The following is a 100,849-nucleotide window of genomic DNA, read 5'->3' on the forward strand; positions in this document are numbered from 1 at the left end:
CAGCATTTTCCAAAGTTTCTCTCGTAAAGGAAATTGTTTGGACAATTCACCAATGGAAAATTTCTTTAGTCTTTTGAAACAAGAAGTATATCATGGACAAGTTTTTCATAGCTACGAAGAACTAGAGAGAACAATCGTCACATTTATCGACTATTACAATCACAGAAGAATCAAACGGAAACTCGATTGGATGAGTCCAATCGACTATCGTAAAGAAATTCAGAACGCCGCTTAGGGTTAGAAGTTCCTTGCGGATAAAAGTAGAAAAAAAGAAGTGGATTTCTCCACTTCAAAAAAGTCTAATATTTGGGGGTCACTACAAGATGAGCTGCTTTTTTTGTACGAGAGATCAATCATTCCTTTTCTTTGTTGATATAGCACTTTTATTAAAGTAAATCTTAAATGAAAGATTTGTAGTGACTGACAGAACGGTAATCGTGTTGCTGTTTGTCTACAGATCATTTTCTACCATTTCTTACCATACGCTTGATGGGTCAACTTGATCATAGGCATAGGCTCTACTGACAAGTTTTTTCTTTTTTACTTTAACTTGTTCACAGACATGAACCTTATGGAAAAGTTGTAAACAATAATGGATTTGAGCGGCTTAGCAAAATTTTTTTTAATCATACACAACGAATCTTTGACACTCTTTGTTTCTTTTGTTTTCATCAGATCCAAGCTAAGGTTGAGCTGAACAATATACAAAGGAACAGACATGACTACGAATTTGCAGATTCCAAACTTAATCCTAAGCCGACACTTGTGCAATACATTCTCAGCGAGATCCTCACATAGTTTCTTACACGCAAAAAACAGCAGGAAACTTGGTATGTTTCTTGCTGTTTCAAACTATTTAGTCAATGCTGTTCGCTGTTTCTTTCACGATCGGTGTTTATCCAAAGAAAGCATGGATCAGTAAAACGCCAAGCAAAATTTGAAGTGTACCGACGATCAAGCCATAGGTCAATGATTTCTGTCCTTCTTTTATGATGTCTGCAAATTTCACGCGCATACCGATTGCTCCTAATGCGATCACTTCGAATTGCGTACTGATCCATTTTGAGGCTTCCAAAACATATGCTGGAAGGAAGTTTAAACTTCTAACGATAAATAGGATAAAGAATCCAATAATAAACCAAGGAATACCTACTGAAACTTTCTTCTCTTTTGTTGTCTCTTGAGCATTTTTCTTTGTAAACAAACGTCCATCTTCTTCTACATTCATTCGACTATAAACCAAAGCAACCCCCATGATCAGCAGCACACGCATCAGTTTAAAAACGGTCGCCATCGAAACGGCATCATCACTGACCATTTTAGCAGAGGCAATGACTTGTCCAATCGATTGAACAGATCCACCGATTAAAGCACCTGTAGGCAAAGCTGCGTTTTGATAAAGCAAAGCCGTAACAAGCGGCAATACGATCATCAGAAACGTCCCCGTCACATTAACGATCGTGATCGAGATCCCTTTGTCTTTATCATCAGCTTCCACAATAGGCGATACGGTTCCGATCGCAGAAGAACCGCAAACGGCATTACCGGCTCCCATCAATAAAGCAAACTTTTTGTTGAAACCAAACCATCTGCCCAACTGGTAAACAAAGAAAATCGTTAAACACATATTGAGAGCGATAAAGAAGAAGCCTTTCACACCCGCAGACTGGATCATTTGAAAATCTAAGATCAATCCGTTCAAGACAATTGAATACTCCAATAAGCGTTTTTCAGAAAATTTTGTCCCACTATCTAGCTGTTGACCTGTAAAGATGGTGTTTCCCAAAATAATACCTAAAAAGATAGCGATCAACGCAGACCCGAGCGACGGCAAAACTTGAGCGAGTAGTTGAGCAACAAGCGAAATAACGATACTGATCGTGAGTCCGGGCCCAATTCCATTCAATTCTTGTTTGATTTTTTCCATTTTTTCTTGTCTCCTACGTTTTCATATTTTCTTTTCATAGTGTACATAAAAATTAGCATAAAATAAAATAATAGTTTATTATTGTACTATAAATACAATTAATAGGAGTGGGAAAATGCTGGATTATCGCTATGAAACTTTTTTAACGTTAGCAGTGGAACGCAATTATACTCGAACAGCTAAAAAATTAAATTTGACTCAACCGGCTGTCACTCAGCAAATTCGGCTTCTACAAGAAGAACTGGGTGTCGCCTTATTCTATTTTCAAGGAAAACAGCTGCTGTTGACAGAAGAAGGAAAATACTTACAAGGACAGCTGATTTTACTAAGTCAAGACATTCAACAGATCCAACGTCACTTATATCAAACCAAACACACGATTTCGCTAACTTTTGGTGCTACTCTTTCCATAGGAGAATATATCATGCCGACGATCATCAGTGCGTATTTAGAACATTATCCTGATAATCATGTGAACATGATAGTCGGGAATACGAAATCTCTAATAGAAGGCGTGGAATTGGGAAACTTAGACTTTGCGTTGATCGAAGGAGATTTTAACCAAAGCAAATTCGGCTTCTACAAGTTCTCAGAAGAAAAAATCGTTGCTGTTTGTTCACCAGATAGTCCTTTATGGAAGACTGAACCATCCCTTCAAGATTTATTTACCACTCGTCTTTTTGTTCGTGAACAAGGATCCGGTTCGAGAATGATCATTGAAAACGGCCTACGCTCAAAAAGCGTGAGCCTCAGCAGCTTTTCTCAATCTACTATTATTGGCAACATCGGGGTCATCAAACAACTCATTAAGAAAAATCAAGGAATCTCTTTCTTATACTATCCCTCCGTTAAAGAAGAAATCGCCCAAGGAACACTAAAAGAAATTCCGATCAAAGATTTTGCTCTTTCTCACCCTTTTCATGTCATTTACTTAAAGAAAAATCGCGAACTAGATAAAATTCAGCAGTTCATGCAGTTTCAAAATTCCTTATAAAAATAAGAGTTCACTTACTGCTCTCATTCAAAAACCAGCACAAGCAGCAAGACATTTTGTCTCCGCCTCTCGTGCTGGTTCTTTTTTACAAATCCAATTGATACAATGTAGTCTCTCGGCTGTCGATAGCTGTTTCTGCCCATTTAATATTTTTTTCGTTTTCATCCTCAACGAAATAGCGTAAGGAAAAGACTTCTTCTCCATCGTTGATGAACAGTTCAAGCAAAGAACTTTCGATCAACAACTGTAAAGAGTGAAGACCATTTTGCAAATGAACAGCTCGCTCTTCGATTTCCTTTGACAGCCAATTGGTTCGACTGACGATCAAACGTTGGTCAGCAGATGAATAGGCGATTTGAACAGCTTTACGGATCTCTAACTTCATTTCCTCTGCAGCTTCTTTCCACTGGATTTGCAACTCACTTTGCAAAGAAGGTAAAACAATCGTTTGCGTTGTGCTGGACTGAGATGCAATCGAGACAGGCTTTCTCATTTGCGCGATCTCTTTAACAGGCCGTTGTTTCAAGCGTCCCTCTTCCATTATGATCTCTCTTGGAAAAGTTAAAGCATGCAGCCAACCGTCCTTGCGTGTCGGAACAGCTGCTTCTACTGCAGGATCCATCACTCCTAGCCATCCCAATAAGATGCGTCTGCCTGTATCATCGATAAATGTTTGAGGTGCATAAAACTCAAAACCACGATCAAGTTCTTTAAAGACACTTTCTTTATCCCATTCAAATTTCCCATTTGCCTTGAACTGACCTGTAATATAACCAGTTTGATAAAAGTTTTGAAACTCATCGCCTAAAACATCCATTCCTTGAGGCGAAAAGACAAAAATATCTTTTTCAGCAAATAAGCATAAATCTGGACATTCCCACATATAGCCGAGTTTAGGACGTTCAACAATCAAAGGGCCATCGTAATCCCAATCTATTAAATTTTGAGAATGATAAACAATACAATCTCCTGACAGATCTTCTCGTTGCGCTCCTAGAATCATCCACCAGATCCCTTCAGCATCTTGCCAGACTTTTGGATCCCGCACATGACCTGTGTACCCAGGCGGCTGTTCGAACAAGGGGCCTTTTTTCTCAAAATGTACCCCATCCTCCGAAACAGCCATGCATTGGTAACTCGTTCGACTGCCATCTTCACCCCGAACATTACCCGTATAGAATAAATACAATTTACCGTCTGCTTCGACTGCACTGCCTGAGTAACAGCCATTTCGGTCAAACCAATCTACCGGCTCTAAAGCAGGCGGGTGCGTCTCCCAATGGATCAAATCTTTAGAAGATACATGTCCCCAACTTTTCGTTTGATGAGTCGTATCCTGTTGGTTCCATTGATAAAAGACATGGTATACTCCTTTGTATTGGATCAACCCATTTGGATCGTTTAAAAGACCTTTTGGCGGACGGATATGATAAGCCAAATCGTATTCATCTTGCTTTGCTGATTGTTTCAATTGATTTCTTCCTTTCAACTACATGCTAAGCGGCATCTATATTTTTTGCTTCTTTATCTGTAAAACCTAAGAAGTACGTTAATGCAAATGCAACCCCTATTGCTACCACGTTCACTAAAATATACCATGGCAATTGACTATTCAAGTACAGCAGCGCACCTGGAATAACCGTGACGGACATCCCTGTACCTTCTAATTGTAATAGTTCAGCCAGCATCCCGCCAACAGCTCCACCAACCAAGCCAAATGCAAAAGGTTTAACATAGCGTAAGTTGACCCCAAAGATAGCTGGCTCTGTGATTCCAAGGAACGCAGATAATGCAGAAGGGAAAGCCAAAGCTTTTAACTTTTTCGACTTGGTTTTCATTGCTACAGCCAATGTAGCTCCGCCTTGAGCAGCAACACTGTTTGTGATGATCGCATTATAGGGATTGACTCCAGTATTGGAAAGTAGTTGTACTTCTAAGAAGTTAAAGATATGGTGTACCCCAGTGACAACGATCAATTGATTCAATCCGCCGATAATCAAACCAGCAAGACCAAATGGCAATTGCAAGACCCAGATCGTAGCATGTAAGATGACTTCTTCAAGCGAGTGGAACACTGGGCCAATAATGAATAAGGACAAGATGCTCATCAGCAGAAGTGTTAAAAATGGCGTCAGCAGTAAGTCTAAGTATTCTGGCACTCGCTTACGAATCGCTCTTTCTAATTTAGCGCCAACAAAACCAGCTATAAAGGCAGGTAAAACCGTTCCTTGATAACCCACAACCGGAATAAAACCGAACATCGTGATTGGTTCAACGGTTCCAGCTGCCACTTCATAAGCATTTGGCAAAGCAGGATTAACGAGCATCAATCCCAGAACGATCCCGATAACAGGCGAACCGCCAAAGACTCTAAACGCAGACCACGCAACCAATGCTGGCAAGAAAGCAAATGCCGTGTCTGTCAAAACTTGTGTGTACATTAAGAAATTGGCACTGATACTTTCCGGCGTCAGTCCAAAGACAGCTAAGACTTGCTCTTGTGTCAGCAACCCACGCAGTCCCATAAACAATCCAGTGGCAACCAAAACAGGAATAATTGGAACAAACACATCGCCAAATGTTCGAATCGCTTTTTGGAAAGCATTTTTATCTGCTACTTTCGCTTCTTTTGTTTCTTGAGTCGTTTGTTCAGCAATCCCTAGTCCCGTTACTTCTTCATAAATTTTATTGACGGTACCGGTTCCAAAAATAATTTGATATTGTCCAGAATTAAAGAAAGCACCCTTTACTTTTTCTATGTCTTCTACTTTTTCTTCATCGATTTTTTCGCGATCTTTGACCATCACTCTTAAACGAGTTGCACAGTGTGTTACTGACTGTATATTCTCTTCCCCGCCAACAGCGCTTACAACTTCTTTTGCAATTTCTTTATTTGTTGCCATTTTTACTCCTCCTCTTTATTGGAACCGGTTCTATTTATGTATAGAATACCGCTTTCATTTTGAGAAGTCAACTGTTTTTCCCTTTTTTTAAAATGGAACAGTTGACTCTCTGATTTCTAGCCGATTTGGTAATGCGATGTGTTCTTTCATTGGTTTTCCGCTCACCAATTCCAATATCTGTTCAACGGCTACCTTACCTAGTTCTTTATAGGGATATTTAACCGTCGTGATAGAAGGCGTCACAATGGATGTAGTCGCATATCCGCCAAAACCTGCCAAAGAAAATTGCTGCGGAATAGACATATCGAGGGTATGAGCCGCTTTTAAAACAGCCATTGCAATATTATCCGTTGCGCAAATAATAAAGGTAGCTTGCGTTGAAGGCAAAATCACCAATGCCTGTTCATAAGCTTCTTGAAAAGAAAAACTCGTTTCAATCACTTCAACTGTTCGATCTGCTCCCTCTTTTAATGCATCCAATACCCCTTGAGCCCGCAATTGTCCAACAGCGACATCTTCCTTAAAGACAGATAAATACAGATACTTCTTGTGCCCCAAGTTTTTAGCATAGCTGCCCATTGTAAAACCAGCTTCATATTCTTGATGTGAAATAGTATGCAGCCCTTCACCTACTTGTCCTAACAACAAGACAGGGATATCTACTTCAGCAATTGCTTTACGATGCGCTTCCGTAATGATCGTTGCCATCAGTATAATACCCGCTACTTTCTGCTTGGCTAGAGTATAAATATTTTCGATTTCTCGTTCAATACTTTGATTTGCATTCGTGATCAGCAGCTGATATTGCTGATCTCTTAAAGAAGCATCAATACTCGCCAACACTTCATTCGCTGAGTAAGAATCTAACCGAGGAATAATCATGCCGATCATCTTGGTGTGTTTTGCTTTCAAGCTCTGAGCAAATGTGTTCGGTGTATAGCCTGTTTCTTTTACGATTTCATCTAGTTTTGCACGTGTTTTTTGACTAACTGATCCGCCATTCAAATAGCGAGAAACTGTGCTTTTCGCTACTCCAGCCCGTTGTGCAATATCTTTGATGGTTACCATATGCTTACTCCTGTTCTGTTCTGCGGTTTTTCTTCATCTACTATACCATAGGCAAGACAGGATACGCATACTTTTCAACATTCTCCTCTGCAGCTGCATCCTCAATTGATAGACAATAATATCCCTTTTTTATTCCGGATAGATACATTGCCCCTAAACACATCGGACACGGTTCTCCGCTTGCATACATGATACAATCTGATAGATCTACTGTTTGGGTTTCCAGCTGTCTTTTACGAATCGCCTGCATTTCAGCATGAACACTGACATCACAAACTTTATGCAGTTCATTGATTCCTTCTGCTACAATTTCTCCTTCTTTCACTAAAACAGCACAAAATGGTTCTCCCTCAGCTGCTGTGTTTTCATTTGCCAACTCGACCGCTCGCTTCATAAACTGATCTATAATCCATTCTCCCTTTTTTTAATCTTTGCCCTTAGTCTAAAGGAGAAGTCTCCTATTTAAAAAAATAACTTTTTTATCGGTTGGCCGAATTTCATTATTCTGTTGCCTTTTTTGGTGTGCCGATTCAAAAAAATTCCTTTTGGCAGCGTTTTTTTATTGCGATGAAAAAAGAATCATGCTATTCTATAAAAAACAAAGCAAGTGCCTGCTTTTATAACATGAAACTCACATAAGACAAGCTTATTGCCCCTATTTGTCCATGCAACGCCTAAAGGAGGAAAACATTTGAGAACGACGTTGAACCATGAACAAAACTTTGCTGTTTCAAACCTATCCGATCGTGCGATCTATTGCTTGCTATTGGTTTTTGCCGGCCTATTATTTGGATTTGCTTTTCTTTTTAATACACCCCAAGAAATATGGAAAGGCAGTTTGACCATCTTATCGTCACCGGCAAACCTAGTGACCGATTATTTCGCCTTAGCCAATGTTGGCGCAGCTCTCGTAAATGCATCTCTGATGACTTTAAAGAGTCTTCTGCTGATTCGGATCAATAAAGTCCGACTTTCAGGACCTTTATTAGCAGCAATCATTACTGTTGCAGGCTTTTCTCTATTCGGCAAGAATCTATACAATTCTATCCCCATCATTGCAGGAGTTATGCTATATGCTAAATTGACCCGCTCGCCATTCAAGGATTATTTGCTTGCTGCTTTATTTGGCTCAGCTTTAGGTCCTCTCGTCAGTGAAATCACCTTTAATATAGGGCTTCCTCTGCCTTTAGGAATTTTGGGCGGCTGTTTAGCAGGAATATTGGTTGGCCTACTATTACCTCCAATGGCTAGTCACTTTAAATCTTTTCATAAAGGATTTAGTTTGTACAATATTGGCTTTACAGCTGGGATCATCGGTATGACGTTTATCGCGCTTTTCAGAAGCTTTGGAAGCGATGTCCATACCGTTCAGATCCTCTCAAGCGGCAACAACGTATTCTTTTCTATCTTCTTATTCAGTCTATTTTCCAGTATGTTCGTTCTTGGCTTCTTCTTCAACCATCGTTCGTTTAAAGGTTATCTTACTTTTCTAGATGAAGACGGCATTGGCGGTCCAGATTACCTTTCTAAATATGGATTAGGACTGACATTGATCAATATGGGCTTACTCGGCAATACTGCGACCGGCTATTGTTTGCTTGTTGGAGGAGAACTCAATGGACCAGTGATTGGTGGCATCTTCACTGTTACCGGCTTTGGCGCCTTTGGTAAACATATCAGAAACGTCAGCCCGATTTTAGTCGGCGTACTCCTTGTCGGTCTCTTGACTTCTGCAGACTTAGGCAGCACCAATTTGCTGCTCACGGCTTTATTTGGAACCACTCTTGCACCGATCAGCGGCCATTACGGTGCCTTAGCCGGAATCATCGCTGGCGGATTTCATATGGCAATGGTTACTAACATCAGCTATCTTCATGCCGGTATGAACCTGTACAACAATGGCTTTTCTGGCGGCTTCATCGCAGCTGCCATCGTTCCGCTGCTAGAAGTCTTTCATTTCCATAAAAAAGAGCGGAAGAATCAGTCAGCTATTTCCAAGAATATAATGGAAGAAGCTCCGAGTAAGACAAGCAGCCCAGAACAATTAGCTGTTTTTGACGATATGGATTAACCGCAATTATATAAATTTGAAAGTTAAAAAAGCTAAAAAGATGCAGATAATTGCGTCTTTTTAGCTTTTTGATTATTCATTTACTTTTCTAGTAATGATGCAGCAGCTTCATCTATGATAACAATAACATTATCATGATTTCTCAAAGCTGTAACCGGACATTCTGTAGTTATTTCACCTTCTAAAAAGGCTTTTACCGCTTCAGCCTTATGCTCACCTGAAACTAAAAGAACCACTTTTTCAGCATCTAAAATTTCAGTAAAACCTAGTGTGATCATTTCAGTTGGTGCTTCTTCTCTAATAATCCCATATTCTTTCATCGTACTTTGAATTGTTGATTCTTCATGTTTGGCTAGAAACATCGTCGAGTCAAATGGTGTACCTGGTTCATTAGCTCCAATGTGACCATTTGTTCCAAGTCCTAAAATTTGAATGTTTCTTTTATGTTTTGAAAGTAAATCTTTATATCTCTCGATTTCTTTCTCAAGATTGTCAGCTGCACTATCAATCAAATATGCATGTTTTGGTTCGTCTTGAATCAAATTGAAAAGATTTTCGTACATGTAAGTTCGAACGGTATAAACAGCACCTTTAGGTCCTACATACTCATCCAAGTTAAAAAGAGTAGCTTTACGGATATCCAGTCCATTGTTTATTCCTTCTACTAAGTGTTTAAATAATCCTCTTGGAGTTCCTCCTGTATTCAGAGAAAGCACTGGATCCTCATTTTTTTCAATAACTTCTCTTACTAATTCATAAGCTTTCTGTGACATTTCATCATAATCTTTTACAAATATTGTTTGCATTGTTGTTTCTCCTTTAAATATTTTATTTTTATCAACTAACTAAACAATCATCACCACTTTACAAGTTATTGAAGATATCGTTTTTTATTACACCATTGGTCAAAAGCTCTTAAGATAGCCCATGAATTAATCTTGCTTTCGAGTGAAGACACGAAAGTATAGAAAAATACTTCTTCTTGGATCGCTGAACCCAGCAGTTGTTTCTTTACTTGTGTGCTTTTTTGCTTCAAATGGACATACTGATCCTGTTGATATGGCAGCAGCTGCATACAACTATATACAATTGCCATAAAGTTGATATACCGTTCGATACCTACCTTGCTTCTGATTCGGTATTCGCCAAAAGACCAAAATGTTTTTTGTTCATAAAAGATCGTTTCAATCTGCCAACGAAAACCGTATAAAGTAAACGGCAGAAGGGCTTGATCGACATCCGCTTTTTCGATGATCTCTTCTTCCCATGATTCTTCCAAAGCTGCATTCGAGAAGATGTCCTCCGGCATAAGGGTACTGATGAACAAACGATAGGTAGATGGATTGTCTGTATTACCAGCAGAAACCATTGCATAGACAGGGTCTGGAAAGAGATTAGTCATGACCTTTCTCATTCCGATATAATAATCCCCTAACTGACGGATCAATTGAAAGTCCTCTTGTATCGCCAATGGCTGACCTTTTTTCGGTGGTCTTCCTCTTTTTCCGGTTGGCTCGGGTGGTAAATCATACAGACTTGTATCGACTCTTACATTCGCAATCAATTCTAATTGGGAATGAGCAGACACAGCTTTTCTTACGGCGCCTTTTGGATACCAGCTATCACAAAGCAGAATGACTTGTTTTTCCGAAGGGAATGACGGAAGAGATTGCACGATCATTTCAGCAGCTATATCCAGTTTGTTTTCTTTTTTTGAGCGCAAACGATAGCGGATCGGGACACTTAGATAAGTCAGCTCACCTTCATTCAGTACCGGAACGCAAAGCACTAAACCAACAAAGCAGTGGCCTTTCAAGTAGTTGTTTCCGTTATGAGCAGCATGATCGAACATCACTTGGTATTCTTCAAAATGAGTGCCGAATTTAGGCTGTAACGTGTCATCGATCAGTAAAAAGTAAGGATATCCAGTCAATTCTGCCGGAACACAGGAAAGAGCGATCTGAATGGTCGTTCGACATAAAGCATCCAGTGAGATTTCTCCATAAGAAAGAAGATAGTAGTAGGCGTTTAGCTTGGTAGAGCTGACTTTTTGTAAAAACCAATGATACAAAAACCGAATCGACTGAATGCCTTGCATGGACAAAATAGCAAGGAAAAGAAGAAAAACTTTCTGTTCAGTTGGTCGGGTCATTCCAATAAAATAAGGTGAAAAATAGGACTTCAAACTATTTATTGTGTGGCTCTTTTGGTATAATGAGTTCATAACAAACAACTCCTTTTTTGTTGGTTTTTCCCTCAAATCAATCATACAAAAAAGTTAGAGTTGTTTGTATTTTTATGTCTTCAATGACTTAAAAAGTTGTAAAGTGGTGTTAATTTTACAATTTGCGTTTAAATAAACTAAGTATACTGTATTAAATCTTACAATATTAAAAATTAAAAATAACTTTCTTTTTTATAGATATATATGCTAAGTTATGTCTATAAAAAAGAAAGAGGTGTTATATGAAAAAATTTACATATCGTATTTCCATAGTAACAATATTTACATTAATATTTGGTATTTTCGGATTCACAACAAATTCTGTAGTCAGTGCTGATAATCTAGTTGATGAAAATGATAGCGCAATCAACGTTGAAGATGTACTCTCAATTGAAGAAACTGCGCTTATTGTAGATGATGTCGGTGATTCAATTTCAATTGAAGAATATGATCAATCTGTAGTTGTCACCATAGATGGTATTTTTGTACAAGGTGTATTTTACTCTCAAGATGAGTTTGAGGACTTATTAATTAATGCCACCTATAGTGAAACAGAATACCAGTTAAACCAATCAGCGCCTTCTAATGGCATTTCACTTATGGCTGCTAATCCTGCTGACCTTGCTGGATTAGCAGCTGGAACTTGGTGGATTCCTGGTATTGGAAAGGTAGTTGTTACGGTGGCTGGAGTTGTTGTCGTAGCAGGAGTAACAATAAAAGGTGGCACTTGGGTTTACAACAAAGTGAAGGCATATTTTGCAGAAAAAAAATATGAAACAGCTAAAAAAAATGGATCAAAAGCAGCAAAACATTCAAACCAATCTACTTCTAAGGGTACTTCATTATCTACCAAGGGAACTCCATTATCCTCCAAAGATTTAAAAGACAGTAAAGGAACTAAACAAAGAAGGTATTATGACAAAAATGGGAATGCAGATTTAGACATTGATTATAGACATGCTGGTAAGTATAAATTTCCTCATAGACATACATGGAATAACGGAAAAAGAAGTGGACATTAAGGAGGTTACATTATGGAAGATAACTTTACTGACATTCCTGCGGGTACACCGCTAGACTTCGATCAGCTCATTTTTTATTTAGAACAAGGAAGAGAAATCGAGTTTACTTATAAAGGCGTAGAATACTTTATTTCAAATTCTAAAAAGGAAGGACGTGCCCTATGGAGCGGGGACCAAAAATTAAGTGCTAATTTTACTACATTTAATCTAGAAGTGTTAAAAAATATAAAACTGCAAGATAAGAGTCTAGATGATATTTTTAAAACACATAAAGGATTCGTACAAGCAGTTTTTTAAAGCTAAAGACAAGTAAATTATAAAAACACTTAGGAATTTAGTCATCCTAAGTGTTTTTTCTTAAACAAAAGACAGAGCATTTAGATGAATTCATCTAGACGCTCTGTCTAATACTTCAGCTTTATTTAACAACTTTGTTGCTTTATTGAATATCGATTCGTTTGGTTTTTGGTTCTTCGGTTTCTTTTTTCGGCAGGTCGACGGTCAGTACGCCGTTTTCGAATTTAGCAGTTATGTTTTCTTCGTCTATATCTCTAAGCAAGAATTGACGGCTATAAGAACGAGTTGAGCGTTCGCGGCGAATATAGTTGCCTTCTTCGTCTTTTTCATCTTTGCCTGTTTCTTGGTGAGCGCTGATCGATAGGACATTGTTTCTATAATCAAGTTGAATGTCTTCTTTTGTCAATCCAGGCAAGTCAGCTTCTAACGTATAGGCTTTGTCTTTTTCTTTAATATCCACACTGAAATCACCAGCATCTGTAAACAGTTGGTCAAAGGAGTCACCAAAAAAGTTGCGGTTCATATTCATAAAATCACGTCTTGATGGAAACAAATTATTCATTGTTCTTCCCTCTTTCTTTGATTTTTATTTTGTTGTTCCTTTGCACAAGGTGTTTTCCTTGCTACAACTCTATTCTACCGCTTTTTAGCAATCGAGTCAAGAGAGTGCTAAATTCTTATTCTTACTTCTCTGCTTCATCGATTTCTTCTTGTAAGTTAGCATAGTCGATATCATTTCCCATAAAAGTTGCATTAGACACTGGGAAATGCTGTTCAACAGTCTCGATCATTTGTAAGGAAACTTGCCCTTCATCCAAAGTAAAGTCGAGCAAATGGCCGCCGAATTGCTGATCATCACTTAAAAAATGGAGATGGAAACCAGCTGCTGCTACACCTTGGAATAATTCAGGTGTATAGAAACCGATGATCGTACCTTTGATTTTTTCAGCTTCAAATTCAGGCTGCGTTCTAGCTGCTTCTACCAAGCGCGGGTACGGTTTTTCCTGTTTTTCAACAGCTCGTACGCGGACATAACTAAATGTTCCCGTTACTTTAACTGTTTGGAAAACGTTCGTACTGCTCATATTTTCTTGAATCTGCTGTTTAACAGCGTCAGCGGCTGTTTTTTCCTTGATGGTCAGTTGGAACGCTGGTTCGAATGAGGCCACTGCCGCATAAGGGACTTTCTCTTCCCCTTTCAATGCTGTGATCGTGCCATCACCTTTTGCTTGAAAGGCCGCTCCGTCTAACACGATCAGTTCGCCGTCTAAACTATCAACAGTTCCGATGCCCTGATCACCTTTTTTTAAAAGCTCATGAATCGAAAGCGTGCCTTCGAATAAGCCTGCCATCAATCCGCCTAATGTGCCATGTTGATACAATTTTCCTGCTGCCAATACGATCTTCCTTTCTTTTAATAGAATTGATCCGGCAAAATCGTTTTGCCCAATTCGTGGTTGTCCGAGTAATCAACTGGGATATCGACGACTACTGGTCCTTCTGCAGCAAATGCTTCTTTCAAAACGGAAGCCAGTTGATCGGCTGTTTCAACGCGCAAGCCTTTCGCACCAAACGCTTCTGCGTATTGGACAAAATCAACCGCTCCAAAGTCAACACCAGCAGAACGCTCATATTTCATCTCTTCTTGGAATTCAACCATGTTATACGCTCCATCATTCCAAATAATGTGAACGATACTCAAGCCCAAACGTACGGCTGTTTCTAATTCTTGTCCTGAGAATAAAAAGCCGCCATCCCCGGATACGGAAACGATTTGGGTATTCGGTCGCACAAGAGCAGCTGAGATCGCCCACGGCAGTGCTACACCTAAAGTTTGCATACCATTACTAAACAATAGATGACGCGGTTCGTAGCTTCTAAAATGACGAGCCATCCAAATGTAATGACTGCCGACGTCTACAGTCACGGTCATTTCATCTGTTACTTGCCGCTGCAATTCTTCAATGATGGCTAACGGGTGAACATGGTGCGGTTGATCTGCTTCAGGCGGCACGTCTCGGTGTCTTAGTTTGTCTTGCATCGTTTGCAAGTAATCTTCAGCACCTTTTGATAGTTGATAATCTTCTAGATGCGGCAGCAGTTCCATCAAAGTTTCAGCCATGTCGCCGGTCAACTCTGTTTGCGGCTGGAAGTAGGTGTCGATTTCTGCCAATGTATCATCGATCACAATGATCCTAGCATCTTTTTCTGCATTCCAGTTGCGTGCTTCATACTCAATAGGGTCATAGCCGACTGCGATCACTAAGTCACTGCGTTTCAGCAACATGTCGCCTGGCTGGTTGCGGAACAAACCAACACGGCCAAAGAAGTTGTCTTCTAATTCGCGTGAGATGATGCCAGCGCCTTGGAAGGTTTCAACAACTGGCAAATCAGCATGCGCAACTAGTTCGCGAACAGCTGCCGTCACTTCTGGTGATGAGGCACGCATGCCCAGCAGTAGAACAGGTAAGCGAGCGTCTTTGATCTTTTGCGCCAGTTTTTCGATTTCTTTAGCATTTGCCGGTCCAAGTTTAGGGGCGGACAGCGGTGCTAAAGCTGGTAAAGTTACTTCTGCATCTGTAACATCTTGCGGGATACTGATAAAACTAGCACCCTGCTTTGGACTTTTGGCTGCTCGGTAAGCATTGGCAATGACTTCCGAAAGATTTTCTGGCTCTTCGACTTCCGCACTGAACTTAGTGATCGGTTCGAATAAAGCAGCATTTTTCATACTTTGGTGTGTCAGTTTTGTTAAATCAGAACGTTTGACTTGTCCGGCAATCGCCAAAACCGGATCTCCTTCAGCGGTAGCAGTGACAAGTCCTGTCGCTAAATTACTGGCACCTGGTCCGCTTGTGGCCAATACTACGCCAGGTTCACCAGTTAAACGTCCGATACCGGCTGCCATAAATGCCGCATTTTGTTCATGTCTGGTTACGATGAGTTTAGGGCCTTTGTCTTCAAGTGTGTCAAACACACGATCGATTTTTGCGCCTGGTATCCCAAAGGCATATTCAACGCCTAAGTTCGTCAAGCTATCGACGATCACATCAGCACCGTGTCTTGTTTGTTTATCCATTTTTTTGTATTGCTCCCTTCTTTTTGCATCCTGCTGATCTCATTTTAGCACGCTGCAGTAAAAAAAACTTGTTGGGCGCATATAGAACGCTTTCTCTAGACGATCTTTGTCCCATGCGCTTCTTGAACATCCAGTTCTCTTTCAATTAAAGGCAAGTTTTCTTTTGTAATGCCGCCGCCTGGCATGATCGTGATGTTTTCTCCTGCCATTTCGATCAGCTCTTTCAATGTCTCCAACTGCTGTTCAATTGGCTGAGTCAAAGGACCGCCATGCGTTAAGATACGGTCAAAGCCATTCGCAGACAACCATTCGATGCTCTCTTTTTGTTTTTCTTTTGGAATATCATCAAAAGCCATATGGAAAGTCAATGACAGACCGACTTCAGCTGTTATAGATTTAACGACAGACAAAAAGGCCGTGTCTAGTTCTCTTTCGTTTGTCAATGCACCGATAACGATTCCTGAAACATCCGTATCAATGGCGGTCTGAATATCCGCTAGCATTATCTCTTTTTCTATTGCTGTATACACAAAGTCTCCTCCGCGCGGTCGGATGATGGCCATGACAGATACATCTTCCTGTCTGCAAAATTCAATTGTTTTTTCGAGCACACCTTTACTGACAGTCGTTCCGCCAACCGCTAAGTTATCGCACAATTCGATGCGGTCTGCTCCTCTGCGAATCACTTTTGGTACATGTGTGAAATTTTCTACACAAACTTCTTTGATCATTTTCCATTCCTCTTTTCTCTTATTTCGCTCATTCGTATGGTTGGTTCAAAGTATGCATCTGTTTATTCTATATCGATTTCCATCTTTTTATGGTAATAACGTCTATCCTCTTCATTGATTTCTCTTATTACTCTGCAGGGGTTTCCAACAGCGATCACATTGTCCGGAAGATCTTTTGTGACGACACTGCCGGCACCAATAACGGTGTTCTCTCCTATTTTGACGCCAGGAAGCAGAACGGCATGGGCTCCGATCCAGACATTATTTCCTATATGGACGGGCACATTATATTGCGCCTGTTTGCTTCTTAACTCTGGATGAATGGGATGCGTGCCTGCAGAAACAGTAATATTTGGGCCAAACATCACGTGATCACCTACAATAATATCACAGTCATCTACGAGCGTTAAATTGAAGTTTGCGTATACTCCTTTGCTAAAATGAACGTGCTTCCCACCCCAATTAGCATGCAGCGGCGGTTCTGTCTAGTATTTAGACTACATCTACTTCTACTCTTCTGACCGATGCAATTCCTAATTTGAATGCGATTCCTTACCAATTGATCATTCACGAACAGAAACAGTTGACGGCTGATGAAGATTATATGGCCATCGAAAATGCCATCAGCTTTTTGCAAATGGAGCTGTTGAAGCGTTATGCGTTGACGCAAAACGACCTTACTTATCGCAATGAGATTCTCTCTGATTTGCTGAACGATCGCACTGAAAATCGGGAAGAACTTTTGCAGAAAGCCGCGATTTTAAAGTTAAAGCCAACAGCGGCTTACCAAGTCGTCTCCTTTACTTTCAAAGACATTGCAGCTGAGTTGACGACGGCTCAAAAGAGATTGTTCCAGTTCCGCACCTGCTTTCTCGAGCAGTTATCTAGGAAACAACTGCATTTTACTTATTTGGCACGGAAAGATAAAATCATTTTGACCGTTGAACAAACAAAAGAAGAAGTAAATTAAAAAAATGATTTAGAAAAAGCATTGCTGCTCAGCAAAAAAGTAACAAAGATGGAAGACTTGAAGATCAATGGCAGCATCAGTATGCCGGGAACCTTATTCGACTTGCCAAAACTTTACAATCAAGCACGAGAGATCCAAAGAGCCATTGAATTGTTCGGAAAATCCAATCAGTTCTATACCTATGCAGATATTGGCATTTTCCAGCTGTTTTTAAAATCGTCGGATCCGCAGCAACTGCAGCATTTTATCCCTGAAGAACTGCTGCAATATAATATTGGTCTGCGTTTGCTAAAGATCTTGCCTTCTACATAAAATAACCGAAAGCTCGAATCAAAAAAGCTGCTGCAACAAGACTTTGACGGTCTACTGTTGGAGCAGCTTTTTTGCATCATGCTAACTGTGGTGCATTTAATCCCATTTTATTACAAAGCACCTGATTGCAGTCCATTTGGGGCAAACACACTTAAAAAGAAATTTTTTTATCCGTATTCAAAAATAATATCATTTATTGAATATCCCTAAAATTTGCGATGTAATATCTTCGGGGCTCCCTTTTGAAACGACCAGATCTGCACCTTTTACAGGTTCCAGTTCTTTCGTTGATTGTCCAAAAGCAATACGTGACTGAATAGCTTCTAAATTGTCGCCTCTTTTTTTCATTCGCTCAATCATTTCCTGCTCCGTGATTTGGAAAAAAATGACTTTGGTTTCTTGAGGAAACTGTTCTCTCAAAGCACTAACGCCATTCTTATCCAAAGTAACTTGTACGGTATCATATTTGGCCAGTTTTTCTTCGACTTCCTTGACCGTTAAGCCGTACACATTTTTGGCATAAAAGGTTTGTTCAATAAAAGGCTCTTCTTTCATTTGATCCACCGTCTTGAAGTAATAATCTACCCCATCTCTTTCACCATCTCGAGGCGGTCTAGTTGTTGAGGTGATCAATCTTGGGATACCTCTTTCAGCCAACATTCGGCTGACAGTTGATTTGCCGCTGCCGCTGGGACCTACGATGACTAAGATCCTCTTTTGTTTTGCCATTTTACTCCTCCTTGTTCGTTTTGCGATTGACCTTATTGTAACAAAAATAACAGAAAATTCGATCATCTTAGCTTGTTTCTCTCGAGAAGATAAAAAGATTTCTATCCTGCAAAAATTTAAGCGCTTTACATTTATTAATGACCTTTTTAAATGAGATAACAACAAACTTTTTAATAAACGTAAATTGTTTGGAATATTCTCTTTTTTTACTTTGACAAAATCTTATTTATAGTGTAAATTAGCATAGGTGCGAATTTTAATAGGAACATTAATCGTTAAAGTTCGTTTTTTAGATAAGAACACTTAAATGAAAAAGAATGATTTTCGATAAAGGGGAATGAGGAAAAATGAGAATTTTTGATTATGAAGACGTACAGTTGATCCCAAATAAGAGTATTGTTAGAAGCCGCTCAGAATGCGACACACATATGGCTTTTGGTGATCGTACGTTCAAAATGCCTGTTGTCCCTGCAAATATGCAAACCGTTATTGATGAGGAACTGGCGGAAAAATTAGCTGCAGATGGTTACTTTTACATTATGCATCGCTTCGACGAAGAAAGTCGTTTGCCATTTGTACAAAAAATGCATGAAAAAGGCTTGTTCGCTTCCATCAGTGTCGGCGTAAAAGAAAAAGAATATGACTTTGTCAATACATTAGCTGAAAAGAACCTATTGCCTGAATATATCACAATCGATATCGCTCATGGTCATTCACAATCGGTGATCGATATGATCCAACACATTAAAAAACAATTACCAGAGGCCTTTGTCATTGCTGGGAATGTGGCTACGCCTGAAGCTGTTCGTGAATTAGAAAACGCCGGTGCCGATGCTACTAAAGTTGGCGTTGGTCCAGGTAAAGTCTGCATCACGAAATTAAAAACTGGCTTTGGTACAGGCGGCTGGCAGTTATCAGCTTTGCGCTGGTGCTCAAAAGCGGCACGTAAGCCTTTGATCGCTGACGGTGGTGTACGCGACCACGGCGACATTGCTAAGTCGATTCGTTTCGGCGCTTCCATGGTGATGATTGGTTCTCTATTTGCTGGACACGAAGAATCTCCAGGTAAAACCATTGAAAAAGACGGCAAGAAGTATAAAGAATACTTCGGTAGTGCTTCTGAATACCAAAAAGGCGAACGTAAAAACGTGGAAGGCAAAAAGATTTTGCTTGAACACAAAGGCAGCATCGAAGACACATTGACTGAAATGCAGCAAGATCTGCAATCATCAATTTCATATGCTGGCGGACGCGACGTTGAATCGATCCGCAAAGTCGATTACGTGATCGTGAAAAACTCTATCTTCAATGGCGACAGATAATTCATCAAATTGATAAAAACCGATTGATTGAGAGATCCTTTCCAATTAATCGGTTTTTTCATGTATAGCGTGGTTGACGACCAGCTCAAATACAATGCCGTCATCGAGTTGGTTAATAACTCCACTTATTTACAAACTCAAATATAATACAGCATCCAAGTTGGCTATATTTGTTTCGTCCTTGCCTATCTTCCCCTAGCACAATAAAAAAGAAGCAAGGCTCTGGTTGAACTTGCTTCTTTCTTAACGATTCTTATCCTAAATTTTCGCCGTTGCTTTCAATCACTTTTTGGTACCAGTAGTAAGAATCTTTTTTGTAGCGTTTTAATTCTTTTTCATCTAGCTCATCGCGGTCAACATAAACAAAACCATAACGTTTTTGATAACCGTTCAACCAGCTTAACAAATCAGTATAGCTCCATGTGCAGTAACCTAATACTTCCACACCATCTGTGATGGCTTCTTGGATCGCTTCTACGTGTTGTTTCAAATAGTCAATACGATAAGCATCGTGAATGGCACCATCTTCTTCTAAAGTATCGTATTCGCCTAAGCCATTTTCAGTGATCAACACTGGTAAATCATAACGGCTGGTGATTCGACGCAAAGCGATTCGCATGCCAGTTGGATCGATTTCCCAATCCCAGTTTGTCCGTTCAACAAATGGATTTTGTTCGTCTTTGAAAATGCCTGGTACACCATTAGCTTCTGAACTACCTTTTTCACCAGTGGTATTCGGTTTCCCCATCCCTACGCCATTCAATGGATTGGCAGAAACGGTGGACGTTTGATAATAGTTGACGCCCATAAAGTCAGGTTTGCCTTCTCTTAAGAGGACAAAATCATCTGCTTCCACCTCTGGAGCGATTCCTTGATCTTCCAACCATTTCCAAATGACTTTTGGATAGCGGCCATATACATAAACATCCATCCAGAAGTTGGCTTGCAACTCTTCGTGGTCATCGGCTGCCAGTACATTGACCGGGTTAGAATCGATCGCGTATGTTGGTGAGTAAGCAAAGCTCGGACCGATCAATCCGTCCATTTCCATTTCTCTAAACTTCTTGATAGCAGCAGCATTAGCCAAGTTAGCATAGTGGTTAGCTTGATACATCCGTTTTGGATCTTGAACATCTGGCGGATGCGAGCCTTGCAAATAACCATGTGAAATAAAGACATTTTGCTCATTCAACGTGACCCAGAATTTTACTTTTCCTCTAAACCGGTCAAATAAAACCTCTGCGTAACGCGTAAAGTCAGCTACGATTTGACGAGATTCCCAACCTTTGTATTTGTCTTGCAAAGCTTTAGGCAAATCCCAATGATAAAGCGTTACAACCGGTTCAATATGATGGGCCAACAGTTCATCGATCAAGTTTTCATAAAACTTCAAGCCTGCTTCGTTGATCTCACCATCGCCATCAGGAATGATGCGCGTCCAAGCAATAGAAAAACGATAAGCTTTCAATCCTTGTTCCGCCATCAATGCTACGTCTTCCTTATAACGGTGATAATGGTCTACTGCCACTTCTCCAGTGGTTCCTTTAAAGGTTTTTCCAGGAATATTAACAAACTCATCCCAAACTGATACGCCTTTTTGATCCTCATCCCAAGCGCCCTCAACTTGATAAGCCGCTGAAGCAGAGCCCCATAAGAACGACTTTGGAAAGGCATTCATTTTTTTATGTTCCATATGTCCCCTTCTTTCTTTTGATTACACTTTTATAACCTATACTTTTAATAAATAAGATTATACATATCACTTCTTTAGTTTATCAGGTACACTACAAAGAAACAAGCTTGAAGCTAGGAAAGAAGCCAAAAAAAATGAAGGTTCACATCCATCTTGAAATGGAATAGCTAGCCTTCCTTAGATCATTCAATTAGGGAGAGAGTATACCTAGTGACAAGAAGTAGAGCAGAATAACGCTCAGCATCAAGAGGACTAATGGGTATATTTTTTTGTGTTTTGTCTTTCTTTGGTTATCCTGCGACAATCTGTTCATACTCATTTTCCAAAAAACAAACAGGTTCATCTGTTATCCCTCCTCTTTTTGAAATCGCTTTCTATACATTTATATTATATGATAACTGTTATGAATACAACCTTTCCATCTTTTAAAAAACGCAAATCGTGTTGAATCAGATTAAAATAACCCTAACCATATAAAATAAAAAAGAATCAAAAAAACTGAATATGAGCTTTTCAAATGAAAAGCTTGCTTTTTTCGGTAAAACTTACTACAATGAAAGCAATTTATTTTTTCCATTTGCACAGTGAAAGCAAGGCTGTGCCTTTATCGCCCAGTAGGCAATAAATTCCCTGCTCAGAAAGTCGATGGCTGCTGTAAATCGACCACAGTTTATTTGCTGAATTACACGATAAAGTAACAACTTCATATTGAGAAAGAGGAAAACAAGTCATTGTTTTTGAATTAAGGTGGTACCACGAATAACATTCGTCCTTAGCTGTTTTTAGCTGAGGGCGGATGTTATTTTTATTTCACCAAAAGGAAAGGAGAAACCAAGATGAAATGCGGCGGGATCGTTCGTTATCTTCTCTCTTTTGATTTTATAAAAAACAATCAAAAGGAGAAAAAAACATGAATCAGAAAAATCAACCCAGCATCACAGAAGCAACGATTGTACTCAGCATCACTGTATTCAGCATCGCTTTAGGGGTCGTTGTTTTGCAACTTTCGCCTCCGATCGCTATCCTATTTGCTATTGCGGTCATTATGATCTATGCGGCCATCAAAAAGATTCCATTTGAACAGCTTCATGAAGGCATCATTAATGGCATCAAGCCAGGGATCATTCCTATTTTTATTTTTATTTTAGTGGGTGCCCTGATTGCCATCTGGATCCAAGCAGGAATCATTCCTACTTTGATGGTCTATGGCTTTAAGATCATCAGCGTGAAATGGTTCGTTCCTTCTGTGTTTATCGCTTGCGCCATTGTTGGCAGCGCAGTCGGCAGTGCCTTTACCGTCATGTCTACCATCGGCATTGCTTTTTTTGGAATTGGGATCACCTTAGGAATCCATCCGCCGCTCATTGTGGGAGCAATTGCTTCTGGAGCCGTTTTTGGCGATAAAATGTCGCCTCTTTCGGAATCGACCAACTTGGCCGCTGCTATCGCAGAAGTAGATTTATTTAAACACATTCAACATTTGCTATGGTCAACCATTCCGGCTTTCCTCGTTTCTTTAGTGCTGTTTTCCATTTTGGGCATGACCAGCCAATCCATGCAACTAGTAGAGATTTCCGAAGTTGTCCAAGTATTAGAAAACAACTTTTCTATTTCTCTGTTTGCCTTGGTGCCGCTTTTCTTGATGTTTGTTTGTGCTTGGAAAAAAATCCCTGCCATTATGACGATCTTGATCAATATCGGCGTGGCTATTTTATTCATCCTTTTCCAAAATCAAAACACGTCTGTTTCGGATATCGCTACTGCTTTGGAATCAGGATATGTGTCAACTACCGGTCATCAGCAGATCGACTTGCTGCTCTCCCGCGGCGGTATTGAAAGTATGATGCCGACTGTATCTTTGATCATTTTGACGCTTTCGTTGGGCGGATTATTAATGGAAACCGGTCTTATTACGACGGTGATGTCCTTGTTATCTAAAAAAATTCGTTCTATTTCCGGAGTCGTGACTGCCACTCTCCTTACTTCGATCGGTGTCAACTTATTCATCGGCGAACAATTCCTTTCAGTCATTCTGCCTGGGAATGCCTTCAAAAAGATTTACAAAGATAATGGTGTCGACTTGACCGTTTTGAGCCGGACTTTAGAAGATGGCGGTACTGTGATCAATTATCTGGTACCTTGGGGCATTGCCGGCAGCTTTGTTGCCAGCACATTTGATGTGCCTACACTTGCCTACTTGCCATTTGCTTTCTTCAGCTTATTGTCGCCGCTGTTTTCTCTCTTGAGTGCCTGGACCGGCTGGGGAATATCAATGGCTGAAGGACAGCCAAATGGAGAAAATGAAAGCTGATGCCTTGTTCCATTTGACTGCCTTGTTCTAGAACTACTTTGCTCAATGTAATTGAATAATAAGAGCCTGTGGTCCAAAGTAAACGTCAGAGGTACTAGAAAGATTAAGAACAAAAAGAGATTCTACAATATTTAACGTTGGTCTGTAAAATATCAACTTTTTTAATGCTAAACTCGTTGGAATCCTATTTCTATAAATTTCAGGAGGCGCATAGGGCTACTGATAGCCATGAAAAAAGATGCAATGTGAATCACTTAGTGTTAGGCTTTAGCCATTACACTAAGTTTGAAGCTTGCAAGCATTGAGACGTGATTTTCGGCTCAATGTGTTCTCATGGCTTTCCATCAGCAGCCCATTGACTGTAGGAAATTTCTTTACCAACGTTAAAAGAGGAAGAACCCAAAAAGAGACAGCAAGAGCGTTTTTTCGCTCCTGCTGCCTCTTTTTTATTTGTGTCGTTTCTTCTCTGTTTCTTGACATTACGTCAAGTCTACAGCAGTTACTTCATTATTCTTAGTACCACGCAAGCTGACCTTTTCCGGCTTAATTTCTAGGATCAAAATATTCGGATCATCTTTGCCATCAAAAATCAAGTTCATATATGAACTCCACAAGTGATCGATCAGCGATTGATCTTCTGTTGTAGAAACTTTTCCTTCGATCTCTACGAAGTTTTTGTTGAGCAAACCTTCTTCATAGCCAAGTAAAATAAAGGTATTAGGATTTTGTTCAATGTCTTCTACTTTTTCTGTGCGTTTGTCCGTAAGTGTATAGAGCATAAAGCCTTCATTAAAGAAAGTCATATAGCGGGAAACGGGTTTATCTCCAGAAATCGTTGATAGAACACCGATATTATTTTTTTCAATTACCTTTAACGCTTCTTCTCTTGCATCAGCCATGTGAATCCTTCCTTTCTTTTTTTATACGTTCACTATGCCATACCAAAAAAGTGAAAACAAATGAAATGCCTTTTAATCTGCTTTCTCAGCGACCAGCCATTTGAAGAAATTGACCCCCATCAAAATGATCACGAATAAGAATGGGAAGGAAGCCAAGACAGCTACTGCTTGTAAGGACTCTAACCCTCCAGCATATAACAGAATAACGGCAATACTTGATTGGAGAATTCCCCAGATAACTTTGATGTTTTGCGTTGGCGCTAGGCTGCCGTTTGTACTAAACATCGCCAGTACATAGGTGGCTGAGTCGGCAGAAGTAATAAAGAATGTTGAAATCAATAAGATAGCGATTCCCATGATGATCTTACCTAAACTGCCATAGTTGGCTAACATTGCAAATAACCCCGTTTCTTCCCCTTTTTCAGCAATCGTTTGAATCAGGTTGCTATTGTTGAATAATTCTTGCCAAATACCCGTGCCGCCAAAGACGGAAAACCATAGGAATGTAAACAGTGTCGGTACGATCAAAACACCACCGATAAATTCCTTGATGGTTCTGCCTTTTGAAATGCGGGCGATAAAGGAAGAAACATAAGGTGCCCAAGAAATCCACCAAGACCAATAGAAGAGCGTCCATTCATTGATCCAGCGTCGATTTCCTACATCGAAAGGAGCCAAGCGAAAACTGATAGACGGCAGCGATTGAATGTAATTTCCGATACTTTGTACAAACAAGTCCATTAAGTAAGATGTCGGACCAATAACTAAAACAGCTAACATTAATAGGACCGCCAAAACGATGTTGGCATTGCTGAGGATCTTGACCCCTTTATCCAAGCCGCTGGTGGAACTGATCAGGTACAAAATCGTTACAACGACCACGACAATAAACTGTGACCAAAATGAGTTCGGAATATTGCTATTTAAAAAGTTCAACCCACCTGTGATTTGTTGCGCACCTAATCCCAATGAAGTCGCCACCCCAAAGGCAGTCGCAATAATGGCAATCACATTCACAACCGTTGCAACTGTTTCACGTCGTTTCTCCTTAAATAAAGGTGTCACACTTTCACTGATCAAAGCCGGTTTCCCTTTGCGGAAAGTCGTGTAAGCAATAATCAAGGCAATGAACGCGTATAAAGCCCATGGTTGCAATCCCCAGTGGAAGAAAGTATACGTCATTGATTCCCGTGCGTTCTTCATCATATCTGTTGAAGGGACTGCTGGGTCGTGCAAATGTATGATCGGTTCAGAAGCTCCCCAAAAGACAAGCCCGATTCCCATACCTGCACTAAATAGCATCGCGATCCAAGAAATATAATTGAACTGCGGCTCGTCGTCCGGCTTGCCGAGTTTGATATCGCCATATTTGGAAAATAATAAAAAAATAACGATCATTAGTATGGCGACCATCAGCAAAATGTACAGCCAGCCAAATTCTGTTGAAATGACTCCTTGTAAGTAGTTGGCAACTCGATTTAAAGAAAATTTCCCTATTAAACTCTCTGGCAATGTGCCCCATGCTGTAAAGAGCACACAGATGATGACAGAGATCATATACGCTCTATAGTTCTTCTTTTTATTCATCATATCTGCTCGTCCTCTCGTCTTATTTCTACTCTCAATATGCCACACCTTTCTTATTTTATTCAAAATATATGATTTTCTATAGGAGATGCAATTTAATAAATCAGTTGTTCAAAAATTGATAAAAGGCTCCTTTTAATAGAGCAGGTCTTGCTGATCGCTCTAACCACCTTAAAAGGAGCCAATTTACTTATTATTTTTGTTCTGAATCGATTGAAGCATATTTATAGCTGGTGCTGCCGAATGTCGGACGATGAATGTCTTTGACATAAGGCTTTTCAAGATAAGCATCCGCGGTTTGATAAATTGGTGCATCCACATGATGTTCGCTCAACGCAGTTTTTTCAATCTCCATCATGGTTTGCCATCTTGCCAAAGCATCATCATATTGCGTGTTGCTTTGCTCTACTAATTTATCAATGTCTGCAAAAGAATAGTTGCCACGATTGATTTCTGTGTCAAAACGTTCTAAAAAGTTGATCGGATCAGCAAAGTCAGCCAACCAGTAAGTTGTCGCTAACTGATAATTGCCTTTTTTCACATTATCCAGTCTCGAGTTATCTGGCATTTGGCGAATCGAGATCGTCAATCCTGACAAGTTCTTTTGCCATTCACTTTGGATGTATTCTGCCAACTGACGGCTTTCTTCATCATCTGATGTGATCAATTCAAAAGAGATATTATCTGTTCCCAATTCATCCAAGCCTTTTTCCCAAGCGTCTTTGGCTTCCTCAACGTCATATGGAATCACTTCGCCTGCTTCTTCACGGAAATCAGCGCCTGTATCAGGATTTTTGGCTAAACCTGACGGCACATGACCGGCGATCGGCTGAGAACCATTTTGCAAAACATTTTCTGTAAATGAAGCGCGGTCGATCGACATCGTCAAAGCTTTACGAATATTTTCATTCTTCAATTCTGGTATATCTTGGTTCATTTCTACATAATAAATCCAAGCTCTGTCATATGTTTTGAAGTCAGGATTATCTTTATATTGCGTCACAAAGTTGCCTGTGATTTGGATCGTGTCCAAGTCGCCTGATTCGTACAAATTGATTCCCGTGCCCACATCTTTGATCACTTGTACATCAATTTCGTCTAATTGAACGGTAGATTTGTCCCAGTAAGCGTCATTTTTGACATACTTCCAAGAATCGCCAGCTGCAGAATTCCAATCAGAAAGTTCAAACGGACCATTATAAATGACATTATCGGCATTCAGTCCATATTCATCACCCTGCTCAGTTACATAGTCTTCATTTTGCGGGAAATAACCTGGGATGGTCAACACTTCTAAGAAATAAGGTGTAGGCTTCTCTAAGGTAACTTTCAGCGTTTTATCGTCAATGGCTTCTGCACCTAATGTTTCAACTTCTTCTTCGCCATTGTTGATCGCTTCGGCATTTTTCAGGATACCTGTAAACATGTAAGCATAGCCTGCTGCACTTTCAGGATCAACCATGCGTCTCCAAGCGTAAACATAGTCTTGAGCTGTGACCGGAGTTCCATTTGACCACTGAGCATCTTCGCGGATCTTGAAGGTATAAGTCAAGCCATCTGCTGAAACCTCTGGCTCTTCTGCTGCATCAGCAGGCACAAGATCGCCGTTCAAGTCATACGTCATCAATCCTTCAAAGACATTATTCATAGGGCCGAAATTTGTTGTCGAAACTGTTGTATCCATTGAATCCATCTCGCCAGAAGCATCGATTTTCAAAACTTGTTTTTCTGACTGATCGTTTCCAGAGCCGTTCTCTTTTTCATTTTCGTTCCCACAAGCGCTTAAAAAAGCAAGTAGTATTGCAGAAAGAAATAACCCTTTTTTCATGTGTATGCTCCTTTTTTCTTTTTTCCTTTATACAAAAAGCACAAAAGACCCCTTACTATATATAAGCATTTTACTATAATTACAATCAATTTACGAATTTTTTCTTTTGCTTACACTTAACTATCCATTCACATACTTTATTTAGGGAATATTTTATTTGATATAGGGAGAAGACACTTCGCTTTCCGCGGGCGAACCGCGAGCCTCCTCGATCTACACTGTCGTTTCGTTCTGCGGGGTCTCACCTGGTCCGCTGTTCCCGCAGGAGTCTGCGTGTCTTCTCTCTTATCATTAAAATTCATTTTTTTGCTACTAAAAAATAAACAACCCTTTCATAACTTGACTTGATGAGAAGTCAATAAAAAAAGAGTTGTTTATGATAAGTTTCATTCTATTCAAAAATACTATTCTCTAGAAATAGAAAAGCCTTTCTGACTGCTACAAGACGTTAAGGTTCAATCTATTCCATCTAGTACAATACGGTCTCTTCCTGTTCTAACATCTTGTTAATCGAATGGAATATCTCTTCTAGCGAATGTTTGCGGCTACGCCCGCAATTTTTAGCTTCATCTTCACATACAAAACACTTTCTTACAGGCAGACCTAGTTCTTGACGATTGACAGATCTAATTTGTTCAGTAGTTTCTTTAAAAAGAACATCCATATCAAATAATCTTCCTAAAGTCGTTTCTTCAATTTGAACAGTCAGCTTTTTCAATTTACTTGGACGTATGTCTGCGACTAAAAAAAGTTCTGGGCCAGTTACATTATCCCATTCTTTAGACATTAAAACGTTGACTTTGTTTTCTCGCAATTTGATCATTAATGCCGATTTTCCAACATCAAAAATCTGTTTTATCATTGGATTATTCTTAATAGGGCCAGGTATATTACAATTAAATGAAACTAAGGAACCCGAATATCTTTCAAGTAATTTTTGTTGAAAGAAGGCTCTTTTTTCTCGATTTTCTAATACTTCTTCTAAAGAAACATGTTTTCCTGAATTAAAAAGGTCCATTTTGCAACTCCTTTTTTCTTTAGTTTTATTAGCTAAAAAATTGTAATAATACGCCGGCTGCTACTGCTGAACCAATCACACCTGCTACATTTGGTCCCATAGCATGCATTAACAGAAAGTTCGATGGGTTTGCCTTTGCTCCTTCTTTTTGAACAACACGTGCTGACATCGGTACAGCTGATACGCCAGCTGCGCCAATCATTGGATTAACTTTACCGTTCGTCAACTTACACATTAACTTACCCATCAAAACACCTCCTGCTGTTCCAACAGCAAAGGCAACCAAACCTAAAATGATAATTTTGGCTGTCTGAATAGATAGAAAAATATCCGCTTCAGCTTTTGCTCCAACAGTAACCCCTAATAAAATCGTGATCGTATACATTAAAGCGTTTTGAAGAGTATCTGTAATTTTAGGTACTTGCCCGCTTTCTTTAATTAGATTACCAAGCATCAGCATTCCGATTAGCGGTGCCGCTGACGGTAATAATAAAATGACAAAGATAGTAACAACAATAGGAAAAAGAATTTTTTCTTTCTGAGACACTGGTCTTAATTGTTCCATCTTAATTTCACGTTCTTTTTTAGTTGTTAGTAACTTCATAATGGGTGGTTGAATAATTGGTACCAATGCCATGTAAGAGTAAGCTGCTAACGCAATACTTGAAAGCAGGTGAGGAGCCAACTGACTAGTTAAGAAAATAGCAGTTGGGCCATCTGCACCTCCAATAATACCGACAGAAGCTGCTTCAGGACCCGTCATCCCTAAGGCCAATGCTCCAAAGAAAGCAATAAAGATTCCAATTTGAGCAGCTCCACCTAGTAATAAAGTTTTTGGATTGGCAATTAACGGACCAAAATCAGTGCTTGCACCTAAACAAAGAAAAATCAAAGGAGGATAAATGCCTAAATTTGTTCCTTGATATAAATAGTACAATAAACCACCGTTATTTCCATCAACTGGTGGAGTCATCAATCCTGCTATTGGCAGATTGACTAATAGCATACCAAAGGCAATCGGAATCAGTAAATAGGGCTCATACCCTTTTTTGATAGCTAGATATAAGAATGTACAAGCAATGACAATCATAATAACATGTTTATAAGATAAACTAGCAAATCCTGAATTTATCAACGTATCTTTTATTGCTTCAATCATCGTATTAACTCCTTGTATAACATTATAGTTTGACTAGCGTGTCGCCAGCCTCAACGGATGCTCCTTTTGATATATTCACTTCGCTGATGGTTCCATCTTCAGGAGCTACGATTTCGTTTTCCATTTTCATTGCTTCTAATACGCATAAGACTTGTCCGGCTTTTACGGCTTCTCCTACTTGAACACTTACTTTGATAATATTTCCAGGCATAGGAGCTGTAACTAATGTACCGCTAGAAGCCGTGGAAGCAGCGGTTTTTTGCTGCATAGGCGGCTCTTCAGGAGTAACTGTAGACGAAGTTTGTTGATGTGCCTTAAAGCTATTTGCATCTATTTCTTCTACTGATACTTGGTATACTTTTTCATTCACTGTAATTTCATAAGATTTCATTCTATTGAACTCCTTTTATTTCACACGTTTTATCGAGGTTACTTGGTAGTGTTTGTCTTGCTGGTCTTCATTAGCTAAAATCAAAGCAGTTAGAGCAGCGACCATCTTGGTTTCTTCATCTTCTTCTAAGCTATCTTTTTTTGTTTGGATAGGCGCATTCTCTGTTTTTGTTAACTTTTCTTTTTCTTCTCTGAAAATATATTTGAATGAAGTTAAAATCAGTTGCAATCCTAGAAGCACCAGAAAGACCATTACAATAGATGTAACTGAAATATTTATTCCTTTTAATAAACTAATATTTGTCATTCTGCTCCTCCTTATAAAATCGCGTTAATCCGAACTGCTTCTGAGCTTGGTGCTGACTTAGGCTGGTATTTTTTTTCTAAAAAATGTTCACCTAATTGTGGGAACATGGCATAGATCAAAACATCTTCGTCGCTCTTAGCTATCTTATTTACTTCGGCTTTTTGCTTTTCAAATTCTGGTTTCAATAAATCTGCTGGTCTACCAGTCAACACCTCTTCATTTCCGATAATTTTTTGTTTGATCGTTTCACTGATAGGTGCTGGTGGCTTTCCATATGAGCCACGAACATAATCTTTGATCTCATTTGGAATCATTTTGTATCGTTCTCCAGACAAGACATTAAACACAGCTTGTGTACCCACCATTTGACTCATAGGCGTAACCAATGGAGGGAACCCTAAATCTTCTCTCACCTTAGGTACTTCTCTTAGAACTTCTTCATAACGTTCTTCAGCCTTTGCTTGCATCAATTGTGCATATAAATTAGATAGCATCCCTCCTGGCACTTGATAAATTAAAGCTTTTGGATCAACTGTCATCATTTTAGGGTTTAAAATATTTTCTTTTAAATAATGTTCTTTAATTGGCTTAAAGTAGTCTGCAATTTCTTCTAACGTTTCTTCTTTCAAGTGAGTATGATAACCAAGCTCATTCAAAACAATACTTAAGGACTCGGTAGCGGGTTGACTTGTTCCTCCTGAAAAAGGTGAAATTGCTGTATCAATCAAATCTGCCCCTACTTGAACAGCTGTTAAATAGGTCATTTCCGATATGCCGCTTGTGGCATGTGTGTGCACTTCTATCGGTAACGAAGTCACTTCTTTCAATGCAGGGATCAATTTTTTCACTACAGCTGGCGTTAAAATACCTGCCATATCTTTGATACAAATTGAATCTGCACCTAACTGATCTAATGTTTTAGTTAACTCTTTATAATACTGAATCGTATGAACCGGGCTTATTGTATAACAAATAGCCAATTGAGCATGTCCGCCATATTTTTTAGTAGCTTTTACACATGCTTCCATATTTCGTGGATCATTTAAAGCATCAAAAACACGAATAATATCAATACCATTTTCAATAGCTTTTTCAATAAACTTATCAACGATATCATCTGCGTAATGACGGTAACCTAAAAGATTTTGTCCACGTAAAAGCATTTGTAGCTTCGTATTCTTCACGCTCTTTTTTATTTCTCTCAGTCTTTCCCAAGGATCTTCGTTTAAAAAACGAATAGCAGCATCAAAAGTAGCGCCACCCCAACACTCCAAAGCATGATAACCTGCTGCATCCATTTTCTCTAAAATAGGCAACATCTCTTCCGTCTTTAAGCGTGTAGCCATTAAACTTTGATGCGCATCTCTTAATACAGTTTCTGTAAATTTAACTTCTTTTCTTTCGTTCAATCTTTTCACTTCCGTTCTACAAACATTTCTTCCAATAAAAGACAAAGGGCTGGGATATACATCTCAGCGCCTTGACAAAATACAAATAAATTTTTAACCAGTTACAAAATCGACTTTGGCTCATTAAGCGAAAAGTAAATTTTGAATTATCTCTGTTTTACTTTTATAAATGATTTTATGGTTAACTTATTTCTATCTTTGAAAGCATAAACAAGATAATAAAGCGATATCAATTTTTTAATATCTATAGGAACAATCCAAAAATCAAACTACCAATCACTAATACCATACCTCCGCCGAGCCGTGAAGATAGTTGAGCGTATGAAACCAATCCCATTCTATCTGCAGCACCAAGTACAGCGATGTCACCGGAACCTCCTCTGTTTGCCATACACAAACCAGCTGTCACAGCTGAATCAATTGGGTAAAATCCAACGAGCCATCCGACAATAGCTGAACCTAAAATCGCACCAATCACAATGAGTAATGCCATTAAAACATTTCCGAAGGTAATAGCTGCAAACAATTCACTTAAGTCAGTATCTACTCCCACTCCTACCATAATCACAATGACCATCGTTTTTGTAAAGAAAGATTGCATAGCTTGGCTAGCTTGCCGAGTATCGTTTGGTATTAAACCAAACGCATTAGCTAAAGCAACAAAAACAATCATATACGCGAATGAGTGAATCGCAATTCCACCGATTGTTGGCAATAAGTATTCACCGAACAATCTGGCTAATGCGTAAAAAGATAAACCTAAAACCATTGCTCCACCATAATCTTTCATTGATAGCGAAGCTTTTTCTTCTTTTTCTTCTATTTCATCTGCTTTTCTCATTAAATTGGACTTATTACCCGTAAGATTTTTCTTAGATTCTCCAATTTTATTTAAAATACCACCAGCAATAATAGCAAAAATATTGGCAATCGTTAAAATAGCAATAGCAAACGTATAGTAATCGGCTGAAGGGCTGCCCGTTACTTTTTCATACATTTGACTTAGCGGAATAGCGCCAGCGCCATTCCCTCCGCCCATGATTGGTAAAACGTAGCTAATCATAGCATTTGAAGGAGAAACGCCAACTACTAAGCCACCAATAATTCCTAAAATCGCTGCTCCTGCAACGCCTCCTAAAATAGCAGGTAAATAACGAACAATAGATTTAACTAACAATTGGCTATTCAACCCCAAAATTGAACCAGTAATCAGCATAGCGATGAAAAAGGTTAAAAAGTCCATGTCTCCTGTAATCAAATTAATGGAGTCCACATATTGCTGAGGAATGAGGTTAAAGTATACTAGAGCTGCTGTTCCTAAATAGGCTAATACAATACCGCCCCCAATATAACTATTCCATATTGGGATACGTTCTCCAATTTCATTGAAAATGATACCAATGACAAACATTAAAGCAAATGTTCCGGGCAAGTCAGCTGATAAAGCTCCTGTATAGGCTGCTACTAACACAACTATGGACACTCCGATTAGAACTGGCAGAGACAAACCAAAATATCTTTTATTTGAGTCTGCCACTTCTAACGTATTTTTTTTCGCTTTTGCTACCATCGCTTTCTCCTTTTAAAAATTTATTTTTATCATTTTTCGATTTTGAAATATGCTTTAGTGTTATTCCTTTACCTTCTGAACAACATCGATGATACTGCCATCACGGTACTCAACAACCGCAACTACTTTGTCTTCATATTCAATTGGGTCTGGCGTTCCAACTACGGCATAAGCTTTTTCTTTTAATTCTTCGATTGTAAATTGCGGGACTGGAATATTTTTAAATATATCCATTAAATCTTTTCTTAGTGGATTAATACAAATTCCAACTTCTGTTACTACTACATCAACACTTTCACCTGGTGTGACAACAGTATTAACTTTATCTACTACAGAAGGAATTCTCCCACGAATAAGAGGTGTAACAATGATACTCATTTTAGAAGCCGCAGCTGTGTCGCAGTGACCTCCAGATGCACCACGAATGACACCGTCTGAACCAGTTAGCACATTTACGTTAAAGTTTGTATCAATTTCTAACGCAGAAAGAATAACGATATCCAACTTATTAACTGCTGGTCCTTTCGTTCCCGCCGAAGCATAGAAGTCAGCTGAAATTTCGTAATGTTGTTCATTTTCTTTAATTGATCGTGCTGAACCTTTGTCAAAAGATTGGACATCAATAATTTTCTCTACTAATCCTTCATTCAACATTTCAACCATTTGCTGAGTAATTCCGCCTAAAGCAAAACTAGCCTTAATATTTTTTTTCAACATATCTTGACGTAAAAAGCGTGCAACGGCAAGAGCAGCTCCTCCAGTACCTGTTTGGAAAGAAAAACCATTTTTAAAGTACGGAGAATGAGTGATAACTTTATTTGCATTTTGCGCAATCAATAGGTCCTTTGGATTTTTTGTAACACGTGTTGCACCTTTAGCAATTCCATCAGGATTTCCGATTGAATCAATTTCTACTACGTAATCGACTTGCGTTTGAGGAATACTGATTGGTGTGTTTGGATAAGGCACTAAGTTATCTGTGATTACCACAACTTTGTCAGCATATTTTGCATCAACTTGCGCATATCCTAACGAGCCACATGTTGCCTTGCCGTGTGAACCATTGACGTTTCCATAATCATCTGAACTAGGAGCTCCTATAAAAGCTACATCAATGTGAATATCACCAGCTTCAATGGCTCTTGCACGACCGCCATGTGAACGAATGATCACTGGCTCATTCATCAACCCTCTGGAAATAGCTGCACCTAGATTATCCCTTAATCCACTAGAAGTAATATGGGTTACAACGCCATTTTTAATGTGATCAATCAAAGGTTCATGCACGTTTGCAATGGAACTCGGAGCAATAGACAAATTCTTAATGCCCATTTTTGCTATTTCTTCCATGACTAGATTAATCACAGCATCTCCTTCACGAAAATGGTGATGAAATGAAATTGTCATCCCATCTTTTAAGCCTGTTTTCTCAATTGCTTCTCGAACAGAACTTAATAACTTGTTACTTCCGGGAGAAACTGGTGCCACTTCAGCTGATGCCCTTTGGTATGTATCTTCTTTGATGCTTGCGCCTGAGAATGTACCATAGCGTTTATTAACCACTGATTCTGGAATCTGTCTTCCAATTTTATTCTCTGCCATTATTCTTGAGCTCCTCTCTTAATCAATCCTGCTGCTTCTGCCAAGTTTAAAACGCGTTCTGCACGTTCAACAATTGGCTTATCAATCATTTTTCCGTTCAATGCAATAACGCCAGAACCTTTTTCCTCTGCTTCTTCAATGGCACGAATCACATTCAGTGCATTTTCTATTTCACTTTCGTTTGGTGCAAAAACACTGTTAACAATTGGTATTTGGCGAGGATTAATTACTGACTTTCCATCAAATCCTAATTGTTTAATGACTTCAACTTCATGACGTAAACCCTCTTCATTATTTACATCTGAATAAACGGTATCTAATGCGGCAATTCCAGCATTACGAGCTGCATGTAAAATCATACTTCTAGCAAAAAACAATTCTTGTCCTTCAGGTGAGCGTTTTGTGTGCATATTTGTTACATAATCTTCTGCACCTAATGCAATACCAATCAGGCGTTCACTAGCTTTAGCAATCTCAACCGCATTCAAAACACCTTCCGCACTTTCAATTGCTGCCATCATTTTAGTAGATCCAATTTCTCTACCAGCTTTTTTCTCAACTGCTTCAATTACTGACTCAACATCAAGAATATCTTGCGCCGTTTCTGTTTTTGGTAAACGAATCACGTCAATGCCAGCACGGACTAAAGCTTCTATATCGTCACGTCCACCTGCGTCTAATCCGTTAATACGCACTACTGTCTCTGTTTTTCCATAGTCAATTGTTTTTACTGCCTGATAGACTAAGAAACGAGAAGTATCTTTTTCCTTCAATGAAATTGAATCTTCTAAATCAAACATGATGGAGTCTGCTCCATAAATATAAGCATCTCTCAACATCCCAGCATTACTTGCCGGTACAAACATCATCGTTCTTCTTAAACGTTCCATTCTTCAATCGCCTCCCAATCAATCGCTTTTGTCGTTTCTGCTGCGCGATGAACAACTGCAATCGTTCTAGCTTTGATCGTACAATCAAGCGCACCTTTGTCTTCAACAACCAACTTAGCGTCATGGATTTCTAAATTCTCTAGTGTTTCCTCAATAACCTCGCGTATTCTTCTACCAAATTGTTTTGCGACTGAGCTATTTAGCTCAATTTCAATTCCTTTATTGGGATTTTGGTCAATAATGATTTGAACATCAGAAGATTCTACTGTTCCTGCAATAGCTTGTTTTTTTATCATAAGCTTATCCAATCTTGATCACTCCTTATCTTGTAATTTAAGTTGTATTTCTTTGCCCTTTTGAGTTTTTAAATAATCAAAAGTTGTTTGAGGAACAAGCGGCTTTATTTCTTTCAGTTTGTTTGCTGCTAATAAGGCCCGAACGCGCGAAGCACTGATCACTTCTCCATCTGTTTCTTTACGCGAAAGAATGGTCAGCTGAATATGATGGTCGAATACTTCCGTCATAGCTTCATTATAAATACGGGTTGCTTCAGAGTAGGGTTCTTCTCCTACATAACGAAAATGAATATTTAAAGTAGGCGCGATTGAATCCCTAAAAATTGTGGCATCTAGCTTTGCTTGAATTTGAGTAACATCACTATTTTCTGTTAAAAAATAAGAAGGAAAAGTAGCAGATGAAACGAGATAACTTTTGGTATCGTGAATAGAAACATTGTCTAAGTGTTGGATACCTTTATGAACAAGGTTTTTACGGTCAGTAGCTGGAAAAACAGAAATATCTTCAGAAAGAACAAACACATGAACCCAGTCGTTTTCTTTAGCTGCAGCTTCAATTAAATATTGATGTCCTTTAGTGAATGGATTTGCATTCATAACGATACCAGCTATGCGATCACCTTCTACAACACTTTGAGATAAAGCTTGAAGATACGATTCAAAGCCAAAAGAAGCTTTCTCCATAAAAACCAATTCTTCTACTCGTGCAATCTCTTTAAATCCTAAATGCTGAAAAGACAACGTTGCAGCTGGTTTAGTGTAGACATAACAAGCAGTCTCTCCTTTTTCAAACACTAAATTCATTAAGTGAGAAACTAACTGATTAATGGCTCCTCCTCCTGTATAATCCTTACAAACGGCTAAACACTTTAAGACATTATCTGCAATTGAACCTGTACCAATTAGCTTTTCTCCATCAAAAAGCCCTACCGTATATTGAACATTTTCTTCTGTTCTTATTCCTGCGTGATGAAGTAATTTTTCCCATCGCTGATAATCTTTTTTACTTTTCTTAACCCATAAACGTTTTAATTGAAAGTCCATTTTTCCCCTTCCTTGCTGATTCGCTTCATCATCAATATTTAAAATCATTGCACTTTAAATTATACGCTTATATTTTTTAGCAGCAGGAAAAAGACAGTAAAAAAACACGAAAAACAGCTTAAAAACAAAAAAAGACCAACTTTTTAATTGTTGGTCTTTCTTAATTATCTAAAAAAGAGTTTCTAATTTCCCTAAAAAAATAACAAGAATCAATAAGTCTGCACTGCCGCCTGGACTTAGATTTTTTTCTACAAATAGCTCATTTAGTTGTTCAATTTTAAAGATTGTAGTTGATGTAAATGTTTTTTCTTCTTTTATCAGGTTCTTTGCTTTTTCTTGGACAAACAATAAAGCATCTATTCCACCACGATGAACAAGATTCGAATCTTCAACTGTTGCCATTAAGTAAAATAAAATTTCCAATAATTGCAAATGAAAAGCTTGATTCTTGTCTTGTTTTTCTATCATTGGCAAGATCCTTTGCTGAAGGATAGGATAACCTGCTTCAGCTTCACCTCTAATACCTGTAAAGCCATACTTTAAATAGAGTTTTTCACCATGTGTCAATTGGTTTTTTAAATGAAGATTTTTAAAATCATCAGAAACTAATCCAGCTGTCATCTTTTTAACATAAGAGAAAAGCATTTCTCTTTCTTTTGGTCCGATAGTCGGCCACTTTTTTTCCTCTGAAAGTTGTGGCTGAAATACCTTTCCAGCTGCTGCAAGAAAGATCCCTAATGAAAAGATAATCCCTTTGTGTGTATTGACACCTTTTGTTTCTTTAAACATTTCTTTTTCTGCTGCCATTCCTATAGGACGAATAGCTTGAAAAAGCTGTTTCGCTTCTCCTCTCCAATTCAATCCTCTTAAGGCAAATTCATAAAAGCCTTTCCCTAAACCTGTTGAGCTATTTAGAAAAGTATAGATATTCATATCTGTATGAGAGCCGCTATTTTGAGCATCTACTAAGCCGGGTTTTGGAAACAAGATAGCCTCATATAGAACAGCTTGTTGTGCATAAATTGCTAGTTGTCTGGCCCATTTCTGTGCTTTTTCTTTTTTAATTTCCATTTTGTTGTTTTTCCATTTCTGCCAAAATAAATTTTTCTGAATAGCTTAAATGTTCTTGAATGATCAGTTTTATTTGTTCTGCATCTTTATTATACATTCCTCTATAAATCATCCAATGTTCGTCCAATGCTTTCCTTCTTCTTTCTTCACCTGTCAATGATATATCTCTGAAACGCATTAAATATTCTCTTAATTTAGTAACAATTGAAGTTAAACGCGGCATCTCGCTAAGCTGGTAGATTGTTTCGTTAAAAACTGAAAATAATCGTATAACTTCTGCAAAATTTTGATTATTTTTATTGGCTTCTTCTGTTTTTTCTAATAGTTGTTTCAAATCGTCAAATTGTTCTTTGGACATTTTATTCATTGCATTAACAGTTGCAACTACATCTAAAGCTTGGCGTATCTGATAGATTTCCTTCGCATCTTCAATGGTTATTCTTTTAACGACTGTTCCAAACTTAGGAATATATTCAACTAGCCCTTCTTTTTCTAAACGATGCAGCGCATCACGTATGGGCGTGCGACTAATATTCATACGTTCTGCAAATTCTTTTTCTTTTATTCTTTGCCCAACAGGAATACGCCCAGTAATAATTGCTTTTCTAATACCATCATACACAATTTCGTTTAATGGCTTAAACTGTGAGGTATCTGTAAAACAAATAATCTCATTGATGTAATCTTCCATCTTTTCTCCCTCCTTAAGTTTTATAATGATCCTCCATTTTTATATTTTCAATTTTTTCATTTACTCTCTTTTTAAAAAGCGCTTTCATTTTTACTTTATCTTAATTCTTATGTTAACACAAGAACATGTCTCTTAAAATTTTTCTTATTTTCTCTATAACTGTTTTAATATCCCTACAACGAATACTCTTTAGAAAGCAGTCTTCTCTTCCTGTGCTCAATATAGACTGATAGACTTCTAGACATATACTATCATGCAGTTTTGCAGCTAATCGGTCCCGGCGTGACGAGAACCAAGAAAGGCTTTTAATGATGCAAAGTCTCGCTAACTTTGTGCCATTTCACTAACTGTCATTTCATAGACAAATTAAACCTGCTTTTGTTAAGTAGAATATATAAAGAGATTATAGCATTCCTTTCGTCCTACTGATCTCTTTCCTTTTTCTTAATTTAAAGTTTTGAAGATCAATTATTTTGACAATAGTAAGAATTATATTTTTTGAACGGTTAATGGTTAAGGCTATAAAAATAAAATCTACTATTATTTTTATAGCGTCTACATTTATACTAAAAAAAAGCTGTCTCTAGTTGGCTAGCTAAAGACAGCTTTTTTCGTTTTAGAGTCTGTTAGGTTTGTTTTTTCATTTGTTTATTTTTTCAACGGTCACATCTTCTTGGGTGATGGTTACTTTGAATCGTTCTTGGCGGTATTGGATGGAGAAGGCTAGTTTTTCCCATTGCTCAGGCAGATGAGGTTCAAAATGTATGCCGTCTTCTTTTACGGTCATGCCGGCAAATCCGTAGACCATGCTGAGCCAAGTTCCGCCAAGGTTGGCTGCATGAATGCCGTCTTTAGTGTTTCCTTGCAGATCCGTCAGATCCATTAAAGCGGTGCTGTTAAAGTACGGATACGCTTTTTCTTGGAAACCGAGCCGGGAAGCCATGATTCCGAAAATCGAACGAGACAGCGATGAATCATGGGTCGTGATTTTTTCATAGTAGAGGTAATCGCGCCGTTGCTGCTCGATCGAAACAGTATCTGGAAAAAGATACTCGGCTAATATGGTATCAGCTTGTTTGCTGACTTGGTGCTGATAAATAATGACAGGGTGGTAATGCAACAGCAATGGGAAGTTTTCTTTAGGAATAGTGGTCAGATCCCATGGCTTTCTTTCCAAAGCTGCCTCATCTTGCAGCGTCAGTTTCAAGTCTGGGTCATACAACAATTTCATGTTGACTGCAGCTTTTTTCCACGCTGCTAATTCTTCCTCTTTTACTTCCAAGTGATCAAAAAGTGCTTGGTAGCCATCTTGCTGCCAGTATTTATCTGCATATTGAAAAGCCGCTTCTAAATTATTTTTTGCCATTCGATTCGTATAGTAGTTATTATTGACGAGAACAGTATATTCATCCGGCCCGGTGACGCCGGTGATATGAAAGGCGTCTTGTTCATCAAAGAAACCAAATGATGTCCAAAAGCGAGCGGTCTCGATCAACAACTCCAAACCATAGGCCTTCATAAACGTTTCATCTTTGGTTGTCTCATAGTAAAGCTGAGTGGCATAAGCAATATCACCATTGATATGCACTTGCGCTGTACCAGCTGGGTAATATGCACTGGCTTCATGTCCGTTGATCGTCCGCCATGCAAACCAGGCACCTTTTTCAATCGATAACTCCCTAGCACGTTCACGAGCCTGAGGCAAGATCGTATGCCGGTATTTCAACAATTGACGGGCGATCTCTGGCTGTGTGTAAATGAAAAAAGGCAGCATGTACATTTCAGTGTCCCAGAAAAAGTGCCCTTCATAACCATCACCGGTCAAACCTTTAGCGGCGATATTTGTTTGACCATCTCTGCCGGCAGCTTGGTACAAATGAAACAAATTAAAATTCAATCCTTGTGCCAATTGGTCGTCACCGGTCAATTCGATGCCAGACGCCTCCCAGAATCGCGACATATGAGCAGCTTGTTCTTCAAAACCATTATCAAATCTGTTCAATGCCTGATTCAATTGTTTTTCGATTTCTGCTGGTGAAACGGCTTGATGCGCTGTTACTGGAGCGAAGTCACCATAATAAATAGCACTTTGGCATACCTTTGTTTCTTCTGGTTTCAACGAAAAAGAGAAAGTCTCTTCATACGTTTGGTTTGCCTCGTCAAAAGTCAGCTGTTTTTCTGTTGCTTCGTCTTTGACCGTTGTTTTTTTGCCGACAACTACTGCCAGTCGGCTGCGATTCGTTTGTGTCTCTAACAGAGGAAAGTGTTCAGACAACTTTTCATAATGCAAATTCCCTCTCGCTTGTGCTTTACGCGGATCATCGCTGACTTGGTCTGCTTCTGTTTTTTCTGGGCCTAAGCAAGTCTTGAATTGGAGTGGCTCAGCAGCTTGGGAAAGGTTGGTCAGCTTCGTCTCGATCAGCAGCAAATGAGGATCTTCAAAACTAGCCATGCGCCGTGTTTCTATCCGCACTTTTACCCCCGCTGCTAACCAAATGAAGGTCCGCTCATAAGTTGCCTTCTTCAAATCAAGCTTCCGTTCTTCTTCTAAAATTTCGCCATCTCTGCCTAATACTTGATCACGGTAGATTAGCGTCTGCATTTTCCCATTTGGCACCCGTTGGATGGTTTGATGTTCTTTAGCATAACCAAAGGCCGTTTCGCCGTAAGTGATCAGCTCACTCTCATAAAAACCATTGATAAAGGTCCCTTCGTCTACCAACTCATGCGAAAAAGCCGCTTCTTCCCGGCTGCCTCGCGTGCCAAAATGCCCATTACTCAAGGCAAAGATCGTTTCAAAAAAGCCTGGATCTCGTTCAATCGGAAAGTCTTGCTGTTGAATCAAAAACTTGTCTATCATCGTTATCTGCTCCTTTGATAAATTTGGGTTTCAAATGGTCTAAAGCAGCATTCATCGGTTACATTTGCTAAGCATTCAGAATAATTACTGAGAACAAGTGTCCAACTTTGCTCGCGCACTTGAAAGGGCAAGTAAAAAACAGCTTCTGTCTTCGAGAGATTGATGAGAATCAAAAAGGTTTGCTTTGCGCCCCGACGTTCATAAATCATCATTTGCCGGTGTTTCAAGTTGTGGATATGAAAGGTCCCGTTCAGCAATGCTTCTTCTGATTTCCGCAATTGAATCAATGTGCGATAGTAATGCCAAATCGAATCTGGATCCTTTTTCTCAGCAGCGAGATTGATCGTGTCTTTGTTGGGATTGACACGCAGCCATGGTTCAACTTGGCTGAAGCCGGCATATGTACTGGTGTCCCATTGCATCGGCGATCGGGCATTGTCCCGTGAAGCTCGCGCTAATTTTTTGAACACGGCTTCTGGATCCTCTCCTTTCGCCACTTGCTGTTCATAGTGTCTGCGGGTATCCACTGCATCAATTTCGTCAATCGACTGAAATGGGACATTGGTCATTCCCAATTCTTGCCCTTGGTAAATAAATGGCGTCCCCTTCAGCAACATAAACAGCGTTGCCAGTGCTTTAGCGGATACTTTCCAATATTCTTTATCTTCACCAAATACAGAAACGGAGCGCGGCAAATCATGATTTTCCATAAACAAGGCATTCCAGCCATCCTCTGCCAAGGCGTACTGCCAACGCGCCAAAGCTTTTTTCAGCTGACGAATATGCGGTTGATCTTTAGGATCATTTGCCCAAACATGAACATGATCAAATGTAAAAATCATACAAAAGTAGCCATTTTGGCCTACCCATTCATGCGCATCAGCAACAGGGACCCCACTCGCTTCACCAATGGATAAAGTTGCCGGATATGCATCAAAGACTTGCCTCAGTTTTCGCAAATAAACCCCGATGCCTTCCACATTCATATAAGTATCGGCCAACTTTTTAGAGACATCTTGTAAATCGCGCTTTTTAATATGGGTAATTGCATCGATACGAAAGCCGTCGATTCCTTTGCCAAGCCACCAACGAACCATTCGATACAGCTCCTGACGCAAGACGGGATTTTCCCAGTTTAGATCCGGTTGTTCTTTGGCAAAAATGTGCAGATAATACTCTTGGGTCTGTTCATCCCATTCCCATGCAGAGCCGCCAAACAATGACGGCCAATTCGATGGCAGTTCACCATTTGAGCGCGGCGGATGCCAAATGTAGTAATCGCGATAAGGGTTATCTTTACTCTGCCTCGATGCTAAGAACCAAGGATGCTGATCAGAAGTGTGGTTGATCACCAAATCCATGATCAGTCGCAGGCCTTTTTCATGCACAGCTTCTAATAACCGCTCAAAATCTTCCATCGTTCCAAATGCTTCCATAATATCTCGATAGTCACTGATGTCATAGCCATTGTCCACATTAGGCGAAGGATAAATGGGACTCAGCCAAATAAAGTCAATCCCAAGCTCGACTAAATCATCCAAGTGCTCACGTATCCCATTTAAGTCGCCGATTCCATCCTGATTGCTGTCTGCAAAACTTCTCGGATAAATTTGATAGCCGATTGCGTTTCTCCACCATGCTTCTTCAACTGCCACCGATACCCCTCCTCTCAACTACTAGCTGGTTGTCTGCTCATTTAAACCTGCCATTTTGTGCGATCAGCTTTCTCTAAATAAGGCTGAGGTGTCGGATAAGTGATGATTTCCAAAGTAGAGCCCCATGGCGTATGAACGTAGCAAAATTGGTTGCCTTTTCCAGCTTCAAGCCCGCTTAACGGCTGGGGATCGGCCAGCCTCTTACCGCCCGCTGCTTCCACATTTGCCAACGTCTTTTCCAAATCATCGGTATAAAAAGCGATATGCGTCCACCCAATATCGCTGGAGCAGATTGGCCCTTTTTGATCTGGCCCTTCGAATTCGAATAGCTCGATTCCAGGTCCATTTGGAAAAACCAACATGCGGATCGCCCGCTGCGCCATTGTATCCGGCACGCCTAAACGTTGTTGTGTTTCTGCGTCATCGCGTTTGGGCTCCGTTTTCTTCAGTGTTTCATACAAAACTTCACCCTGCAAAGCCTCGATGAAAAAAGTAGTCGCTTGTTCAATATCCGGCACCGTTAAACCGACATGATCGATACCGTGAACAGGTGTTTGTGACATTTAATCTCCTCCATACTGTATCGTCGTCGGGTTTCTCTTTTTTCATGAGAAACCCTTTTCATCTTCACTTTTTATTATAGTTGTCCCCACAAAGGAAGTAAACTTTTTGGTCACCCGCTAATCTTGATCTTGAACATGCCGCAAATCAGCATGACTTGCTTCTATAGGGACAACTCAAATTCATTTTGATTTGCGAGCTGGAACGCAAACGGATTTTGTATCCAACTCAAATGGATGCTGATCACTGAGTTGGAATGCAAACGATTTTTAGGTCCAACTCGAAGGAGTGCTGCCCGTTGAGTTGGAACGCAAACGGATTTTAGGTTCAACTCGAATGAGTGCTGGTCGTTGAGTTGGAATGCAAACGATTTTTAGGTCCAACTCGAATGAGTGCTGCCCATTGAGTTGGAACGCAAACGGGTTTTAGGTTCAACTCGAATGAATGCTGATCACTGAGTTGGAACGCAAACGGCTTTTAGATCCAACTCGAATGAATGCTGACCACTGAGTTGGAACGCAAATGGATTTAATGTCTAACTCGAATGACTTCTGGTCACTGAGCTGGAACGAGAGCCCATTTGCAGCAGCCAAAGTGAACAGAAATAGTGCACGAGATGAGTTTTCAGAAAAACAAACTGACTTAGAAGGCTAGCGTTAAAAAGATTTCTGCTTGTCAATTTTGATAAAAGCTTTATAATGATAAAAGATGTGTTTTGGCTGCCTTTCTTCTATGAAGCGTTCTACTAGCTGATGAAGGAAGGCAGTTTACGGAATGGAAAGCGAGTGAGGGGAAATATGAAAAAAATCGGATTTGATTCGGAGAAATATTTGCAGGAACAATCTGCCTATATATTGGAACGGGTGCAGCATTACGATAAGCTTTATTTAGAATTTGGCGGAAAGCTGGTCGGTGATAAGCATGCTAAGCGCGTCTTACCTGGATTTGACGAAGATGCAAAAATCAAATTGTTAGAAACGCTGAAGGAAAAAGCTGAGATCATCATTTGCGTCTACGCTGGCGATATCGAACGCAGCAAAATTCGCGGTGATTATGGCATCACTTATGACCAAGACGTATTGCGCTTGATCGATGAGTACCGTGCTTACGGGATTTCAGTGAATAGCGTCTTGATTACACGTTATCAGGAACAGCCTAACGTCAAAGTGTTTATGACTAAGTTGGAGCGCAGCGGCATCAAAGTCTATACGCACCAAGCGATTGAGGGTTACCCAACCAATGTTGAAGCAATCGTAGGCGAAAACGGCTTTGCCAAAAATCCTTATATCGAAACCACTAAACCGATCGTTGTCGCCTCTGCGCCCGGTCCAGGCAGTGGAAAATTAGCTACTTGTTTAAACCAGATGTATCACGAGTATGAACACGGCCGCAAAACAGGTTATGCCAAGTTTGAAACTTTCCCAGTCTGGAACTTGCCATTGAAACATCCGGTCAACACGGCATATGAAGCTGCTACCGTTGATTTGAAAGATTTTAATATGATCGACAATTACCATTATGAAGCATATGGCGAAGTGGCGGTCAATTATAATCGTGACATGGAGACTTTCCCAGTTATCAAGCGTATCATTGAAAAAATCACTGGCAAAGAATCCGTCTACCAATCCCCAACCGATATGGGTGTCAACCGTTTGAAAACGGGAATCATAGACGATCAAGTGGTTCAAGAAGCAGCCAAACAAGAAATCATCCGCCGCAGCTTTGCAGTAGAAAATGACTATAAAAAAGGGCTGGCTGATGAAGAAACTTTGCGCCGCATGCAAGTGATCTTAGAAGAAAATGACTTGAAGAAAGAAGATCGTGCGCCTGTCTTACCGGCTCGCAACTATGCAAAAGAAGTCCAAGAAAGAATCCAAAGTACGAATTTGCAAGCTGTGATCGCCATTGAACTGCCAAATGATACGATCATTACAGGACGTACCACTACACTAATGGATGCTTCTGCCGCTGCCATTTTGAACGGTTTAAAATCACTGGCTAATATCGCCGACGAAATCGATCTTTTAGCGCCTATGATTTTGCAAACCATTCAAAAACTGAAAACGGACGATTTGCACAGCAAAGTCCCAACCTTAAGTGCCAATGAATTGTTGATTGCTTTAGCGATCAGTGCAGTAACCAATCCAACAGCTCAGCTGGCTTATCAGCAGTTGCCGAATTTAAAAGATACACAAGCTCACTCCACGGTTATTTTAAACCGAGAAAACGAACAAACATTGAAACAACTGGGAATCGATATTACAAACGATCCCGTTTATCCAACTGAAAACTTGTATTACAACTAAAAAAACAAAAGCAAGAGAATGCCCTTTAATTGAGCGTTTCTCTTGCTTTTTTTAGCTTCATGATTGTTTATCTTTACGCTTTCTTATTTCTTCTTTTATTTTCTCCAACTTTCATTAGTGGTATGATGAGTGAACGAAAAAAATCAATTATGAAGGTGAAGAAATATGTTCGACTTTTTACCCCACTCTTTTTTGCAAATGAATGCCATTTTTATTTCGATTCTGATCGAAGCTCTGCCATTTGTCTTATTAGGGTGTTTGATTTCTGGCTTGATCCACTCCTTTTTGACCGTTGATGTGGTTAAAAAGTATTTGCCCCAAAATAAGTTTCTATCGATTTGTACTGGCTCGCTGATTGGTGTATTGTTCCCTTCTTGTGAATGCGGGATCGTCCCGATCAGTCATCAATTTATTCGCAAAGGAATCCCGCCTCATACCGCCTTTGCTTTTATGCTGACAGCGCCTATCATCAATCCAATTGTTATTTTTTCAACGTATATCGCTTTCAGCAACTCATGGACGTTTCCTCTTTTGCGCGTTGCCGGCAGTTTGCTTGTCTCTATCGTAGTTGGCACATGGATGGCTTACTTTTACAAAGATGACATCATCAAAGATTTGCCTGAAGAAGCACATGCAGCAGAACATCAGCACACGGATGCAAAAAATGCTGCGGCTGTTTTAGCTTTTGCTGCTGATAAAGCGCACCTAGAAGATGCTTCAAAAGCGCCAGTTCAATCTGCTGCCGCCATCAGCACGGCACTTCCTTCAAAAACAAAGAACTTTTTTGACTCATTATGGGAATCATTGGAACATGCAGTTGAAGAATTTTTTGACACGGGACGCTATTTGATATTTGGTGCTTTAGTCGCTTCAGCCATGCAAGTTTATTTAAAAACTTCTCTTCTATTGCAAATGGGTTCCACCAAGCTGTCCAGCATCCTGGTTTTGTTGCTGTTGGCTTTTATCTTATCCTTATGCTCTGAAGCAGATGCTTTTATCGGTTCCTCGCTGTTAGGGTTATTTGGTCCTGCTTCGATCACCGCATTTCTCGTGTTTGGTCCCATGGTGGATATCAAAAATCTGCTGATGATGAGTCATCACTTTAAAGGAAAATTTATTGTTCGACTGATAGGTCTCATTATCGTGACCGTTGTGGCTTACACTATTTGGATATAGGAGGAGGATCGTCATATGATACGTTTTATTCTGCTGCTCAGCTACTTTGAGCTGATGAGCTTTTTGCAACTCAGCGGACGAGCAGATCAATACATCAATGTGCACTATCAGTACTTAACCAAGCTATCGATGGCGCTGGCTTTCTTGCTGGCTCTCGTTCAGCTTGTTTCGTGGACGCGCAGCGGCCATGCAAATGAACCCCATCATCATCACGGGCATACCCATTCACTAGGCAAACCGTGGCAACGGATGATTGCCTATTTGCTGCTGGCTTATCCGATTGTTGCAGGAGTAGCCTTTCCAACCGTCAGCCTAGATGCCGATATCGTCTCCGCAAAAGGCTTTACCTTTCCGATCAGTGAAGAATCGGTAGGAGATCCTGAAATGACTACCCAATACTTGAAACCTGATACGAGTATGTACTTTAACAAGACAGATTATGACAAGCGAATGAACCACGAACGGCAAGATTATCTGGATCAAGATAAGATCAAGATCACGGATGATAATTACTTGACTATAATGGAGCTGATCTATAATTTTCCAAAAGCATTTAGCGGCAAAACGATTCAATATACCGGTTTTATTTATCAAGACCCTGTAGGAAAAGAAACAGACACCTTTTTATTTCGTTTTGGGATCATTCATTGCGTTGCCGATTCAGGGGTGTTTGGGCTGCTCGTCCATTTGCCCGAACAAACGCAAGTCTCAAATAATGATTGGGTAACGGTAACGGGAACCATTCAAATGGAGTACTATCCATCTTTCAAAACCTCTATCCCTACACTAAAAGCTGATAAATTAAACCCCGCAAAAGTTCCATCAAACGAATATGTTTATCGGGATTATAATGATTAACGGTACTAACAAATGGTTCCCACAATAAGTTAAGAATAAAAAAACTTTACCCCAGCATCTTAGTCAATAGATGTTGGGGTAAAGTTTGCCAATAAACCTGTTCATTTTGACGGTTCATGACCAGCTGTATGATCAGTTTTCAATATTGAAAACTCAACCATTGCCTGCTGTTTTTTATTTAAATGCATCTTGTGTCGTTGGTTCGTCACTCAATAATGTATTTTTGTACATCAAGTAGTACGCAGCTGCAGACCAGCTAAAGTTCTTCGTGCTGATTCCTTTACCGTTCAATGGGTTATAATTTTCATGGATCGGTCCATTGCCCATCAAACCTTCTGCATGGTTAAATAACTTTTTGGCCATGTCTGTTGCTTCAGTGTTAAAGCCATAATTTTGTAAAGCTTCTACTCCAAATAAAGCTTGGTCTAACCATACTGGTCCACGCCAATATTTGCTTGGGCTGAATTTTTCGTTGTCTTTTGAAGCTGTTGGGAAAGGCACATACGTATTGAACTTTTCTTCGTCCATCATGTTGTTCTTTACTTGCTCTGCTTGTTCTTTTGTAGCTAGATTAGCCCACAATGGAAGCCATCCTTCTGTTCCTTTACCGCGGTTAACCAATAACATCTTTTTAGATCCGTCGTCATTGATTTGCAAGTCATAAAAGAAACCAGTTTTTTCATCATACATATGTTCATCGATATAATCCTTCAAGTCACTCGCTTCTTCTGTCATTTTCTTTTCATCTTCAGAATAGCCAAGTTCAGCTGCCATCAATTTTAAGAAACCTTTTTCAGCATACAAGTAAGCATTCAAATCAACAGACTCTTGGTTTATAGAGTAGCCAACTACTTGTCCATCTACTTCATTTTCGAATACTTGCACACCTACATCATCTTTACCTACGCCTTCTTGGTCAAAGCGAGTCGCGTTATCCATACCGCTTTCCCAAGCTGCTGCTTCAATAACTGCTTCGTCATCGAATTCAGGTTTGCCATCTTCGCCTTTGACCACATTCCCGTTGTCATCTGTTTTCCAGTGCGCATCGCTGACCATGGCACCATATTCAGCAACGCCATTTTTATCGTGATCTCGGTTTGTATACCACCAATTGTGGTAATCCATTAATTGAGGATAAATTTCTTTTAAGAATTCTTTGTCTTGTGTTTCTTTGTAAATGCTCCAAACGGCCCAAGCAGTCAATGGTGGTTTTGAGTTACGCTCGTTCCAGTTGCCGCCTTCTCCTCCGCGTGAACTGTCTTGGTTATAGAAGATAGCATCAATGATGGCACCTTTATCTTGTGGACGTACATCATCATCAGATTTAATTTGGTAATCAAATAAGGCACGAATATTGTTTTTGGCTAATGCTGGATTGAAACTAGCTAATGCTACATCTGCTTTCCATGAATCCCATCCCCACATACCGATAAACCATTTGTAAGACATGGATGGAATAATACCGTCATGTTTGATTGCACCTGCTGGACTGATCCAGTTCGTCATCAAGGTTTCGATCGATTTTACGGCAACATTTTGATACTCTGGAAAATCTTTTGCTTTGTCGCCGGCAAGTGTTTTATCGAGATATCCTTGCCATCTTTCTTTATTTTCTTTAAAGTAGTCTTCTTGTTTATCAACATAATCTGACAATTTTTCTTTTTCTTTAGCAAATTCTTCGTCTGTGAAAGTGTAGGTTTCCGTTGTGTAAGTTGAGAAAGTTTTTTCCGGATCCAATTCAATCGATTGATCTAAAGAAGCTGTATAGTTTAGTCCATCTATCGTTGTATTCACTTTTTTGTCGTGATTGATAGAATACTTCACTTGATCTGTTGCTAAGTAATCCCACTGCTCTCTCACGTTATCAAAATTCACTTGAATAGCGTTTTCATTCTTTTCTAATGTAGCACCTGTTTCAATCGTTGAATCTCCTTCAACCACTTGATCAAAAATCGATCCTGTCCAAGAAACGTCTAATGTTAAAGGTTCTTCACCTGTATTTTCAATCGTCGTACTGATCAAAGCTGTACGATTGCTGACAAAAATCAAAGATAAGTGCAAGTTAAACTCATCCATTTCATAGATTTGCTCTAATCGTCCTGGATAAGAAGATAAGTCGATATAATTGCTCTGGCTTAAATCATATTGTTCGCCTGTTTCTTTGTTGGTCAACTGAATGCGCTGAATAGAGTCAGAAAGATTCACTGGATATTCTTCCGCAATGATCAATGGTCCTGCAAACCCACCTAGCAATTTTTTATTATCTTTAGCCGGTTGATAATATCCATGCCAAGCACCTAAATCAGAAAAGTGATTAAAGTGGTTCGTTTCATATACCCCATAAGTTTCTTCGGTAGGATTTGCTGACAAATCTAATACGTTTGCAAATTCATCAACCTTTGTACGAGCTAATACCGTATCTGAACCCACTTCTGCATTGGAATTGGATTCAGCAGCATGGGAGTCTGAGTTTGCAGCAGCATCTTGATCAGCTTCCTCGCATCCTAACACAAACATTGATAGCGCATCATTCCTAAGCCCATTGCTAGCTTCTTTTTCCTTACTTTCTTCATAAGTATCCTCCTTAAATAGATATAAATGAAATAAAATCGCCTTATTTACTGTAGCCTATTCCAAACTTATTGTCAAAATTTTCTGACATTGCTTACCGTGTTGCCGCCGATGGCTTTTTTTTGATCAAATGGTAATCGTAACAGCTTTGATTTCCTACTCAAATGAATATTCTCTCTTGAGTTGGAACGATAATCCTTTTGCGCTCCTACTCAAATGGATATCCTCTCTTGAGTTGGAATGGTAACGCTTTTGCTATAAACTTTAACATCACTTTAGACGCCTATTCTTGTTTACCAAAAAACGTGGTTCTACAATATTTAACGTTGGTTAGTAAAAAATCATTTCTTTTTCATGCTAAACCCTTTAGAAATACTTTTCTAGAAATTTCACTAGCCCCATCGACCGGAAGAAATTTCTTTACCAACGTTAGAAAATGAAGAAACAAAAATGCCTTGCCTGCAACTTTTAGAAAAAAGCTGGAGACAAGACATTTTGAAATAAAACAAATTTAGGTACGTCAAAGATGTAAACCTTTACTTTGCTCATTGCTTTTCATTTCACTAGCGCGATATAATGTGAATAGAGAAAGAAATATGCTGTTTAAAAAGGAGAATCTCATGGACATTAGACAATTAAAGTATTTTATTGAAATTGCTGAAACGGAAAGTCTTTCTCAAGCTGCTCGAAATTTGTTTGTTACGCAGCCCACTTTATCGCTAGCTTTGAAAAAAATTGAAAGCGATTTAAACACCAAGCTTTTTTCTCATACGGAAAAGCCGTTCCAGTTAACTGCAACTGGTGAAGTCCTCTATCAAAAAGGGCAAACCGTCGTTGAGCTATTTGATGGTCTTGTACAAGAAATCCACACGATGGAGCTCACTACGCAAAAGGAAACGATTCGTTTAGGACTGACAACTTTATTTTCTATCCAATTTATGGATCAACTAGCAGAGTTTATCATCAAGAATCCAAATGTCGAGCTAAATATTCGGCAAGAGGGTTCTGCAAAGCTGCAAAGGTTGCTGGTCGACAATACGATCGATATCGCTTTGCTGTCTTTCCCTAACCATGAAACGGATAAAGTAGCGATCGAACCTTTGGAAACGACTACGAAAGGCTACACCGTTTATGTGGTCGTACCGGAAAAGAATCCCCTTTCGAAAAAGGATGCATTAACCTTTTCTGACTTGAAAGATCAAACATTTGCCTCTTTAACGAAGGACTTTATGATTGGAACGATGCTGACAGAGCGAGCTCGAGCGCATGGATACGAACCGAATATCACCATGTACCACAATGACCTTCAAGTTCTGCTTTACAGCTTGCTCAAGTCTAATGCTATCTGCCTGCTGCCGATCGAGTATAAAAGCATGATTGATATCAAAGGCCTCAAATGGATTCCTTTAAAAGACAAATATAGCCATTATTCCATCGGCATCGGCTTAAGAAAGGATCATGTCTGCTCTAAAGCTATGAATGATCTGATCGCGATGATCAAAAAGAACTAAGTTGACTAACCTAAAAATTTAAAAGCTTCGTGTTTGTCATATAGTTTCAATATCTTTTCAAATAAGAACTGAGCGACGAATCCGGCAATGATTGGAACAACGAACCAGCATAAAATCAAAGGTACAACGCCCAATCCAGCGTCTAATGATGCTAAAGGTCCGACTAGCCCAACCAAACCGAAACCAGCTGAAGCCGGCGTTCCAGATACAGAAAATAGGACAACTGGAATAGCAGAAATTGCTGCTGTAAATAAGCATGGAAGCAAAATAATCGGGTAACGGAATAAGTTTGGCATCATCAGCTTCATCCCACCTAGTGCGATTGCAAGCGTAACCCCAGACTTATTGACTTTCCAAGAATGGATGACCAAAACAATCGTTGTAGCGGCTATCCCCATGGCTGCTGCTCCTGCCGAAATGCCGTCTAATTGAATAGCCAACCCGATTCCCACAGTTGTCACTGGAGAAATGATAATAGCTGCAAAAGAACAAGCAATCAAGATACTCATCAAAATAGGCTGCAAATTCGTAAAGTTATTAATAATGGCACCAATTCCTACCGTTACTTGAGTAACATATGGATAGATCAACATTCCGAACACACCAGCACCAATCCCAACGACGATCGGCAAAGCAATGATCGAAACTGAACCAAATTTTTCTCCGATCCACAACAGGAGAAGCACAGCGGCAGAAGCTGTGATCATAATATTGATGATATCACCGGTTCCAGCACCTACATATGCGCCCATTTCAGGATCAAATTTTATTACGCCAGAGCCAACAAAAGCAGCTCCGCCTGTGATCATCGTTTTGGCTGGATTAAAGCCGAACTGCAAGGCAATGATCCCGCCCATGATCAAAGGTGTAGCCAATTGGAAAATAACGGCTGCACGAATCACAATGGCTGCTGCGGGGTAATCAGCAAAATAATTTAAAATGGCAGACAAGACGGCATTAGGGATCAAAGCCACGATGGTCCCTGTTGCTGTACCTGCCAACACCTTGTTGATAAAGATCTTTGGAGTCAGGTTATTATTGTCAGGCATGCTTAACACTCCTTCTCTATACAAGAGAGTTTATTTTTCTATGGGATCAAAATGAATCGTCTTCCATCGATCCTCTCTTTTACCCTTTAAATCTAATCATCGACATCATTGCAAAATGAGTTTATCAGCATTTTACAATGATGCCATGATCCGTGTTTACAAAACGTTCATTCCTTACATCAATACAAGTCTGAATCAGTTGAAAAACGTTTCAGGTTTTCTTTTACATCTTTCAAGAAGTTTCCGGCTTGCATGCCATCAAGGATACGATGGTCGATCGACAAGCATAAGTTGATCATATCTGCTGTCTTGAAGCCGCCATCTTCAGTCGGTACAAGACGTTTGTTGATCGATTCAACTTGCAAAATCGCTGCTTGCGGATGATTGATGATGCCCATCGATTGAACAGATCCTAATGTACCAGTATTGTTGACCGTAAACGTGCCGCCTTGCATATCTTCAGATTTCAAATGGCCGCTTCTGACATCTGACGCTAAGCGATTGATTTCTTTAGCGAGACCTGCCAAGGAGTAGCGGTCAGCGTTATGAATAACAGGTACAAATAGATTATCTTCTGTTGTGACCGCAATCGATAAGTTGATATCTTTATGGTAAATGATGTTGCCATTATCCCATGAAGTATTCATTTTCGGATTTTTCTTCAATGCTTGTACGACCGCTTTAACAAAGAATGGGAAGTAAGACAAGGAGATTCCTTCTTGAGTTTTAAAGGTCTCTTTTGTTTGATTGCGCAGTTTAACGATATTCGTCACATCTGCTTCGACCATGACCCATGCGTGCGGGATTTCGGTTGTACTTTGAACCATCTTCTTCGCGATTGCTTTGCGAATACCTGTTGCAGGAACAACTTCATCTCTGTGTTGTGCTTGGATTGGTTCGCCGCTTGGTTTCGGTTTACTGCTTGCTGGAGCTGAAGGGGTTGGTTCATCGACATGTTTTCCTTCAGCGCTGACTTTGGTTGGTCCCTCTTTTGGTTCTACAGCTACTGGCATCTCTTTTTCGACATGTTTAGCTGGTTCATAGTTCATGATATCTTTACGTGTGATACGACCGTCTTTACCTGTCCCTTCCACTTCGGTTAAATCAATATTCTTTTCTTGGGCCAAACGCATAACGGCTGGAGAATAGCGGGCTGCACCTGCACCTTTTGCTTTTGGTGCTTCCGCTTTAGCACTTATTGTTGGTTTTTCTGCTGGTTCCGGAGCTGCAGTTATTGGTTCTTCTTTTGGTTCTTCTTTTGGTTCTTCTTTTGGTTCTTCAGATTTACTTTCCTCTTCTGAGGCACCGCCTTCTACTTCGATCGTCATGACTGGTGTTCCAATCGGCACATCAGTATCTAATTCAATCAGTAATTCTTTTACCACTCCATCCATATCTGATGGGACTTCAGTCGTCACTTTATCGGATACAACTTCCATCAATGGATCGTAACGGGACACTTTATCCCCTGGATTGACTAGCCACATGGTGACCGAAGCTTCTGTTACACTTTCTCCTAGATTAGGCATTTCAACATTTTTTATACTCATTCTCATATCCTCCTACTAAAATTCGGCTAGTTCGCGCATCGCATCCATCACTTTTTCTTCATTCACTAAGAATTCTCTTTCAAGCGGCAAAGCATAGCCCATTGCTGGCACGTCTGGACCGGCTACTCTTTGGATCGGCGCGTCTAGATCAAATAAAGCTTCCTCTGAAATAATAGCGGCAATTTCACCCATGACACTGCCTTCTTTATTGTCTTCTGTGACCAGTAAGACTTTACCTGTCTTCTTCGCTGCTTCTACAAGTGTTTCTTTGTCTAATGGATAGATCGAACGCACATCGACCACTTCTGCTTCAATACCTTCTTTAGCCAATTTTTCAGCTGCGTTCATCGCATGCTGCAGCACCATTCCATAGCCGATCACTGTGATGTCGCTGCCTTCCCGAACAACCTTTGCTTTATCGATCGGAACGATATAATCGTCTTCAGGTACGTCTGCTTTTAATAAACGATACAAACGCTTATGTTCGTAGAAAATAACTGGATCATCTGAACGAATCGCTGCTTTGATCATCCCTTTAGCATCACGCGGATTAGAAGGTGTGACGATCCGCAGACCTGGTTGGCCAAAGAAGATTTTTTCAGTTGATTGCGAGTGGTAAAACCCGCCGCGAACGCCGCCACCATAAGGTGCTCTAAACACAACAGGTGCTGTCCAATCTCCTTTGGTCCGGTATCTCATACGACCAGCTTCTGAAAGGATCTGGTTAACAGCCGGCAACATATAATCGGCAAACTGGAACTCACCGATTGGTCGATAGCCTACTAAGCCTAATCCTGTGGCCAGTCCGGCAATTTCCCCTTCTGTCAAAGGTGTATTGAAACAGCGGTCATCACCAAATTTTTGGGCTAATCCTTTTGTGACCCCAAATACACCGCCTTTTACGCCACCCACGTCTTCACCAAAAATCACTACTTTTTCATCCCGTGCCATTTCTTCTTCGATCCCTTTATTGATCGCTTCTAAATAAGTCATTTCAGCCATGTTTGATATTCATCCTTTCTGCTCGCTTATCTGTTATTCTGCGTATACTTGCTCGTAAAGTGATTCAGGCGTTGGATCCAGCATTGCTTCCGCATCATCCGTTGCTTTGTTGATTTCAGCTTTCAATTCTTTATCCATCGCTTGCATTTCTTCTTTTGTCATATAGCCTTCATCTATCAATTGTTTTTCAAAAGCCAATAACGGATCTTTTTCCTTCAATGTGTCTAATTCTTCTTTTGAACGGTAGATCGTGTGATCATCATCAGCTGAGTGAGATGTCAAACGTGATACCATCATTTCGATCAGTGCTGGTCCCTTGCCGGCACGTGCATCTTTGACGGCTTTTACAAAGGCCAAGTACGTTTCAGTAAAGTCTGAACCGTCGACCGTCTCACCAGAGAAGCCGTATCCTGCAGCACGTTCTGACATCTTCTTATTGGCATATTGCTCTTTGCTTCCTACAGAGATGGCGTAGTCATTATTCTCAACGACGAAAATAACGGGCAGCTTTTTGACCCCTGCAAAGTTCATTGCTTCTTGGACTTCGCCTTGGTTAGCTGATCCTTCTCCAGTAGTGGTCAGGGCAACATAATCTTTGTTTTCAAGTTGAGCTGCATAAGCTACCCCTGTTGCTAATGGCATTTGCGTACTAACCGTTGAAGAGTGAGAAACGATGTTATGCTCTTTTGAACCATAGTGGTTAGGCATTTGACGTCCATGAGAAGAAGGATCATCTTCTTTACCAAATGAACCTAAAATAATGTCTTTTGGTGTCATCCCCCACACTAAGCAGGCCGTCATATCACGATAGTAAGGCAGGAAGTAATCTTTTTCTGGTTCAAATGCTAAAGCCATCGCTACTTGAGCAACTTCAGCACCTTGACCGGAAATATTAAAGGAGGTTTTACCGATCCGCGTTAGCTGCCATAACCGTTCGTCTAGGCGGCGCCCTCTTAATATAGCTTGATAAGCTTGGATGATTTCTTCTTTAGATAAACCAGATGATTTTAGTTTTTTCATTGTTCTCCCTCTTTCTTTTATTTGTGAATAGCTAAGTGATAAGTGTCTAATGCTGCTTCTTGAATTGCCTCAGATAGAGTTGGATGCGCATGGATTGCTTCCCCAATTTCAAGTGGTGTCGCATCGAGGTAGATCGATGTGCTCGCTTCAGCGATCAAGTCTGTTGCATGCGGTCCAATGATCGAAACGCCTAGCAGATCATCTGTTTCTTCATCTCGGATCACTTCAACGAATCCTTCAGCTTCTCCTTCGATGAGCGCCTTGCCGTTGCCAGTAAAGTTAAAGGTTCCGATGGTTACTTTCTTGTCTTCAGGAACGGTTTCTTTTGTATAGCCGACACTAGCAATCTCTGGAGTCGTATACGTACATCTTGGCACGTTAACATATTGGATCGTTTCGACCGTTTCATTCAACATATGACTGACTGCTATCTCTCCTTCTTTCTCTGCAACATGTGCCAGTTGCAAGGTATCGATACAATCTCCGATAGCATAAATATGATCTTCTGTTGTTTGGTAAAACTCATTTACTTGAATCCCTTTTTGGTCATATTTGATGGAGGTATTTTGCAAGCCGATGCCCTCTACATTTGGTTTCCGTCCAACAGCTACCATCACTTTATCAACTGTCAATACATCGTCTTCGCCTTTGATTTTGACTTGAACTTGGTTGTCTGATACCTCAGCAGAAGTGACTTCGCTGCTTAACTTAACGGTAATGCCGCGTTTTTCGAATGCTTTTTTCAACGTTCTGGAAATGGTTTTGCTTTCGTTGATCACTAAGCGGTCTAAAAATTCGATCAAGGTGACTTTTACACCCAAGCTGTTTAATAAAGAAGCCCATTCGACACCGATAACACCACCGCCGACGATCGCAATCGATTTAGGCAGTTCTTGCAATTGCAGCATGCCGTCTGAAGAAAGGATCTGTTCTTCATCCAAAGGCAAAGCTGGCAATGTTTTTGGACTTGAACCTGTCGCAATGATCACTTTTTTCGGGACAATGATTTCTTCTTCCACATCAGGATCATCAAAAGTTACCGCGACCGCACCTGAAACAGGAGAGAAGATGGAAGGTCCTAAAACAGCTCCTTCACCCTTTAAGACAGTGATTTTATTCTTTTTGCAGAGTCCTTCAACACCTTTATGCAGTTGGTCGACCACGGACTGTTTCCGTTGCTGGATTTTTTCAAAATTAACAGTTAAAGCGCCTTCATTTTCGATACCGAAATCATCCGCGCGTTTTAACGTGTCATGGATCTCAGCACTTCTCAATAATGCTTTAGTTGGGATACAGCCTTTGTGTAAACAAGTTCCGCCAAGTTTGCTTTTTTCAACAAGCACAACTTTCATCCCTTTTTGTGCAGCTCTGATCGCTGCAACGTATCCCCCGGTACCTCCTCCTAAAATGAGTACATCTGTGTCTCTTGCCATACTTACCCTACCTCTACTTTCTTAATATTGGCTTCTTTATAGTTACGTGCGGGTTCTCTATTTTCGAAAACACGAACCACTCCTTCATAAAGCGCTTTCATTTCCATTTCTCCAGGAAGCACTTCAACAGGAGCTATCCATTCTATGTTGGCTTTGATTTGGTCTACGATATAAGCGGAATAGCTGACGCCGCCCGTAAGAACGATAAAATCGACTCGACCAGCTAAAACCGTCGCCATTTCACCGATGCTTTTTGCAATCTGATAACACATACCATCAATATAGTACTGTGCTTTTTGGTCGCCGGCTGCTATTTTTTTATCGATGATCCTTAAGTCCGTCTCGTTTAAATAGGACTTGATACCGCCATTGCCTGCAATCAATGCTTTTGCTTCAGCAATGGACAGCCCTTTGGATTGAATGACCCGTGCAAACTCGATGAGCGGTAAACCGCCTGTTCGTTCGGGAGAATAAGGCCCCTCACCATCTAAACCGTTGACCACATCGATCATTCTGCCTTTTTGATGTGCGCCAATGCTGATGCCGCCACCTAAGTGAGCCACAATGATATTACTTTCTTCATAAGCATATCCATTATCCGCTAATACTTTTCGTCCGGCTGCTTTTTGGTTCAAAGCATGCCCTACACTTCTTCTCTCGATCCCTTCTAACCCTGAAATGCGTGCAATCGGATCGAACTCATCAACAACTACAGGATCTACGATATAAGCTGGAATACCATACAATTCAGCAAATTCATTTGCGAGAACAGCTCCTAAGTTAGAAGCATGTGTACTGTACTTTTCCGACTTCAAATCTTCGATCATTTCGTCATCCACTGAATATGTTCCGCCTGGTATAGGCTTCAGTAAACCGCCTCTGCCTACCGCAGCGATCAAGTCTTCAGGTTTGATATGATTTTTCTCGATAAAGTCAACGATCAAGTTTTTTCTAAAGTCTAACTGATCAAAAATGCTCTTAAAACTTGATATCTCCTGTGTCGTGTGCCGAATCGTTTCTTCAGCAAGGAGCTGATGCTCTGCGAAACAGGCAACTTTTGTTGAAGTTGAACCTGGATTGATCACCAATACTGTGTTTTTCATTGATTGCCTCCTCGCGTTTCTTTATATGAATATTTTTTGTCTGCAGGCTTATTGAACTTGCTTCATCGCAAATTCAAGTGAATATAATTTACTTTCTAAAGCGTCACTTCTAGAAGTTAAGACGATCGGTACTTTGGTTCCAACGATCGTACCGCCTGTTACAGCTTTTCCAAACAACACAAGCGACTTGTACAAGACATTTCCGACATCTATATTCGGCACGATCAAAATATCCGCATCTCCCTCAATAGGACCGGTGAAGCGTTTGTGTGCAACAGCTTCCTTAGATAAAGCCAAATCTAAAGATATAGGACCGAATACAGTGACTTCTTTACTTTCTGAAAAGTGTTCTGTCACTTCTTTAGCCAATACGGATGAAGGCATTTTCGGATTAACATTCTCAGCAGCGCTCAATAATGCGATTTTAGGTTTCATTAAACCGATCTTGGCTGCTACGCCTGCTGTATTATGGATGATATCAATGAGTTCTTCCTTTGATGGTGCAATATTCATGCCAGCATCGGCCAAGAGTATCGGTCGATCGATGTTAGGCAAGTCGATCAATGCGGCATGAGAGAGGACGTTCTGTGTTTTGAGGCCATGCTCTTTCTGCAACACTTCTTTCAAAATCGTATGGGTCTGTACGATTCCTTTTAATAAAATTTGTGCTTGATCATTTGCAACAGAAGAAACAGCTTTCTTCACCATTTCCTTTTCATCTTTACAAGGGATATATTCCCATACGCCTTGTTGATCGATATTGTCTGCTGTATCAAAAACGAGGAAAGTTAACGTTCCCGGATACTTTTCATGTGCGCGAGTGACCAACGCGAGAATTTCTTCACGTGATCCTCCTGCAACGGCTACTGTTACCATTTTTCCCACCTCTAAACTTTTCTTTATAAAAAAAGATAGCGCTTACAACATTTATATTAGACCATCCACTAGGGACTGACAATTTGTCCTTTTTAATACTTGTATTGACAAAATTTATAGGTCTATAAGAGCTGTCCTATTTCTATTTTCATTTTAATCATCTTTTTGATTTCAAACGTTGAATTATTAAGCACTTTCACTATATAAAGATACAAAAGAGGATGTCCGCTGCTTTTTGCGATCATCCTCTTTCATCTTCTTTTAATCTATTTTTTCTTCTTTTTCTCTTTATCTCTTAAACGAAACACCATTTTTGAACCCGTCGATCCTTGTTCGCGTTTCGCTCAACTGGGTTTCTGCAATTTTTTGACCATCTTTAAATGAATAGTGCACCGGAACTTGACGTCGGATCGCTTCGTATTCATTTTCAGCCGGTAATACAACAAAATCAGCCGGTTTGCCTTCTTCAATGCCGTAGCGGTCTTCAATGTGCAAGGTTTTCGCACTATTAGTCGTGATCAAATCAATGGCATTGACGATTTCTTCATAACCGGTCAACTGGCTGGCATGCAGTCCCATCAGTAAAACCTGCAGCATATTGCCTGTTCCCAACGGATACCAAGGATCATAAATATCATCATGGCCAAAACAAACATTCATCTCTGCTGCTAGCAGTTCTTTGACGCGCGTCAGCCCACGACGTTTTGGATACGTGTCGAATCTTCCTTGCAAATGCATATTGACTAATGGATTAGAGACAAAGCTGATCCCTGATAATTTCAGTAAACGGAATAATTTGGAAGTATAGGCATTATTATATGACCCCATTGCTGTTGTATGGCTGGCCGTCGTCCGTGCTCCCATCCCTCTTTCATAAGCTTCTTTAGCTACCACTTCTACAAAGCGTGATTGTTCATCATCGATTTCATCACAATGGATATCGACTAAGCGGTCATACTTCTCTGCTAAGTCAAAGGCTATCTTAAGGGATTCTACGCCATATTCTCGTGTGAATTCATAGTGTGGGATGCCCCCAACTACATCGGCGCCCATCTTCAAGGCTTCTTCCATCAGTTCTTTTCCATTTGGATAAGATAAGATGCCTTCTTGCGGGAACGCGACCAATTGGATCTCCACATACGGTGCCATTTCTTCTTTTACTTCCAACATCGCTTTTAATGCCGTCAACTGCGGATCAGTTACGTCTACGTGCGTCCGCACGTATTGGATGCCTTGTGCAATTTGCCATTCCAGTGCTTTTTTTGCGCGTGTTTTAACGTCTTCATGTGTCAAAAAGGCTTTTCTCTCTGACCAGCGCTGAATGCCCTCAAATAAAGTCCCGCTTTGGTTCCATTCCGGTTCACCAGCAGTTAGGGTGGTGTCCAAATGGATATGCGGTTCGATAAACGGTGGCAAAACCAATGAACCGTTCACGTCTAAAGCCTTTTCTTCTGTTTCTGGTGCTTCTGATTGCGGCACGATCTCAGCAAATTTGCCTTCTTTTATGGTGATTTGCCACAGTCCTTCTTTTCCTCTTAAAGCTGCTTGTTTGATGATCATCATGTTCACTCTTTCTTTGTTGTTGGGGAAGGATGTGAGGATTCTCTACAAAAAGTCCTTCCTATTGGTTCTTTATTTATTTTCTTCAAGTGCTGGTGTTACTCTAAAGACTGGTACTTTCATTAATCCGACATAGACAACACCCGTACCAATCAATGCGTTCAGTGGAGCAATACCAGGTGCAAACTGTGCCAGCGCGACACCCATTACCCATGCACCCAAAGCTGCCCAATTGACTGTCTTGAAGGTTGCTTGTTCAAATTTGACATAGCGTCGGCGTTGGATGAAAAAGTAGTCCGCAATGATGATGGCGCCAATGGAAGGGATCGCTGCACTAAGCAGATTTAGAAAGCCTACAAAGTTGTTGTACATCCACATAGCGAAAAGCGTTCCGACGATGCCATTTACAAAAACCCAGCTTTTTTTAGACCAGTTTGTGATATTTGCAAAGCCTAGCCCTGAAGCATAAAGTGCATTATCGTTCGTCGTCCAAATGTTCAACCCCAGTACTAAGATAGCCGGAATCGTCAGTCCTTGCAGAAACAATACTTCTGAAATATCAGACAAACCATACACCATGGCTCCCACTGCTCCAAATAAGAACATCAGCGTGTTGCCTAAGAAAAAAGCTGCAGAGGTTGCGGTAACGGCTGAGCGCGTATCTTTAGCAAACCGAGCGAAGTCAGCCGTCAATGTCCCGCCGCTGATAAAGGAACCGATACAAATCGTCAGTGCTGCTGCGATGGTTAAGTCGGTTTCCGGTCGATAAGCAAACAGTGCTTGCAGCCCGCCCATATCAGCAGCTGCAGTTGTTGCTGAATAGCTGCCTAAAGTTGCGATCAGCGGTACAGCAATAAAGCTCAAAACGACCAATGATTTCATGCCGTAAAGTGAAGCCAATGTGATCGCTGCTCCAAAGATAAAGATCAGCAAATAGCTGTTCCAGCCCATTTCTTTAGCAACAGGTACAGCAAACATCGCTACCCCAACACCAAACCAGCCTACTTGAGTGAATCCTAGCAGAAAGGACGGCAGATGAGCGCCTTTTTCGCCAAAAGAATACTTCGCCAGCAAATGTGTCGATAAACCTGTTTTAGCTGCAATATGCGCTAGCGCTCCTGTATAGAGACAAAGTGCTAAGTTCCCTATCAGTACAACCCATAAAAATTGCTTGAATGTCAAGCCAAGGCCCAACTCTCCTCCTGCCAGCATGCTGGCTGAGAAAAAGGTAAAGCCGAGCATCACTGCCATCGTCTTGCCAAAAGAATGACGGCTCGTTTGTGGTACCGTCTGAAATGAAAACTCTGTATCGGTTTTCTTCATGTATCTTTCCTCCCATTTCTATGGGTACCAAAAAGCATAAAAAGAGGCTGATCATCAGTGCTCCTGACAATCAGCCTCTTTCTCGACATAAACAAGCCTTATGTATACACTCCTGCACACACTTCGCCCATGTCTTTATCCGCTTCCTTGTCAGCCTCTCTGGACTGATTTAAAGGTACCTGTATTTAATTTAGATTTATTATTCCAGAAAACGAACGCGCTGTCAACCAGATTCTTTTTATAAAGAAAGCCTTTTTTGGAATAAGGTTGAGCTTTAATTGATACCTGTTGAATAATAGATCACGCAGTTATTTTAAAATTGGTCAATACGTAGTGTTAATGACTAACTCAAGAGACCAAACGAGTTTGAGTTGGTCATTAAGTAGTGTTAATGACTAACCCAAGTGACAAAATGAGTTTGAGTTGGTCATTAAGAAGCGTTTATGACTAACTCAAGTGACAAAATGAGTTTGAGTTGGTCATTAAGAAGCGTTTATGACTAACTCAAGTGACAAAATGAGTTTGAGTTGGTCATTAAGAAGCGTTTATGACTAACTCAAGTGACAAAATGAGTTTGAGTTGGTCATTAAGAAGCGTTTATGACTAACTCAAGAGACCAAATGAGTTTGAGTTGGTCATTAAGTAGTGTTAATGACTAACTCAAGAAACCAATTGAGTTTGAGTCGGTCATTAAAGAGCAGTTACGACCAATTCAGAACGAATACTAAGGCAAAAAGGAAAAAACTCGTCTGAGACGAGTTTTGCCTGATTTTGAAATAGGGTCGGTCTTTCCTTATAAACCAAATTCATCTGCCAATGCGTTGACGATTTGGTTGCTTGCGGCAGTGTCCACGACATAAGAAATGCTGATTTCAGAAGTGGAGACACTGTAAAAAGGAATATCTTGTGCGTAAAATACGTCAAATGCGCGTGCAGCAATGCCCGTTTGGTTGCGCATCGCTGACCCGATGATCGAAACTTTGCTGACATCCTCAGTAAACGTATAGTCGGCTGCTAACTCTTTCAGTATCCGCTCAATCTTGGTTTTCGACCCAGTGGTGCTTGTAAAAGAAGTCAACCGGTTGCCTTCATGATCTACAGTATGACTGATGATATCAATATTGATATGGGCATGCGCCAAACGCAAGAAACATTCTGTGATATTCAAGTCTTTATTGTCGCCTGCTTTCAAATTGACAAGAAGTACCTCATCGATTTTAGATACATTGGTTAAAGTCGTTTTTTCCATCCGTTCATCCTCCGAAAGAATTTGTGTACCGATAATGTCTCCTGTATTTAAAGCGACATATAGCGGCACGTGGTATCGATTTGCCATTTCTACACTTCTTGGTTCCAGTACTTTCGCCCCTAAGTTGGCCATCTCCATCGTTTCTTCATAGGTCACATGATCTAACTTATAGGCTTGTTGGCGAATGCGCGGATCAGCTGTATAAATGCCAGCCACATCTGTGTAGATTTCGCAACGTGCATTTAAAACGGCTGCTAAGGCTACAGCAGAAGTATCTGAACCGCCGCGTCCTAGTGTGGTAATCTCTCCTGCCTCATCGATCCCTTGGAATCCCGTCACTACGGCAATCGCACCTTCTGCTAAGCACTGATCCAATTTCTCGCTTCCTGCATTTTCAATTTTGCCTTGCATATGTGCTCCAGAAGTCTTCAAGCCAACCTGAAAACCGGTTAAGGAGCAGGCTTTCGAACCAATCGCATTTAAATAAATCGCTAATAAGGCACTGGAAACCATCTCCCCGGTCGCCATCAACAAGTCCATTTCACACTCGCTCGGCTCGTTGCTCAACTCACCAGCCAGTTCGATCAAGTGATTAGTGGACTTGCCCATTGCCGAAACCACGACGACCAAATCTTTCACTTCTTGTTTGCGCTGGACGACCAGTTGGGCTACTTGTTTGATTTTGTCGATGGTGGCCACCGAAGAACCACCGAATTTCATTACAACTCTTTCCATTTGATCATCTCATCATTTCTTATTAAGTCTTCATAAGTTTCACGTTTGACCGCAACTTGTGCTTGACCGTCTTCTACAAATACAACAGCCGGCCGTTCAATGCGGTTATAATTTGAACTCATCGAGTAGGTGTAAGCTCCTGTTGAAGGGATCACTAACGTATCTCCCGTCTCAGCTTTTGGTAAGTCAACTTCTTTGATCAAAACGTCGCCCGATTCACAGCATTTGCCTGCGATACGGTAAGTTTGTGTTGCTGCTTCATCCATCTTATTGGCAATTGCCGCTTCGTATTTGGCTTGATAAAGGATTGGACGCGGATTATCGGTCATCCCGCCGTCAACGAAGATATACGGATATCCTGCCATCGTCTTTTTGACTGCACCGATCGTATACAATGTCGAACCACTCGCATTGATCAATGAGCGTCCCGGTTCGATACTGATCGTGTTTGGCGTTATGTCCAGCTCAGCCACCGTTGATTCAATGTGCTGAATATACCGTTTCAGAAATTGACTCAATTCAAACGGCTTGTCTTCTTCCGTATAGTAGACACCGAAACCGCCGCCTAAGTTGAGTTCATCCATTTTAATGGCAAATGTTTGTTCAACATCTTTGGCATATTTGATCATTTCATCGACTTCTTTAAAGAAAGAAGCTTCTTCAAAAACTTGCGAGCCGATATGGGCATGCAAACCTGCAAAGTGGAGGTGCTTATTTTCAATGATTCGTTTGATAAAAGGCAGGGTTTGCTGATCAAAAATACTCACGCCAAATTTTGAATCATTCTTAGCCGTTTGAATGTATTCGTGGGTATGCGCCTCGATTCCAGGATTTACCCGCAGCAGTACACGGATCTTTTTCCCTTCGCGTTCCGCCGTCTCTGTTAGCCACTCATATTCAACTTCATTGTCAAGAACAAAACAACCTACACCGGCTTTGACTGCATCATCAATCTCTTTAGGCAGCTTGTTGTTACCGTGAAAATAGATCTTTTTGGGATCCACTCCGGCTTTAAGCGCTGTATACAGTTCGCCGCCGCTCACCACGTCTACATAGAGTCCATATTTGGATACTAATTGTGCCATATAGAGGTTTGTGAAGGCTTTTGAAGCGTAAATAATATGCGTACCAAATGTATTTGATTTAAATTGTGCTAAAAAGGTATGGATGCGATCTGTCAAATCTTTTTGATCAATCACATAAAGTGGTGTGCCAAATTTTTTCGTCAGTTCACTGACAGCTAAGCCGCCGATTTTCAGTTCATGGTTGTCTACTTCCATATTTCCTAATCGTTTCATCTGTTCACGCTTCCTTTTTTATGTTGTCTTACAATGATTGACATAAGCTCCGTTTCAACTAAGCGAATTTTTACAGCTAGCATCAACTAACCATTTGTTCAACTAACTTCTCAGATACGGGCAAAAATAGCATAAAAAAAATCATGAGCAAAAGGGACTCATGATTTTCCTTCTGCCCTCAATATAAGCAGCACTCCGCATTTGAGATGGGCATCTCAAACTAGGCAGTACCATACTTATTCAGCATGGCCCCAACACCTCATGGCATTTCGGCGATTACCCCTTTCAACAAGCTACTCTTGATAACCGCGACCTCTACTTATATTGCTTTTTTATCTAATTGTCGTTTCATTATTTTAATCATGCTATCATATTGGGCAGCGCAAAGCAAATAAAATTTTATTTTAAATTGCTGGAGCTGTTACTAGTTTGCTTGATCTCCGTCATCAAGAGTCGAAACAACTGTTGGTGCACGATAAAATTTTGTATACTGCACACTCGGAAGCTGTGATGGGTTTGAGTGTGCCATAAGAGACCGTTTATCACACACTCAAGAGTTAAAACGAGTGCGAGTGTGCCATAAAAGCTCGTTTATCATACACTCAAGAGTTAAAACAGGCTTGAGTATGCAATAAGAGCTCCTTTATCATACACTCAGAAGCTAAAATGGATGCGAGTGTGCCATAAGAGCTCGTTTATTACACACTCAAGAGCTAAAACGAGTGCGAGTGTGCCATAAGAGACCGTTTATCACTCACTCAAGAGCTAAAACAGGCTTGAGTATGCAATAAGAGCTCGTTTATCACACACTCAGAAGCTAAAATGGATGCGAGCGTGCCATAAGAGTCTATTTATCCTACCCTTGGGAATTGGAACCTAACGAGCTTTGCGGTCCCACTCGTGCGCACTTTCTGATTTGAGTTGGAATCAAAAGAGCTTTGAAGTCCTACTCGAGTCCACTTTCAACTTTAAGCTGGTCTCAACACAGCGGCGGAGTGCTTTTAACAAGCCAAATAGGAAAAGACTCGTCGGGAGGACGAGTCTTTTCTTTATTGAGTTGGGATAACATTTGCAAAGGACACCTAGCTCAGCTCTGCAAAAAACTGGCTTATCCTGCAGCCATTTAGACAGTCACTGTTCGTCTTCCTGTTTCGGATAGATCAATGTAGAGCCTTCTTGAATGGGTTTTGCGCCGTACAGGCCGATCTCATGGGGAATCGTTTTTTTCTCTGTCATAATATGATACACGGACAATCCTTTTAGTGCCAAAGTATTTGAAATCAGCAATCGGTGGCAGCGCCAAGGAACACTTTCGGAACACATATAACAGACGCGCTCCTTCTGTCCAGTCTCGATCAGACTACTGATTCCCTTTTCATATTCTTCGGTCAAACTGTAAGCTGCATAATTACGAAAGGACGTATTCTTCCATCCGTCAACTAAGGACTCATCGATCTCGCGGTTTTTCTTCCTTCTACCGCCTAACACAGGAAAATGAAGATAGCGAATCGAGTGCTCAGGCAGCCACTTTTCCATTTCTTCTTTGTCAAATTGCGGCAAACGTCTGCTGCCAGGATAAGCACGAACATCAACTAGCGTTTCGATCTCGTACGCTTTAAGCAAATCAATAAACTCCTCTCTGCTGTGTGTTGAATGTCCAATCGTATAGATATTCATTGTGGATCCGCCTTTCTTCATCTTTTCAACTAACTGTTACACTACTTTCATTTTTGGCTTTCTTTTCGTTTGTGTCAATAAAAACAGCCTGAGAGTCAATTAGTGGTGTACTCTCAAGAGTTATGAGAATATAGAAGCAAGAAAACAATCTAGTGAGGAGCGGATGTTATGACATTGCAAAAAGATTATACTCATTTAGCTAAGCAAATTATTCAGTATGTAGGAGGTGAAGAAAACATCAAAAAAGTGATCCATTGTGTCACACGCCTGCGCTTTTATTTGAAAGACGAAGCCAAAGCACAAGATGAGACGATCGAAAACTTGGACGGTGTGATGGGTGTCATATCCGCTGGCGGCCAATATCAGGTGGTGATCGGTCCAGCTGTAGATGATGTGTATGCGGCAGTTTCCTCTGAGCTATCCCTTTCTGAAGAGCAGGAGACTGCAGAAAACGGTGATGAACAAGCCCAAACTACAGAAGACCTATCCGCTTGGGGCAAAGTCAAACGAGGTGCCAACCAGCTCTTAGGGGTGATCACAGGTTCCATGATGCCGATCATCAGTATCTTAGCTGCTTCCGGTATCATGAAAAGTTTGCTGGCGTTATTGACGGGTTCGGATTTGATCACGGATACGGGCAATTTTTATTTGATCGTCAATGCTATGGCAGATGCCGTTTTTTATTTTCTGCCTGTATTGATCGGCTTCAACGCAGCTAATCGTTTAGGCGGCAATCCAGTTTTAACAGCGGTGATTGGAGGAGCGATTATGTATCCCGCTATTCTTGACGCTGCTGACCAAGGAATGAATATTTTGTCCATCGGCACATTTGACTTTCCCTTTGTCTCATACACGTACTCCATCTTTCCAATGATCTTAGCAGCTTGGCTGGTGAAAAAAATAGAAGCTTGGCTAAAGACCTGGGTGCCTTCTTTCCTTCAAGCCGTTGTAAACCCGATCATTGTGATTGGCCTTGTCACTTCTGTCACGTTTCTCGTTACCGGCCCTATTATCACGTGGCTTTCATTCGGATTGGCAAATGGTCTCCAAACATTATTAAATTGGAACGCGCCTATTTTTGGTGCTGTCATTGATGGTTTCTATCAATTATTGGTTATTTTTGGACTCCACTGGGGTATTATTCCGATTTATGTCAATGACTTTGCAACATTAGGCTATAGCTACCTTTCAGCGATCGTGAGTGTGACCATCGTTGGACAAGCTGGGGCGGCTCTCGCTGTAGCGGTCAAATCCAAAAAGCCCAAAGTAAAAGAATTGGGCTATGCGGCAACCATATCTGCCTTTTGCGGCATTACTGAACCAGCTATTTATGGGATTACATTACGTTATCGCCGTCCCTTTATCTGCGCCAGCATCGGTAGTGCGGTCGGCGGCTTTCTTACCGGGCTTTTCCATGTCAATATGTGGAGCATTATCGGCTCGATCATTGGGCTGCCGTCTTACATCGATCCTGAAAATGGGATCACGTCTAACTTTTGGTATGCGCTCCTCATCACAGGCATCACTTTGCTCGTCGCCTTCTTGCTGACGTACTTCTGGGGCTACAACGATCAAATGGAAATGAGTGCCAAACGCGAAAAGCCTAAAAACCCGGCAAAAATGAAGCAAGCCTAAACTATTCATGCATAGTAAGCTTGGAGGAGATGCTTTTACTCAAAGTTTATCATGGTTAAAGCATAGCTAATGCTTTAAATAAAAGTGTAAGAAAATTTTCCAAAATTAGAACTGCAGCTTTTTAAATGTCTTTAGTTCCTTAAAAGAGGAGAATCAGCATGGAAAAAAGTAAGTTAATTTGGCTGGAACAACTACTTTTACTTAGTTTATTATTAACTGTTGTTGCAGGTTGTTCAAAATTAAGTGATCCCAATGTAAAGTCAATTGAATCAGCTGTAAAAACAGCTTTTACTCTTCCTGATAAGGAATTGATGGAGGAAGTAAATAACCCTGATAATGCTGAAAAAATAGGAGATGTGCCAGATAACGAAAGTACAACAGATACTTCAGGTGAAAAAAACGGAATAGAAAAGTCCATGCAAGAAAGATATGGAGACATCTTTACAGACTATGGTTACGATAAGTTTACTTTAGGAATAGCTTCTATTTATCCCTCTTTAGCTGAGCAATCAGGGTACCAAACCCGTGTCGAGCAAATAAAGACCAAGCAAGACAAAGACCATCCTGAAAGATATCGCTTTGAAGTAAAACTTAATGTTATAACAAACCAAGGAGAAGAAAAAAAGACAACGATGTTCGGTAAAGCTGAATGCAATCAAAAAGAAGGGAAAATTGATTCTTTAAACATCAACGATGATGGTGGACTGGCGCAAGAAATGTCCGAATCTGCAGCAATCCCATAACCGTTACTTCTTAAAAAGTTAAGATTCATTAGGAACGAATGGATCTTACAAAAAAGAGAGGAATGTCTCACTCAAAAAAATTCATTTCTTTTAAAAAAACCGTCCCCTTATCCTAAGGGACGGTTTTCATTTTTATTAAAAATGAACTTTCCGTTGTGGTGCAGGGATGACTTTCCAATGATTGACTTTGAACTGAACAAGGGCACTGATGCCTAAACCAATAAGATACAAAAGGGCGACGAACATTAAGCGAGGATAAGCACCGTTAAATCCATCAGGCGATGTCACGAAGCTGTATATACCAAAACAGGCCCAAGCTGCCGGCAAAGGAATCGCGGCGTTTTTCAAGGCCATCATCAGTACGATCGCCAATACAAAAGCCACACTCAATAATAGGATCCCCCACATTTCTTCTGATAATCCCCATCTATTCCAGTCGATTTTGACCAAATAAGCGGCGATATTAACGATCGTTGCTACTAACAGCCAACCGTTATACAGCCCGAACGTTAAGGCAAATATATTCTTCCCTTGATTTTCGTCTTTTAAAATTTCTCGATTGATCAAAACCAAAACAACTGTTAACGCTAAAATCAATAACGTAGAGACTAAGACTTGATCGTACAAAAAAGTAACGATCCAGCCAATATTCAAAAGCGACGTCAGCCAGAACAATGGCGAAATCGTATTGATCAGTGCTTTATGACTCTCTTTTTTCCGATCAACAATCAACATAATGATCGTTATCAATACCAGCGTATAAATCACGCCCCAAATGCTAAATGTGAACGGCGCCGGCGTAATAGGTGTAAGGTATTTATTCGACATCTGCTCTTGATTCGTACCATTGATGGCGCCCGTGCTACTAATGTAGTTGACAACTAAAACGATGACCAACACAACAGCATTTAGCCAAGCTTTTATTCCTGCTTTCATGTTAATTCCTCCTTAGATTAGTTTAAAAACACCCTTGGATGAATGATCTGCTGGCATGGCGGTCTTTGTTGAATTTGATAAGGAAAACAAATGAGTTCATAAGCTGCAACCCTAGCAGATCATTATCTTTGTTATCTTAAATTTACATGAAAAGCCTTTAGCTTTCAATTAATTGGCCACACTGGCAAATCATTTCTGTTAACATGAAAGAACTGTTTCGACTGGGCAAATGGGCTCCCCTTACGTATTGAATGACCTGATGCCAGCTTCAAATTGATTGCTAACACAGCTTGTTGACCAACTCAAGCTTTGGACGGCTACCGAGCTTGTCATTAACGCTACTTATTGACTAACTCAAACGTTAGACGGCTACTGAGTTTGTCATTAACTTTACTTATTGACTAAATCAAACGTTAGACGGCTACTGAGTTTGTCATTAACGCTCTTTTTGACCAACTCAACCTTGTTTCTAGTCTCAAGTCATTTTTTTCTAATGGGTTTGAAAAGTTTGTTTCGTGAAACAAACTTTCCCTATTGATATCTCTAAGCTAGATGGTTTTGATGCTCTCAGCGAACTCTTCTGCGGCGGGAGATAAGGGAACGGATTTCAAGCGGACGATGCCGATACTTCGAGGGGGAATGTCTTCTTCCAGTTTCACCTCATACAAGTCGCCTTTTTCCAGCGGTTCTTTGGAAAACTCTTTTATCACACATGAAATACCTAAATTTATTTTTGCAAACTCCATTACCAGATCATAGGAACCTAATTCAAAAACTGGAGAAACTTGCAGCCCTTTTTTATTTAAAAAATGCTCGACATACATACGCGAGTTTGATTTTTTTTCCAAAAAAATAAGCGGCAATTCCATTAGTGTTTCAAATTTGACTGGGGCAGCGGTAATGTCCTTATACTTTTCGCCGCAAACAAAAATATCTTGAATCGTTTTGCATGGGGTGACTTGAATTTGCTGGTCTTGAATCGGCAAATTGCAGATCCCAACATCAACTGCACCCGATTTGATAAAAGTTAAAATATCGGTGGTGGTGCCATTGAGCACTTTTAGACGGATCCCAGGGTAAGCCGCATGAAATTTTTCTAAATACGGCAACAAAAAATAACGTGAGATCGTATCCCCCACGCCGATTCGCAGCTCCCCTTGCTTCAGCTGCTTAAAATCAATAATATGATTTTCCGCTGCATGTAAAATGCCCAAAGCTGAACGAACTGAGTCATTCAAACGCTGACCTTCACTTGTTAAAACGATTCCCTTTGGTGTCCGGTAAAAAAGCTGGATCCCTAATTCACTTTCCAGTTTTGAAATCGACTGACTGACTGCAGATTGGGTGGTATATAATTCCTCAGCTGCTTTTGAAAAACTTTTATGCTGACTGACAACGTTAAATACGCGATACAAGTCTAGTTTCCCTACCATATAACCTCTCCTAATATCCTCTATTATTATGATTAATTTTACTTATAGCATACATTCAGTGTATAGTAAACAAGTAAGATAAAAACAAGATAAAGCCGTTTAAAATTATTTGACCGGCTGCCAGAGGAGAGAGTCAATTGGAAAGAATCGTTGGAACGACCGTAAGAGGACTTCGTGGACCTATTATCAATGAAGGGGACCAATTAGGAGAACTTGCCGTAAGCACTATTCTAAAGGCTGCAGAAATAGAAGGTTTTGCTATTGAAGACAAAGACATCTTCGCTTTAACCGAATCAATCGTGGCACGCGCACAAGGAAATTACGCTACCATCGATGATATTGCTGCCGATGTCCATGACAAATTTGGTGATGAAACAGTAGGCGTCATTTTTCCAATTCTTAGCCGCAATCGTTTCTCTATCTTGTTAAAAGGAATCGCAAAAGGCCTGAAAAAAGTCGTATTGATGCTGAGCTACCCTTCTGATGAAGTCGGTAATCACTTAGTGGATATTGACGAATTAGATATCAAAGGCATCAACCCTTGGACAGATGTTTTGACAGAAACGGAATTCCGCGAACACTTTGGCTATAAAAAACATACCTTTACCGGTGTAGATTACATCGAATATTACAAGCAACTCATTGAAGCAGAAGGTGCTGAATGTGAAATCATCTTCTCAAATAATGCCAAAACTATTTTAGATTACACTCCAAATGTGTTGACTTGCGACATCCACACACGTGTCCGTACAAAACGCATTTTAACCAATCAAGGCGCTGAAAAAGTGTATGGATTAGATGATCTTTTGATCGCATCCCACAACGGCAGCGGCTTTAACGAAACATTTGGCTTACTTGGCTCAAACAAAGCAACAGAAAATAGTATCAAATTGTTTCCAAATAACTGCCAACCGCTTGTAGACCGCATCCAAACTAAGATCAAAGAAGCAACAGGCAAAACGATCGAAGTGATGGTTTATGGAGATGGCGCCTTCAAAGATCCTGTCGGAAAAATTTGGGAACTGGCTGATCCTGTTGTGTCACCAGCTTATACAGCTGGCCTTGCTGGAACGCCGAACGAAGTCAAACTGAAATATTTGGCCGACAACAACTTCTCTGACTTGCGTGGAGAAGAACTGCAACAAGCTATTTCTGAATATATCACGAATAAAAACGAAGACCTCATGGGTGCTATGGAATCTCAAGGTACTACACCGCGTAAGCTAACGGACTTGATCGGTTCATTATCTGATCTGACATCCGGCAGCGGCGACAAAGGAACCCCATTCGTTTACATCAAAGGCTACTTTGATAACTACACAAACTAAATATTACCCTAAAAAACCGCTTGGATATCGTCTTTTATCCAGGCGGCTTTCTTGTAATCCGTACATAATGGACACTACTTAAAGCTTGCCATTAAGCTTGATTGATTTCATAAATCTTAGCGAAAGGGTACAAAGCGAGCGAAGCGAGACTTTGCATCCGCAAAGATCTTTTGGCTTTCTCCCTATCACGTTGGGACGATTTGCTGCCAAACTACATAACAGCCAGGTCTGTAAACGAGTTGAAGGGCTTGTGCTCTGAACTTGATCACAGCAGCTCATCCTGTGAACGAGTTGCGGTTTTTACATGCTGAACTTGATCACAGGAGCCCGGTCTGTGAACGAGTTGAAGATTTTACACTCTGAACTTGATCACAGAGGCCTAGTCTGTAAACAAGTTGAAGATTTTACACTCTGAACTTGATCACAGAAATCTATCCTGTGAACGAGTTGAAAATTTTACGCTCTGAACTTGATCACAGGAGCCCGGTCTGTGAACGAGTTGAAAACTTTACGCTCTGAACTTGATCACAGCAGCCTGTCCTGTGAACAAGTTGAAGATTTTACACTCTGAACTTGATCACAGCAGCCTGTCCTGTGAACGAGTTAGAAGTTTCGTACTTTGAGCTTAATCTAGAATGCTTATAAATTGACTTGTTTTCTTGTGCTATGCTAGATTTAAGACAATTATAGTTGTGATAAAAAGGGGGGTTTTTATGGGCAGAGGCGGTGGAAGCCGAGGCGGCGGTTCTTTTGGAGGCGGTTCATCGAGAGGCGGCGGTGGTTCGTTCGGCGGAAGCAGAGGCGGTGCTGGTCGCAGCAGCGGCGGCAGTGGTCGAGGCGGTGGATCTTTTGGAGGCGGTTCATTCGGCCGTGGATCTTCTGGCAGCAACCGTGGTTCTAGCGGACCGATTTTCAGACCCGGGCCCATTTTTATACCAGGCAGTTCGCGTCGATACAGAAGAGGACCTGGTTATGGTGGCGTGGGTGGCGGAAATTCCGGATGCGGTTGCGGATGTGGTACAATCGTCTTTTTCTTGCTGATTCTATTTGTCCTGTTCTTTTTGTTTGGCAGTTTTCAATCTAGCAGCCCAGGCACTCCAGGAAGCTTTGGCGGATCGAATGATATCACAAAATCAACGATTGAGCGTAAGCCGCTAAATAAGGGTTCCGTCAATGAAACAGCATATTTTACAGATGAAGCTGGCTGGATTGGCAACCAAACAGCACTGACAAAAGGATTGAAGCACTTTTATGATAAAACGGGTGTCCAACCTTATGTTTACATTACAGATGATATCAAGGGCTCATCTCAGTTATCTGACGATGAGCTAGCTGATTATGCTAATCAGCTTTATGATCAATTGTTTACGGACGAAGCTCATCTCCTACTCGTTTTTTATGAACCTGTTCCTAATCAATACCAAGATTACTATGTGACTGGAACACAAGCTAAAAGCGTCATTGACTCAGAAGCTGGCGATATTCTTTTAGACTACATTGATCGGTACTATTATGAAGATTTGACAGATGAGGAATTTTTCAGCAAAGCGTTTCATGACGCTGCTGACCGAATCATGAAAGTCACTCGTTCACCATGGATCACAGTCTTTATTGTATTGGGTATTGTTTTGCTGATCGGTCTGCTCTTCTTCTGGTGGCAGCGTTCTAAACAACAAAAGAATTTAGAAGCCAAACAAACAGAAGAAATTCTCAAGACGCCGATCGAAAAGTATGGCAACACAGAAGCTGAAGAATTAGCAAAGAAATATGAAGATAAACAAAACAAATAAATGATCCTTTAAGGAGGAAGAAAAGATGGCAATTTTAGACCGTTTTTCCGATATTATTCATGCAAACATCAACGCGGTGATCGACCGAATGGAAGATCCTGAAAAAATGATCGACCAATACTTGCGTGATATGACCGAAGACCTAGCAGAAGTCAAACGCAACACAGCAGGCGTCATCGCAGAAGAAACACGTGCGAAACGCGAAGTAGATCAGAACGAAGCTGAAGTTGTGAAATATAACGACTATGCTAAAAAAGCTTTAAGTGCTGGAAACGAAGACGATGCGCGTATTTTCCTAAAGAAAAAGCAAGAGTTAGAAAACGTTGGAACGGGCTTGGCGCAAGCTTATGCTGCTGCACATGAAAATGCTACGAAGATGCGTCAAATGCACGACAAACTAGCTTCCGATATCGAAACCTTGAAAGGTCGCCGTGCGATGATCAAAGGCAAGATGTCTGTAGCAAAAACACAAGAAAAATTAAACGACGTGAGCGAATCAGTGGGCAAAACACAAGGCGCAATGGGCTCCTTCTCACGCATGGAAGAAAAAGCTGACCGTATGCTGGACGAAGCTAATGCAATGTCAGAACTCAACCAAGAACCTGTTGATGAAACGAAAGCATTGGAAGAAAAATACGCTAGTGAAGGTTCAGCTGCTGTTGAAGATGAACTGAACCGTCTCAAATCAGAAATGGATCTATAATCCACATAACTTTATCATTAAAAAGAGCAGGATTGTCTTTTAAACAGACAGTTCTGCTCTTTTTTGTTCATCCGTCACTTTCAAAACCTACAGAAAGCAAGACATTATTTTGTGACGAAACTTTTTCTTTTGTTACAAATTCTTAAAGAAGTGCAAAGATCCACAAATTCATTGTGAATATATTTGCATTATTCCCTTTGAAACGTTACGCTTTAAAGGAGGAAGGCTGTTAAACAAAATAGCATGTTTTATGGCCTTATCTTAATATTAGGAGGTATATTATGTCGAAAACTAAAGTTATTATTGTGGGAGCTTCACATGGCGGTCACCAAGCGGTTTTAGAATTATTGAACAAATACGATGATCTTGAGATCACGATGTTTGAAGCAGCCGACTATGTTTCCTTTATGTCTTGTGGAATGGAGTTATATTTAGAAGATAGCGTGACAAGTGTTTATGATGTACGAAACTTTGAACCTTCCCTATTTACTGAACAAGGGGTCAATGTTTTCAATAATCATCAAGTAAAATGCATTAATGCGGATAAAAAAACGGTCACTGTCCTCGATAAAAAAAATAACCAAGAGAACGACTATACCTATGACAAATTGATTTTAAGTTCAGGTGTTATGCCGAATAGTTTGCCTGTACCTGGTGCAGATTTGGAAAATGTCTTCTTGATGCGAGGATATGATTGGGCAACTAAAATCAAAGAAAAATTAGAAGATGATTCCATTAAAAAAGTAACCGTTATCGGAGCTGGCTATATTGGTATTGAAGCTGCTAAAGCGAGCCGCAGAGCTGGAAAAGAAGTTGTTCTGCTAGACATGATCGATCGCTCATTGGGAACTTATTTGGATACTGAAATGACTGATATCCTTGAAAAACATTTGGAAGAAAATGGCATTCAATTAGGTATGGGGGCACACATTGAAGCTTATGTCGGTGATCAAACAGTATCTGCTGTTAAAACAAAAGATACGGAATACCCTAGCGACCTTGTCATCCAAGCAGCAGGCGTAAAACCAAACACTGAATGGTTAAAAGACATCGTTTCATTAGATGAACGCGGCTGGATCAATACTGATGAATATTTGCGGACAAACTTGCAAGACGTCTATGCGATTGGAGACGCTACACTGGCTTATTCTGTAGCCGCTCAAAAGAAAACACCGATTGCTTTGGCATCTGTTGCACGCCGCGAAGCAAAATATGTGGTTGAACACTTATTTGAAAGCACACCTTCCCTGCCATTCCAAGGGGTGGTCGGATCTTCTGCTTTAAATGTTTTTGACTATAACTTTGCTGCTACAGGGCTAAATACCTTTACCGCTGAACGTGCGGGCGTTGAAGTCGCTACTTCCTTCTACCAAGATACCCTGCGCCCAAGTTATGTTCCGGAAAGCGAAGGCAACCCTGCTGTGTACGTACAACTACTATTTGATCCAATCACTCATATTTTGCTGGGCGGTGCAGTGCTGTCGACTTATGATGTTACTGGTCAAGGCAATGTATTAGCTTTAGCTGTTCAACACCGTATGACACTTGAAGACTTAGCAGTAGCAGACTTCTTCTTCCAACCTGAATTCGACCGTCAATGGGGCGTATTGAACCTTGCTGCACAACATGCACTGAACGGTCCTAAGTTTTAAGATACTGACGATGGTACGTTAAAATAAACATTTGAATACCTAAGAAATGACATTGGTGAGTATGTTCGCCAGTGTCATTTTTCTATTTCTAAAAGCTTTTTTGCCAACCAAGTCTAAAACTTTCTCATTAACACTGCAACGAACACTTTTTATAAAGCAGTCTCCTCCTTCTGTGCTCGGTATAGGCGAATGGATTTTTAGCTCGGTGCTAGTAAACTATGCTTAGCAGCAAAGGTTAAATGCTATTGCACTGCAACTCGTTCACAGACTGGGCTCCTGTGATCAAGTTCAGAGTGTAAAATCTTCAACTTGTTCACAGACTAGGCTCCTATGAACAAGTTCAGAGCGTAAAATTTTCAACTCGTTCATAGACCGGGCTCCTGTGATCAAGTTCAGAGCGTAAAACCTGTAACTCGTTCACAGACTGGGCTACTGTGATCAAGTTCAGCATGTAAAAACTGCAACTCGTTCACAGACTAGGCTGCTGTGATCAAATTCATCATGTAAAAACTGCAACTCGTTCACAGGATGAGCGTTTGTCGACAAGTAGAACTCTATTGCACTTCAATTTCTAGTGTTAACGGCTATTAAATAATTGGACACGCAAAAGTAACAATGAAAAAATCCAGCAATGGTAAGCATCATTTCTATGCTCACTATTGCTGGATTTCTCATTTTCCTGTCGTCTCTGTCGACCTCGCTTCATATCCTGCAATAAAGTCCATCATCAGCTGGTTAACGTGTTCTGGTTCTTCGTGCTGGACCCAATGTGTGGCCTCTCCTAACAATATTCCTTGACCATTTTCGCAATATTGAAGACTTGCATCTGCTAGTCCGCTTCCTAAAAACTGGTCTTTAGCTCCCCAGATCACTAAAGTTGGAACCGTTACTTTTAATGGCGCCTTGGATGCTGTCATTCCCGGCAAATTGGCTCTGTACCAATTGATCATGGAACGCATGGCATTTGGTTGAGACCAAGCCGTACGATAACATTGCAACTCTTCATCATTGAATGTTCCTTTTCGGCTGCTGTTTTGTAACGCGCTCAATGCTGGTTTCCAATTAGAAAACTGTAAAAGCCGCTCTGGTACTTTTCGAAGCTGGAAGAAAAGAATATAAGAGCTTTTTAAGAGCTGACTAGGCTGGCGGACGATTTGTCTGCCCATAGCCGCTTCATGCGGAGCATTTAGAATAATCAATTTGTGAATTAATTGAGGGAACTCTCTTGCCACTCTCCAAGCAACGATTCCGCCCCAGTCATGTCCGATAAGAAAAACTTTTTCTTTACCGGAAGCTTTGATCAAACCAACAATGTCTGCTACTAGATACTCTATGCGATAATCAGTTACCTTTTCTGGTTTATCACTAAGATTGTATCCTCTTTGATCTGGCGCCCACACTCGAAATCCCTTATCTGCTAAATAAGCCATTTGTTTGTGCCAACCGTACCAGTACTCTGGAAAACCGTGAAGAAGAAGTACCAAATCTCCTTCTTCAGGGCCTTGCTGAACAACATGCAATTTTATCCCATTGGTTTCAATAGATTGATGTTCCCGCTTCTCCATATGTGCTGTTTCCTCCTCTTCGGACACTCACCAAAACCTTCTTATTGACTCTACCACTAAAATTGATCCCGTGCTTTGCGCAAAGTGATGAAATCTTCTAATGTCTCTGCAGTAAGAAACGGATTGATTTTTTTCTCTCTGCCAATGGTAGAAGGCAAAGTCGGAACTCCTTTTTTACGAAGCGCATTAACTTGGTCCAATGCTTCCGTAATAGTTTCGTTAGAAGGCTGTACGGAATGAGCAAAACGTAAATTCGTTTGTGTATATTCGTGAGCTGCAAAAACTTTCACTTCATCCTTCAACTGTTTAAATTTCTGCAAAGCATCGTATTGGGCTTGGTAATCGCCTGTGAAGACGCGTCCGCAGCCTGCTGAAAACAAAGCATCGCCGCAAAAGAGCGCTTCTTCCATTAAAAGACTGACATGTCCTTCTGTATGCCCAGCTGTTTTGAAAACTTGGAAACTTTTGCCCAACAATTCAAAAGCATCGCCTTCCTGAATGATATGATTTGCTAAAGAAGCTGTTTCTTGGGGTCCATAAACAGGCGTGTTCGGGTACTGGGTGACGATTTCTTTCACTCCGCCGACATGATCTTCATGGTGGTGAGTCAAAAGAATGGCTTTTAAATCAAGATGGTGTTTTTCCAAGTAGGCTAGAACGCCCTCAGCCTCTCCTGGGTCGACCACTATTGCTTTTGTTCCTTCTTCTATAACCCAAATATAATTGTCAGAAAAAGCTTTAATTGGTTGAATGTTCACCGCAATTCCCCCTCTTTTAAATTATCATTGTAAATCAGCAGCTTATTTCCAAGCAGCGCAATGACCTTTTTCAAATCTTCCGCTAAGATGACCATCGTTTGATCAGGACTAGCAGGAGCAAAAACCAATTTTTCTTGTTCAAATAGCTCTGCATCTACAATTACTGGAATGGAAGCTTCATATCCTACAGGTGTGACTGCCCCTGCTTTTTGACCCGTCAGTTCTTCCATCTCCGCAGATTTTACAATTGAAACTTTCTCTCCCACTACTTGTTTTAATCGTTTAAAGTCAGTATGCTTTGTCGTGAATGTTACAAATGAATAATAGTTTCCTGACTTGCCTTTCAAAAAGAGTGCTTTGGTCTCTGTCCCTGTAAATCCTTTTTCTTCCTTCATGATCACAGCATCTTCATTCGTATAAATCGGATCATGATGATACAATTCAAAATAAATGTCATGCTCTTTTAAAAAGGCTTCAAGGTTGATCAACATTTTTTTCTCCTCTCATCATTTCATGGACATTTGCAGGCTCCTTGATTTAATTCTCGATAGGTTGATACTCTGCTTCCAGACCCTTTTGAACACCTGGTCGTTCCGCAATGAGATGAGCCCATTCTAAAAGATGAGGATATTCTTCTATATTTAGAAATTCATCTGATCCTTCATATAGTTTCCCTAAAGCCAGACGACCATACCAAGGCCAAATGGCAATGTCTGCAATCGTATAGGTATCGCCAGCTACATAAGAACGCTTTGCTAAAGTTTGATCGAGTAAATCTAATTGGCGCTTTGTTTCCATCGTAAAACGATCGATCGGGTACTTCATCGGTTCTGGAGCATAAGCGAAAAAGTGGCCAAATCCTCCGCCAATATAAGGACCTGCACCAATTTGCCAGAATAACCAATTGAGGGTTTCAGTCCGACCCTGAATGTCTTTTGGAATCAATTGGTCAAATTTTTCAGCTAAGTAAAGAAGAATCGAACCGGATTCAAAAATGTCTACACGAGGATTTTGGCTTTGATCCACTAAAGCTGGGATTTTAGAATTCGGATTGATCTCAACAAAATCGGAACCAAACTGGTCGCCTTCCCCAATATTAATGGTATACAAGTCATAATCAGCACCGGCTACACCTAATTCTTTTAATTCTTCCAGCATTACCGTGATCTTGATACCGTTTGGCGTTCCTAATGAATACAGTTGGAACGGAGCCTCTCCTACTGGTAATTTCTGTTCGAAACGACTGCCGGCAGTTGGACGGTTGCCCCCTTTTTCCGTATTCTCTTCTTCCCATTGCCACACTTTTGGTAATTCATATGCTTCCATCAATACCACTCCTTATGATGTTTATTTATAACTTCATCATACTACTCGTACACCAAAGTACTCAAACATTAGCTCACTAACCTATTTAACACTGTAACGGACACAATAAAAGGTAAAAGAATACTTGCTGAAACAGTCTGGGCAAGCCGGTCTAAAACACTGCAGAAAACATTGTCAGTAACATACTTTTCTTCAATCGCTCTTTAGCAAATACATCTGTGTCCCATTGTGTAGTGTTTTTTACCGATATGTTTATTTCATCATCTTTAGTTTATCATTCAATTTTTGATAAACCACCTTCATTTCCGGCTCTGTGCAGGCTTTTACAGCTTCATCTAAATCCATCCATCTCACCGCACTGTTTTCATCCGGTTTAATGGTCGTTTTTTCGTTTTCGTCAGCTTCTATCAAATACGTTACATTCAAATGCAGATGTGTAGCAATCGGTTCGCCATTTTTGACATGCGCTGGAACGCCTAAAATTTCAAGTGAATAAATGTCGTTCGATACCGGAGCAATAGCCGTTAAGCCTGTTTCTTCTTCTGTCTCTTTCAACGCCACGTGCAGCAGATCTGCATCGCCATCTGCATGTCCGCCGATCCATGACCAAGATTGATAAATATTATGATAAGCCATTACTACCTTTGACCGGTCTTGATTAACGATCCAAGCCGACGAAGTAAAGTGAGCAAATTCATTTTCTCGCGTCAGCAAGTTATCAAATGTATCTAGATAGCGCAGCATGACTTCTTGTTCTTTAGCTTCTTGAGCATGATAAGGTTTGTACTGACTGATTTGTTCTTTCAAGTTCATGTAAAAAAACTCCTTTACTTATGATACGGCTCATTACGGATGATCTTGAAGCTTCGGTAGACCTGTTCCACAAGTACGAGCCGCATCAATTGGTGCGGCAATGTCATTTTGCCAAATGAAATTTGTATATTGCTGCGCTGCATCACTGCTTTGCTTAAGCCAAGTGAACCGCCAATGACAAAAACAAGGTTGCTATGTCCACGGATACCCAGCTGCTCGATTTCCTTAGCTAGTTCTTCTGACGTTCGCTGTTTGCCTTCGATCGCCAGGGCAAAGACATAAGCTTGTTCGGGGATCTTGGCTAAAATCCGTTCCCCTTCTTTGTCTTTCACCTGTTCCATTTCCGCTTCGCTTAATTTTTCGGGCGCTTTTTCATCCGGAACTTCGACCAATTCGATTTTTGCATATGCACCTAACCGTTTTTTATATTCTTCGATTCCCATCTTCAAATATTTTTCTTTTAACTTCCCCACATTAATGATTTTAATATTCACAGTTACCCACCTCAAGTCACAAGTTATCCACAAAAGTTATACACATGTCCACAGGTTGCTTCCCATGATTTAGTATGCGAAAATTTGTTCATCACAATATCTAGTCAAAAAATTTTTTTCGAAAAAAAATCCCTAAAGAGATTTCCACAGAAATTACATGCATTTTTCTCTCTTCCTTTTCTTTAAAAAAAGCTGCTATTTCAATGTTTCCCTACTATAAAAAGAAGGGGAAACAAACTTATCCCCACATGTGCATAAGCCTGTGGATAACTTTGTATCTATGCTTTTTTATTGTCTTTCTTCATCTTACAGAAGTTATCCACAGAAATCTATAGAAAGTTATCCCCATTGACAAATCTTGATGTTGTTTTCTCCACAAAAAAAGTCCTTCCTTATCTATCCACTAAATAAGAAGGACTTTTTTCACCTCATTTATAATGACTCATCTGCTTCGGTCATGGTCACTGTTGTTGTTTCTTGCTTGCCATCACGGTAGTATTTGATTTCTACTTCCTTGTTAAGTTTTGTTGAGTAAATAGCTTTTCGTAATTCAATGGAATCCGTAATTTCTTTTCCATCGAACCCAACGATCACGTCGTATTGTTTCAACTTGCCTTTGCTAGCAGCTGATCCTGGCTCAACTTTTGCCACAACAACGCCTGATGTCACATTTTCTGGAAGTTTCAGCACTGTATTTTGCTGTTGTTCAGAAATTTGTGACAGGTCTAATAGGCTGATACCTAGAACCGGTCTGACAACTTTGCCGTTCTTTTCCAATTGGGCAATAATGTCGATCACATCATTACTCGGAATAGCAAATCCCATACCTTCTACCGTATCTTCTGAGATTTTCATAGAGTTGATCCCAATAACCTGACCAGCGATATTCACTAAAGCACCGCCTGAGTTCCCAGGGTTGATTGCTGCATCTGTTTGGATCGCCGTTGTTTCCCAGTCTGCTATACCATCACCATTCGTATCAGTGGCTACACTTCTATTTTTCGCTGAAATGATACCAGAAGTTACAGATGATGCATAGTTGGTTCCAAGTGGAGATCCGATCGCAATTGCCGGTTCACCGACTGTCAACGCATTAGAATCCCCAAATTCAGCGACCGCTGTCACTTTTTCAGATGGAACTTCCAGCACTGCCAAGTCAGTCCAAACATCCTTTCCAACTAGCTTCGCTTCGACCTTTGTCCCGTCTTTCATTAAAACTTCGACTGCATCAGAATCTGCAATAACGTGATTATTGGTAACGATATAAGCCTTGTCGCCGTCTTTCTTGTAAATGACGCCACTACCTTCACTGGCTGTTTGCAAATTGGAGCCTTCTGAGCTGCTGGTATTTTCCGAATTTCCAAATAGGCCTTCAAAGCCATCCATATTTTGTTCTTGCATATTGATCACTGTGACCACTGCATCTTCCACTTTCGCCACAGCGTCCGTGATATCAGAAGACACTTCCACACGTACTTGATTAACGCCTGCCTCATTCGCTTTTTGTTCTGTTTGAGACGTTGCTGAATCACTAGAAGCATTGTCTTTATTTGTCGTCGTTGAACAGCCTGCTAGTAACAAAACAGTCAATGTACCAAACAAACTTTTCTTTAGAAGCGAGCGATCCTGTTTTTTATTATGTTCTTTATTCAACTCATTCACCTCTTAAAATATTTTCTATTTGTTATTAGAATAACCGGAATTTTTGAATTTTGTATGAAACAAATAGGATAAAATTCTGTTCTTATCTCTTTTATTCTATCACAGTTTATTCTTCTTCACGTACTCTAAAGACTTAAAGACCCCATCCATTTTTTAGCAAAATATTTTCACACTGAAACATACTGTTTTTTTACTTCTCGTCCTATCTTTCATGTCTTTTCTCTGCTTATTTTAAGTTCTTCTAACACAACAATAAACATTCTTTAGGAAGGAAGCTGCTCTTTCTAAGCTCGGTACAGATTGACGGATTTTTCGACAAGTGCTAGCAGACGAGGCTTAACAGTATAAGTTAGTTGAATTTTATTGTACTACAACTCGCCTACTGATCAAGTTCAGAATGTAAAACCCGCAACTCGTTCACAGACCAGGCTCCTGTGATCAAGTGCAGAGTATAAAAACTGCAACTTGTTCGCAGACTAGCCTGCTGTGATCAAGTGCAGAATATAAAGCCTCCAACTCGTTCACAGACTAAGCTCCTGTGATCAAGTGCAGAATATAAAACCCGCAACTCGTTCACAGACTAAGCTCCTGTGATCAAGTGCAGAATATAAAGCCTGCAACTCGTTCACAGACTAAGCTCCTGTGATCAAGTTGCAGCGAATTTGTCCCGGCGTGGCAGGACGAAAGTGAAAAAGGTCTTTTTTAATGTTGCAAAGTCTCGCTTCGCTCACTTTGTACTATTTTGCTAAGATTTATGATCTCAATCGAGCTCCATAGCAAGCGAATGAACCTTTATTGTGTGAATTGCAATGCTAGGAATCAACATCGCTGAGAAGGGTTGTTTCTGCTGGCTCATGCTGTTTCTTGTCAATGAAGGTTGTATTTAAAGAGGAAGAAGGTTAGCCTATAGATAGATTTGAAAACGTTTCGTATTGCAAATAGGCTCTTTCTGAATTAAGGGGGATTAAAAATAGAAATAAGAACATTGTTGGAGACTTTATCGATTGCTGAAAATTTAAAGAATACTACTCGTCATTGCTATACATCAAAGGGCAGGCATGAAAGTGTTGCAGAACATAGTTGGATGATGTCTCTCATGGCTTTCTTTATGCAAGACGAATTTCCTGAAGCTGATATCAATAAAGTGATTAAGATGTGCATCATCCATGATTTAGGCGAGTGTCTTACGGGAGATATTCCTGTATTTGATAAAAATGCAACTCATGAAGAAAAAGAGGAAGAATTGCTGTATCATTGGATCAGCTCTTTGCCGTCAACGTATGCAGGAGAAATGAGAGAGCTTTATGAAGAAATGAAAGAACGCAAAACGATTGAAGCCAAAGTTTATAAGGCGATCGATGGACTTGAAGCATTGATCCAGCACAATCTCTCTGATTTGTCTACTTGGACGCCCAACGAGTATGATTTTAATCTTGTCTATGCAGATGATAAAGTGACTTTCTCACATTACCTCACTTCATTAAGGGAAGAGATTCGCAAAGATACCCTTAAGAAAATGGAGCAATAAACAGCCGCTTTTATAACTAAATTCAAACGAAAGGCTCTGCTACAAAAAATAGCAGAGCCTTTTTCAAAATAGTAATGTTTGAGGGATGCTTCCAGTACAGGTTAGACCCCTGCCGCTAAATGTATTTACAGTGAAAATAAAGCGGTCGGTGCATCTGGATCTGTGTCATTGATGGTAAACACTTCATCAACGCCCAATTCCTTTTCGCGGAGTATATTATCTGCGGTTAAATGCGCCAGTTCTTTCATGTTATTGTCTTTGCTCAAATGGCCTAGAAAAATGCGTTTCGTTGCATCACCGATCACTTCAGTCAACGCCAAGGCCCCATCTTCATTGGACAAATGCCCCTTATCCCCTAGAATGCGTTGTTTCAAGCTCCATGGGTAACGGCCCATACGCAACATTTCCAAGTCATGATTGCTTTCAAATAAGTACGCGTCTGCATTGGTGACGATTCCTCTCATTCGGTCACTTACATAGCCTGTATCGGTCAAGATCACAAAGCTCTTGCCATCTTTATGAAAGTTATAAAATTGAGGTGCAACTGCATCGTGAGAAACGCCAAAACTTTCAACGTCAATGTCACCGATCGCCATTGTCTTGCCCATTTCAAAAATGTGTTTTTGCTCAACAGCAATATTGCCTACAATGTGGTCCATTGCTTGCCACGTTTTTTCGTTTGCGTAAACATCTAATTTATATTTGCGTGCTAAAACACCGACACCATGAACATGATCTCGATGCTCGTGTGTCACTAGAATGCCGTCTAAGTCAGCGGGATCCCGTCCGATCTGGTTCATCAAGGCAGTGACTTTTTTTCCGCTCAAGCCACAATCTACTAGTATTCTTTGCTTTGCAGATTCAATATAGGTAACATTACCAGAACTTCCGCTAGCCAAAATACTGATATTTAACCCTCTCTGTAGTTCTTCCATCTTGAACACCCGCTCCTTTTTTCATTCCTATCTAGTTTACAACATTCATGCAAGAATTCCCACTTCAAAAATAAAAATCTCATCTTCCTTTAAACCTCTGTTTTTCGGACCCTATTATTTCTTAGAAAAGGTCTATTTTAAGCTGCAAGCAAATATATTACTGTTAAGTAACATGCATTTTTTCATCCCATCTCATTCTTTAACTCAAGTACGCACAATTCGAATACCGTGGACTTATTTCCGTTCTTCCTCTTTTAACGTTGGTAAAGAAATAGGATTCTAACGAGCTTAGCATTAAAAAAATTGATTTTTTACAGACCAACGTTAACTATTGTAGAACCCTTTTTTTCCAACAAAAAAAGCGAAAAGGCGATACGTCCATTTATGGCGCTGCCTTTCCGCTTAATAGTTGTTCATGCTATTGTTGGCTCTCTGAACCTGATGAAGGAGATGAATCGGCGGGCACATCTTGCGTTTCTTCTTTGTCATCCGACATGCTTTCTTGCAATACAGAGCCGCTAACAGCATCTACTTGTTCAATGTGAATATTGCTTCCTGAGATGATTTCTACCGTCCAAACCGGTGCATACATGCTCAATTCATTCAAATTCAGCGTACGATAATACGTTAAAATCGGTTTACGTACATCCGCATCAGCCGGTATCTTATTGTTTTGATACAAAACTTCGACTGCATTTTTATCTGTAATCAATTGCCGGCTGTCACCTTGAACCGTTACGGGGCCAGCATATGTCTGCTCATAAGAGATGATCTCTTTGCTGCCATTCAGATGCAGCGTGATATTAGCTGTACCATCAGCGATCGGTACGTGATTAGCAATCTGTCCATAAATGATTTGCTTTTTATTCGGCACGTACCGAATAAATTCATATTCTTCTCCAAATAGGACTTGTTTGCTTTTGATAAAGGTATTGATCCGTTGAATGTCACTAGTCGTTAGTTTTTCATCTTCCGACAACTTGACCGGTTCTGAAAGGATGCTGACATATAACATCCCTTCTTCATCAACTACACCCGTCTGCTTTGTCAATTGGTCTTTATTTTGATCTAATAAGTCATTGGCTTCCGCTTGCACATAAGGTACTTTTAATTCTTCATCATCAAAGGCCGGCAACGTGATGTCCTGATTTTCCATTTCAGTAACCAAATCGACTTTTCCTGACTGATTACCTATAAAATTATTTTGGTTTTTTTGCGAAAGCTGATAAAGGAAGAAACCATTTAGAAACAGGAAAGTCACGATAAAAATCATCTCGATCCGTTTAAAGTCCATCTGTGCTTCCTCCTCCATCTTCGATCAATTTTTTCGCGCGCAGCCAATTTCCATGGAGTTCAACATACCATTCTGGTTCAAAGTTAACGACACGAGCTGATTGTTTATTACTTTTCCAAGTAAACCCTAAAGTGATATTGCTGACTTCATGCGATCCATAACCAACACTTTGCAGCCGCGACATCAACTCGTCTCCAGACAACATTTTTTTGTCTTCTTCTTCGTTGGAAATAGGCGTCTGTGCTACGATCAACGGTACTTGCAAGCTAGTTAAACCTGTTTCCGTTGTGCCAATGAACGTTACGCCATGCTTGACATCTCCGAAAATAGGCAAATCTTTTAAATAACGTCTAAAGGAGATCTCATTTGTGACACTTGAGAATTTCGTATAAAAAACATCATTCGGCCAATTTTCATACAGCAGCAATTCATTGAAACTATCCTTGAAACGATCAGGCAAACTCATTTCATCTCCTGATGTCCGAGAACGATGATACGTTAAGATATTTGTTTCTTCATCGATACTCAACTCACTAAAATAATCAAAATACCGGATCAGCTGATCTTTGCGGATCGTTTGGACTTCTGATGTATCTTCAAAAAGCCGTTCGATGAATAAGCTGTGCGGCTGCTGTTCAACCATATAAGAATAGTAGGGAACATTGATTTCTTTTACTGGCAAATAGACGATATCGCCATTGACTTCATAGCTTTTGGCTGAATAAGCTTCTTCAGGAATCGATTCGGCTAATTCACGCAAGTCTTTTTCATCATCTTGTTCGACTTCTGCTTGGTAAAAAGTACCGGAATCTGTATTGTAAAAATAAGCTTCTGTAGGATTTGAAACAGAAAAATAGATACGATTAAAGGTTCGGTTCTGAATATCATTTGGCAAAAAGTCAAAAAATTTCTCATATAACCCAAATGGAATGTTTCCTGAGAAAATGAGTTCGATCGTTTCACCGCTTTGTGCCAAACGTTCGCGATAATCCGCTTTTTTTACAGCAGTAGGATCAGACAAACTAGACAATTGCCACTCATCAAGCATTTTATTCAGTGAAGAAATGGTTTTTGAGTGATTGGTCAATTGACTGTTCCCAGCATTGTGAAGTACGATGCTCGAAGGACCAAAAACTTGAGAGATGTTGCGATTGAATGTGACAGACGTACGAGGTGTATTGTCTTTTTCGTTAGCATTGTCGTTATAATCCCCAGGGTTTCTCCAGATGATGCCGCTCAAATACAAGCTCAAAAAAATCAAGAGTGTCAAAACTACTTTACGGATCAAAGACCAGTTCCATCTCATTCCCAATCACCTTCTTCATAAGGCACATACGGCAGTGAAATGTAAAAGGTTGTCCCTTTGCCTTCTGTGCTTTCTGCCCAGATTTTTCCGCCGTGGTGCTGAATGACTTCTTTAGAAATAGCCAATCCTAATCCCGTTCCGCCCATCGAACGTGCGCGGGCTTTGTCGACTCTGAAGAAACGGTCGAACACATGCGGCAAGTCTTTTTTCGGGATCCCCAATCCTTGATCTGAAATACTCATCACTACCAGATTATGAGTTTCCATCAAACGGCAAGTGATCGTGCCGCCGTCTGGAGAATATTTGATCGCATTATTCAAAATATTATCCAGCACCTGCATCATTTTATCGGTATCGGCATCGACCCAGATTTCTCGATGAGTGAAATCTCGTTTGATCGCATAATGTTTATCGACATAGGCTTCGCTTTTAAGCATCATATCAAATCGGTCTAATACATGATCGAAAAGCTTATTGATATTGGTCAGTTCTGGCTGCAAATTGCTTTTTCCAGAATCCATACGCGACAGCTCCAACAAATCTTGGATCATTCGAATCATTCGGCTCGTTTCTTCCTGCGTTACACTTAAAAAGCGCGGTGCGATTTCTGGATCTTTCCAAGCGCCATCTGATAAAGCTTCCAAATAACTGCGCATGCTGGTCAGCGGAGTCCGCAACTCATGCGAAACATTGGAAACAAAAGCTTTTCGTTCACGCTCGATTTTTTCCTGTTCCGTAACATCATGCAGCACACAGACGATTCCGCTGATAAAGCCTGTTTCACGTTGAATCAATGAAAAGCCGCCTCTTAAGGTCAGTGGCGTGTCCACTGTTGAAAAATCAAAGAGCATTTCTTCTTGTGTTTCCAACAATTGGCGCAAAGTCATATCTGTGTCTCTGCCTAGAACACTCAAAATTGATTGTCCCAAAGCTGCTTCTTGAGAAATCCCCAGCATTTCTTGGGCTTTTTCATTGATGATCACGATTTTTCCTCTGCGATCAGTTGCCAAAACGCCATCTGTCATATGTGTGAGGACACTATCCAGCCTTCTGCGTTCAGCTTCCGTAATTTCTTGTGCTTCTTCTACTTTATTAGAAAGTTCATTGATCGCCATCGAAAGCTGGCCTAGTTCATCTGCGCCGTGAACCAAAAGCTGACCAGAATAGTCGCCGCCTGCAATCTTGATCGTTTGCTGCTTCATTTCTGAAATAGGCTTAGTGATGGCCCGGGAAATAACTTGTGCTAAAATAATGGTTAAAGCACCAGCGATAAGGGAAGCATTTAAAAAGATAATATTGATCTCGTTGATTTGTTTATAAACAGATTCAATATTCGTCTCTAGTAAAACGACACCCAAAACATCATTGGTTCCATTGTCTGCAATAATCGGTGAAACAAGTTTCCAACGCCGATCATTGGTGAGCGGATCGATATACTGGCTCGTTACAGAACTGCCTAACAAAAGTCCTTGCTGAACTTCAGGATCAGTTGACTTTCGACCCACCAACGATTGCTTTGTATTGTCGCTCGTTCCCAATATATAATAATTAGGATCGATCACTCGTACCTCGATCACGCCGCTTCCTGAAAACTCAGTGATCAAATCTGCCACTGATTTCTGGATATCCGCCTTATTCTCGGCAAGCAAGATCGGCTCCAAGGTGTTTTCTAAGAACCCAACTTGAAGCGTCCGCTCTTCTTTAAAGTTACTGACGAGCTCTTTTTCCAGTTGATTAACAAAGTTGGCGCCCACGATCTCCAATGCGACCAGCAGAAGAATAATAAATACCATGACGATCTTAAAACTGATGGATTGAAAAAACTTGATTTTTTTATTCATCTGCTCCTCCCACTATTCCTGTTCAGGATTGCGCAAGTAGTAACCTACTCCTCTTCTTGTCACAAGCCAGGCAGGGTGGCTAGGATTGTCTTCGATTTTTTCTCTTAGACGTCGAACGGTTACATCTACTGTACGGACATCTCCAAAATAATCATAACCCCATACGGTCTGCAATAAGTGTTCTCTCGTCATCACTTGTCCCAGATGCTGAGCCAAGTAATGCAGCAATTCAAATTCTCTGTGCGTCAATTCGATCGTTTCTCCACGCTTAGAGACGATATAGGCGTCAGGATGGATCACTAAAGCACCGACTTCAATGTCGTTAGACTCTTCTTCTTGAACAACGGCATGTGACGTCTGTCTTCTAAGATTAGCTTTCACGCGAGCAGCCAATTCTCGATTTGAAAATGGCTTGGTCACATAATCATCTGCACCCAATTCTAAGCCTAATACTTTGTCGATCTCTGAATCTTTAGCCGTTACCATAATGATCGGCACATCATGCGTTTTGCGCACTTCTCGGCAAACTTCCAGTCCATCCATTTTCGGCAGCATCAAGTCAAGAACGATCAAATCCGGCTCGACTTCATCCACCATTTCTACCGCTTCTTCACCATCATAAGCGGTATATACTTCATAACCTTCTTTCGTTAAATTAAACTTTATAATATCGGAAATCGGCTTTTCATCATCTACAATTAATATCTTTTTCATGTCAGTTCCTCCTCGATAATCGAGACTTTTTTGTTAAAGGACACACTTGTTCTATCATATTTTATATTATACATAACCTGTAAAGGAAGTGCAAAAAAGGCCAGTATCACGCTCTCTAGAAAGACTTTATCCCCAAATTAAAAAGAGCCGCTGAAGCTCTTTTCTTTCCTGCTTATGCGATTTCTAATCTTTTGATCGTCATGGCAACCGTTTTGCCTGCTTTGGCATGCTTTTCATACTGATAAATACATTCTGATAACTCCGTGATGCCTTTGACCACAACAATTGGAATAGTCACATCTATCCCTTTTTCAATCATTTCTTCTCGAGCAAATGTTGCCAGCACTTCGCCTTTTCCGATCATCATGCCTGAAACGAGGTCAGTGTGGAAACCTTCACCGTTTAAACTGATCGTATTGATCCCGATGTGAACCAACACTTCAAAACCGTCTGCTGACTCAATAACATAGGCATGATGACTATCAGCTACTTGATACAGCTTGCCGCTGATCGGAGCGACGACGGTATCAGAAACCGGATTGATGGCAAAACCCTCTCCCGCCATTTTTTCTGAAAAGACCGGGTCTTGAACTTCTGTGATGGGAATGATTTCTCCATCTGCAGCTGCTGTAATGTGGAAGTTGTCCATTTTTTTATTTTCCCGATGCTCTTCCTCTTTACGATTCATCTTTTCCATCCCTGCTTTCTGTGTTTGTATCTATATATCCAATAGTTTAAATGAAAAACAATGATTTGACCATCATTTCTTCATGTTAAACCCCTTTTTTTGTTTAAATCCCAAAGAACTTTTGCGCCTTTCGCCTTTAAAGGTAAAAAAATTAACACCGCTGCTCCTTTGCTGATTTCGTGATTAAACCAAACCCATAAAAAGAAGCACAATAGCAAATCGTTTCTACCATCTCTAAAAAATGAGTTCAGCTGGACAACTCGTTCACAGAACACCCTCCTGTGATCAAGTTGACAGAGTTTTGCCAGTAACTCGTTCACAGACCAAGCTCCTGTGATCAAGTTGACAGAGTTTTGCCGGTAACTCGTTCACAGAACGCCTCCCTGTGATCAAGTTGACGCGAATTTTCCTGAGACTCGTTCACAGAGTACCGATCTGTGATCAAGTTGACAGAACTTTGCCTGTTCTAGCGTCATAACTAAAAAAGAGGTCATGGAGCTTTCACTTTTTCACCTTCTTTCCTGCTTATTATTTGGACTCTTTCTAAAAAAATGGTAGACTGAATCATAAAGATAGGAAGGGTTTTCCTTTCCTTATCTCGTTTAGAGAGGTTCATTCTACAAGGATGGAAAACGCGCATCTACCTGAATAAAAAATGATAGAATTAAAGGAGGCTCATCAGTATGTCGATAGGATTTATCATTGCTCTTGTGATCTTGGTGCTGGCAATCGTCGGTTTAGCCGTTGCAGGCATTATCATCGGTAAAAATATTTCCCGGGTCATGAACGATGTCAATAACACTATGGTAAATGTAAATAGTGAGGTCGATCGCTTTAAGAAAGCTGCAGATGCCATCAAAGGAAAAGTGACCAATATGCAGCAGCGCGTCAATGGGATGACGAAGAATGTGGAAGATAAACAAGCTTATATCGCAGGACTTTCAGAAAAAACAACTGAATTTAGTCACTCTATCAACCACTTAAAAGTTGCCGGTAATGATTTGAGCAACCAGTTTATGTCTTCTCCGATCCAAACAGTTAAAAAAGCTGTCCCTATGGCAACAAAAGTACAACGAACCGCGAAAAAAGTGATTGAAAAAAGAAAAAATAAATAAAAGAAAAGAGGAATAAAGTATGAGTAAAAATCAACTTGGAAGAACATTAATTGTTGGTCTCGCTTCAGCTGCTGCAGCTATGTTGCTGGCACCTAAATCAGGAAAAGAATTGCGTCAAGATTTGATGGATCAAGGCGTAAAAATGAAAGACCAAGCAAAAGGCAAACTAACTGATTTTGCAGATGAAGTCAAACAATCTTATCAAGAAGTAGAAGAAGAAATGGCTTATGACGACATTGATTTGCAAGAAACCATCGATGATATCGCTACTGATTTAAATGTTGATGGTCATGTCGCTCCTGGAATGCCTCCAGAACCTGGCAGTGTTCCAAACCCTAACCCAAGCGGAGGACCTGTGTCTACTTCACCAGCTGCAACGACTGATCCTGCCGTTCCACAAATACAACCAGATGTCTACCCAACAACGGAAAACCGCTTAACAGACGGACCAGATATCCCTGTTTCAAAAGACGATTCAGGACTCTAAAGGTTTATAAAAAGATCTAAGGAAAATACTACTTCCTTAGATCTTTTTTTGCTCTATCCATTTGATAGTATAAAGTGTTTTTAGTCTTTTTCTTGGACCCATACAGAAACAGAACGTTCATTAACAGGGAATTGCCCCATTCCGTTTTCGTCCAAAGTGATTTTTTCTTCCCGATTTCCTAAACAGTCCACATAGACTTTTCCAGCTTTGTCTGCTCCAATCGACATTTCTTTAAATCCTTCATCGCCGTTCGACATCACCACAGCACAACCATCCGGATAATCTTCATTCCCTAATCTTACCCAACCGATGCAATTGCCATGGTCAAAGTAGTCTTGCTCTTCACCATAAGCTGCATTAACGCGCACATCTAGCAGCTTATCGATCATTTCTGCCTGCCCTTCAACAGGATGCTCCCCTTTAAGACCATAATAATCTCCATAGAAAATGGTTGGATAACCGTATTCTCTCAATAAGATCAAACTATAAGTAAGCGGTTTGAACCAGGGCTCTACATAAGATTCCAGCGACTGGCCTGGCTGAGAATCATGATTATCGACAAACGTTACAGAATGCATCGGATTAGCGGACACTAAAGTATCATCAAACAAGGACCGCATATCAAAGCTGTGGTCGCTTTTTGAAGCGTCAGATAGACGATAATGGAACATGACATCGAATAAGTCAAAGTCATATTGCTGATCTTCTAAGTAACCTTCTAGGTAATCAAATTCATTATTCCAGTACTCCGCTACGACAAAGAAATCATCGCCAAATGCTTCTCTTAATTCCGTTACCAATTGATGAATGAATCCTTCATGAATGTGTTTAACAGCATCCAATCGGAACCCGTCTACACCCGTTTCCTTTACAAACCATTTTGCCCATTTGATCACTTCTTCTTTCACTTCTTCATGATCGTAATCAATGTCGGCAAACATCAGATAATCATAATTTCCGAATTCATTGTTCACAGCCCAATCTTCTGCCCAGCCAGTGTCTTCCTCTTTAACAATCATAAAAATCGCTTTTTTGTCTGTCTTCTGATCATAGTCAGTTCCTGAAAAATGGTGATAATTCCAAGTAAAATCAGAATATTTGCCTTTTCTTCCAGGAAAAGTGAATTTTGTCCAAGCTTCAATTTCATAAGGATCTGAAATGGCTTTATTTCGATCGTTAGGATCTACTTCAATCGCTTTAAAGCGTTCCGTTTCATCTGCAGCAGCTTTATGGTTTAAAACAACATCTGCATAAACTTGAATATCATATCGATGCAGCTCTTCGATTGCTGCGATCAGCTCATCTTTCGTTCCATATTTAGTTCGAACAGTGCCTTTTTGGTCAAACTCGCCTAAGTCATACAAGTCATATATGCCGTAGCCGACATCATCCACAGACGTTCCCTTAAAAACTGGCGGAATCCAAACCGAGGAAACACCAATTTCACTTAAGTGTTTTGCATCATCCTTCAGGCGATTCCAATGCTGTCCGTCTGCTTCTGTATGCCACTCAAAATATTGCATCATTACACCATTCTTGTACATAAGAATCCTCCGCTCTTATCATCATCTGTTCTTTGCTTTTTTATTCTTAATATACGTCTTCTGCTTCAAATTAGCAATTTATTCGCTCACTATCAAGGTTTCAGTCCTTTTTCACTCGTTCTAAAAGAGGCTGCCATCAGTACCTTCATCGCAAATAGAAACTGCTCTTGGATGCAAAAAAGAGCCAAGCACACGCTCGACTCCTTATTTTAACTTTTTCTTCTTTCAAATGTCTACTAATTGCACTTTGACAAGGATAAATTCATTAACTGCTAAAATTTTTTTCGGCCTTGTGCTGATCCTCTTTTCTATTTTTTCCAAGTTCTTGGCGAGAATAGGATGATCATTGGAAAAATCTCTAACCGTCCGGCCAACATTGAAAAAGATAAGATGACTTTTGAAAAATCATTTAGTCCAGCAAAACTTTCAGCGGGACCCACTGCCCCAAGTCCAGGACCAATATTATTAAAGGTTGCGGCTACTGAGCTGAAAGCAGTCAGAAAATCTGGAGAATCAAAACTGATCAGTAACAACAGCGCAATATAGATCACCGCATAAATCAAAATATAGTTGGCTACTGCATGTTTCGTCTCTTTGCTCAAGGCCTTTTCGTCGTATCGAATCGATACCACTCGATTAGGCTGGGCAACTCGTTTGATCTCTGACATAACCGTTTTGAAAAGAATCACGATACGAGAGACTTTCAAGCCCCCTGCTGTCGAACCGGCACTTCCGCCAATAAACATCAGTAACAATAAGATTATTTGCGAGAATAACGGCCATTTGCCGAAATCAGCGGTTGAAAATCCAGTTGTCGTAATGACAGAAGAAACACTGAACAGCACATCTCTAAACAACTTTTCAAGTGAGTCATAGGAAGAAAGCAAATTCAACCCGATCAGCATGACAGCACTGGCTACAATGCCGAGATACCATTTCAATTCTTCGCTCTTGAAGACTTGTCTGACTTGCTTGATCAAAATCATATAGTACAAGTTGAAGTTGACACCAAAAACCAGCATACCGATCGCGATAACGTACTGAATATAGGCACTGTCATAAGACGCAATACCCCCATTCTTGATGCCGAATCCACCGGTTCCAGCCACACCAAAAGCATGCAGCAAAGCATCAAATAAATTCATACCGCCGAACAAGAGCAAGATCACGACCACTAAAGTCATCGACAAATAAATCACATATAAGATACGGGCAGTGGAAGACAACTTGGAGACCAACTTGCCAAAAGTCGGACCAGGAACTTCCGCTTTCATAATATAAACTGATTCCGACTCAAATTGCGGCAATACAGCCAGTGCAAAAACTAAGATCCCCATCCCACCGATCAAATGCGTAAAACTGCGCCAAAAAAGCATCGAATGAGATAATGCTTCAACGTTGGTCAAGATACTGGAGCCTGTCGTTGTAAAACCGCTGCTTGTTTCAAAAAAAGCATCGATCAGCGAAGGGATATCACCACTAAAAACAAACGGCAGCGCACCAAAAAAGGATAACAAAATCCAAGAAAGAGAGACCACAACAAAGCCTTCTTTCGTTGTGATCCGTGTTTTTCGCGGCATTTTGCGGCTCGTCAACTGGCCAATGACCAGCAAAATGAGGATAACCGCACCAAAGCTCAAAGGATACTGCATAGGCTCTCGATAAATGAAACTGACCAGAAGCGGCAGCAGCAGCAAGAAAGCTTCTATCTGCAACAGTCTGCCAGTCGTAAATCGCACAATAGAAAAGTTCATTTTTTTACCTTCTTTACATTAAAATATCATCGATATCGTCAAATTTCTTTTCTTTTGTAATGACGATCACCTGATCTCCAGCTCTGATCTCATCTTGCCCGCCAGGCAGGATCAAGCGCGGTCCACGAATGATATAACCAATCAACAAGTTGGGTTTGGTCCGCAGTTCTTCTAAAGGTGTGCCGATCACTCGGCTGCCGATTTTTACTTTGAACTGGATCGCTTCTGCTTGATTATCTGCCAACCGATACAAGGCTTCCACATTAGAAACGACAGTATTGGTCAGTGAACGAACAAAACGAATAATGGTATTGGCAATCACTCGTTTTGGCGTAATAATAGCTTCCATTCCCAGTGTACCGAAAATTTTCAGCAATAACGTACGATTCACTTTGGTAATGATCTTGCTGATTTCCTTTTGCGAAGCAAATAAGGATGTGATGATATTTTCTTCGTCTACTCCAGTCAAGGAAACAAAGGCATCATAATCTTCTATTCCTTCTTCCTCCAAAAATTCTTGATCTGTTCCATCACCATGGATCACTTCGATTTCCGGGAAAGTCTCACTCAATGTTTGAGCAGCTGCTAGATCCCGTTCAATGACTTTGATGTTCATCTTGTAGCCTTTCAACAAATGGATCAAGTAATAGGTGATCCTGCCTCCGCCAACGATCAATACAGAATGGATCTTGCTCTTTTCTGAACCGACTTTTTTATAGAAACGACTGATATCTTTTCTTGTTCCGATCACGTAAACGTGGTCACCGGTTCTCAATGTGTTTTCTCCAGAAGGAATCAAGGTTTCGTCTCCTCTTTGGATAATGCTGACCAAGATATCTCCGTAAGTGTGACGAAAATCATTTAGCGATAGACCATTCAAAGGACTATTTTTAGAAATTTCGAGTTCAACCAAGTTGACACGATTATTTGCAAAGGACTGCAAACTTAGCACTGTTGGGAACTTGATGATGCTCGCGATGTTTCTTGCTGACTCGAGTTCTGGGTTGATCATTAAAGAAATGCCTAAACTTTCTCTTACAAAGTCGATATGCTTAGAATATTCTGGGTTCCGTACGCGTGCGATCGTAAAGTGCGCGCCTAATTTTTTCGCTAAGATAGCTGCCATGATATTCACTTCATCTTGAGGCGTAACCGCTATAAAAATGTCGCAGTCTTCCACATTGGCTTCCATTTGGACGTCATAGCTGGCACCATTCCCAACGATACCGGCAATATCGTTTTTACTGATCAAGGCATCCATTTTTTTTGCATCTTTTTCAATTAAAATAATATCATTTCCTTCAAAGGACAGTTCAGAACACAAAACTGAACCAACTTTTCCTCCTCCAGCAATTACGATTTTCATAGTTTGACTAGCCTCCAATAGCTGCATCTTTTATTTTTATCCGTTTGGTCTCACCTTTCAAAAAAAAGTCTGCTAGTAAGATGATAATAGGCGACAGAGATAAAAATAAAATCCTTATATTTTTGTACCTTTTTTTGTAAACATTCTCTTTTCAAGATTAAATGCAGACAAATTTATACCATACTTTTCAACCTAATGCAATGCTGTTCAGCATCATTATTTTTTCTTTCTTTCATCTCTTACAGTATACGAATGTTAATCGAAACACACAAACATAAAAAGCTTTTTGTATGTGTCAAGTTTTTCTCGGGCACCCTTTTACTAAGCTAGTTTAGGCTTTCTATTTTTGTACACTCATCAGCTACCGCACGGCTCTGCCGTTTGCTGGCCTATCTGTTTGGAGAACGTTCCCAAAACAAGGAACCTTCCCCAAGCAGACAGGAGTTAACGAAAACTTTTTACTAGTTGCCCCATTGCCGATGAATGAGCGGCATATAAGGGAATGGTCCCCTCTTTTGCACCGACTGACTGTTGTGTTTTTTCATGCAATATCGAGGATAAACGAACCAGTTGTTTCCGTTTGCGCTGTTGTCTCGTGCTCCTATTTTGTTGATGAAGATAGGCTTCACGTAACGTGTGATTTAACATGCCT

The 100,849-nt window shown here is 40.4% G+C and carries 85 protein-coding genes, 2 pseudogenes and 1 riboswitch; of the genes and pseudogenes, 22 read left to right on the top strand and 65 right to left on the bottom strand.

The window, feature by feature from the left end; translation table 11 throughout:
- The coding region (locus tag BM057_RS04185) for an IS3 family transposase (RefSeq protein WP_143074470.1) at window positions 1-235 on the top strand (235 nt) is incomplete at its 5' end.
- 660 nt (window positions 236-895) lie between these two features.
- On the opposite strand, the gene BM057_RS04190 is transcribed toward BM057_RS04185, so the two are convergent.
- Window positions 896-1,927: a YeiH family protein gene (locus BM057_RS04190; RefSeq protein WP_092091697.1), complete on the bottom strand. Its 1,032-nt coding sequence runs from the start codon at window positions 1,925-1,927 to the stop codon at window positions 896-898.
- A gap of 115 nt (window positions 1,928-2,042) precedes the next feature.
- Here BM057_RS04190 and BM057_RS04195 point away from each other — a divergent pair, with 115 nt between their 5' ends.
- Window positions 2,043-2,921 (top strand): LysR family transcriptional regulator, encoded by an 879-nt coding sequence (locus BM057_RS04195; protein WP_092091699.1) that lies wholly within the window; start codon window positions 2,043-2,045, stop codon window positions 2,919-2,921.
- Window positions 2,922-3,006: 85 nt separating this feature from the next.
- Here the strand turns inward: BM057_RS04195 and BM057_RS04200 are convergent, their stop codons facing one another.
- From BM057_RS04200 to BM057_RS04215, 4 genes and pseudogenes are all read right to left on the bottom strand, one after another.
- On the bottom strand, window positions 3,007-4,392 hold the full coding sequence (locus BM057_RS04200; protein ID WP_177186171.1) for a glycoside hydrolase family 32 protein: 1,386 nt from the start codon (window positions 4,390-4,392) through the stop codon (window positions 3,007-3,009).
- Window positions 4,393-4,423: 31 nt separating this feature from the next.
- A pseudogene (locus tag BM057_RS04205) lies at window positions 4,424-5,824 on the bottom strand (sucrose-specific PTS transporter subunit IIBC); the annotation flags it as partial.
- 87 nt (window positions 5,825-5,911) lie between these two features.
- Complete coding sequence (locus tag BM057_RS04210) at window positions 5,912-6,892, bottom strand: LacI family DNA-binding transcriptional regulator (protein WP_047390209.1); 981 nt, start codon at window positions 6,890-6,892, stop codon at window positions 5,912-5,914.
- A 40-nt stretch (window positions 6,893-6,932) separates the two neighbouring features.
- Window positions 6,933-7,286 carry a nucleoside deaminase gene (locus BM057_RS04215; RefSeq protein WP_218147445.1) on the bottom strand — a complete coding sequence of 118 codons (354 nt, stop codon included), beginning with the start codon at window positions 7,284-7,286 and terminating at the stop codon, window positions 6,933-6,935.
- Between the two features lie 297 nt (window positions 7,287-7,583).
- Between BM057_RS04215 and BM057_RS04220 the strand changes: the two genes are divergently transcribed.
- Window positions 7,584-8,963, top strand: coding sequence for a DUF1576 domain-containing protein (locus BM057_RS04220; protein ID WP_177186172.1), 1,380 nt, complete (start codon window positions 7,584-7,586; stop codon window positions 8,961-8,963).
- A gap of 80 nt (window positions 8,964-9,043) precedes the next feature.
- On the opposite strand, the gene BM057_RS04225 is transcribed toward BM057_RS04220, so the two are convergent.
- The gene (locus BM057_RS04225; RefSeq protein ID WP_092091707.1) at window positions 9,044-9,769 is read right to left on the bottom strand and encodes a glucosamine-6-phosphate deaminase; all 726 of its coding nucleotides are present in this window, start codon (window positions 9,767-9,769) and stop codon (window positions 9,044-9,046) included.
- 65 nt (window positions 9,770-9,834) lie between these two features.
- Window positions 9,835-11,187: an IS701 family transposase gene (locus BM057_RS04230; RefSeq protein WP_177186173.1), complete on the bottom strand. Its 1,353-nt coding sequence runs from the start codon at window positions 11,185-11,187 to the stop codon at window positions 9,835-9,837.
- 242 nt (window positions 11,188-11,429) lie between these two features.
- Here BM057_RS04230 and BM057_RS04235 point away from each other — a divergent pair, with 242 nt between their 5' ends.
- Window positions 11,430-12,209: a hypothetical protein gene (locus tag BM057_RS04235; protein ID WP_092091711.1), complete on the top strand. Its 780-nt coding sequence runs from the start codon at window positions 11,430-11,432 to the stop codon at window positions 12,207-12,209.
- A 12-nt stretch (window positions 12,210-12,221) separates the two neighbouring features.
- Window positions 12,222-12,506, top strand: a complete 285-nt coding sequence (locus tag BM057_RS04240; RefSeq protein WP_047390212.1) for a hypothetical protein — start codon at window positions 12,222-12,224, stop codon at window positions 12,504-12,506.
- Between the two features lie 142 nt (window positions 12,507-12,648).
- Here the strand turns inward: BM057_RS04240 and BM057_RS04245 are convergent, their stop codons facing one another.
- From BM057_RS04245 to BM057_RS04265, 5 genes and pseudogenes are all read right to left on the bottom strand, one after another.
- On the bottom strand, window positions 12,649-13,068 hold the full coding sequence (locus BM057_RS04245; protein WP_047390213.1) for an Hsp20/alpha crystallin family protein: 420 nt from the start codon (window positions 13,066-13,068) through the stop codon (window positions 12,649-12,651).
- Between the two features lie 121 nt (window positions 13,069-13,189).
- Window positions 13,190-13,903 carry an acetolactate decarboxylase gene (gene budA, locus BM057_RS04250; RefSeq protein WP_092091713.1) on the bottom strand — a complete coding sequence of 238 codons (714 nt, stop codon included), beginning with the start codon at window positions 13,901-13,903 and terminating at the stop codon, window positions 13,190-13,192.
- A 17-nt stretch (window positions 13,904-13,920) separates the two neighbouring features.
- On the bottom strand, window positions 13,921-15,585 hold the full coding sequence (alsS, locus tag BM057_RS04255; protein ID WP_092091715.1) for an acetolactate synthase AlsS: 1,665 nt from the start codon (window positions 15,583-15,585) through the stop codon (window positions 13,921-13,923).
- 95 nt (window positions 15,586-15,680) lie between these two features.
- Window positions 15,681-16,316, bottom strand: coding sequence for a copper homeostasis protein CutC (locus tag BM057_RS04260; protein ID WP_092091717.1), 636 nt, complete (start codon window positions 16,314-16,316; stop codon window positions 15,681-15,683).
- 62 nt (window positions 16,317-16,378) lie between these two features.
- A pseudogene (locus BM057_RS04265) lies at window positions 16,379-16,798 on the bottom strand (sugar O-acetyltransferase); the annotation flags it as partial.
- Between the two features lie 56 nt (window positions 16,799-16,854).
- On the opposite strand from BM057_RS04265, the gene BM057_RS04270 reads away from it, so the two are divergent.
- Both BM057_RS04270 and BM057_RS04275 read left to right on the top strand, forming a co-directional pair.
- The gene (locus tag BM057_RS04270) at window positions 16,855-17,286 is read left to right on the top strand and encodes a hypothetical protein (protein WP_092091721.1); all 432 of its coding nucleotides are present in this window, start codon (window positions 16,855-16,857) and stop codon (window positions 17,284-17,286) included.
- A gap of 48 nt (window positions 17,287-17,334) precedes the next feature.
- Complete coding sequence (locus BM057_RS04275) at window positions 17,335-17,598, top strand: hypothetical protein (RefSeq protein ID WP_143074472.1); 264 nt, start codon at window positions 17,335-17,337, stop codon at window positions 17,596-17,598.
- 189 nt (window positions 17,599-17,787) lie between these two features.
- Here BM057_RS04275 and BM057_RS04280 read toward each other — a convergent pair whose 3' ends face one another.
- Window positions 17,788-18,327 carry a guanylate kinase gene (locus BM057_RS04280; protein WP_177186174.1) on the bottom strand — a complete coding sequence of 180 codons (540 nt, stop codon included), beginning with the start codon at window positions 18,325-18,327 and terminating at the stop codon, window positions 17,788-17,790.
- A gap of 347 nt (window positions 18,328-18,674) precedes the next feature.
- Here BM057_RS04280 and guaC point away from each other — a divergent pair, with 347 nt between their 5' ends.
- The gene (gene guaC / locus BM057_RS04285) at window positions 18,675-19,649 is read left to right on the top strand and encodes a GMP reductase (protein ID WP_092091727.1); all 975 of its coding nucleotides are present in this window, start codon (window positions 18,675-18,677) and stop codon (window positions 19,647-19,649) included.
- A 253-nt stretch (window positions 19,650-19,902) separates the two neighbouring features.
- Here the strand turns inward: guaC and BM057_RS04290 are convergent, their stop codons facing one another.
- Window positions 19,903-21,342, bottom strand: a complete 1,440-nt coding sequence (locus BM057_RS04290; RefSeq protein WP_092091729.1) for a glycoside hydrolase family 1 protein — start codon at window positions 21,340-21,342, stop codon at window positions 19,903-19,905.
- Window positions 21,343-22,252: 910 nt separating this feature from the next.
- Between BM057_RS04290 and nhaC the strand changes: the two genes are divergently transcribed.
- A complete protein-coding gene (nhaC, locus tag BM057_RS04295) occupies window positions 22,253-23,653 on the top strand; it encodes a Na+/H+ antiporter NhaC (RefSeq protein ID WP_092091731.1) in 1,401 nt (466 codons plus the stop codon).
- Between the two features lie 479 nt (window positions 23,654-24,132).
- Here nhaC and BM057_RS04305 read toward each other — a convergent pair whose 3' ends face one another.
- The 18 genes from BM057_RS04305 to BM057_RS04390 form a co-directional block, all read right to left on the bottom strand.
- Window positions 24,133-24,552 (bottom strand): pyridoxamine 5'-phosphate oxidase family protein, encoded by a 420-nt coding sequence (locus BM057_RS04305; RefSeq protein ID WP_047390222.1) that lies wholly within the window; start codon window positions 24,550-24,552, stop codon window positions 24,133-24,135.
- A 72-nt stretch (window positions 24,553-24,624) separates the two neighbouring features.
- Window positions 24,625-26,142 (bottom strand): BCCT family transporter, encoded by a 1,518-nt coding sequence (locus tag BM057_RS04310; protein ID WP_092091735.1) that lies wholly within the window; start codon window positions 26,140-26,142, stop codon window positions 24,625-24,627.
- Between the two features lie 190 nt (window positions 26,143-26,332).
- Window positions 26,333-27,967, bottom strand: coding sequence for a peptide ABC transporter substrate-binding protein (locus tag BM057_RS04315; RefSeq protein WP_092091737.1), 1,635 nt, complete (start codon window positions 27,965-27,967; stop codon window positions 26,333-26,335).
- Window positions 27,968-28,436: 469 nt separating this feature from the next.
- Window positions 28,437-28,985 carry a citrate lyase holo-[acyl-carrier protein] synthase gene (gene citX, locus BM057_RS04320; RefSeq protein WP_047390225.1) on the bottom strand — a complete coding sequence of 183 codons (549 nt, stop codon included), beginning with the start codon at window positions 28,983-28,985 and terminating at the stop codon, window positions 28,437-28,439.
- Between the two features lie 28 nt (window positions 28,986-29,013).
- On the bottom strand, window positions 29,014-30,144 hold the full coding sequence (locus BM057_RS04325; RefSeq protein WP_092091739.1) for a sodium ion-translocating decarboxylase subunit beta: 1,131 nt from the start codon (window positions 30,142-30,144) through the stop codon (window positions 29,014-29,016).
- A gap of 22 nt (window positions 30,145-30,166) precedes the next feature.
- The gene (locus BM057_RS04330; RefSeq protein WP_047390227.1) at window positions 30,167-30,535 is read right to left on the bottom strand and encodes a biotin/lipoyl-containing protein; all 369 of its coding nucleotides are present in this window, start codon (window positions 30,533-30,535) and stop codon (window positions 30,167-30,169) included.
- Between the two features lie 15 nt (window positions 30,536-30,550).
- The gene (locus BM057_RS04335) at window positions 30,551-30,841 is read right to left on the bottom strand and encodes an OadG family transporter subunit (RefSeq protein ID WP_047390228.1); all 291 of its coding nucleotides are present in this window, start codon (window positions 30,839-30,841) and stop codon (window positions 30,551-30,553) included.
- An 11-nt stretch (window positions 30,842-30,852) separates the two neighbouring features.
- Window positions 30,853-32,250 carry an oxaloacetate decarboxylase subunit alpha gene (locus BM057_RS04340; protein WP_092091741.1) on the bottom strand — a complete coding sequence of 466 codons (1,398 nt, stop codon included), beginning with the start codon at window positions 32,248-32,250 and terminating at the stop codon, window positions 30,853-30,855.
- Between the two features lie 244 nt (window positions 32,251-32,494).
- Complete coding sequence (locus BM057_RS04345) at window positions 32,495-33,820, bottom strand: 2-hydroxycarboxylate transporter family protein (protein ID WP_092091743.1); 1,326 nt, start codon at window positions 33,818-33,820, stop codon at window positions 32,495-32,497.
- 60 nt (window positions 33,821-33,880) lie between these two features.
- Window positions 33,881-35,422, bottom strand: a complete 1,542-nt coding sequence (citF, locus tag BM057_RS04350) for a citrate lyase subunit alpha (protein ID WP_092091745.1) — start codon at window positions 35,420-35,422, stop codon at window positions 33,881-33,883.
- On the bottom strand, window positions 35,422-36,312 hold the full coding sequence (gene citE / locus BM057_RS04355; protein WP_092091747.1) for a citrate (pro-3S)-lyase subunit beta: 891 nt from the start codon (window positions 36,310-36,312) through the stop codon (window positions 35,422-35,424). The genes citF and citE overlap by 1 nt, the downstream gene beginning before the upstream one ends.
- Window positions 36,300-36,608, bottom strand: coding sequence for a citrate lyase acyl carrier protein (gene citD, locus BM057_RS04360; RefSeq protein WP_092091833.1), 309 nt, complete (start codon window positions 36,606-36,608; stop codon window positions 36,300-36,302). Before citD ends, citE begins: the two co-directional genes overlap by 13 nt.
- A gap of 18 nt (window positions 36,609-36,626) precedes the next feature.
- Window positions 36,627-37,652 carry a [citrate (pro-3S)-lyase] ligase gene (gene citC / locus BM057_RS04365; protein ID WP_092091749.1) on the bottom strand — a complete coding sequence of 342 codons (1,026 nt, stop codon included), beginning with the start codon at window positions 37,650-37,652 and terminating at the stop codon, window positions 36,627-36,629.
- 168 nt (window positions 37,653-37,820) lie between these two features.
- Complete coding sequence (gene citG / locus BM057_RS04370; RefSeq protein ID WP_052181749.1) at window positions 37,821-38,723, bottom strand: triphosphoribosyl-dephospho-CoA synthase CitG; 903 nt, start codon at window positions 38,721-38,723, stop codon at window positions 37,821-37,823.
- Window positions 38,713-39,414 (bottom strand): GntR family transcriptional regulator, encoded by a 702-nt coding sequence (locus tag BM057_RS04375; protein WP_092091751.1) that lies wholly within the window; start codon window positions 39,412-39,414, stop codon window positions 38,713-38,715. The genes citG and BM057_RS04375 overlap by 11 nt, the downstream gene beginning before the upstream one ends.
- Before the next feature lie 640 nt (window positions 39,415-40,054).
- Window positions 40,055-42,274 (bottom strand): glycoside hydrolase family 65 protein, encoded by a 2,220-nt coding sequence (locus tag BM057_RS04380; protein WP_092091753.1) that lies wholly within the window; start codon window positions 42,272-42,274, stop codon window positions 40,055-40,057.
- 2 nt (window positions 42,275-42,276) lie between these two features.
- Window positions 42,277-43,929, bottom strand: coding sequence for a glycoside hydrolase family 13 protein (locus BM057_RS04385; protein ID WP_092091755.1), 1,653 nt, complete (start codon window positions 43,927-43,929; stop codon window positions 42,277-42,279).
- Window positions 43,930-43,970: 41 nt separating this feature from the next.
- Window positions 43,971-44,492 (bottom strand): VOC family protein, encoded by a 522-nt coding sequence (locus BM057_RS04390; RefSeq protein WP_092091757.1) that lies wholly within the window; start codon window positions 44,490-44,492, stop codon window positions 43,971-43,973.
- Between the two features lie 795 nt (window positions 44,493-45,287).
- On the opposite strand from BM057_RS04390, the gene BM057_RS04395 reads away from it, so the two are divergent.
- The 3 genes from BM057_RS04395 to BM057_RS04405 all read left to right on the top strand — a co-directional run bounded on the left by BM057_RS04395 (window position 45,288) and on the right by BM057_RS04405 (window position 48,830).
- Window positions 45,288-46,796 carry a DUF1846 domain-containing protein gene (locus tag BM057_RS04395; protein ID WP_092091759.1) on the top strand — a complete coding sequence of 503 codons (1,509 nt, stop codon included), beginning with the start codon at window positions 45,288-45,290 and terminating at the stop codon, window positions 46,794-46,796.
- A gap of 165 nt (window positions 46,797-46,961) precedes the next feature.
- Window positions 46,962-47,972: a permease gene (locus BM057_RS04400; protein WP_047390237.1), complete on the top strand. Its 1,011-nt coding sequence runs from the start codon at window positions 46,962-46,964 to the stop codon at window positions 47,970-47,972.
- A 15-nt stretch (window positions 47,973-47,987) separates the two neighbouring features.
- Entirely contained in the window at window positions 47,988-48,830 is an 843-nt protein-coding gene (locus BM057_RS04405) for a TIGR03943 family putative permease subunit (protein WP_092091761.1), read from the top strand.
- Window positions 48,831-49,004: 174 nt separating this feature from the next.
- On the opposite strand, the gene ygjK is transcribed toward BM057_RS04405, so the two are convergent.
- Window positions 49,005-51,347 (bottom strand): alpha-glucosidase, encoded by a 2,343-nt coding sequence (gene ygjK / locus BM057_RS04410; RefSeq protein ID WP_092091763.1) that lies wholly within the window; start codon window positions 51,345-51,347, stop codon window positions 49,005-49,007.
- A gap of 674 nt (window positions 51,348-52,021) precedes the next feature.
- Between ygjK and BM057_RS04415 the strand changes: the two genes are divergently transcribed.
- Complete coding sequence (locus BM057_RS04415) at window positions 52,022-52,912, top strand: LysR family transcriptional regulator (protein WP_047390195.1); 891 nt, start codon at window positions 52,022-52,024, stop codon at window positions 52,910-52,912.
- A 5-nt stretch (window positions 52,913-52,917) separates the two neighbouring features.
- Here BM057_RS04415 and BM057_RS04420 read toward each other — a convergent pair whose 3' ends face one another.
- The 12 genes from BM057_RS04420 to BM057_RS04475 form a co-directional block, all read right to left on the bottom strand.
- A complete protein-coding gene (locus BM057_RS04420) occupies window positions 52,918-53,961 on the bottom strand; it encodes a PTS sugar transporter subunit IIC (RefSeq protein WP_092091765.1) in 1,044 nt (347 codons plus the stop codon).
- Window positions 53,962-54,140: 179 nt separating this feature from the next.
- Entirely contained in the window at window positions 54,141-55,511 is a 1,371-nt protein-coding gene (locus BM057_RS04425) for a dihydrolipoamide acetyltransferase family protein (protein ID WP_092091767.1), read from the bottom strand.
- 15 nt (window positions 55,512-55,526) lie between these two features.
- A complete protein-coding gene (locus BM057_RS04430) occupies window positions 55,527-56,513 on the bottom strand; it encodes an alpha-ketoacid dehydrogenase subunit beta (RefSeq protein ID WP_092091769.1) in 987 nt (328 codons plus the stop codon).
- Between the two features lie 33 nt (window positions 56,514-56,546).
- Window positions 56,547-57,533 carry a thiamine pyrophosphate-dependent dehydrogenase E1 component subunit alpha gene (locus BM057_RS04435; RefSeq protein ID WP_092091771.1) on the bottom strand — a complete coding sequence of 329 codons (987 nt, stop codon included), beginning with the start codon at window positions 57,531-57,533 and terminating at the stop codon, window positions 56,547-56,549.
- A 17-nt stretch (window positions 57,534-57,550) separates the two neighbouring features.
- Entirely contained in the window at window positions 57,551-58,966 is a 1,416-nt protein-coding gene (gene lpdA, locus BM057_RS04440; RefSeq protein ID WP_092091773.1) for a dihydrolipoyl dehydrogenase, read from the bottom strand.
- Window positions 58,967-58,968: 2 nt separating this feature from the next.
- On the bottom strand, window positions 58,969-60,069 hold the full coding sequence (buk, locus tag BM057_RS04445; protein WP_092091775.1) for a butyrate kinase: 1,101 nt from the start codon (window positions 60,067-60,069) through the stop codon (window positions 58,969-58,971).
- 48 nt (window positions 60,070-60,117) lie between these two features.
- The gene (locus tag BM057_RS04450; protein ID WP_047390202.1) at window positions 60,118-60,945 is read right to left on the bottom strand and encodes a phosphate acyltransferase; all 828 of its coding nucleotides are present in this window, start codon (window positions 60,943-60,945) and stop codon (window positions 60,118-60,120) included.
- Between the two features lie 288 nt (window positions 60,946-61,233).
- Window positions 61,234-62,505 carry a cytosine deaminase gene (locus BM057_RS04455; protein ID WP_092091777.1) on the bottom strand — a complete coding sequence of 424 codons (1,272 nt, stop codon included), beginning with the start codon at window positions 62,503-62,505 and terminating at the stop codon, window positions 61,234-61,236.
- A gap of 72 nt (window positions 62,506-62,577) precedes the next feature.
- A complete protein-coding gene (gene codB, locus BM057_RS04460) occupies window positions 62,578-63,828 on the bottom strand; it encodes a cytosine permease (RefSeq protein WP_092091779.1) in 1,251 nt (416 codons plus the stop codon).
- Window positions 63,829-64,621: 793 nt separating this feature from the next.
- Complete coding sequence (locus BM057_RS04465) at window positions 64,622-65,812, bottom strand: aspartate kinase (protein ID WP_047389837.1); 1,191 nt, start codon at window positions 65,810-65,812, stop codon at window positions 64,622-64,624.
- Complete coding sequence (lysA, locus tag BM057_RS04470) at window positions 65,797-67,110, bottom strand: diaminopimelate decarboxylase (protein ID WP_092091781.1); 1,314 nt, start codon at window positions 67,108-67,110, stop codon at window positions 65,797-65,799. The genes BM057_RS04465 and lysA overlap by 16 nt, the downstream gene beginning before the upstream one ends.
- 180 nt (window positions 67,111-67,290) lie before the next feature.
- Window positions 67,291-67,436, bottom strand: a riboswitch (Lysine riboswitch).
- 805 nt (window positions 67,437-68,241) lie between these two features.
- Window positions 68,242-68,787 carry a DUF488 domain-containing protein gene (locus BM057_RS04475; protein ID WP_092091783.1) on the bottom strand — a complete coding sequence of 182 codons (546 nt, stop codon included), beginning with the start codon at window positions 68,785-68,787 and terminating at the stop codon, window positions 68,242-68,244.
- A 168-nt stretch (window positions 68,788-68,955) separates the two neighbouring features.
- On the opposite strand from BM057_RS04475, the gene BM057_RS04480 reads away from it, so the two are divergent.
- Window positions 68,956-70,422 (top strand): PTS transporter subunit EIIC, encoded by a 1,467-nt coding sequence (locus tag BM057_RS04480; RefSeq protein WP_052181717.1) that lies wholly within the window; start codon window positions 68,956-68,958, stop codon window positions 70,420-70,422.
- 158 nt (window positions 70,423-70,580) lie between these two features.
- Entirely contained in the window at window positions 70,581-71,165 is a 585-nt protein-coding gene (locus tag BM057_RS04485; RefSeq protein WP_092091785.1) for a hypothetical protein, read from the top strand.
- A gap of 135 nt (window positions 71,166-71,300) precedes the next feature.
- Here the strand turns inward: BM057_RS04485 and BM057_RS04490 are convergent, their stop codons facing one another.
- Both BM057_RS04490 and BM057_RS04495 read right to left on the bottom strand, forming a co-directional pair.
- Window positions 71,301-72,101 (bottom strand): tryptophan-rich sensory protein, encoded by an 801-nt coding sequence (locus BM057_RS04490; protein WP_047389843.1) that lies wholly within the window; start codon window positions 72,099-72,101, stop codon window positions 71,301-71,303.
- A 548-nt stretch (window positions 72,102-72,649) separates the two neighbouring features.
- Window positions 72,650-73,534 carry a LysR family transcriptional regulator gene (locus BM057_RS04495; protein WP_092091787.1) on the bottom strand — a complete coding sequence of 295 codons (885 nt, stop codon included), beginning with the start codon at window positions 73,532-73,534 and terminating at the stop codon, window positions 72,650-72,652.
- Window positions 73,535-73,671: 137 nt separating this feature from the next.
- Between BM057_RS04495 and BM057_RS04500 the strand changes: the two genes are divergently transcribed.
- The 4 genes from BM057_RS04500 (at window position 73,672) to BM057_RS04515 (ending at window position 79,007) form a co-directional block, all read left to right on the top strand.
- Complete coding sequence (locus BM057_RS04500; RefSeq protein WP_092091789.1) at window positions 73,672-74,862, top strand: coenzyme F420-0:L-glutamate ligase; 1,191 nt, start codon at window positions 73,672-73,674, stop codon at window positions 74,860-74,862.
- Between the two features lie 713 nt (window positions 74,863-75,575).
- A complete protein-coding gene (locus BM057_RS04505; RefSeq protein ID WP_092091791.1) occupies window positions 75,576-76,652 on the top strand; it encodes a TPM domain-containing protein in 1,077 nt (358 codons plus the stop codon).
- A gap of 25 nt (window positions 76,653-76,677) precedes the next feature.
- Window positions 76,678-77,355 (top strand): PspA/IM30 family protein, encoded by a 678-nt coding sequence (locus BM057_RS04510; protein ID WP_092091793.1) that lies wholly within the window; start codon window positions 76,678-76,680, stop codon window positions 77,353-77,355.
- 281 nt (window positions 77,356-77,636) lie between these two features.
- Entirely contained in the window at window positions 77,637-79,007 is a 1,371-nt protein-coding gene (locus BM057_RS04515) for an FAD-dependent oxidoreductase (protein ID WP_047390032.1), read from the top strand.
- Window positions 79,008-79,678: 671 nt separating this feature from the next.
- Here BM057_RS04515 and BM057_RS04520 read toward each other — a convergent pair.
- The 7 genes from BM057_RS04520 to BM057_RS04550 all read right to left on the bottom strand — a co-directional run bounded on the left by BM057_RS04520 (window position 79,679) and on the right by BM057_RS04550 (window position 85,625).
- Window positions 79,679-80,572: an alpha/beta fold hydrolase gene (locus BM057_RS04520; RefSeq protein ID WP_092091795.1), complete on the bottom strand. Its 894-nt coding sequence runs from the start codon at window positions 80,570-80,572 to the stop codon at window positions 79,679-79,681.
- A 56-nt stretch (window positions 80,573-80,628) separates the two neighbouring features.
- Window positions 80,629-81,330, bottom strand: coding sequence for a hydroxyacylglutathione hydrolase (gloB, locus tag BM057_RS04525; protein ID WP_092091797.1), 702 nt, complete (start codon window positions 81,328-81,330; stop codon window positions 80,629-80,631).
- Window positions 81,327-81,818 (bottom strand): YbaK/EbsC family protein, encoded by a 492-nt coding sequence (locus BM057_RS04530; RefSeq protein ID WP_425439015.1) that lies wholly within the window; start codon window positions 81,816-81,818, stop codon window positions 81,327-81,329. Before BM057_RS04530 ends, gloB begins: the two co-directional genes overlap by 4 nt.
- Window positions 81,819-81,867: 49 nt before the next feature.
- A complete protein-coding gene (gene yghU / locus BM057_RS04535; protein WP_092091801.1) occupies window positions 81,868-82,656 on the bottom strand; it encodes a glutathione-dependent disulfide-bond oxidoreductase in 789 nt (262 codons plus the stop codon).
- Window positions 82,657-82,908: 252 nt separating this feature from the next.
- Window positions 82,909-83,469 (bottom strand): NUDIX hydrolase, encoded by a 561-nt coding sequence (locus BM057_RS04540; protein WP_092091803.1) that lies wholly within the window; start codon window positions 83,467-83,469, stop codon window positions 82,909-82,911.
- Window positions 83,470-83,483: 14 nt separating this feature from the next.
- Window positions 83,484-83,963, bottom strand: a complete 480-nt coding sequence (rlmH, locus tag BM057_RS04545) for a 23S rRNA (pseudouridine(1915)-N(3))-methyltransferase RlmH (protein ID WP_092091805.1) — start codon at window positions 83,961-83,963, stop codon at window positions 83,484-83,486.
- A gap of 432 nt (window positions 83,964-84,395) precedes the next feature.
- A complete protein-coding gene (locus BM057_RS04550; protein WP_092091807.1) occupies window positions 84,396-85,625 on the bottom strand; it encodes a S1C family serine protease in 1,230 nt (409 codons plus the stop codon).
- A gap of 988 nt (window positions 85,626-86,613) precedes the next feature.
- Between BM057_RS04550 and BM057_RS04555 the strand changes: the two genes are divergently transcribed.
- A complete protein-coding gene (locus tag BM057_RS04555; RefSeq protein WP_245741797.1) occupies window positions 86,614-87,153 on the top strand; it encodes an HD domain-containing protein in 540 nt (179 codons plus the stop codon).
- A gap of 125 nt (window positions 87,154-87,278) precedes the next feature.
- On the opposite strand, the gene BM057_RS04560 is transcribed toward BM057_RS04555, so the two are convergent.
- The 7 genes from BM057_RS04560 to BM057_RS04590 form a co-directional block, all read right to left on the bottom strand.
- Entirely contained in the window at window positions 87,279-88,088 is an 810-nt protein-coding gene (locus BM057_RS04560) for an MBL fold metallo-hydrolase (RefSeq protein ID WP_047390014.1), read from the bottom strand.
- A 418-nt stretch (window positions 88,089-88,506) separates the two neighbouring features.
- Complete coding sequence (locus BM057_RS04565) at window positions 88,507-89,382, bottom strand: two-component system regulatory protein YycI (RefSeq protein WP_092091811.1); 876 nt, start codon at window positions 89,380-89,382, stop codon at window positions 88,507-88,509.
- The gene (locus tag BM057_RS04570) at window positions 89,372-90,688 is read right to left on the bottom strand and encodes a YycH family regulatory protein (RefSeq protein ID WP_092091813.1); all 1,317 of its coding nucleotides are present in this window, start codon (window positions 90,686-90,688) and stop codon (window positions 89,372-89,374) included. Before BM057_RS04570 ends, BM057_RS04565 begins: the two co-directional genes overlap by 11 nt.
- Window positions 90,685-92,529, bottom strand: a complete 1,845-nt coding sequence (walK, locus tag BM057_RS04575; protein WP_092091815.1) for a cell wall metabolism sensor histidine kinase WalK — start codon at window positions 92,527-92,529, stop codon at window positions 90,685-90,687. The genes BM057_RS04570 and walK overlap by 4 nt, the downstream gene beginning before the upstream one ends.
- A 12-nt stretch (window positions 92,530-92,541) precedes the next feature.
- On the bottom strand, window positions 92,542-93,243 hold the full coding sequence (gene yycF / locus BM057_RS04580) for a response regulator YycF (RefSeq protein WP_092091817.1): 702 nt from the start codon (window positions 93,241-93,243) through the stop codon (window positions 92,542-92,544).
- Between the two features lie 172 nt (window positions 93,244-93,415).
- Window positions 93,416-93,931: a PTS sugar transporter subunit IIA gene (locus BM057_RS04585; RefSeq protein ID WP_177186175.1), complete on the bottom strand. Its 516-nt coding sequence runs from the start codon at window positions 93,929-93,931 to the stop codon at window positions 93,416-93,418.
- A gap of 80 nt (window positions 93,932-94,011) precedes the next feature.
- Window positions 94,012-94,251 (bottom strand): hypothetical protein, encoded by a 240-nt coding sequence (locus BM057_RS04590; protein WP_047390886.1) that lies wholly within the window; start codon window positions 94,249-94,251, stop codon window positions 94,012-94,014.
- Window positions 94,252-94,614: 363 nt separating this feature from the next.
- On the opposite strand from BM057_RS04590, the gene BM057_RS04595 reads away from it, so the two are divergent.
- Together BM057_RS04595 and BM057_RS04600 are read left to right on the top strand one after the other, a co-directional pair.
- Window positions 94,615-95,046: a hypothetical protein gene (locus tag BM057_RS04595; RefSeq protein ID WP_092091821.1), complete on the top strand. Its 432-nt coding sequence runs from the start codon at window positions 94,615-94,617 to the stop codon at window positions 95,044-95,046.
- A 19-nt stretch (window positions 95,047-95,065) separates the two neighbouring features.
- Complete coding sequence (locus tag BM057_RS04600) at window positions 95,066-95,533, top strand: YtxH domain-containing protein (RefSeq protein WP_092091823.1); 468 nt, start codon at window positions 95,066-95,068, stop codon at window positions 95,531-95,533.
- Between the two features lie 80 nt (window positions 95,534-95,613).
- Here BM057_RS04600 and BM057_RS04605 read toward each other — a convergent pair whose 3' ends face one another.
- The 4 genes from BM057_RS04605 to BM057_RS11645 form a co-directional block, all read right to left on the bottom strand.
- Window positions 95,614-97,077, bottom strand: coding sequence for an alpha-amylase (locus BM057_RS04605; protein ID WP_092091825.1), 1,464 nt, complete (start codon window positions 97,075-97,077; stop codon window positions 95,614-95,616).
- Between the two features lie 308 nt (window positions 97,078-97,385).
- On the bottom strand, window positions 97,386-98,831 hold the full coding sequence (locus tag BM057_RS04610; RefSeq protein ID WP_092091827.1) for a TrkH family potassium uptake protein: 1,446 nt from the start codon (window positions 98,829-98,831) through the stop codon (window positions 97,386-97,388).
- Window positions 98,832-98,844: 13 nt separating this feature from the next.
- Window positions 98,845-100,197, bottom strand: coding sequence for a Trk system potassium transporter TrkA (gene trkA / locus BM057_RS04615; RefSeq protein ID WP_092091829.1), 1,353 nt, complete (start codon window positions 100,195-100,197; stop codon window positions 98,845-98,847).
- Between the two features lie 444 nt (window positions 100,198-100,641).
- On the bottom strand, window positions 100,642-100,849 hold a 208-nt coding region (locus BM057_RS11645; RefSeq protein ID WP_218147447.1), incomplete at its 5' end, for a hypothetical protein.

The sequence above is a fragment of the Pisciglobus halotolerans genome, from assembly GCF_900113675.1.
In the GTDB taxonomy this organism is placed as follows: domain Bacteria; phylum Bacillota; class Bacilli; order Lactobacillales; family Carnobacteriaceae; genus Pisciglobus; species Pisciglobus halotolerans.

What these genes read in the sequence shown, in the direction of transcription:
- BM057_RS04190 (WP_092091697.1), bottom strand. Translation starts at nt 1,927, where the DNA reads ATGGAAAAAATCAAACAAGAATTGAATGGAATTGGGCCCGGACTCACG.
- BM057_RS04195 (WP_092091699.1), top strand. Translation starts at nt 2,043, where the DNA reads ATGCTGGATTATCGCTATGAAACTTTTTTAACGTTAGCAGTGGAACGC.
- BM057_RS04210 (WP_047390209.1), bottom strand. Translation starts at nt 6,892, where the DNA reads ATGGTAACCATCAAAGATATTGCACAACGGGCTGGAGTAGCGAAAAGC.
- BM057_RS04215 (WP_218147445.1), bottom strand. Translation starts at nt 7,286, where the DNA reads ATGAAGCGAGCGGTCGAGTTGGCAAATGAAAACACAGCAGCTGAGGGA.
- BM057_RS04225 (WP_092091707.1), bottom strand. Translation starts at nt 9,769, where the DNA reads ATGCAAACAATATTTGTAAAAGATTATGATGAAATGTCACAGAAAGCT.
- BM057_RS04230 (WP_177186173.1), bottom strand. Translation starts at nt 11,187, where the DNA reads ATGAACTCATTATACCAAAAGAGCCACACAATAAATAGTTTGAAGTCC.
- BM057_RS04235 (WP_092091711.1), top strand. Translation starts at nt 11,430, where the DNA reads ATGAAAAAATTTACATATCGTATTTCCATAGTAACAATATTTACATTA.
- BM057_RS04240 (WP_047390212.1), top strand. Translation starts at nt 12,222, where the DNA reads ATGGAAGATAACTTTACTGACATTCCTGCGGGTACACCGCTAGACTTC.
- BM057_RS04245 (WP_047390213.1), bottom strand. Translation starts at nt 13,068, where the DNA reads ATGAATAATTTGTTTCCATCAAGACGTGATTTTATGAATATGAACCGC.
- alsS (WP_092091715.1), bottom strand. Translation starts at nt 15,585, where the DNA reads ATGGATAAACAAACAAGACACGGTGCTGATGTGATCGTCGATAGCTTG.
- BM057_RS04260 (WP_092091717.1), bottom strand. Translation starts at nt 16,316, where the DNA reads ATGATCAAAGAAGTTTGTGTAGAAAATTTCACACATGTACCAAAAGTG.
- BM057_RS04275 (WP_143074472.1), top strand. Translation starts at nt 17,335, where the DNA reads ATGGAAGACTTGAAGATCAATGGCAGCATCAGTATGCCGGGAACCTTA.
- BM057_RS04280 (WP_177186174.1), bottom strand. Translation starts at nt 18,327, where the DNA reads ATGGCAAAACAAAAGAGGATCTTAGTCATCGTAGGTCCCAGCGGCAGC.
- guaC (WP_092091727.1), top strand. Translation starts at nt 18,675, where the DNA reads ATGAGAATTTTTGATTATGAAGACGTACAGTTGATCCCAAATAAGAGT.
- BM057_RS04290 (WP_092091729.1), bottom strand. Translation starts at nt 21,342, where the DNA reads ATGGAACATAAAAAAATGAATGCCTTTCCAAAGTCGTTCTTATGGGGC.
- nhaC (WP_092091731.1), top strand. Translation starts at nt 22,253, where the DNA reads ATGAATCAGAAAAATCAACCCAGCATCACAGAAGCAACGATTGTACTC.
- BM057_RS04305 (WP_047390222.1), bottom strand. Translation starts at nt 24,552, where the DNA reads ATGGCTGATGCAAGAGAAGAAGCGTTAAAGGTAATTGAAAAAAATAAT.
- BM057_RS04310 (WP_092091735.1), bottom strand. Translation starts at nt 26,142, where the DNA reads ATGATGAATAAAAAGAAGAACTATAGAGCGTATATGATCTCTGTCATC.
- BM057_RS04315 (WP_092091737.1), bottom strand. Translation starts at nt 27,967, where the DNA reads ATGAAAAAAGGGTTATTTCTTTCTGCAATACTACTTGCTTTTTTAAGC.
- citX (WP_047390225.1), bottom strand. Translation starts at nt 28,985, where the DNA reads ATGGACCTTTTTAATTCAGGAAAACATGTTTCTTTAGAAGAAGTATTA.
- BM057_RS04325 (WP_092091739.1), bottom strand. Translation starts at nt 30,144, where the DNA reads ATGATTGAAGCAATAAAAGATACGTTGATAAATTCAGGATTTGCTAGT.
- BM057_RS04330 (WP_047390227.1), bottom strand. Translation starts at nt 30,535, where the DNA reads ATGAAATCTTATGAAATTACAGTGAATGAAAAAGTATACCAAGTATCA.
- BM057_RS04335 (WP_047390228.1), bottom strand. Translation starts at nt 30,841, where the DNA reads ATGACAAATATTAGTTTATTAAAAGGAATAAATATTTCAGTTACATCT.
- BM057_RS04345 (WP_092091743.1), bottom strand. Translation starts at nt 33,820, where the DNA reads ATGGTAGCAAAAGCGAAAAAAAATACGTTAGAAGTGGCAGACTCAAAT.
- citF (WP_092091745.1), bottom strand. Translation starts at nt 35,422, where the DNA reads ATGGCAGAGAATAAAATTGGAAGACAGATTCCAGAATCAGTGGTTAAT.
- citE (WP_092091747.1), bottom strand. Translation starts at nt 36,312, where the DNA reads ATGGAACGTTTAAGAAGAACGATGATGTTTGTACCGGCAAGTAATGCT.
- citD (WP_092091833.1), bottom strand. Translation starts at nt 36,608, where the DNA reads ATGATAAAAAAACAAGCTATTGCAGGAACAGTAGAATCTTCTGATGTT.
- citC (WP_092091749.1), bottom strand. Translation starts at nt 37,652, where the DNA reads ATGGACTTTCAATTAAAACGTTTATGGGTTAAGAAAAGTAAAAAAGAT.
- citG (WP_052181749.1), bottom strand. Translation starts at nt 38,723, where the DNA reads ATGGAAATTAAAAAAGAAAAAGCACAGAAATGGGCCAGACAACTAGCA.
- BM057_RS04375 (WP_092091751.1), bottom strand. Translation starts at nt 39,414, where the DNA reads ATGGAAGATTACATCAATGAGATTATTTGTTTTACAGATACCTCACAG.
- BM057_RS04380 (WP_092091753.1), bottom strand. Translation starts at nt 42,274, where the DNA reads ATGATAGACAAGTTTTTGATTCAACAGCAAGACTTTCCGATTGAACGA.
- BM057_RS04390 (WP_092091757.1), bottom strand. Translation starts at nt 44,492, where the DNA reads ATGTCACAAACACCTGTTCACGGTATCGATCATGTCGGTTTAACGGTG.
- BM057_RS04395 (WP_092091759.1), top strand. Translation starts at nt 45,288, where the DNA reads ATGAAAAAAATCGGATTTGATTCGGAGAAATATTTGCAGGAACAATCT.
- BM057_RS04400 (WP_047390237.1), top strand. Translation starts at nt 46,962, where the DNA reads ATGTTCGACTTTTTACCCCACTCTTTTTTGCAAATGAATGCCATTTTT.
- BM057_RS04405 (WP_092091761.1), top strand. Translation starts at nt 47,988, where the DNA reads ATGATACGTTTTATTCTGCTGCTCAGCTACTTTGAGCTGATGAGCTTT.
- ygjK (WP_092091763.1), bottom strand. Translation starts at nt 51,347, where the DNA reads ATGTTTGTGTTAGGATGCGAGGAAGCTGATCAAGATGCTGCTGCAAAC.
- BM057_RS04415 (WP_047390195.1), top strand. Translation starts at nt 52,022, where the DNA reads ATGGACATTAGACAATTAAAGTATTTTATTGAAATTGCTGAAACGGAA.
- BM057_RS04420 (WP_092091765.1), bottom strand. Translation starts at nt 53,961, where the DNA reads ATGCCTGACAATAATAACCTGACTCCAAAGATCTTTATCAACAAGGTG.
- BM057_RS04425 (WP_092091767.1), bottom strand. Translation starts at nt 55,511, where the DNA reads ATGAGTATAAAAAATGTTGAAATGCCTAATCTAGGAGAAAGTGTAACA.
- BM057_RS04430 (WP_092091769.1), bottom strand. Translation starts at nt 56,513, where the DNA reads ATGGCTGAAATGACTTATTTAGAAGCGATCAATAAAGGGATCGAAGAA.
- BM057_RS04435 (WP_092091771.1), bottom strand. Translation starts at nt 57,533, where the DNA reads ATGAAAAAACTAAAATCATCTGGTTTATCTAAAGAAGAAATCATCCAA.
- lpdA (WP_092091773.1), bottom strand. Translation starts at nt 58,966, where the DNA reads ATGGCAAGAGACACAGATGTACTCATTTTAGGAGGAGGTACCGGGGGA.
- buk (WP_092091775.1), bottom strand. Translation starts at nt 60,069, where the DNA reads ATGAAAAACACAGTATTGGTGATCAATCCAGGTTCAACTTCAACAAAA.
- BM057_RS04450 (WP_047390202.1), bottom strand. Translation starts at nt 60,945, where the DNA reads ATGGTAACAGTAGCCGTTGCAGGAGGATCACGTGAAGAAATTCTCGCG.
- BM057_RS04455 (WP_092091777.1), bottom strand. Translation starts at nt 62,505, where the DNA reads ATGATCATCAAACAAGCAGCTTTAAGAGGAAAAGAAGGACTGTGGCAA.
- codB (WP_092091779.1), bottom strand. Translation starts at nt 63,828, where the DNA reads ATGAAGAAAACCGATACAGAGTTTTCATTTCAGACGGTACCACAAACG.
- BM057_RS04465 (WP_047389837.1), bottom strand. Translation starts at nt 65,812, where the DNA reads ATGGAAAGAGTTGTAATGAAATTCGGTGGTTCTTCGGTGGCCACCATC.
- lysA (WP_092091781.1), bottom strand. Translation starts at nt 67,110, where the DNA reads ATGAAACGATTAGGAAATATGGAAGTAGACAACCATGAACTGAAAATC.
- BM057_RS04475 (WP_092091783.1), bottom strand. Translation starts at nt 68,787, where the DNA reads ATGAATATCTATACGATTGGACATTCAACACACAGCAGAGAGGAGTTT.
- BM057_RS04480 (WP_052181717.1), top strand. Translation starts at nt 68,956, where the DNA reads ATGACATTGCAAAAAGATTATACTCATTTAGCTAAGCAAATTATTCAG.
- BM057_RS04485 (WP_092091785.1), top strand. Translation starts at nt 70,581, where the DNA reads ATGGAAAAAAGTAAGTTAATTTGGCTGGAACAACTACTTTTACTTAGT.
- BM057_RS04490 (WP_047389843.1), bottom strand. Translation starts at nt 72,101, where the DNA reads ATGAAAGCAGGAATAAAAGCTTGGCTAAATGCTGTTGTGTTGGTCATC.
- BM057_RS04495 (WP_092091787.1), bottom strand. Translation starts at nt 73,534, where the DNA reads ATGGTAGGGAAACTAGACTTGTATCGCGTATTTAACGTTGTCAGTCAG.
- BM057_RS04505 (WP_092091791.1), top strand. Translation starts at nt 75,576, where the DNA reads ATGGGCAGAGGCGGTGGAAGCCGAGGCGGCGGTTCTTTTGGAGGCGGT.
- BM057_RS04510 (WP_092091793.1), top strand. Translation starts at nt 76,678, where the DNA reads ATGGCAATTTTAGACCGTTTTTCCGATATTATTCATGCAAACATCAAC.
- BM057_RS04515 (WP_047390032.1), top strand. Translation starts at nt 77,637, where the DNA reads ATGTCGAAAACTAAAGTTATTATTGTGGGAGCTTCACATGGCGGTCAC.
- BM057_RS04520 (WP_092091795.1), bottom strand. Translation starts at nt 80,572, where the DNA reads ATGGAGAAGCGGGAACATCAATCTATTGAAACCAATGGGATAAAATTG.
- yghU (WP_092091801.1), bottom strand. Translation starts at nt 82,656, where the DNA reads ATGGAAGCATATGAATTACCAAAAGTGTGGCAATGGGAAGAAGAGAAT.
- BM057_RS04540 (WP_092091803.1), bottom strand. Translation starts at nt 83,469, where the DNA reads ATGAACTTGAAAGAACAAATCAGTCAGTACAAACCTTATCATGCTCAA.
- BM057_RS04560 (WP_047390014.1), bottom strand. Translation starts at nt 88,088, where the DNA reads ATGGAAGAACTACAGAGAGGGTTAAATATCAGTATTTTGGCTAGCGGA.
- BM057_RS04565 (WP_092091811.1), bottom strand. Translation starts at nt 89,382, where the DNA reads ATGGACTTTAAACGGATCGAGATGATTTTTATCGTGACTTTCCTGTTT.
- BM057_RS04570 (WP_092091813.1), bottom strand. Translation starts at nt 90,688, where the DNA reads ATGAGATGGAACTGGTCTTTGATCCGTAAAGTAGTTTTGACACTCTTG.
- walK (WP_092091815.1), bottom strand. Translation starts at nt 92,529, where the DNA reads ATGAATAAAAAAATCAAGTTTTTTCAATCCATCAGTTTTAAGATCGTC.
- yycF (WP_092091817.1), bottom strand. Translation starts at nt 93,243, where the DNA reads ATGAAAAAGATATTAATTGTAGATGATGAAAAGCCGATTTCCGATATT.
- BM057_RS04585 (WP_177186175.1), bottom strand. Translation starts at nt 93,931, where the DNA reads ATGAATCGTAAAGAGGAAGAGCATCGGGAAAATAAAAAAATGGACAAC.
- BM057_RS04595 (WP_092091821.1), top strand. Translation starts at nt 94,615, where the DNA reads ATGTCGATAGGATTTATCATTGCTCTTGTGATCTTGGTGCTGGCAATC.
- BM057_RS04600 (WP_092091823.1), top strand. Translation starts at nt 95,066, where the DNA reads ATGAGTAAAAATCAACTTGGAAGAACATTAATTGTTGGTCTCGCTTCA.
- BM057_RS04605 (WP_092091825.1), bottom strand. Translation starts at nt 97,077, where the DNA reads ATGTACAAGAATGGTGTAATGATGCAATATTTTGAGTGGCATACAGAA.
- BM057_RS04610 (WP_092091827.1), bottom strand. Translation starts at nt 98,831, where the DNA reads ATGAACTTTTCTATTGTGCGATTTACGACTGGCAGACTGTTGCAGATA.
- trkA (WP_092091829.1), bottom strand. Translation starts at nt 100,197, where the DNA reads ATGAAAATCGTAATTGCTGGAGGAGGAAAAGTTGGTTCAGTTTTGTGT.